This is a genomic window from Rhizobium sp. P40RR-XXII, from assembly GCF_012641405.1.
Taxonomy (GTDB): domain Bacteria; phylum Pseudomonadota; class Alphaproteobacteria; order Rhizobiales; family Rhizobiaceae; genus Rhizobium.
On the sequence record NZ_JABAII010000010.1, the window covers coordinates 115,344 to 225,237 of the forward strand.

Consider the following 109,894-nt stretch of genomic DNA (forward strand, 5'->3'; position numbering starts at 1 on the left):
GTTTCCGAACGGCTTTTATTTCTCGCTCGGCGGTCATACCGGATACACCAACCTCGTTCACATAAAACCATCGGTCACCGTTCAGCCGATAGAAGACCTGACCCTGATGGCCGGGGTCGGACTGCTCTGGCGACAGACGACAGACGACGCCGTCTACACCCTGCCAAGCATTCCCGTAGCTGGCACGGCGGGTCAGGGGCCGGCATGGACCGGAGCTTATTTGCAGGTCAGGGCGGACTACCGCTTCAATCCCAATCTCACGGGGTCGCTGGAGGCTGTTCACTACCAAGTCGGGTCGGCGCTCGAAGCTGTGGGTGGCCGCGACAGCAATTATGTCAGAGCAGAGCTGAAGCTGGTGTGGTAACAATGCCGACTCTACGCAGCACTGCGAAATACCCACCCGGTTCTCGGCATCCAGAAGCACAAGCAATGGATCCGCTGACGTTGAAGATCGCAAGTTAAGATGAAATCCTGTCCCCCGCAACCATGCTGCCGGACGCCGGACCACGCAAATCGACGATTATCTACGACGTGCTATTCCCTTGAATCGATAGGTTTAAATCAGGCTCTGGCGACTTCTGGTCATCAATCGACCTCGACCTGGCTATCTCCCACGCCGCTAGTTGGCAGGTGATATGCGCTTGCGCGCGAGTGACAAGCAGTGGCAGTCACGCGGCCTGGCGCTTTTGCGCTCCGATTCCAGTCATTCCGACCGTTTGAGCGATTGTCCAAAAGTTGCCGGTAGGCTTATGCGGGTTGAATGTCCCACTTTGGACGGGAAACGGACTGGTAGGTTCGGGGCGGCTACGTCGGGAAAACTGCCCTTGATCCGGGCAACGAACTTTGAGAGCCATTCCGCTTCCTGACGCCATTTGCGTTCACCTCAACGAACTGCTGTTGGCCGGGCGAAGTCCTTAGCCGCGAAACCGCACGGTCTCAACAAAAGCAGTAAACGCCGTGGAAGCATGCCGCCGGTGCGGATAGTAGAGGTGATAGCCCGGCAGATCTGGTGTGAACTTGGCGAGCGCCCGCGTCAGTCGTCCGGACGCGAGGTGAGGCTGGACCTGATCGAGCGGCAGATAGGCGACGCCATGACCATCGAGCGCGGCGTCGAGGATCAAGTCGATGGTGTTCAGGACGAGCGGACCGTCGACCCTGACCCGCGTCTCGCGGCCACCGCGCATCAGACGCCACTTGTTCAGCGTTCCGGAGGTCGGGAGCCGCAGATTGATCGCGCGATGATCGATGAGTTGCGCGGGCGCAGTGGGAATGGGGTGCGTGCGGAAATAGTCCGGCGAGCCGACGATGGCCATCGGAATGTCGGGGCCGATCCGCACCGCGATCATGTCCTTCGACATCTCCCCGCCGAGCCGCACACCGGCGTCGAAACGATCGGCGACGACATCGGACAGGCCATAGTCGATGGTGAGCTCGACGGATATGTCCGGATTGTGGGGCAGCAGCCTCTTCATCGCGGGAAGCAGCAGCGTCTTGGCCGCATGCTCGACCGTGGTGATGCGGATGATGCCGGAGGGCCGGTCGCGCAGCTCACCCAGGGAAGCGATGGCCGTGTCGAGATCGTGCAGCATCGGGCCGAGGTTGCGAGCAGACGCTCGCCGGCATCGGTCGGCGCGACGCTGCGCGTCGTGCGCGACAGCAGCCGCAGGCCGAGCCTTTCCTCGCTGCGCCGCACGATCTGGCTGAGCGCGGATTGCGCCATGCCGAGACGGGCGGCGGCCTTGGTGAAGCTGCGCTCCTCGGCGACCACCACGAACGCCGCCAGATCGGCGATCTCATCCCGTCTCATTCATCACCTCAGTGATAAGGCCAAGCGTAATTATCCCTCTAATCGAGACAATTGTTTTGTCCTAGATTTTCTCCATCGGCAAGGGACATGCGATCCCGCATCGTCAGCGGTGATCAACTTTCCCGAAGGCTTTGACGAGAGCAAAACGTATCCGGCGATTGTCGTCTCGCATCCCGGCGGCGGCGTGAAGGAACAGACGGCCGGCACCTATGCAGCCAAGCTCGCCAAGTTCGGCTTCGTGACCATCGCCTATGATGCCTCCTATCAGGGCGAAAGCGGCGGTGAGCCGCGCCAGCTCGAAAACCCCTACATCCGCACCGAGGACGTCAGTGCCGTCATCGACCACCTGACGACGTTGCCCTACGTGGACAAAGATCGCATCGGCGCCATGGGCATCTGCGCCGGGGCAGGCTACACCGCCAATGCCGCGATCCAGGATCGCCGCATCAAGGCCATAGGCACGGTCAGCGCCGTCAATATCGGCTCGATGTTCCGCAATGGCTGGGAGAACACCGTCAAGTCCATCGATGCGCTGCCCTATATCGAGGCTGGCTCCAACGCCCGCACCGAGGATGCGAAGGCGGGCTCCGCCACGATGCCGCTGGCTCCGGTGAACGAAGCGGACGCGCCGAACGAAGAGCTTCGTCAGGCATGGGAATATTACCACACCGCCCGCGCGCAGTGCCCAACCTCACCCGGTGTCGCGACCTTGCGCAGCCTGAACCAGATCATCACCTACGATGCTTATCACATGGCCGATGTTTATCTGACCCAGCCGATCCAGATCGTCGCGGGCAGCGTGGCGGGCAGCAAGTGGATGAGCGACGATCTCTTTGATCGCGCCGCCAGCACCGACAAGTCCGTCCACATCGTTGAGGGTGCCAATCACATGGAGCTCTATGACGGCCACAAATATGTCGACGAGGCCGTCTCGGTGCTCGCGCCGTTCTTCACGGCGAAGCTCTCGGTCTGAGTCATAGCGGCGTGGTGAACGCCTTGCGGGCCGGCATCGTCGGTCCACACAGATTGCGCGTCCCTCACAAGGAGAACAACATGAAAACCGTTCAAATCCAGAACCCCGACATGGCTTGGCATATTGCCGCCAACATCCTGTTCCCGCCAGCGTTCGACGAAGCGAAGACCTATCCGACGATCGTCAGCGTCCACCCGTTCGGAAGCTGCAAGGAGCAGACCTCGGGCAATGTCTATGGCAAGGCGCTGGCCGAGCAGGGCTTCGTCGTCATCGCCTATGACGCCAGCTTCCAGGGCGCATCCGGCGGCAGCCCGCGCTGGATCGAAAGCCCCTCGCAGCGGGTCGAGGACATCAGCCATGTCATCGATTATGCCGTGACGCTGCCCTATGTCGATGCCGACCGCATCGGTGTGATCGGCGTTTGTGGTGGTGGCGGCTATGTCCTCAACGCCACCCTAACGGAAAAGCGCATCAAGGCCGTCGTCGGCATCACCCCGGTCAATATCGGCCGTCTCTTCCGTGAGGGCTTCAGCGGCTACGACCCGATTGGTGCTCTGGAAGCCATGGCAGCGCAGCGCACCAGGGAAGCGCGTGGTGGCGAATTGCAGGTTAACGAACTACTGCCCGCGAGCCCGGACATGGCCACGAAAGCCGGTCTTACCGAACGCGACGTGTTCGAAGCGACCGACTATTACAAGACGCCGCGCGGTCAGCGGGAAGGCGGCTGGACTCGGATGCTGTTCAGCCATGCCCAGAAGACGCTGGCCTGGGATGCCTTCGCCTTCACCGAGACACTGTTGACCCAGCCGATGATGGTCGTGATCGGCCAGAAGGTCGGCGCGTTCGGCGCTTTCCGCGATGGTATGGAAGCCTACGGCCGCGCCGTCGCCTCGAAGGATCGCCAGCTCGTCTCGTTGGAAGACTGGTCGCACTACGACCTCTACGACAAGCCGGAGCCGGTCGGCCTGGCGCTCGAAAAGCTCGTGCCGTTCTTCAAGCAGTATCTGGGCTGATCGGTCGCGGCGGCTCCCGCTGCCGCGCCTCCATCTCGAATATGAAAGGAGCCTGCACATGGCAGCTCAACAAGGCGGTATCGGCAAGCGCCTGTTCGGCGATATCGCGCCCCAGCTTGCCGATTTCAACGACAGCGTCCTTTTCGGCGAGGTCTGGACCGAACCGACGCTCTCGCAACGCGAGCGCAGCCTCATCACCATCAGCAACCTCATTACGATGTATCGGGTCAACGAATTGCCCTTCCATTTCCGCAAGGGCCTGGAGAACGGCCTTTCGAGAGAAGAGATCATCGCGGTCATCACTCATCTCGCCTTCTATGCCGGCTGGCCGCCCGCGATGACCGCGCTGAAGATCGCGCGCCAGGTGTTTGACGAAATCGATACGGAAGGAACGAATAAATGACCAACGTCCTCATTCTCGGAGCCGGCGGCCAGATCGCCCGTCATGTCATTGAGGCGCTGGGCGGCGACCGCGACACTCACCTGACGCTGCTTGCCCGTAATCCGACAAAGCTTGCGGCAAGCGCGCCGGCCGGCACCGAGATCGTGCAGGGTGATGTGCTCGACGCGGCCAAGCTGGAGGCGGCTGTCACCGGCAAGGATATCGTCTACGCCAATCTCATCGGCGAAGACCTCGATGATCAGGCAAGGGCAGTCATCGCCGCCATGCAGGCGCAGGGCGTCAAGCGGCTGATCTTCGTTCTTTCGCTTGGCATCTATGACGAAGTGCCCGGCAAGTTCGGCGAATGGAACCGGGGCATGATCGGCGAGGACCTGAAGCCCTATCGCCGTGCCGCCGATGCGATCGAGGCGTCCGGTCTCGACTACACCATCCTGCGCCCGGCCTGGTTGACCGATGAGGACGAGGTGGACTACGCGCTGACCGCCAAGGGCGAAGCCTTCCAGGGCACCGTCGTCTCGCGCAGAAGCGTCGGCGACCTGATCGCCAGGATTGTCGTGAAGCCGGACCTGCATGCGAGAGCGAACCTCGGTGTCAACAAGCCGAACAGCGACGGCGATAAACCTTACTTCATGTAAACAAGGCTACGCCGCCGCATGAAATAGCCCTGTATTGTTGCCGGTCAAAAAGGTTTTTAGCGCCCTGATGGGCAGTTGCTGTGATCGCAAGTAAAGATGGGTGCATGCCCCCGCAACCAAACTTCCTCCCACAAAAAACCAATATCCCCCACCCAAACAATATCACAACGCAAAGACCTCAACACCCGCTCGCGATGGTGGAAACGCGACGGGCCAGAAACTGAAGCCCGCACGCTAAAAGCATGAAAACAAAACCAATCTTACCCCTCATCCTTACCAGCTACCGCTGGCCACAAGACCGCTGCTGAGCATAACAGCGCGCCGCTCTCAAGTCCGACCGAAATCCTGCGGATGCACGGGGCGGGTGAAATCCATGATCGCGTTATGCGGGATCTCGAACACGAGCTCGATTTGCAGGAGATCGCCGCGGAGAACAGACTTTGATCCGCCAGGCCTCTGGATAAAACAGGCGCCCATTGTCCATGTCATCGGCTCGCACTGGAGCAAATATTGTACGGAGAATGGAAAATCAGCCACCCCTCAATCTAATTTTGCGGATTCGTGACTTTCCGGTAGTAGCCGTAAGATTGTACAAGATGGTTGTAGTCGTTCTAGTAACACTTGTTCTCACTGTGGTTGAAACCCGAATTTGCGGAAGAATGAGCATTGCGCGGGTGTTCGGCAGAATTATATGGTCTGCTGCAACCTGAATGTTCTCAGGGATGCCACAGGCGCGGAGGCCGTCTTGGAGGAGAGGGATGAGCCTGGACAATCTTGAACTGAAAACGCTCGGCCCGTACTTCGGACTTCCCGAGGCCGCCTCATTGAACGCGGTGCCCGTCAGATCTTCATCCATTTGCGTGACGAGAATCGCCAAGGATGTCGCCGATGGTGAGAGGCCCATTGTCTCCCTTCCCGTTTGCGACGCCTATTTCCTGATGGTGTACACCAAAGAGGCTCATCATTGCGATATCCTGCCGGATGGAACCAGAACGCTGCCTCGCAGATTTGAGCGAGGATCGGTCTGCCTTGTCGACCTTTCCGAAGGGGCCTCGGTCGTCTTATACGCGGACCTTCATTCCGCTACTTTTTTACTGCCAAGGACGCTTATCCAAGAGGTCGTAGAATTATCCGGTACAAGCCCGAGACCCGAGCTGCGGTGTCGAAGGGGCGAGAGGGATCAGGTTCTAAGCAACCTCACCGACGTCATCCTTTCCCTCTTTGACCGACAGAATGCGTCGTGGGAGGTACTCCTGAAACACCTGGCAATCGCGATATGCTCCCATCTAATCCAGGATTCGGTTGGCGAGACGGAGGCTGGCGTGGACGATGCGATCTTTCCCTACAATCGCGAGGCGGCGGCAAAAGAGTTCATGAGGAAAAACCTTGCCCGTGAATTGTCCGTCTCGGAAATCGCCGCGGCGGCTGGCCTCTCCGCCAATCATTTCTCACAGGGATTTAAGAAAGTGACGGGCGTCACGCCCCATCAATGGCTGATGCATGCGCGCGTGGAGGCTGCAAAGGATCTGCTACGCGGAAGCGAGTCATCGCTGAAGGTGATCGCGGAGGCGTGTGGATTTGTGGATCAAAGTCATTTTACGAAGGTTTTCTCCCGCGAAACCGGTATGACGCCGGCAGTTTGGCGTGCAGGATGTCTTAACTAATTTGGGTTGAGCAAAAGGATATTTTGTAAAAAAATCGTTGGAATTTACCAGCGAATTGCCCTACCGATACAGTTGATAAGGGTGGGTTGGCCGGAGTGGACATTGGCAAGAGAATCGGAGGGCGATAACCTGCCCAGAACGCCTGTTCCCAGCCGGTGGACGATGAAGGCGTCGGCTATTACGATTACGCGCCTGTGCTACGACAAGGACGATCTTCCGATCGCTCCGCCGAGCAAACGCGATGACGCGGTTTCCGTTATCATCCAGTTGGCCGATTTTCGAATGCATCGGCTCTGGAAAAATAACGAGCTCATTTTTGAAGGTGGGCATCCAAAAGGGGCGATCGCCATCACCGATCTGAGGAATGAATGGCAGTGCCATCATCTCTCCTCATTCGACAATTTGCGGTTCAATATCCCGCTATCATTTGTACGCTCTTTTCTGGAGGATATCGGCCGCCCGCAATTCGACGGGTTCGATTGCAGGTCCGGCACCAGGGATGACGTCATTCTTGGCCTTGCTCAGGCTGTCTTGCCATATCTCGTCAATCGACATGAAGCTAACCAGCTCTTCTTTGAGCAGATCAGTCTGGTCTTGCTGACGCATTTGACCCATACCTATGCAAGCCAATATTTTCCGACGAAGAGGAATGGCGTTCTGGCGCCATGGCAGGAAAAAAGGGTGCTGGAATTCCTGACGACGAACGCCTTCGCGCAGGTTTCGATCACTGAACTTGCCGAGATATGCGGCCTGTCCCGCAGTTATTTCAACAGAGCGTTCAAGGAAACGTTCGGCCGGACGCCGTACCGCTGGGTCATGGAGTATCGGGTTTCAAAGGCTAAAGATCTGCTGCTTTCGAACCTTTCAATTCAACAGATCGCCACAACATGCGGCTTCGCCGATCAGAGCCACCTGACACGGGTGTTTTCGGATATTGCAGGAGACCCGCCAGGCAACTGGCGTCGGCAGAAGCGTTTGAAACTCGGCGATAAAACCCCGTAAAATCGCAGCCAGCCCGAAGCTCGCATTCTGGCTAAATCCTCCCGTCAGATCCCGTCTCGAGCAGGGGCTCGTCTCCTTTTCGGCGCCGTTTGATATCCGGCCGCCGAAACAGTCCGAACATCCAAACCATCCTTTTAAGCGACAAGAAGATTGCTTCCGCAGCGGGCATCATCCGCTCCGTCAACGCAATTCAGCTCAACGCTTTTGAGGAAAACACAATGACCGTAAGCGCGACACCGACGCCGGGCTCGAAGCTTCTTACTCCGAAAGACCACACGCTGATCATGATCGATTTTCAGTCGCAGATGTCTTTTGCGACGAAGAGCATCGATGCTGTCAATCTCCGGAACAATGCAGCTCTCGTCGCCCATGGCGCCAAGGGTTTCGGTGTTTCTACCATTCTGACCACAGTTGCCGAAAAGAGCTTCTCAGGTCCGATGTTCTCGGAAATCACCGACGCGTTTCCTGGCCAGAAGCTGCTCGACCGAACCTCGATGAACACTTGGGAAGATGCATCCGTCATCGAGGAGATCAACCGCATCGGCAAAAAGCGCATTGTGCTTTCGGGCCTGTGGACCGGCGTCTGCATCGTCGGCCCGGCCCTGTCGGCCATTGAGCAGGGTTTTGAAGTCTTCGTATTGGCTGACGCCTGCGGCGACGTCTCCGACGAAGCCCATAACCGGGCGATGGATCGCATGGTTCAGGCCGGCGCTCAGCCGATGACGTCGCTCCAGTACCTGCTCGAGCTTCAGCGTGATTGGGCGCGCACAGAGACCTACGACATGACCACCGGCATCGCCAAGAAATTCGGCGGCGCCTACGGCCTCGGCATCATCTACGCAAAGACGATGTTCGGCGCGTCCGAAGGTCATTGATAACTGAATGGCCGCTCGTACTCACGCGATGCGGCGGCCAGCTCTTCGATCTCTCCCGTGGTGCACTCGCCTTTGCGCCACGGTGCCCGCCATTTCCTTTCTGTCATGTGCACGGAGTTCACCATGACCGCTTCACCATCGAATAGCGCGACCGTCATCCTTGTGCATGGGGCATGGGGAGATGCATCGAGCTGGCGATCCGTTATTCCCCTTTTGCAGAAGCAAGGCGTTTCCGTTGTCGCCGTGCAGAATCCGACGTCATCTTTGTCGGCGGATGTCGAGGCAACCCGCCATGTGCTGAACGAGATCGATGGACCTGTCGTTCTCGCCGGTCATAGCTGGGGAGGAACGGTCATTACCGAAGTGGGGGACGACCCGAAGGTCAAGGCTTTGGTCTTTGTGGCGGCCTTCGCACCGGATGTTGGCCAATCAACGGGTGATCAAGTCGCCGCTCACCCTGCGCCCCCCGGCCTAGGGGAGGTGAGCTCTGACCGCAGCGGCAGCTACATGATGAGCGTGAGCGGCTGGATCAACGCTGTCGCGCAGGATCTTCCGGAACAGGATGCACGGGTTCTCGCGGCTACCCAGCCGCCGCTCGGTGCCGGCACGTTCTCCGACAAGGTGAGTAAGGCTGCTTGGACGGACCGCAAGAACTGGTACGTGATTTCAACCGAAGACCGGGCGGTCAGCGTAGAGCTCCAGCGCGAATTGGCGAAGAAGTTGAGTGCTTGCACGATCGAACTCAAGGCCAGCCATATGTCGTTGCTTTCGCAACCGGAGGCCGTTGCTTCCGTCATCCTCGAAGCGGTTTCCGATGTATCGGCGGGCTAGTACCAAGGCATTGAATCCAAAAGGATAATTAACCATGAGAATCTATCTGTATTCCCTGGCAGCCGGCCTGCTCGTCGGCATCGTCTATAGTCTGCTGAACGTCCGTTCGCCGGCGCCGCCAGTCATTGCTCTTATTGGCCTTCTAGGCATCCTCGTCGGCGAGCAGATTATTCCCTTCGCCAAGACGCTCCTCAACAAGGAACCGGCCGCCGTCTCCTGGATGCACCAGATCAAGCCGCATATGTTCGGTCACCTGCCGAAGGGCGGCAAGCCCACCGATGTGGCTTCCGATAAGGCCTAACCTCCCTTTTCAATCGAGAGCGAAGACAATGGAAAATGCGACCGCTGACCTGGTCCTGCACCACGGTTTGATCAAGACGCTTGACCGATCCAACCCATCGGCAACGGCCGTGGCCATCAAGGACGGTAAATTCCTGGCCGTTGGCCACGACGCTGAGATCATGGCGCTCAGGGGTCCAAATACGAAGGTGATCGACCTTAAGGGCAAGCGCGTGCTTCCCGGCCTCATCGATAACCATACCCATGTTGTCCGTGGCGGTTTGAACTTCAACATGGAATTGCGCTGGGACGGCGTGCGCTCGCTGGCCGATGCCATGAACATGTTGAAGCGGCAGGTGGCGATCACGCCGCCGCCGCAATGGGTGCGCGTCGTCGGCGGCTTCACCGAGCACCAGTTCGCCGAGAAGCGTTTGCCGACGATCGAGGAAATCAACGCGGTTGCTCCCGACACACCCGTTTTCCTGCTACATCTATACGACCGGGCGCTCCTGAACGGTGCGGCATTGCGCGCCGTCGGCTATACGAAGGACACACCCGAGCCGCCCGGAGGGCAGATCACCCGTGATGCCAGCGGCAACCCGACCGGCCTTCTTTTGGCAAAGCCGAACGCCGGTATCCTTTACTCGACGCTGGCCAAGGGACCAAAGCTGCCGTTCGACTATCAGGTCAATTCCACCCGGCATTTCATGCGCGAGCTGAATCGCCTCGGCGTGACCGGCGTCATCGATGCCGGTGGTGGCTTCCAGAACTATCCTGATGACTATGCCGTCATCCAGAAGCTTGCCGATGAAGATCAGCTCACCGTTCGGCTGGCGTACAACCTCTTTACCCAGAAGCCCAAACAGGAGAAGGAAGACTTCCTGAATTGGACCGCTTCGGTCAAATACAAGCAGGGCAGCGATTATTTCCGCCACAACGGCGCCGGTGAGATGCTGGTCTTCTCCGCCGCGGATTTCGAGGACTTTCGCCAGCCGCGCCCGGATATGCCGCCGGAGATGGAGGGCGAGCTGGAAGAAGTCGTCCGCGTCCTTGCTGAGAACCGCTGGCCCTGGCGTCTGCACGCCACCTATGACGAGACGATTAGCCGCGCGCTCGACGTCTTTGAAAAGGTCAATCAGGATATTCCGCTCGAGGGCCTCAACTGGTTCTTCGATCATGCCGAAACGATCTCAGAGCGCTCGATCGACCGTATCGCGGCGCTCGGTGGCGGCATCGCGACACAGCATCGCATGGCCTACCAGGGCGAATATTTCGTCGAGCGATATGGTCACGGCGCCGCGCAGGCCACTCCGCCGATCGCCCGTATGCTGGAAAAGGGCGTCAAGGTCTCCGCCGGCACGGATGCGACGCGTGTCGCCTCCTACAATCCGTGGGTCTCGCTTTCGTGGATGATCACCGGCAAGACCGTCGGCGGCATGCAGCTTTGCCCCCGTGCCAACTGCCTCGATCGAGAGACGGCGCTGCGCATGTGGACGGAGAACGTCACCTGGTTTTCCAATGAGGAAGGCAAAAAGGGTCGCATCGAGAAGGGCCAGTTCGCCGATCTCATTGTACCGGACAAGGACTTTTTTGCCTGTGCTGAGGATGAGATTTCCTTCCTGACCTCCGAACTCACCATGGCTGGCGGCAAGATCGTCTACGGAGCCGGCGAATTTGCCGATTTCGACGAAAATGAAGTCCCGCCCGCCATGCCCGACTGGTCGCCGGTACGCAGCTTCAAGGGCTACGCCGCTTGGGGTGAGCCGGAGGGTGTCGGCAAGAACTCCCTGCATCGCCGCCTGATCGCCTCATGCGGCTGCACCAACGACTGCAATGTCCACAGTCATGCCCATGCCAACGCCTGGACGTCGAAATTGCCGATCGCCGACCTTAAGGGCTTCTTCGGCGCGCTCGGCTGCTCATGCTGGGCGGTTTGAGGAGAAACGGAATGCATTTCCTGGAAACGAAACTTGTGAGCTTTGTACGTCCCGTATTCGGGACGCCTTGGATGCGCTTCATCGCCTATCTTGGTCTCTGCGCCGCCTATCTCCAGGGCGGCCTTAACAAGCTGACGGATTTTAACGGCGCCATCGGCGAGATGACGCATTTCGGCCTGTCGCCGGCGGCTCCTTTCGCCATGTTGGTGATCATTCTGGAGCTGGTCGCTTCGCTGATGATCCTGGCCGGTTTCTTTCGCTGGCTCGGCGCGCTTGCGCTCGGCGCCTTCACGCTGCTCGCCACCTTTCTGGCGCTGCGTTTCTGGGAGCTGCCGCCCGGGATGGAGCGTTTCATGGCGGCCAATTCTTTCTTCGAACATCTCGGCCTTGTCGGCGGCTTCCTGCTCGTCGCCTGGCTTGATTTCACCGAAGGACGAACCAGGCAAACTTGAGGGAGGCCGGCTATAGATGTGGTCTTGGCAGAGGCCCGAGACGCGCGCCGGTCGCTTACTAAGCACGCCTTTCTATCGAAGCGACACGGCCTCCGCGGCCTTGTCGCCGCAACCAACGTGGAGACCTTCATGATTCGCCGTTCTCTGATATTCGCCGCCCTAGTCGCTTTTTCCGGCACCCCAGTATGGGCGATATCCCAGTTTGCGGTCGCGCCGCAGTACGATACCACTCACGTCTATGTCGCGCCCGCTGATGTAGACGGCTTCGTCAAAGGCTTTCTCGCCACCTTCGGTGGCACCAGCACCAAACAGGTCGTTGCAAACGTTACGCCGACACCGAGCAGCACGACCTCGCAACTCCTGCAGACGCCCGCCGGTACAGTTTCGCTTTTCGGCTTCAAGACACCAATTCCCTATCCCTTTGGCGCCGAACGCACTGGCTATCTCGTCACCGATCTCGACAAGGCCGTCAACGCGGCCAGGAAGGCCGGTGCCGACGTCATTGTTGCGCCTTTCCCTGACCCGATCGGCCGTGATGCCGTCATCCAGTGGCCGGGTGGTGTCAACATGCAGCTTTATTGGCACAACACGAAGCCGAACTATGCGGCGTTCGAAACCGTCCCCGAAAATCGTGTCTACGTATCGCCTGATGCGGTGGCTGCCTTCGTGCGGGGCTTCACCACCTTCGCCCATGGCAAGGTCGTATCCGACGATAAAAAGGCTCCCGGAGTCGAAATCGGCCGCGCCGATAGCACCTTCCATCGGATCCGCATCGAATCTGATTTCGGCAAAATGACAGTTCTTGCTACCGACGGACATCTACCCTTCCCCTACGGCTACGAAATGACCGGCTACGAAGTGGCCGACCTCGATGCCACGTTGCAAAAGGCCAAGGACGCAGGCGTCAAGATCCTCGTCGAACCCTCTCAGTCAGGCGATCGTCGGGCCGCCATGGTGGAATTTCCGGGCGGCTACGTCGCGGAGATCCATTCCGTTGCCAAGCACTGACGACAGTGCAGCGGCCGCGTCCGGCGCGGCCGCTCGATCTTGGAGAGTGCGTAATGACGATCGAACGATATCTGGTTTCAACGGCCGTATTGCTGGCCTTTTCGGCGACGGCGGTAATCGCTGCTGACTCAGCCGCACCCGCCAAATGGCCTGCGATCAAGAGCAGTCGCTGGCAGGAAGATTGGTCTGCATTGGCCGAGCCCGTTCTCAGGACGCGGCCGCTCGATCGCCTGAAATATCTCCCGCTTTCGCCTGGTGATCCGGCAACCTACATATCGTTCGGCGCGAATTTGCGAGAACGGTTCGAGACAAACAATGCCCCAAGCTTCGGAATCGGCGGCGTCGAGCGCGATAGCTATCTGATCCAGCGGGCGCAATTTCACATCGATCTGCATCTGTTCAATGACTGGCAAATATTCACCCAGTTCGAAGATGACCGTGCGTTCGGCAAAGAGTCTGTTGGTCCCGCCGACGCCGACAAAATGGACCTAAGGCTGGCATTCGTCGCCTATTCGCACGATTTCGATGCCGGCACCTTCAAGGCCCGAGTTGGCCGGCAGGATTTCGCATTCGACCTTCAACGCTTCGTCTCCTCGCGCGACGGGCCGAATGTGCGCCAATCCTTCGATGCCGCCTGGGCGAATTGGGAAACAGGGCCTTGGCGCTTCATCGGCTTTGTCAGCCAGCCGGTCCAATATCGAAACGACGACGCATTCGATGATACGTCGAACGGCGACTTCCGCTTCAGCACGCTGCGCGTGGAACGGCAGGTTCTGGGAACCAACGAACTCTCCGCCTACTACTCGCTCTATCAGAAGCGCAATGCACATTACCTCGATGGATCTGGAGATGAAGACCGGCATATATTCGACACCCGGTTCGCCGGCAGTTCGAGTGGTCTCGATTGGGATCTCGAGGGAATGGGGCAGTTGGGTTCTGTCGGCGACAAGGATATTCGAGCCTGGGCGATCGGCGCGCGCGGCGGGTACACTTTCGAGGATGCTTCCTGGACCCCACGGCTGGGTCTACAGTTCGATATGGCCTCAGGCGACCGCAGCCCTGGCGACGGCACTGTCGGAACCTTCAACCCTCTCTTCCCCAATGGCTACTATTTCACGCTCGCCGGCTATACCGGCTATTCAAACCTCATACACCTCAAACCTTCGATCACAGTAAAGCCAATGGACAAGATGACGCTGATGGCGGCCGTTGGTCTTCAGTGGCGGCAAACCACGGCAGATGCGATTTACGTCCAGCCCAACCAGCCACTCGCAGGAACAGCGGGTCACGGCGGCGCGTGGTCGGGAGCCTATGAGCAGATCAGGCTCGACTACGCCTTTAATGCCAATCTGACAGGCGCGATCGAGGCGGTGCACTATGAGATTGGCGACGCCATCCGCAAGGCTGGCGGTCACAACGGCAATTATCTTGGCGCTCAGCTAAGCTTCGCCTGGTGACCGGTTTTTTCGTCAGCCTCAAAAGCCGGCCTTCGGCGACCTGAGCTTTGTCCAAATGACACGAGCATCGGACAAGAGGCGGCGGCTCCTTGCGAGCTATGAAGTCAACGTCCACGCAAAGGTTACCAAGATGTCTGACAACCCGAACGAGCTCATGTTTTCCCGCAGGCAAACATTGCTGGCCGGCGCAACCCTTTCCGCTGCGATCGCCATGCCATCCCTTGCCTTTTCTGCCACCACTCCTGCAAAGATTAAAGGAACACCGCCCATGACCACCGGCTTCGTCGAAACCAAAGACGGCGTACAGATCTTTTACAAGGATTGGGGTCCGAAGGATGCCCAGCCGATCGTTTTTCATCACGGCTGGCCGCTGTCTTCGGATGACTGGGACGCCCAGATGCTATTCTTCGTCCAGCACGGCTATCGCGTCGTCGCTCATGATCGCCGTGGTCACGGCCGCTCCTCGCAGGTCAGCGACGGTCATGACATGGATCACTACGCAGCCGACGCATCCGCGGTCGCCGAACATCTGAACCTGAAGAACGCCGTCCATATCGGCCACTCGACGGGTGGCGGTGAAGTCGCTCGCTACGTTGCCAAGTTCGGCCAGCCGCAGGGCCGTGTCGCCAAGGCTGTTCTGGTTAGCGCCGTTCCTCCGTTGATGCTGAAGACAGAGTCCAATCCGGGCGGCCTGCCCATGGAAGTTTTCGACGGCATCCGTAAGGCAGTCGCCGACAATCGCACGCAGCTCTTCCTCGACTTCCCCACCGGCCCGTTCTACGGCTTCAACCGTCCGGGCGCGACCGTTTATCAGGGCGTGATCCAAAACTGGTGGCGCCAGGGCATGATGGGCAGCGCCAAGGCTCATTACGACGGCATCAAGGCCTTCTCCGAAACAGATCAGACCGAAGATCTCAAGAAGATCACCGTTCCGACCCTTGTCATGCATGGTGATGACGACCAGGTCGTTCCGATCGCCGATTCTGCTGAGCTCTCCGTCAAGCTTCTCAAGAACGGTACCCTGAAGGTTTACAAGGGCTACCCGCACGGCATGCTGACGGTCCACGCCGACGTCATCAATCCGGACCTGCTCGCCTTCATCAAGGCCTGAGGAGCACGATTCCGCCTGCCGCCAAGCTAGAGGCTGGCGGCAGGCCCTTTATTGATGCAGTGCTCGACGTCCCGAAGCACTCCACCAAAGTTCCCAAGAGGCTCGTTTAATGAAAGCCATCCCACTTCCTGTTCTTCTCAGCTTCAACGGGGGATATGTCGACACTCTCGGCTTCCTGGCGCTCGGCGGATTGTTCACCGCCCATGTCACGGGCAATTTCGTGACTTTGGGGGCGTCGATAGCGATGGGCATGGGAGCTACTCTGTCGAAGCTCTTCGCACTCCCGGTCTTTTGTGTGGTCGTATTCGCATCACGTATTGTCGGGCTGACGCTGCAGCGGAGCGGTCGACCGGTCCTGCGTCCTCTTCTCGTCGTCAAGCTGATATTGCTTATCATCGCCGCGGCGATCGCATTGACGGACGGGCCCTTCAGCGATCCGAACAATTCGACGGCCTTCGCAATCGGCATGGTCCTTGTTGCCGCCATGGCGGTGCAGAATGGCATTCATCGCGTTCATCTGGCGAAGTCTCCTCCGTCGACCTTGATGACCGGAACGACGACTCAGATCATGCTCGACCTTGCCGATATCACCATGGGTGGGCATTCGGAGAGTACGGCTGCAGCTTACTCACGTCTGAAGCGGATGGTGCTCGCCGTTGTCGTCTTCGCTTTGGGCTGCGCCATCGCGGCGCTGGCGTTCATTCTCTCGCCCGTCTGGAGTTTTGTCGCCCCTGCCGTCCTAGCGGCTCTGGCGCTCGTTGCCCACGTCGAAACGCCCGAAGGCGATTAATTGGCATGTATCGCGGAAACGCAGCATCCATCAAACCCCAGGAGTATAAAATGTCTGATCGTCAGATGTCCGATTCCAGTTATAGTCATATCATCAATGTTGGCGCCGACAAGGTCGATATCGCTGACTGGCTGTTCAACTTACCCGATGCAGAATATCAGCGTTGCTCCCCCGACCACATCGCCGCTGGTGCCACTTGGACGGACGACGGCCGCCGGATGTCGATCAATGTGGAAACGATCGGCGGAAGCCTGGTGATCCAGCATTATGTCGCCGAGATCGCTGAACCCAATTATTGCAAGATGGTATCCATCTCCGATGTGATGGCCGCTCATGGTCGCACGAAGGTGCAGGTAATCTGGGAACTCAGCGTCACGCCGATCGACGCTGAGCATTGCGAGTACACGAACCACGTTCGCGCATTCGCCACCGACGAGTTTCTGGCCTATTGCGAGAAATACAACATCAATTTCGCAGACGCCGCAAAGGCCCGTTCGGAAGCATCGTCCAATCACAACAAGGGCGAGACGCCCCTGTTTGCCGAGAGCATTGCGAAGCGTGCGAGGGAAAAGCGCGGACACTGATCGAGCATGAACAGATACTGTCGTCAAATTCCGGAGAGATGTGAACGTTGGCAGTCAGGCGCATCTACGACCTTGCTCCAAGGGTGACGAGTTTCGGTGTCCGATACAGTTCGCGCTCAACGGAATGATGATCGTTGAGAAGGGTATTTCCCATGATCGAGCCAAAGAGAACCGACGCCGATGTTCGCGACGGTAAAGAGAGCCTCCCGGAAATGGAAGATCTTTGCCTCGAACTTCCCGTCGCCATCAAACCGGCTGCGGAAGAACGCCTCGACAAGGCCTTGCTGGATACATTTCCCGCGAGCGATACACCGGCCACCGGCCGTTATGAATAACATCAAAATCTACTGCTGAAACTTTTCGCGAAAGATTGGAAAGATGGACGAATCTGTGAAATCGCGCCGCACGGCTCCACTCAGAACGCCTACCGGGCTCAGCCAGGAGGCGGTCACCGACATATCCGCCGGGGCCACCACCTTGCTTGCCGATGTCTTTGCCCTTTACCTCAAGACCAAGAACTTTCACTGGCACATGTCAGGGCCGAGCTTCCGCGACTATCATCTGATGCTCGACGAGCACGGGGAGCAGCTTTTCGCTATGACCGACCCGCTCGCGGAGCGGGTCCGCAAGCTTGGTGGCGGAACTCTTCGTTCGATCGGTGATATCGCCCGCCGCCAGCGTATATTGGATAACGATGCCGACTTCGTCCATCCGCATGAGATGCTTGCGGAACTTCGCGACGACAATGGCGCGCTCGTCGCCAGCATGCATGCCCTGCACGACACATGCGACGAGTATAACGATGTCGCCACTGCGAGCCTCCTGGAAAACTGGATCGATGAGGGTGAGCGCCGCGTGTGGTTCCTTTTCGAAATCCTCCGCAACACCAACGCCTGAGCAACCGGCCTGCAGATGTACCCATGACATGCGCATCTGCAGGCCGGCTCGTGATCGCAGGGGGAGCCTCAGACGCATCCGATTATCTTCGATCAGGCCGAGCTTGCGTGCGAAAGCTGGAAGAGTTGGCGGATGCGGTTGGTCAATGTTTGCGCATGCTGCAATGGTGTGGTGCCATCCCCGTGCAGATGCCTTTCCTGCTCGAGCCTTTCAGCGAGCGTTGCGCCGATATCGTCAGCCAAAATTGGGCGCTCCCGCAGGACCTCGCAAAGCTGATCTCTCCCGATCTCGCAGGCAACGACCGGCGTCAGCGCAACAATACGACCGGGTTCTTCCGCGCCGATCAGCGGGCCGCGCTCTCCGAAAAAATCGCCAGGCGAAAGTCGGTTGAGTTCGATGTCCCGACCATTCTCCTGGCGGATGATATGCACGACGCCACTTTCAATGAGCATCAAAGCGGGCGAACGCTCTCCCTGTGGGATAATCTCCGCCCCTCTGGCGTAGCTTCTCCGGAAGGCAGCTTTCGAAAGCGTTTCGCGCTCCTTGTCGGTGAGTCCGGAAAAGAGTGACAGCATCGCCATGAGCCGCAATGGGGTCTCGAGCTCTCCCTCTGAGCCGGTCGCTGCCGCCGGCGGGGGCGCTGTACCGAACATGCCATTGCTTGCAAGCGGAATCCCCGCCGCCAGCATGTGTCGGTACATAAGGTCGTAGATCTCATTCTTCGCCGCCGTCGTCTCGGATATGTCGCGGAGCCGGAAGGCCAGCTCGAATTCGATGGCCTCCTTGGTAAGGCTGACGATCGAGATCAGGGGATCCGGAGCACGCATAATATGATTGCTTCCCAGGGTGACCGCTTCGAGCAATCTCGCCAGGGTCGCTGGTGTGCGCGTCGGAGCGAGCTTGATCGACATGGTAACGCCATGCGTCTCATCGGGGCTGTTGAGATTGACGAGTTGCGATTTTGCAAGCGCGCTGTTCGGAATGACGACGAGATCGTTGGTGGCGTTGGACAGATGGGTCGCCCGCCAGTTGGTCTCGATCACGCGACCCTGGACGCCGCTCTCGAGAATGATCCAGTTTCCCACGCTGTATGATCGACCAAGATTGAGGGCAATGCCGGAAAAGACATCGGAAAGCGTGCTCTGCAGCGCCAGACCGAGGACGATCGCAAAGACACCGGATGTCGCGATCAGCGTGCCAACCGGCACGCCGAATACATAGGCCACCACCGAAAGCGCCGCCCCGACATAGATAATCCCGGCGATCAGGTCCTGGACGAACCGCGCTTCGCGCGGGCGGCGCTCGAAGATCAGGAACAACCTGATGCTGCTGATGAGCATCATCGCCCCGCCGAGCCACCAGATCGTCTTTGCGAGTCCATAGAACAGGCGATGCCAGAGATCCGATGATGTCAGCGTTTCGGAATAGGGCGCCACTCCGTTCGCCAGCAGAATGGTGGTCAAGGTAACGAAAAAAGCGACATCGATGGCAAAGCGTACAGCCCTATGTCTCTGCGCCAGCCGGTGCGCCCCAGCGACAATGGCGACGAGAAGCAAAAATTGCGTAATAGGATCAAGGAGATATTGCATCACGTAGCCCAAGGAACAGCCTGCTATGGCTAGACCAGTTTCCGAACAACGTCTTGGCGATTTCCATGAATTTTGGCGTTCTAGCGTTCAATAATAATGAACAATGCATAGTTCAGGTAGACAATTTCAATCTCGATCCAATTCGCCGACATCTTGTTCATCGAAACACGGGAGTTCGGCAAATGAACACGCCAGTTACATTCCACGCCTTCAGACATGGTCTCTTCGATATTACGGTGCTCTCACATGGCTCGATCGCGCTCGCTGAGCGGGCGGCGCGCGATGCCATGCTGCTCGGATACGGCCATCCCGGCGTCGGGACCGTCCGCAAGGAGGGCGATAGCTTTCAGTTCAGCCCTGTGACGGAGGCACGATCGTGAGCCGCAAGGTTTTTGGAAGACAGGCGAGCTTCCTGACGGCTGCAGCCGTCGTCGCCCATACGATCTGGACCAGCGCCGCCCCGGCGCTTACCTATCCGCTGTATGCGCAGGAATGGCATCTGACGACATTCACGACGACGGCGATCTTCGCCGTCTATCCCGTCTTCGTCGTCCTGATGCTCGTCGTCTTTGGCAACGTGTCCGATTATATCGGCCGAAGGGAAGCAATGCTGCTTGGTCTTGCCGCTTCCCTCGGCGGCACGCTGATATTTGCGCTGGCGCCGGACGTTGACTGGATCTTCATCGGCAGGGCCTTCATGGGTGTTGGCGTGGGTCTGTCTGCGGGGCCGTCGGCCGCGGCCGTTGTCGAGTTCAGCGCGCCGGGCCGAGCCGCTCAGGCTGGTAGCGCGACGGCCGCCGCCCAGGCGTTTGGCATGATCGGCGCGGCACTTGTCGGCGGTGCGCTGATCGAATATGCGCCGCTGCCGACGCGGCTGAACTTCGCGGTTCTGGTCATCGTCCTCGCCGTACTCATGGTTGCGACCTGGATGCTGCCGGACCATACGGCGTCGCGGCCCGCCGACCGTTGGCGGCCGAGAGTTCCGGCCATCCCGAACGGCTTGTTTGCAACTTTCGTCACGGCGACCGCGGCCGTAACGGCTTCTTACGTGCTTGGCGCGATGACGCTTTCGCTCGGTGCGCAGGTGGCGCGCGACATCGTTGCCTCCCAAAACGCGCTCGTGAACGGCGGCACCATCGCGCTTTTTGCAATTTCCTCTGCCATCGCCACGGTCCCGGCGCGCGGTGCCAAACCGAGCAGGGTCATGCTCGTGGGCAGTGCTATCGCCATCGTTTCCTCGGGGTTGTTGGCGCTCGTCGCGGTCCTGCACTCGCTGGTCTTCTATACCGTTGCCCAGATCGGTAGCGGGATGGCCTACAGCCTGCTCCTCCTCGGAGGACTTTCGCTCATCAATACCGCCGCTCCTGTGACGCATAGAGGCGCGACGCTCTCGGCGCTGTTTCTGATCGCTTACTTGGCCCAGGCCGTCGTGGCCCTGTTGCTGGGCAAGATCGCGACCTGGGCGAGCCTCTCCTCCGCAGTGGATCTGGGCGTCGCCACGGTCGCAACGCTGGCCTTGGTAACTCTTCTCCTTGATGCGGTCAGAAACACTGTCGCAGGCCGCCGTGCTCGCAAGGCTGGTACGCATTGATCTGATCGTGAAGCAGCGTGGGGTCGACAGGAAGCAAGATCGGCCCCACGGCTGTTCTGAACAGCCGACGCCTTTGAGGAACAATCGATTTGTCCAAAAGAGCGGGAGTGGCGACAAGACCTTCCTTACACTCATGCGCGAAGTATTCGCAACGTTTGCAACAGCGAAGCACCCCATATGAAACTTTCGAAGCGACATCTGGCAACCGGAGCCGCGTTCGTATCGGCTATGATCGTTACCGGGGTCGGAATTGCCGCCTGGATCGTCTATGAACCGGCATTTTCCGAAATCGCGCGCCCATCCCCCTCGAGCTTCGATCGCGGTATCGTCGCAAAGGGCGAGCAGCTCGCCACCGTCGGCGATTGCATCGTCTGTCACACGGCACCGAACGGTGCGCCTTTCGCTGGCGCGCGCGCATTGCCGACGCCTTTCGGCACACTCTTTTCGGACAATATCACCCCTGACGAGAAGACGGGCATCGGCACCTGGTCGCTGGCAGCGTTCAGCCGTGCCATGAGGCAAGGCGTCGGCCGCGATGGAAGCCATCTCTATCCGGCACTGCCCTACGAGCACTTTACTCATGTCAGCGACGACGACCTCGAGGCAATCTACGCATTTCTGATGACCCGGCAGCCGGTCTCACAGCAGGCTCCCGAAAACCGATTGCTTCCCGGCCTCGGATTCCGGCCGCTGCTCGCCGGCTGGAAGCTCCTCTTCCTCAAGCAGACGGAGTTCAAGCCTCAGACGAGTGAAAGCGCCGAATGGAACCGGGGCAAATATCTGGTGGATGGGCTTGCCCATTGCGGTGGCTGTCATACGCCGCGCAACCTCGCCGGCGGCGAGGAGAGGGCGCGCGAATTTGCCGGAGGCGTCGCAGAGGGCTGGAATGCGCCCCCGCTCAACGAGGCGAACCCTTCCGCCGCGACCTGGAATGTGGATTCTCTCGTCGCCTATCTCAAGACGGGATCTGATCGCGGGCACAGCGCGGCCGGCGGCCCGATGGCCCCTGTTTCAGAAGGTCTTTCCCGCCTCAACGATGCCGACGTCAGGGCGATCGCCGCCTACATAGATTCCCGGATGCATCCCTCCCGGGAGGCCGTTGCGACGGCCGTCACCGTCGTTGCCGCCACCGACAACCGACCTGCCGCCGCCGCGGCGCATCCTGAGGCCGACCTCCTCTTCGAGGGTGCTTGCTCGGGTTGTCATGCGCCGCGTGCACCCATGAACGTCAACGGCCGACCGATTCTCACGACTGCGACCGACCTCAGAGCAGACGATCCGAGAAACGCCGTGCAGACGCTACTGCAGGGGGGCGCGCAGTCCGCGGATAAAGGCGCCTACATGCCTTCCTTTTCCAGCACCATGACCGATCGCCAACTGGCCGATGTGCTCGCTTATGCCCGCGCTCGCTTCACCGACAAGCCGGCATGGCCGGATCTGGAAGCCACTGTCGGCGATATTCGCAAGGAGAATGCGGAATGACGATCTCGATCAACGTCAATGGCGAGGACCATGGGGTGGAGTCCGATTCGGATACGCCGCTTCTCTACGTGCTCCGTGACGACCTGGGGCTAAACGGCACCAAATATGGATGCGGCCTCGGGCAATGCGGTGCCTGCACCGTGCATCTCGACGGAAAGCCGGTCTTCTCCTGTCTGACGCCGGTCGGCCTGCTGGCGGGCAGGAAAGTGCGCACCATCGAGGGGCTGGGCACCGCCGAGAAGCCCAATGTCGTTCAGAAAGCCTTCCAGGACGAACAAGCTGCACAGTGTGGCTATTGCATCGCCGGCATGATCATGCGTGCCCAGGCACTGCTCGATCGTAACGCGTCGCCGACCGAGGAGGAGATCCGTGTGCATATGCAGCCAAATCTCTGCCGTTGTGGAACTCATGCCCGAATATTGAGGGCGGTGCACCGCGCGAGCCGCGAGCTTTCGTCGGCTTCCCTGACCGGAGGTGCGCAATGAACGCCATTCAGAACACCGGCCTCACCCGGCGCTCCTTTCTCAGCGCGAGCGGCATCGCGGTCGCTTTCGCACTTTCGCGTCCGGCTTTCGCCCAACTCGCCGGTGGCGGTGAAGGTGGGGCGGGTCCTGCGGTCGTCGCTCCCGACCTTCCCGGCAGCCTGAAGTCATGGCCATATCTCGATTCCTGGATCCAGCTCGACGAAAAAGGCCACGCAACGGTCTTCACGGGTAAGGCCGAGCTCGGGCAGGGCATCAGGACCGCATTACTACAGGTTGCAGCGGAAGAGCTGGATCTGCCGCCTACCTCGGTCACACTGGTGACGGTCGATACCGCGCGCACGCCTGACGAGGGCCTGACAGCGGGCAGCCATTCGATGCAGGATAGCGGCACGGCAATCCGCAACGCGGCAGCCAATGTCCGAATGGTGCTTCTACAGAAGGCGGCTGAGCGATTGCAGGTCCAGCCGGATAGGCTCACGACGACCGGAGATGGACGAATTCTTGGGTCGGACGGCCAGACGGTTTCCTATGGCGAGGTGGCCGCCGCACTCTCGCTGCATGTCGAGGCAATTGCCCATGCGCCGCTACGCACGAAAACCGAATTCCGAACAATGGGCACAAACCTTCCGCGCATCGACATTCCCGCCAAGACGACGGGCGGTCAGGCTTTCCTTCACGATATGCGCCTGCCGGGCATGCTGCATGCGCGCCTGCTGCGCGGCCCGAGCGAGAGGACGCGCCTGAAGCTGCCGCCCGCCGCCGAGATCGAGGTGATGCCGAGGGTCGTCAAGTTCGTACAGAACGGCGACTTCGCCGCTATCGTCGCCGAGAAGGAGTGGGATGCGATCAAACTGATGCGCAAGCTGCAGGCATCCGATTACGAGCCGGTGGGAGCGCCGTTTCCGATCGGCAGCGTCACGGATACGCTGAAGGCGCTGCCGGCTCGCGACATCGTCATTCTCGATGTAGCTCATCCTGTCGCCGCGCCCGTCAAGACGCTGTCCGCGCGCTATACCCGCCGATGGATCAGCCACGGCTCCATCGGTCCCTCTTGTGCAATCGCTCTGCTCCAGGATGACCTCCTGACCATCTGGACCCACAGCCAGGGAACCTATGACGTGCGTCGCGTCGCCGCCGAGTTGCTCGGCCGGCCGATCGAGAAAATCCGCGCGATCCATGTGGAAGGCTCGGGCTGCTATGGACAGAACGGCGCGGACGACGTCGCTGCTGAAGCGGCCTATATCGCCATGACGGTTCCCGGCCGGCCGGTTCGGCTGCAGTGGATGCGGGAACAGGAATTCGGCTGGGAGCCGCTCGGTCCTGGAATGGTGACCGAGGTGGAAGCGGGGCTTGACGCGTCCGACCGCATCGTGGCGTGGAAATACGATGTCTGGAGCAACCCGCACAATAATCGTCCGGTCGGCGCTGGCGGCGTGCTGGTCGGCAATCAGATCGTGCCCAGCTTTCCGCAGCCCGAAGGCAAGGAAATCCCGATGCCGGAGGGAGATGGAAGCCGCAATTCCAACCCGCTCTACGATCTGCCGAACATGAACGTCCTTTATCATTTCATCAAGGACATGCCGATCAGGGTCTCGGCACTGCGTTCTCTCGGCGCGCACCTCAACGTCTTCTCGATCGAAAGCATGTTCGACGAGCTGGCGCTTGCCGGGAATATTGATCCGCTCGATCTGCGGCTGAACCACATGGCCGATGCCCGCGCGCGGCAGGTCATGCAAACAGCGACTGACGCATTCGGTTGGCGCAAGCGTCAAAAGAAAGGCCCCTTCCACGGCTTCGGCATGGCCTTTGCGCGATATAAGAACCTCGGCGCCTATTGTGCTGTCTGCATGGAGATCAGCGTCGACCAGAATACCGGGCGGATAACCGTTCACCGCGTCCAGGCCGCCGCCGATTGCGGAGAGGTCGTCAGTCCTAACGGCGTTCAGAACCAGGTCGAGGGTGCGATCATCCAGTCCCTCAGTTGGTGCACGCGCGAGGAGGTCACGAACGACCAGACAATCCGCACCAGCTTCGATTGGAGCGCGTATCCGATCCTGCGCTTCCTCGATATTCCCGAAAAGATCGACGTAATCGTCGAGGAGCTACCTGGCCAACCGTTTCTTGGCGTCGCCGAATGCGGGCAGGGGCCGACTTCGGCAGCGCTTGCCAATGCGTTGGCGGATGCGACCGGCATACGCTTTCGCGGCATGCCGATGACCCCGGAGCGGGTGAGGGCGGCAATCGTCACTCTGTAGTTCCGATGCCGGCCTCCGCTAGCGCGGCGCGAAGCGCGGTGATGAAGACACGGACTTTGGGGAGCACCAGACGCGTGGTCGGGTAGACGGCCCAGATGTTGATCGCTTCGGGTTCCGCGCCCTGAAAATCGATTGGCACCAGGCGGCCAGTTTTGATGTCGTCGGCCGCGTACCAGGTTGACAACATGGCGATGCCGCCTCCGCCAAGGCACGCCGTATAGCAGCCTGCGATGCTGCTGCAGGAAAAGCGTCCGTTCAGTCTGGCATGCCGCTCATCGCCATGGTCGCGGAATGTCCAGTGGGTAGCGCCTGCGAGCGATAGGCAGTCGTGATCGGCGAGTTCGTCAAGAGACGATGGTGTGCCGCGACGAGCGAGATAGCGCGGACTGGCGACGACGACCCGCGGATTGTCCGCGAGTTTGCGGGCGATAAGGCTGCTGTCCCTGAGCCGGGCGATGCGGATTGCGAGATCCGTTCCGGTCGCCACAAGATCAGGCAGGCTGTCGGTCATGTCGACCGAGATCCTTAGATCGGGATTGTCTTCCAGCAGCTTCGGCACCATCGGCATGATGAATTTCAGCGCGAACGAGATCGGCACGGATATGCGCAGCAGGCCGGCGGCGCTCTCGGCCCCGGAATGCAGGAGTGCCATGGCAGCCGCTTCGTTATCGACGAGCGCTTGCGCGAAAGGCAGGAAGCTCTCGCCTTCTGGGGTGAGCGAAAGCGACCGCGTTGTGCGATGAAGCAGCCTTACGCCGACGGCGGCCTCAAGGGCGGCGAGCCTGCGTGTTGCGATCATGGGAGTGACGCCAAGACGCCGTGCGGCGGCGGAAAGGCTGCCGGCCGAAACCGCGGCGGTGAAGACCAACACATCATCCGTGTTCATTATATCGATATCCGTTATGCAGGCCAATCATCCAAGATGGCTAAAACGCTTTTCGATAAAAAGCTAGATAAGAGCACATCTCTTCAGCCAGAAAGGCAAGGATCATGGATATCTTAAGTCAACACCCGCCGGTAATGTCGAAACAGCTTTCGAGGCCGGCACTGTTTGCTATGGCGGCCGCCAGCGGCATTGCCGTGGCGAATATCTATTACAACCAGCCGATGCTCGGGATCATCGAGGATGAATTCCAGCACCAGCCGATCACGGGTTTTATTCCGACGGCCACGCAACTCGGCTATGCACTCGGCCTTTTCTTCCTGCTTCCGCTCGGGGACCTCGTCCATCGGCGCAAGCTGATCATCGGCCAGTTTATCGTTCTCTCGGTCGCGCTTGCGCTCGCAGCGATAGCGCCTACCGCGTGGTTGCTCGTGCTGGCCTCGCTCGTCGTCGGCGCCAGCTCCACGGTTGCGCAACAGATCGTTCCCTTTGCCGCTTCGCTTGCTTCTCCCGAGAAGCGCGGTTCGACAATCGGCACGGTCATGGCGGGTGTGCTGTCCGGGATCCTGTTCAGTAGAACATTGTCCGGGTTCGTCGGCCAGCATGCCGGATGGCGCGAGATGTTCTGGATCGGCGTGCCTTTGGCGCTCGTCGCGGCAGCCTTGATGTATGTCTCTCTGCCTGATCATCGTCCGACCTCGCGCGTGGCTTATCATAACGCCATCAAGTCGCTTGCCCATCTGTGGAAGCGGGAAGGTGCGCTTCGGACGGCTGCATTGATGCAGGCCTCGCTCTTCGGCTCGTTCACGGCTTTCTGGACGATCCTGGCGCTCTATCTGCAGACGCCGCGCTTCAACCTAGGCGCCGATGTTGCCGGCCTCTTTGGGATCGTCGGCGCAGTCGGCATCTTTGCCGCTCCGCTTGCCGGCAAGATCGCCGACCGTCGTGGACCGCACTTCGTCGTCTGGATGGGCGCTTTGCTGACGCTGGTTGCATGGGTGATCTTCGGTCTCTGGGCCTCGCTCGCCGCTCTGGTGATCGGTGTCGTCATCCTTGACTTCGGCATCCAGAGTGCACTCGTGTCTAACCAGCATATCGTCTACGCGCTCGATGCTGAAGCTCGCAGCCGGCTGAATACCATCTTCATGACCTCGATGTTCCTCGGTGGTGCGATCGGCGCCGCGCTGGCGACTGCAGCCTGGGGCTATGGCGGCTGGATCGGCGTCAGTGCCCTCGGCGCCCTGCTTGCGATGGTTGCCCTGGCCATTCGTGCGGTCGAACATCGTGCCCGCTCGACGACGGCTGCCAGAGCTCGATAGGAGATTGGCCATGAAACGGCTGCGAATTCGGATCGTCGGTGGATCGCTTGCCGGCCTCTTTGCCGGCATCCTCCTCCAGCGTGATGGCCACGACGTGAAAATATACGAACGCTCTTCGTCCGGCTTGGCCGGACGGGGAGCAGGCCTTGTCGGACAGCACGATCTCTTCAGGATCCTGCGCGCCATCGGCTGCGAGCATGTTGCCCGCGTCGGCGTCATCGCCAAGGAGCGGATTTACTTCAACCGGGACGGAGGCGTCGCGGAGACATTGCGGACGCCGCAAATGCAGATCTCCTGGGATTTCCTCTATTCGACCGTTGCGTCTCATATGGCGACCGAGAGCTATCTGATCGGACAACCCATCATCGAGGTGATCGAAGGCCCCGAAAATGCTCGACTTCTGTTCGCCGATGGCCGGCGAGAGGATGCCGATCTCGTCATAGGCGCAGATGGCCTTGGCTCGGTCGTTCGTCCTCTGCTCAACAGGGATGCGTCGAACCAATTCGCTGGCTATGTGGCTTGGCGCGGTCTTATTCCGGAGACAGCATTGCCCCAGGATGCAGCGATCCTGGTGGACCGCTTCGCTTTTTATGTGGCAAGCGGCGTGCATGTTCTCGGCTATCTCGTTCCAGGCCCGAACGGTGAAACCGGTCCCGGCGAACGCCGATACAATTGGGTCTGGTACCGGCCTGTTGCGTCTGGCGAGCTGCAGACGCTGTTCACCGCCGCCGATGGCCGAACATTCGACTATTCTTTGCCGCGAGGCGCCTTGTCGGAGGAGCGGCTACAAATGCTCCGCGCGGATGCCGCCTCGATGTTGCCGCCTCCGTTCGTCAAGGCGATCGAAGCCGAACCTCTGCCTTCGATCCAGGGAATCTTCGACTTTGAGGCGGCAAATATCGTATCCGCGCATACGGCCCTGATTGGCGACGCCGCGTTTGTCGTTCGGCCACACACGGCAATGGGTGTCTCAAAGGCCGCCGGCGACACGCTCGCGCTGAGAGAAGCGTTGCTGGCCTCCGAAGATCTCTCCGAAGCGCTCGATCGCTACCAGAAAGAACGACTGCCCGTCGGAAAGAATATCGCGGATTATGGCCGTCGGTTGGGCGCATCCGCCCTCTGATATGGTGTCGTTGCCGCCGACCTCATCAGCGATTGTTCCTTCAATATAGGTCAACGAAAAGACCGCCCAGGGGCGACTGGGCGGTCTGGCGGACGCTTATCCGCAGGCTTCGGGGAGGGGAACCGAAGCACAATTTTGTCGCGGGGAGAAGGGCGCCACCCACCTCTTTCGAGGTGACGATTGACGGTAGCAACTCGGCCAATGGCGGCAAATCATACAGTCGTATGGTCTCGGTAAGACCTTCGCATGCCGCCGCTCCATCGGCTGGGATCGGCAGGTGAAACGTCCATGGAGCGGAGAAACAGACAATACGGACCGGCCGGTTTTTCTTAGACTGCGGCGGAAAAGGAAGGCTCGCTCACCATTTGGCGAAACGCCGAGAAACGGATTGATGATGAAAGAAGAAAGAGCGCTCATGCATCTCACATATCACATTGGCCGACACGACGGCGGCTGGGCCTATCGGCTGGAGAATGTCTGGTCGGAGCCTTATCCGAGCCACTCAGCGGCGCGTGCCGCAGCTCATCGTGCAGCTCGCAGGCAGCAGCTCGAGGGCCGCGATGCGGAGATCGTCTTTCAGTCCGAAGACGGTTCCTGGCACCGGGAGCATGTCGAGGCAGGCGATCGTCCGGAGGTCGATGTCGCCAACGAATAACAGCGAGGAACAGGCTTCCGTCCCGCCTTAGTGCACCGAAGCCAACCGCTCCAATACGGATTGTCAACCGATCTCGTCGATCTGATCGCACGACGTGCCAGCTCCCGAACCAACTGCAACGCTGTGCGCCGCCGCTCAGCGCAATGGACCAGTATGTCCCCTAAAAACAGGAGAAACCTATGAACTACAGCGTTCTGCTTATCGGCTCTTACGGCCGCCGGTCCTGCAGGACTGCGGGCCTGGCTTTGAACCTCGGTCTGTTCGTCCTTTGCTCGATCCTCATCGTCACGCTGATGAGCGGATATGCGCTGGCCGGCGCTCTCAAGGTCGGCACCCAGGCGCCAGGTTTCTACCGCATGACGCTCGGTAACTTCGAAATCACTGCCCTATCCGACGGCACGCATCCGTTTCCGGTCCATAAAGTCCTCACCAAGACATCGTTAAGCGACGGTCAGAGTGTGCCGCTCGATCAATCCGCTCCAGGTGAGGCCGATGCGCTGCTTGCCGAAAGCAATCTCGCCGTTCCAGTTGCAGGATCGATCAACGCCTTCCTGATCAACACCGGATCGAAGCTTATCCTGGTCGACAGCGGCGCTGGCAGCCTTTACGGGGAATGCTGCGGCCATCTCATCGAGAATCTTCGGGCGGCTGGCTACGCCCCCGAACAGGTCGATGAGATCTATCTCACCCATCTGCATGCCGATCACGTCGGCGGCGTGGCACCGAACGGTAAGATGGCCTTTCCGAACGCCCTCGTCAGGGTCAGCCAGGCCGACGCCGACTATTGGCTGAAGAACGCCAATGAAGCAGTGGCTCCGGAACTCCTGAAATCGATGTTCGAAGGCGCCAAGGCATCGTTGAAGCCCTATATCGACGCCGGTCGCTTCACGCCGTTTAGCTATGGCGAGGAGCTGGCTCCCGGCATCAAGCCGATCGCCAGCCCCGGACATACGCCAGGTCATAGCTTCTTCGAGGTCGAAAGCAACGGCGCCAAGCTGCTGCTGTGGGGTGATGTCGTTCATGTCGGCGCCGTGCAGTTCCCTGACCCTGCCGTGACCGTCGCCTATGATAGCGACGCCGAAATGGCCGAAAGCGAGCGGCTCGCGATTTTCGCCGAGGCGGCAAAGAAGGGCTATTGGATCGGAGCGGCCCATATCTCCTTCCCGGGCCTGGGTCATGTGAAGGCGAAGGACGGGCACTTCTTCTGGATCCCCGCCAATTACGACGCTGCTCCGACAAGCGTAAACTGAACGCAACCTCGAAGCGCGAACGAAGAGCATCGGTGCGATGAACTCTTGAAATGAGGCGAGGTGTCGTGGACCCACGATGCTCGCCTTTGCGTTCGGCAGGCTTTGGTTGGTGTGCTTGTGGCCTAGGCCAGGCTTGGGCTTACGCAAGTCGTCCGCAGAATCAACGGGTTCCGAGGCATGGCGGATCGAAGCCGCCTCCAACCCCGATAATACCTTGGTATGATCCGGTAAGACGCATATGTGCTGGAACCGGATCAGTGTACGATTTCGTCGGCAGCCCGTCCGCTCCAAGATGACCTCATCAAGAGTTTAAATGGTCACATTGGAGATAGACGATGTCTGCCGCCGCCGCTGTTTTCGCCCACAACGCCCCCCGCATCACTTTCAAGAACGTCGCGACGGAAACTGCGGAGGAGGTATCTTCCCTTCTTTTGTGCGCGATCCGTTGTGTCGAAAAAGACGAGACGATCGCCATCGATCTCATGAAGCAGGCTTCCAGTTTGCTGAAGCCATTCTCGATCGCGGTCGAAGTCGCCGAGCGACCGCGCAATTCGGCCGGCGGTCTTGCTCCCTGGCAGATCAATCGCGTGAAGAACTATATTGAGGATCGCATTTCCCATCCGATTGCGCTCGACGAGCTCGCCCAGGTCGCAAAGCTCAGCACCAGCTACTTTTCCGCCGCGTTCAAGGTGACCTTCGGCATTTCTCCCCACAATTATGTCGTCGAACGCAGGGTGGAATTTGCAAAGTATCGCATGCTGAACAGTGACGCCCCGCTCTGCGAGATCGCGCTCGATTGCGGACTGGCCGACCAAGCTCATCTTTCGCGGATTTTCCGGCGTGTGACCGGGACGACCCCAAGCGCCTGGCGGCGGTACGTGGCAAGTCCCGAAAGCCGGGCCGCCGCCGCGTGACGGAATGACGCCGTCAAGGCGCTGGTCTGACACAGGCCGCGCGCGCGGACGAATGGACAATTTAGGGAACCTTCGCTTTGCGTCCGGACGACTTCAGAGCGAAAGATGTTAGCAACGGGGCTGCGCAACGATTGAAGGATACGGATATCCCGCTATGCTCAGTCGGAAAGCATCTTAGGTCGGTGCATATGAAAGAAGCTGAGATGCCACCAATCGCCCTTGTAGGGATTGTCGATGATGACGCCGAGTTCTTGGCGGCGCTGGGCAGCCTCGTTCGCTCGTTCGGGTGCAAGGTGGAATGTTTCAGTTCCGCTGAATTGTTGGTCAACCGGGCGGATCTCCTCGATTTCGCCTGCGTCATCAGCGACCTCAACATGCCGAAGATAGATGGCCTGGAACTCATCGACATCCTTCGGCACAAGGCCGAGGAACTGCCGATCATCCTAATGACGGGGCGCGGTGCGTCTGACCTGGAGGAAAAAGCCTATGGCTGCGGTGCGCGGGGCTTCGTTACCAAGCCGTTCGGTTTCGAAGAGCTCGCGTCGAGCCTCAAGGAAATCGGCGTGATCGCGGAATAGGACGCGTCAGGCCTCGTTCAGCCGAAGAGTTTCAGCCATCTTGATGAGGTCGGCCAGCGTGCGAGCGTCCATCTTGCGCATAGCCGCGCCGCGATGGATCTTGACCGTGACTTCGCTCAGAGATAGCCGGCCGGCGATTTGCTTGTTCATCAGCCCTGTGGCGACCAGCGCCATCACTTCCTTCTCACGCGAGCTGAGCTCCTCGTAGCGAGCTCGCAGTGATGACACCTCGGAATCTTTTGACCGTCGCTGGCTGTCGATTGCCAATGCTCGGGACACGGCGTCCAACATGTCCTGGTCCCGGAAAGGTTTAGGAAGGAAGTCGATGGCGCCAGCCTTCATCGCGCGGACCGTCATCGGGATATCTCCAAAACCGGTCATGAAGATCAAAGGGATGGACTTCTCGCTCTTCAGGAGCTGGTCCTGGAAATCGAGACCGCTAAAGCCTGGCAGCCGCACGTCCACCAGCGCGCAGCAAGGCCCGCCCGAGCCCGAGAAGACAGAGAAATTTGGAACCGTCTCATGGAGCACGGTTTTCAAGCCGACGGACCGAAGCAAGCTATCGAGCGAAAGACGCAAGTCGTGATCATCATCAATGACATGCACAATTGGTGTCGTATTCATATCCAAACCGTGTTGAGACGAAAGCTGGTCTTTCGGCAATGCCGTCCTGCAGGTTGTTCGCTATCTATCCATTTGTGTGCGTCTGCTCCGCGGGAAGGCCGAAGCTGAAACGTGCCCCCAAGTGAGGCGTCGACTGGAGCTCGATCCAGCTCCCATGCGCTTCTATAACCGAACGGCAAATGGCAAGACCCATGCCGATCCCGGTTTCCTTGGTTGAGAAAAAGCTATCGAAAAGTCGCTCGCGAACATGCGGATCAATCCCTGGTCCACTGTCTTCGACATCCACCATGATGTCGGTGGCACACTGCCGAGTGCGAATACACAAGGTTCTGTTCCAGGCTTGTCCATCCGACATAGCTTGTGCGGCGTTCAGGGCGAGATTGACGATCACCTGCAGAATCTGTGTCTTGTCAGCCTTCACGAGCGGAAGTATGGGCGAAAGTTCGAGGCGCAGGGTGACCTGACGTTTGGCGAAATCGGTGCGCAGCAGTAGGACCGCTTCTTCTATGACTGAATTGATGTCAGTCGGGAGGCGCTCCGACTTCTTGTTGCTGGCCATGGCCCGCATTGTGGTGATGACGTCCGCTGCGCGCTTGCCGTTCTTGGCGATGCGTTCGAGTAGGAGTTTGACCTCCGCGATATCAGGCTCGTCCCTGAACAGCCACCGCAAGCCAGCCTCGGCGCTCGCGACAATAGTTCCAAGCGGCTGATTGACCTCATGCGCGATCGAGGCGGTCATCTCTCCCAGCAGCGAGATACGAGCCGAGCGCGCCAGGTCGCTTTGCAGGCCATCCTTTGCCTGCTCAAGCGATATCCTCTCACGAAGGCTCGAGAAGCTGAGATAGACCTCGTTTGGCGTAGTGTTGCACTCGGCCTGCCAAAGATTGAACGCGACCTGATGCTCGCCCCCACCGGCGATCGTAAGGCTGCCGTCATAGGCTATCGCGGTTTGACCTCGAAAGAGTTGATAGAGACCTTCCGTAAAGTGCTTTAGCGTGTCCTCCGAAAGCACCGACGCGATCGGTGCCATTGCGATCGACGCCGGATCCTTGATTTGAAGCAGAGCGCAAGCACTTGGATTAGCATCCGCTATGAAGCAAGCGTTTCCGAGCGCACAACTGACGCCCTGGTTGAGCTCGAGCCCACCATTGCCTTCGGCCGGCGGAAGGTTTGCGATGACCTCCCGCGCCTCTTTCACCGAAAGGCGGAGGATTCCCATCGGCATCGTGCGAAACAGACTGCCGTCGCCAGTGTAGCCCGATGACGCGTGGATCCTCATTGTTGCAAGAAACCAAGCAGGTCTTGATTCAGCCTGTCCTTGTGCGTGAACAGCAGACCGTGTGGAGCGCCTTTATAGATCTTGAGCTCGGCCTCGGGCATAAGCTGAATAGCCTGTTCGGCGGTGGCCTTGAACGGGACGAACGCGTCGTCTTCGCCATGGATGATCAGCACCGGAACATCGAACCGCTCGATGTCCCCGCGATAGTCTGTGGTAGCGCAGGCGGTGATAGCGTCATGTGCCGCCTTCAGGGAGCCCTGCATGGCAATTTGGTGCAATTGGATCATGCTTCCTTCGGAAACTGTCGAGCCGTCGCGGTCCGCTCCGAAAAATAGCCGGGCAAAGCCGCGCATGAACTCCGCCCGATCTGCCCGCAAGCCGGCACGCACGCCTTCAAAGACCGGCTCCGGAACGCCGCACGGATAGTCGTCGCTCTGAGCGAGCTTCGGGGTAGTCGCTCCAATGAGAACGACACGAGCCACCCGATCGGTGCCATGGCGGCCGATATAGCGCGCGATTTCCCCGCCGCCCATTGCGTAGCCAACCAGCGTGACCTCAGTCAGGTCGAGCGTCCGAATGAGCTCGTCGAGATCGTCGGCGAAGGTATCGTGGTCATAGCCGTGCCAGGGCTGGTCCGATCTGCCGAAGCCACGACGGTCATGGGCGATGACGCGGTAACCGTTCGATGCGAGAAACATCATCTGGTTTTCCCACATATCGCTGCTGAGTGGCCAGCCGTGACTGAAAAAAACCACCGGGCCGGTACCCCAATCCTTGTAGTAAAGACGCGTGTCGTCGCGGACAGTCAAAACTGGCATCCGTCTAACTCCGTTGGAAGAACTGAGGTTTTTTTGAATTATCCGGAAGCTACCACAGCGATTTCAGCCGCACCATAGGTGGAATTTACAAGACGGAGCTATGCGGCAAAGAACAAGCCTTTCGTTCAAAAGCGTGGTTCTTGAAGACAAGTCCAGGAAAACACGCCTTCCCTTGAGCGCGGCCGACAACGAGACGTCTGAGCGTCAGTGCGCCGCCATTGAAAAAATGCATCGAACTGCCCTTTTGGGGACGCTTTCTGGGCGCAGAACGGATTTCGCAATCGTATCAAGATTTCGGATGACGATGGCTCCCGATTGTTGGGAATACCCTTTCTCATGCCGGAACTGGATAACGAGAATTTCTGTTTTTCTCGTTTACAGTTGTCGATCGTCTCCATTCCAGTATGTTTTTATAGCGGAGCACGGTATTTTCGCCCAAAGGCAAGAGACCGGATGGGAGAGGCAGTTGAACTCTGAACGGCACAGCTTGGGAAACGTAGGGGTCTATTTCAACATCCCAAACGCGGCTGCTCTTGAGGCTGTGCCAGTAGAGCAGGCGGTCTTCCAGGTTACGAAGATAGCGAAGTTACTTGATGAAGGGCAGGTTCAAGACGTCAGAATTCCTGCTTTGAACGCGTATTTTCTCATGATTTACATGAGGGATGCATATCATTGCGATATCAAGAAGGACGGCGTCCGCACCCCGGTTAAACCCTACCTCCAAGGATCGATTTGTCTCGTCGATTTGGTTGATGGCGCTGCGGTGGAACTGCATAGTGATCTCCATGCGCTTGCTTTCGTTCTTCCCAAGGGGCTTTTCCTTGAGGTTGCGCAGATCTCGTCTTTCACTAGGCTGAGCAAACTTATCTGCAAGCGGAGTCATGCCGATGAGGTCCTATCGAATCTGGGGATTGCGTTCGTTCCCCTGTTCGAAGCCAGCAGATCCATCCTCCCCGCGTTGCTGAAGCCGTTGGCGCTCGCGATCTGCGCTCATCTGCTTCACGATTACAGCGACAAATTCATGCACAATGGGGTAGGTGTCAGTTCGCTATCGATCAGGCAGGAAAAGGCGGCAAAAGAGTATATGATTGAAAATCTCGGCCGCGAACTCTCCGTGGCGGAGGTCGCATCTGTCGCCGGACTCTCGCCCAACCACTTCACACAAGAATTTCGCAAGGCAACCGGCACGACGCCTTATCAATGGCTTATGAAGATGCGCGTCGATCGCGCCAAGGATCTTCTTCCTTCCCCGACGCTCTCGCTGAAAGATATCGCGGACGAATGCGGATTCACTGATCAAAGCCATTTTACGAAGGTGTTCGCGCGCGAGACGGGTTCGACCCCTGCAGTTTGGCGAACGGCCAACTGTCAGTAGCGCTTTTGCAAAAAAACTCGGCGTAATTTACCAGAGCTATTCTATAGTCTTCACGCTGGATCGAGCACGCGGGGGCGCTATGATATCGACTTCTGAGATGCATGCCGGTGGGCTACGGCTACCCCGTGCGCTCCGTGATGGAAGCCTCCGGCATTTTGATCACCAGGCTGCACTCCGACCGGTCTGATCTGCCCATCAGTTCTCCGAACGAGGAGCAGGATGCCTTCGCGGTCATTTTCCAGATGATCGACTTCAATAGGCATCGACTGTGGAGGAGAAATCAACTCGTGTATGAGGGCGATCATCCGCAGGCAAAACTAGGAATGATTGATCTGCGCGAGCGCTGGCAGAGCCATCGCCTTTCGCCGTTCGATAGCGTTCATTTCCAAATTCCGTTCGAGGCACTTCGATCATTTGCTCTGGACGCCGGAAGATCGGGGTTTTCGACGCTTCATTTCGTTCCCGGGCTAAGGGACGAAGTGGTCTTCGGGTTGTCGATGGCATTACTGCCGACCCTTTGAGAACGGCCGCCGCGCGAACACGTTGTTCGTCGAGCAAGTCATATTGGCGCTTTTGACCCATCTCGTGCAGACGTATGGAAGCGTGAGTTTACCGGCCAGAAAGAAAGGCTATCTTGCGCCTTGGCAGGAGAAGCGCGCGACTGAATTCTTGGCAGCTCACATCAACAGGAGTTTTTCATTGGCGGAACTTGCCAGCGCTTGTTCGCTCTCCAAAAGTTACTTCACGCGAGCGTTCAAAGAAACGTGCGGCAAAACTCCATATCGCTGGCTTCTTGAATACCGCGTCACGCGGGCGAAGGACCTGTTGCTCACCGATACGCCGATAGCGGACATTGCTAAAGCATGCGGCTTTGCGGACCAAAGTCATATGACGCGTGTTTTCTCTGAAATCATCGGCGAAGCACCGGGAGGCTGGCGTCGGCGCAACCGTTTTGAGTAGCGGCTTGGTGTCAATCAGCGGCAGCTCAAGCCATTCGACAGGAGGGGGAAAATAGTTTGCGTGTCCACTCGAGGACGCGCTCACTATCTGGATCGCGAAAGGCCGTCGGTTTCTACAATCCGAACTCAGGCGGCTGTTTGCTGCGTTGCACTTTGGACCTATAGATTTAGCAGGAGTGCCGGGTTATACCTTTCGTGGCGAACGCGATCCATCTGTTTCCGCTGAAACCGAGAGGCACGGCCTATGGCAATGGAAGGTCTGGGCACTGGTGTCCAACATAGAAGAGACTCTTTCGGCTGTGCGGTAGACGGGCTCGACGAGGATTGGCAGCTCGCCGCCGGCACCATGACATTTTTCAGAAAGGCAGCGAAAACGGCGCCAGGGAGGGTGACCACGCCCGCAAGCACCGATGGCTATCTGATCGGTCTTTCTGCGCAGGGCGGGCATCGGCGGAGAATTTTCGACGGCCATCGGTCGACGGTCCACGATTTCGGAGCTGACCACGTCTACGTTCGGGATTTACGCGAGCCTTACAAGGCTGATCTGAGCGGTTCCTTCGATTTCATTCTGGCCGAAGTTTCGACTGACGATCTCGCGGAGATCGCAGCAGAGTCGGACTTGGGAGATGTATCCGCGCTGGCGATTACTACCGCGCGTCCCGACGCTCTATTGGCCGGAATGTTGCGTGCACTGCTCGGTTCCAGCGCGAGGCAGCAAAGCAATAGTCTTTTCGTCGATCAACTGTCGACGGCAATAGGTGTCCATTTGGTGCATGCCTACGGCAACGGAAGGCTACAGGAGACAGATCGGCGTCTCGCTCTCACCAGCAAGCAAGAAAAACTTGCAAAGGAACTTCTTCAGAGCCGGATAGCAGAAGACGTTTCGATAGCGGAGATCGCTCTTCTCTGCGGATTGCCGAGATTCACCTTCATTCGCGCCTTCCGCGAGACGATAGGTGTGACGCCATACGAATGGCTTCGGCAAGCCCGCATCGAGCGCGCCTGTATTTTGCTCCGAAATGGAGAGTTCTCGCTTGCGGACATCGCCGCAGCCTGTGGATATTCGAACGTCCTCAATTTTGTCGGTGCCTTTAAAGCGGCAACGACAGTTACACCTGATGCTTGGCGCATTTCAACAAGCGCAAGGTCATCATTCTCTTAATTTGGCAAGCGAGGTTTACCTGACCGACGTGTCGGGCGCTGACGGTGAGCGTTCATGCGGCCTTCATGGATAGATTGCTGAGGCGCTGAAGCGATTAGGACGACTTGAGACTCATATCGAAATCCGGAAGCCGGGCAGGGCGGTTCCAACCTCCTTGGCTTCTATCCTGCGGCAAGCATACCCTTCAACGGTACGACGACATACTCGCCATGCTGATGGGTTTGGCTGGTGCAGGCCATCGGCCTCCTGCACAATTCGTCAGGCCACCGGCGTTTGCCGTTCGGTCGTATCAGTATTTCAGGCTGCAGGACCCGCCTGAATCCATTCTGCTCAATTCGTTCTTCCTAGATGATCTGGCAGCGGCACATGCTTTTGTGGCTTCCGGCAAGGCGACGCCCAACCTCAAACGCTATCTGGGCGTCCTTAAGCCAGGCAACTTAACCGCTTCCGCGATCACCTCAACGACCTGTTCGGCACGCCGGACACACCGGCGATCCCGAACGGGGCGGATGATCGCTCCTGGCGGATCACGACGAGGCAGTTCCGGCGGACGATCGCCTGGCACATTGGCAATCGCCCCTTCGGCACGGTCGCCGGCATGATCCAGTACAAGCATGCCTCCGTCGCCGCGTTCGAAGGCTATGCCGGCTCCAGCCGTTCAGGTTTTCGGGCGGAAGTCGAGAACCAGCGTAGTCTCGGCCAGCTCGACAACCTGCTGACCTATTTCGATGAGCGCCAGGCCGGCGCTACGCTATCCGGACCCGCAGCGACGCGTATAGCGAAGACGCTCGACAGCATATTGGACAATCTCGACCCGCTTCCGGCCATGATCGCTGATCGTGGCCGGCTCCGTGCCATGCTCGCCAGCCTCGCGCGGACATTGCATGTCGGCGTGCTCGCCGATTGCTTCTTCGATCCCGGCACGGCCGCCTGCCTGAAGCGGGCTACCGGAGCCACGGGTCCACTAACCACGCTTTGCCAGCCGACTCTTTGTCCAAATGCCTGCATTACCGCGAGACATCGGCCCGCATGGGCCCGTGCCGCAGAGGAGGCCGCAAATCTGTTGAAGGAGAAGCGACTGTCCCAACTTCAACGGAGTATCCTCCAGCAGAACCTTGAGCGAGCGAGGACGGTCCTGAACGGCATAGACAAGGATCGATCCGCACCCGGCTCCTGAGGCGAGCGCGCCGTGCTCCTGCCCCAGTGGCCACCCGGCGTGATCGGAGCGCGCGATGCCCGGCGCAACCGCGCAACGGCTGGTCGCCGTCCTCCGCTTACGCTTCGGCTCTGCGAGTGCGCGGCCGCACCTGAGGCATCGCTATCCGCTGCTCCGACGCCGGGACAGGCCCCGGCGGAGAAGGAGCAATAATCATGACAAGACCAAAAATCAGGAACAGCCGCCCGAACGGACTGCCGGAGAGGAAGAGGAAGGCTGGAGCCCGGCGGTCGGTTGAAGGGGCGAGAGAGGCTCGCGCCGCCGATCGCGGAGATTCCCCAATGTCGAACACCACGTCATCTGTCCAGCGCGCCGACGTCTATTCCCGCGTCACGGCCGAGATCATCGCCGCGATCGAGCAAGGAGCCGGCGAATGGCGTGCGCCCTGGTTCCACAACGGGTCCAGCATCGCGCGTCCGACCAACGTCTCATCCAGCAAGCGGTATCGCGGCATAAACACGCTGGCGCTCTGGGCCGCGGGCTTTGCCGCCGGATATGGCGACGGCCTCTGGGGCACGTATAAGCAATGGCAGGATGCCGGCGCGCAGGTGCGTGAAGGAGAACGCTCCACCACAGTGGTATTGTGGAGGGAGGTTCAGGTTTCCCCGCAGGCCGACAACGAAGACGAGGATGATGGGCATCTGCGGATGTTCGCACGCGCATTTTCCGTCTTCAACGTCGCGCAGGTTGATGGCTACGAACGCCCAGTAACTCCGGTGCTGCCCGAGGCCGAGCGTCTCGCTCATGCAGAAGCGTTCATCACGAACCTGGGCGTCAAGAGTGAGTTCGGTGGATCGGAAGCCTATTACCGCCCGTCGGCGGATACCGTATTTATGCCGCCGTCCACTTCGTTTCGCGACGCCGCGTCATTTTACGGGGTGTGGCTCCATGAATGCGGGCACGCCAGCGGCTCCAAGCACAGGCTCGACCGCGATCTTTCCGGCCGCTTCGGATCGGCTGCTTATGCCGCTGAAGAATGCTGCGTAGAGATTCTCAGCGGGCTTGTTCTGGCGGATCTGGGCATCGCCCATCATCCGCGTCCCGAGCATGCTGCTTATGTCGCCTCGTAGCTCAAGGTCCTGAAGGACGACCCGAAGGCCATCTTTACCGCCGCCAGTAAGGCCCAGCGGGCAGCTGACTGGATGCACGCACAGCAACCCCAAGCCCAGCAGGCGGCGGCTTGATCACTATCACGCAAATATGGAGCTGCAGGGAGTTCAGTTGATTTGTTACGACTGTTACATTATAATTGAACAATGACCTCCTCATCCTGGCTTCTCATGACCTACAAGGTCCCGTCGGAACCCGCCGCCAAGCGCATTGCGCTGTGGCGCCGTCTCAAAGGCTTGGGCGCGGTCTATCTGCAGAACGGCGTTTGTCTGCTGCCGAAGACCGACGATCATATCCGCCGCCTAAAGATCTTGGAGAATGACGTCTCCGAGATGGGCGGCGAGTCAGTCATTCTCGAGACGGTAGCGCTCGATCGCGCACAGGAAGACAAGGTCGTCAGCCGGTTTAGCGCTGACCGCGACGAACAGTACCGCGAGTTTCTCGGACGCTGTGCGGATTTCGAGAAAGAGATCGCTAAGGAGATTGCGATCAATAAATTCACCTATGCCGAGCTTGAAGAAGAAGACACCGATCTGAAGAAGCTCCAGGGCTGGCTGGAGAAGATCCGCAAGCTCGACTTCTATGGCGCCCCGCTTGCCGAAGAGGCGATCGCACGTCTGGGCGTTTGCGAGGAACTCCTCGACAGCTATGCCCAACGTGTTTTCGACGCCCACGACGAGAACCGATGACATGGCTGAGCAGGACGCAATAGCAGCACCGGTGATCTCTGCGACACCTCGCCGTATCCCGGCGGCCATCTGGGCGCTCGGCCTCGTCTCGATGTTGATGGACATCTCTTCCGAGATGATCCATGCGCTCCTACCGGTATACATGGTCTCGGTGCTTGGCACCTCCACCTTCGCGGTCGGCATTATCGAAGGTATTGCTGAGGCAACGGCTTCGATAACCAAGGTGTTCTCGGGGGCTTTGAGTGATTGGCTCGGTAGACGCAAATTTCTCGCAGCGCTCGGTTACGGCCTCGCCGCGATCACCAAGCCAATCTTTCCGCTTGCCTCTTCTCTCGACTGGCTTATCGCGGCGCGATTTGTCGACCGCGTCGGCAAGGGGATCCGCGGTGCGCCGCGGGATGCGCTTGTTGCCGATATCGCTCCCCCTGAGCTGCGTGGGGCGAGCTTCGGCCTACGCCAGTCGCTTGACACCGTCGGTGCATTTATCGGTCCCCTCCTGGCAATCGGTCTCATGTGGTTCACCGCCGATCATTTCCAGGCGGTGTTCTGGATTGCGGTCCTTCCTGCCCTCCTGTCTGTCAGCGTGCTGCTGTTCATGGTCAAGGAGCCCGAGCGACCGCAGGACCTCCGCCGCGTTCGCATGCCGCTACACAGGGATGAACTGCGCCGCCTCGGCAAATCGTACTGGTGGGTCGTTGCTGTCGCTGCAGTCTTTACACTCGCCCGTTTCAGTGAGGCGTTTCTCATCCTGAAGGCACAGTCGATCGGCGTGCCGATAGCCTTGGTGCCGCTTGCACTGGTCCTTATGAGCCTGGCCTATTCCCTCTCGGCTTATCCCGCCGGCATCCTTTCAGACAAGGCGGATCGGTTCACCATTCTTGTTATCGGTTTGTCGCTGCTTGTTGGCGCCGACCTCGTACTCGCGTTCGCGCAAGGTATCGTCGGCGCTGGACTAGGCGTCGTTCTGTGGGGCCTGCATATGGGGTTCACGCAAGGGCTGCTGGCAAAGCTGATTGCCGATACGTCGCCTGCGGAATTGCGCGGCACAGCCTTTGGCATGTTCAATCTGATCACCGGGGTAGCGCTGCTGCTTGCCAGTGTCATCGCGGGCGCGCTTTGGGACGTCACAGGGCCACGAGGAACATTCCTCGCCGGCGCAGGATTCGCAGCGCTCACTATCGTGGGGTTCGCGGCCGTCCGCGCCCGGCTCCCCACGCACACCAACGCCTGACCGGAAGGCACCAAATAGATCGAGCTGATCTCGCAGCAAGGATAAGGAACCGCAAATGTACGATTTAGATGCCTTCCTCACACACGCCATCAACAGCCTTGCCGGGACCAACACCGCCATCGATTTTCTGATGATCTGGGTTTCGGCAATCGGCGTTCCGCTTTTGGTCCTGGCAGTCGCCGGGCAATGGTGGCGCCAAGGCGACAGGGATCACACACGCCATGTGCTCGTCGCCTCTGGGCTTTCCTTTCTACTCGGTCTCGCCATCAACCAGTTGATCCTGTTGCTGGTTCATCGGATCCGGCCCTATGACGCGGGCATCAGCCATCTCCTGATTGCCCCAAGCGCCGATCCCTCCTTCCCCTCCGATCATGCAACCGCAACATTCGCGATCGCGGCTGCATTTCTGATGCACGGAATGCGCCGTCTCGGGCTCTGGTTTCTTGCCGCTGCCCTCGTGGTCACCATCTCCCGAGTCTATATCGGTACACATTATGTGAGCGACGTCCTTGGAGGAGCATTGACCGGCATTATTGCAGCGATCGCCGTCCGGGCCCTTTATTGGGAGGGAACCCGAGTGGACCGGCTGATTGCGAGGATCTTGTAGAGGCCCGTTCGGAATGGTGGCGTCGTTCTTTTCTGCCGTTACCGAATTTATTGCGGCGCATCCGCATTTTGCCTACGCCGCGGTGCTCCTGCTCGCCCTGTCGGAATCCGCCCCGGTGATCGGGGCGGTCGTGCCAGGCACCGCCGTGATACTTGCGATCAGCGCTCTCGTTCCAACCGGCGCGGTAACCCTTTGGCCGCTACTCGGCGCTGCGGTCGTCGGCGCCATCCTCGGCGACGGTCTCTCATTCTGGATTGGTCATCGCTACAACCAAAAAATCCTCGAAAGCTGGCCGATCAACCGCCATCCCGATCTTGTCACTCGGAGCGAAGCCTTTTTTGCACGTCATGGCGACAAGAGCGTCTTCATTGCCCGCTTCGTACCGGGCGTGCGCGCTTTCATTCCGTTGATCGCGGGTGCTCTTCGAATGCGCGTGTCACGCTTTTACGTGGCCAACATCCTCTCCGCACTAGTCTGGGCGCCGTCTCACATTCTGCCTGCAGTCCTGGTCGGGAGCGTGTTCAAACAGTTCGGCGCGGCGGCTGAGCCGCTTGCCATCCTGGTAGTCATCCTCATTCTGACGATATGGGCCGCAATCCACGCGGTTCGTTTGTCGTTGCGTTATGGTATTCCGCTCGCTTTGTTGGCAACGCAGAGGCTGCACATCTGGGCGGCTAGCCGCGATTCCCGCTTCAGCCGGATCGTTCTTGATCTTCTCGATCCCGCACGACCGGACATGCGCTTCCTTGCTCTTCTGGCCGTCGTGCTGATCGGCTCTGCGTGGCTCTTCTTCGGCATCCTGGAAGACGTCGTCAGCGGCGATCCTTTGGTCAGGGCCGATGCAGCGATCTACAACGCTCTCCAGGATCTGCGCACGGGACCCGGCGATGCCCTGATGATCGCGATCACCGAACTGGGCGACACCGTTGTCGTCGCGGCTGTGACAGCAGCCGTTTTCCTCTGGCTCGCCTGGAAACGAACCTGGCGGACCGCCGCATTCTGGTTGCTTGCAGTCGCTGGCGCGTCGGCGATCAACACGGCGATCAAGGTAGCGCTCCATCGCACGCGTCCTGCGGAGTTGCTTTACAGCGGCTCAAGTGCGTTCTCCTTTCCAAGCGGCCACAGTACGACCAACACCGTCCTTTACGGCTTCCTCGCCTTCCTGATTGCGCTCGGGTTGCGCCCGGCTTGGCGTCTTTCCGCCGCGTTCACGGCCACGTTCGTTGTGCTGCTGATCGCGTTTTCGCGCGTCTATCTGGGAGCCCACTGGTTCTCCGATGTGACCGGGGGGTTGGCTTTCGGAACCGCATGGATCGCTGTGCTCGGTTTCACATACCTGCGCAAGCCGGCTGAGCCTTACAGCCCGGTTGGACTTGCGATTGTCAGCATCACGGCGCTCGCCCTGACGGGGAGCCTGAACGTCTATCGGCATCATTCCTCCGATACCACACGCTACGCTTTCAAGCCGGTCGTAGAGACTATGACGTCAAGCAACTGGTGGACGAACGGTTGGGAAAGCCTTCCATCTCATCGCATCGACATGTTTGGCGAGATTGAGGAACCAATGACGGTTCAGTGGGCTGGCAGCCTGTCGGTAATCCAGCAGGACTTGCAAAATAAAGGTTGGCGCACGCCCGCGCCGTGGACCGCGACAAACGCGCTCGGCTGGCTTACGGCCAAGGCCGCTCCGGTCGAATTGCCGGTGGTCCCGCGTCTGGCCAGTGGCAGGCTCCCGACCCTTACACTTGTGTTGGCAAACGACAAAATGCCGGAGACGTCACGCTTCGTTCTGCGGCTGTGGGCAAGTGACCTCGAATTGTCAGATACGAACTCATCCGAGGTCTGGATCGGCTCAGTGGTCGACGAGCATTTCGCTCGACCAATTTCTCTCATTACCATCTCCGAAACACGATCGAACGTGAATGAGTCACGTGACCTGCTTCTCGGCGCTTCTCAGCCGGAGCGGCTCGTCGCGAGATCCGGTTCTGCGGAAAATGCCGACTGGGATGGTCGTATTTTGCTACTGAATGATGGTTCGCGGTAATCGCGCGACGCCAAAATAACTTGCAGGAGCAACCGACTTCGCCGTCTGAGACAGGTTGACTGTCAGGATATATTGCCGAACTTGGCGCGGCCTTTCTTTGCGCCGATTTGGAATTGACGCCGGAGCCCGGTGCGGACCATGCGGCCTATATTCAGGGCTGGCTCAAAGTGCTGAAGGAAGACAAGCGCGCAATCTTCAGCGCCGCCGCCCACGCGCAGCGCGCCGCCGATTTCCTGCATGGTCTGCGGAGCGTTGCGGACACCAAGGAAGGAGCCGCCGCGTAAGCGGCGGTTCCCTTAGTTTCGGTGGGAAATTTCGCGCCCGCCAGAGGCGGGCGCTGGATATATGTGGTTTAAAGATTGGCGAATCAACTCAGTATTATTGAGTGTATTTCGATATTGTCAAACTTGAAATCGGTTTGAGAATCGATAAATATACTCAGCATGGCTGTGCAAACTGCATCATTGTTAAACCGACTTGAAAAAGACCTCCCCGAAGGGCTGGTCGTGGATGCCGCTTGGCTTGAAGAGCGCGGTATCGCCAGCAATTTGCGCGCCTACTACGTCAAGAATGGCTGGCTGGAACAGCCGGTGCGCAGCGTCTATAAAAGGCCGCGCGGCACACTGAGCTGGCAGCAAGTCGTCATATCGCTTCAGACCCTGCTCTTGCGAACGCCGTTCTATGTCGGTGGGCGCACGGCATTGGAGCTACAGGGCTTTGCGCATTATCTCTCACATGAGACCAAGACCGTTCATCTCTACGGACCGGGCAAGCCGCCCGCATGGCTGGACAAGCTGAACCTTCCCCAGCGCTTTGTCTATCACAACAGCGCGACCCTCTTCCGGAATGATCCCGTAACAAAGGGGCTTGGCAGTCTTGCCTGGGATATCGCGGACGGAACAGGCCGTGATCTCACCCGCTTTCAGGGCGGCAGTCTGACCTCGCTTGCCTGGGGGCAGTGGGATTGGCCTTTGACGCTTTCCCAGCCCGAGCGCGCCTATCTCGAAATGCTTGATGAATTGCCGCGCCATGAGAGTTTCCATCAGGTCGATATGATCATGCAAAGTGCAGCAAATTTCAGCCCGAGACGGTTGCAGAAACTGCTGGTGGACTGTGACAGCGTCAAGGTGAAACGGCTGTTCTTCCTTTTTGCAGATCGTCACCGTCATGCGTGGCTCAAGCGTCTGGACAAGGATGCTATCGATCTGGGTAAGGGCAAACGCATGCTTGTCCCAGGTGGCAGGCTCGATCCGATCTATCTGATCACCGTGCCGGAGGACCTTGATGCCGTTTCGTGACCAGTATCAAGCCCAGGTTCGGCTGCTCATGCGCCTTATTCCCATCGTGGCGCGAGAGACCTGTTTTGCGCTCAAGGGCGGAACGGCGATCAACCTCTTTGTGCGCAACCTGCCGCGCCTCTCGGTCGATATCGATCTGATGTATCTGCCGGTCCATGACAGGCCGGAGGCTTTGGCCGGGATTGATGCCGCGATGAAGCATATCAAGGCGGCAGCACTGGCGGAGCTGCCCGGCGCGCGCGTCAGCGAAAACATTCACGATGGTGCGATCCTTCGCCTTCTCGTGATTGCGGAGGGCACACAGGTCAAGATCGAAGTCTCGCCCGTGTTGCGCGGTGTGGTTCACGAACCTTCCACGACTCCCGTCACCGAGGCCGTTGAAGAGGTCTTCGGCTTTGCCGAAACCAGCGTCGTATCCTTCGAAGACCTTTTCGCTGGGAAATTGGTTGCCGCCCTCGACCGTCAGCACCCGCGCGACCTCTTTGACGTGCGCGGCCTGCTCACCAATGAAGGGTTGAGCGATGACCTGCGTGAAACCTTCATCGTATATCTGCTCAGTCACAACCGCCCCATGGGCGAAGTGCTATCAGGCCGCGTCAAAGACCTTGCGAACGAATACCAGAACGGCTTCGAGGGCATGACCGAGGAGGTTGTTGCCATCAAAGAGCTGATAGAAACCCAGCATGAAATGATCGAGGTGCTGATCGGAGGCATGCCGGATCATCACCGTAAATTTCTGATCGGCTTCGAGCGCGGCGAACCGGAGTGGCCCTTGCTCAAGATAGGTCATGTCGCAGAGCTTCCCGCCATCCGCTGGCGGCAGCGCAATCTCAACAAGCTCAAGCCCGAACAGCGTTCCGTTCTGGTCGAATTGCTGCGAACTTCCCTCGAACGGCGCGCATAGAAACACCCGCTCTCGTGGCTTTGAACACCGGGAAGCAGGGATATTGGGAGCGTCAACGGGGTAGGGGAAGGACTGCAAGATAAAGCGAATCGGGATTCGCCCGAGCTGCGCTCTTAAGTGATTGTCTGCACATTGTTTTCCGGAACGGAAAACGGAAAAGGGCAATTTGCGCGATGTGCGGTGAATTTAAAGGCCTGGAACGAGGCCGAGATGCTGGTGATGGATCGCGCCGCCATGGAGAAGGATGGCAGCTTCGGTCCGGCCATCGGCGCATTGAAGCCGGATATCGTCATCGACATGATCTGCTTCACGCTCGACAGCGCAAGGCACCTGACGGAGACGCTTGTCGGTCATGTCGGCCATTTCCTGCATACGGGCACGATCTGGACGCATGGCTTTGCAACCGTCGTTCCGACACCGGAGGAGGCGCCGAAGCAGCCGTTCGGAGACTATGGCACCCAGAAAGCAGCCATCGAGGCATATTTGCTCGAGGAGGCGCGCCGCAGAGGATTTCCCGCAACCCTGATCCATCCCGGCCACATCGTCGGTCCGGGCTGGGCACCCCTCAATCCGGCCGGGCATTTCAATCCGTCGGCATTCTCGACATTGGCGCGCGGCGAAACGCTGGTACTTCCGAATTTCGGCCTGGAGACGGTTCATCATGTCCATGCGGATGACGTCGCGCAAATGTTCATGGGCGCGATCGCCAATTGGCGCGTTTCGACCGGCGAGGCTTTTCATGCGGTTTCAGGCGGGGCGCTGACGCTGAGAGGCTACGCCGAGGCCATGTCGCGCTGGTTCGGACATGAGCCGAAGCTGGAGTTCCTGCCCTATGAGAGATGGGCGGAAGGCCAGGCGCCGGAAGATGCGCAGGCGACATGGGAGCATATCGCCCGAAGTCCGAATTGCTCGATTGCCAAGGCCGAGCGACTGCTTGGTTACAGGCCTCGCTATACGTCGCTGCAGGCCGTTCAGGAATCGGTCACCTGGCTGATGGAGAAGGGCCAGATTGACTGACAGGTTAAGGCGTTTAGGCTCATAACCTGAAGGCCGCAGGTTCAAATCCTGCTCCCGCAACCAAATTTTCTCAACGTCATCGGTGTTTCGCCACTTCTCAATCTTGTGAGGGTGGCGTTTGTTGCCTCATCCCCACAAATCGACAGAAAAGCCGTCGTGTGATCCTTTGCAAGTTTCAACCATTCTCCGTTGCCAACTGCGCTACACGGCCGGAACGGTCGGGGTAGGCGCCCGGTTTCTGCCGCCGGCAATCGGCTGCCCGCTCCATTCGCTACGCTCCCGTGTTGCCGTTGCCTGCGTGCGCCTTCGGCTCAGAAACGCGGTCGCAAAAATCCCCCGACCGGCCGCGATAGGCGCAGCCGGATAACCAACGGGAGAATCGATCATGAAACCGACCCAAAAGAGCAAACCCGACTACGCCGTGTACGTTGTGGAAGGTGAGGGCGACAAGACGCACTGGCTCAAAGTGGGAGTCGGATGGACCCATAGCGACGGCGAAGGCATCAACATCACGCTCACGGCCCTGCCGCTCACCGGGCGCCTGACCATCCGCAAGCCGAAAGCCGAACGGGACGACGCCTAGTGCGTCTCCGAAGGTGCTGCATCGCCGTGATGCAGCACCTTCTCGTTGTAAAGAATATTGACAATATATGCTACGCATCCCAGAATTAAGGCATAACGAAAGGATATCTCCGATGGCGTCGGGTAGCATTCATGTGAAGGTCAGCGGTGCGCTGCAAGACCACATCCAGCAGCAGATTGGCGACGATGGCCTCTACGAGAACGCCAGCGAATACATTCGTGCCTTGATCCGTCGCGACCTGCAAACCCGTGATGAGGCATGGGACTCGCTCCAAAAGGAGCTTGCACCGGCCATGCGCGCGGATGACAGCGAGTTTGTCGCCGTTTCCGCCGAAGATGTTATCCGCCGCAATAAGCGCCGCTGATCATGGTGGCGTATCGCTTTTATCCGCGCGCCGACGCGGCGCAGGACAAGATTTGGCGGGATACCGTTGAGAAGTGGGGTGAGAAACAGGCGGTGACCTACATCACCGGCCTGCATACGCATTTGCAGCGGTTATGCGAGGAAAAGGCAATCTGGCGGAAGCTTCCGCAACGTCTTGCTGTTCCCGCCGATGTGAAGCGCGAGGCGTATTTCAGCCGCTACGAGCATCACTATGTCTTCTTCCGCGAACTAGATAACGGCGATCTCGGTGTGATGAGCATTTTGCATGAGCGCACGGATGTGCCCGTGCGTCTTGCCGAGGACTTGGCGGCGCTTTCAGAGAAAGCGGAGCCTTTCAAGGCATAGGGCTAGCGATTCCGAAAACGAGGGCAGGGCCCTGAAGCGGATTAATGATGCGGTTCTCAGGCCCGGCGATATCATCCTCACAACGTCCGCCGCGAAGGTCAGCAAAGGCATTCGTTTTGCCACCGGTAGCGATATCTCGCATGCCATGGTTTGCGTTGAAGGCTACTCGGTTATCGATGCGACGGCCGAGGGGGTGCAGGCTCGGAATACGCAGCGGCTTTTTTATAAGGATGCCCATCCCGTCCATATCTTGCGATTGCGCGGTGGTCTCTCCAAGCCGCAACTCGACGACGTTCTCATGTTCATGCGCGGGCATGTCGGCACTCAATATTCCAAAACAGAGGCGATGAGAACGAAGCTCAAAGGGACGCGCCCGCCGACCCGAAAGCAATTCTGTTCACGCCTCGTGGCCCAAGCCTTCTCTCATGCTGGGATTCCCCTTGTTTCCGATGCGAACTTTTGTTCGCCCGGTGATCTCAAAAGCAGCCCATTTCTGGTGTCGGTCGCGGACTCCACGGTTCCCGTGACAGCGGAGGAAATGGCTGCGTCGGAGGCGAGGCCCGATGGCACTCAAATCATGAGAGATGCGATCAACGCCATTCTCAACGGCGCGCGCAAGAAGAATCCCAACATTCAAACCTTCGATGATCTCGATGGCCATCTCATCGAGCATCCCGAAGATGACGACTACATTTGCCGTTTGGTGGCGGATTCCGGCTATCTCGTGCTCTGGAAGATCGAGCAGGAGAAGAATCCTTGGATTTATGACCTGGACGTAATGCGCGAGGGTCCGGCCGATCAAATCTCCGCCTATTGCCAAAGTGTCGTTGCGGATGAGGCAACGCCAAACCGCTACATCATAAACCGCGCCGGATATCGGCTTTTCGCCCATCAGCATGACCACCTTTATTTCAAGCTGATGGCGAGCCTCTATGATCATCTGGCGACATTGCATAATCAGAGGGTGCGGGTCGCTAAGGCGTGGCTTCATGAGAATGGCTATGCTTTGCCTCCCGAGAGCCCACCACTAACGCCGCATACACCCGAATGGTTTGCCTCCCTGCAACAATGGGACCCGCCTCAAGCAATGATGACGCGGTACGTTGTCGAGCAAGAGGGGAGTGAAGCCGTGTGTTCGGTTTGCGGAGATGAACCTGCGGCTGATTACGCCCTGGAGGCGGATGAGCGTCCGTTAGGTGGCCCCGGCACTCTTCGGCTTTGCGATGACTGCCTCGACATCCGAAGAGATGGTGGCGAATCCTATATTTCCATAACCTGAACGGATGGACGCGATCGGGCACGGGGGTGCAGGGGGTTTCCCCCTGCAAACCGCGCGAAGCGCGGTCGCGATCCGCTTTGTCCTACAATAGACAGACCACGCCAAGATAGCGCGGTAGCACGAGCGGCAATGCAAAGAGCAGGAAGCCGCCGATCGCGAGCGTTAGACCGCTCTGGCTTTTCCCGAACGAGGCCACCCACATGATGACCCCGATGCAGGTCATGAGAACCTCGATCTCGTAGGCGACGGTGACTACGGGGTGCAGCAGCGTGCAGGAGGCATGCGACCGATAGCCGAGCCATCCGGCGGCATAGTCTACGCCCCATCCCACGAGGAGGATGAAACCAGCGAGCGCGGCGAGATTGCCGACGAGGCGAACGGCGAAGGAAGAGTGTGACATAGAGACATCCTGGCGACGGGAGGGAGAAACACAGCAAAGCGGCAAAACCACAAGGCTACGGGGACCGGGAGAGACAGCAAGGTAAGAGCGCACTTATACATCGCTTCGCGACATAGGTGCTCCGGCAGCCACAGGCTTGTGGCAATCCGCCGGAAAGGAACGCCCTTGCGGGCGTGGATTTAGGGATAGCAGGCCCGCTAGTGCAGGGCCTCGATTGCGTGCTCAGGGGTGCTATCGGTCGCGCCTCCGCGAAGCTGCGCGGTCACCGTGGCGCATCCGCCGTACCCAACGCTCAACCTCTTTGGCCCGGATCAAGCCGTGCTCGTAGCGACGGTTGGCCCCGGTAGCGGCACGTTCCAGTTCCTTGAGTATCTGCGCAATCTGCTCCAATCGCTTGCGCGCATGGGCTACCTTGCGCGCGGCTTCATCCCGGCGCTGCTTGTCTTCCCGGGCAACCTTTCAGCGATTAAAACGGAACTTCGGCCCCTTGATCGCACCTTCAGCCTTGAATGCGGTGCGGCGCTGCCAGTAGTCGAGTTTGCGGTTCATGCGGTCGAACCGTCGATTGATGGCGACAAGATCCCGCTTGAGCTGGGTATTGTTGCCGGCGACGATCTGCTCCAGCCAGGATAGCCGCATGCCCTTGTCATAGGAGGGATAGTCACGTCGCCGTCGTTGGGCTTTAGCCTCCGAAGTGGCGGGGGTGCGTTGGCGATAAGCGTTAGCCTCGCGTATCTGACTGACGGGGTTTTGTCCATTGCGGACAATCTGGCGTGCCTTCGGCCCGACGTGAATTTCCGGCATCCGGTTCAGTTCCAGCGCGCGCGCCATATCGCTCCGCGCCAATGCCTCGTTCCTTTGGGCTTCCAATGTGCGGTGATCGATCCTTGCGCGCTTTCCGGTGCGCTCCAGGGCGAGATTGCACGCGATAGCCCATTCGAGGCTTTATCTTTGCAATGGCTGCAAGGTGTGTCGATCTTCCGAGGGCCATAATGTTTTGGCGCAACACATGTCGTTTTCATCTACAGATAGAAACAATCGGAATCTTACAACTTTTTCTTAAATCCTACGCTCTACGAAACGAATGAGCTGAGAGGTGGGATATGAGACGAGATAAACAGAGGCAAGGACAGTTGCAGCGCGTGTTGGAAGCCTTGAGCCAGAATGCGCCTGCCGGTTCGCAAGGCGAGGCGTGGAACGCAATTTTCAACGCCGTGCAACAAGTGCAGGCCGTTGACAGGTACGGGACATCCTGGACGATTCCGGCGTTGGATGCGCCCAGTTCCCGACCTTATGGCAACGGGGGAACCGCCCTCCGGCTGATTGGGCACCATGTCTATCTCAACGCCAATGGTGCCTACCGTATTATTGACCTCAGTAGCGGTGAGCCAGTTCATCTTTTCGATAAAGAGAATGCGGCGGGCATGCGTTTCGCAGAAGTTCCCGGTTACAGGATGCAACTTTAGCAAGGCCCAAAGGGCGACCGCACCGACGCGGCGACGCTCGACGCCGTACTGGCCGCTGCCGTCAGCGGTTTGCTGGTGATCCCGATTTCGCATACCTTCACCCTGGATGAGATTGGCGTCGCTCAGGAGGTGGTTGCGGCGGGAGCCCCCGGTAAAGTCGTTCTGAAGCACTGAGAAACAGGAACGTTGCCTGTGACCGGCGATGCCGACTTCATACTCGTTATCGTCGTGCCCTCCATGGCCGATTAGGAGGCGCCGCCTGTTCTTCGGCAACAACAACGTCAAACGCTTTCGCACCCTCTTCGCCATGGACTGGATCAAGATGGGGTGGGTGAAGGCCGCTGTGGTGGGAAGCATTGCGGCCTTTGCAAATGATCGCTTATGCTGCCAGTTGAGGTATTCGGCGTTCCATAGTCGCAGGAACGCCGCCACAGCATGTGTCGCATAATAATTCCCGTCGCAGCGGTCCGCCGCCTGACGTCCCCGCGGCAAGTGTCGCTGCGGCAGCCGCAAGAATGCTCGAAGTCATCAGTCTGATCGTAAGAGGCGCTTGCGAGGTTGCTAATCAGCCCGCAAACTCATTTAAGTGACATCATTGGCTTGGTGCATTGGCCAGGACTGGCCACGTCGCGAGCTATCCGTCGCCAATGTTGCTTCAGCAAGAAGCCAATCGATGAAATAAGCAACCTCTGCACGTTCCCGGGTTGATTCAGGACAAACACAATAATAGTTATGCATGGCAGGCACGGTGAGCGCTAGTGGCTGCACCAATCGGCCCTCGTCCAAGTCACGCTGGGAAACAATTTCATCGCTCAACGCGATGCCGTAACCGTCTCGTGCCGCCTGAAGCACGATCCCGAAATCGTCAAAATAGACATCCGAAAATCCGGCATACTCGATCCCGGCGGCGGCCTGATATCGTCGCCATTGAAGACCATCATCCTCGTGAAGGAGCCGGTGATAGGCGAGATCGCTCATCTCGCGGACAGCATGGGGACCACGCAGGAGCTGGGGACTGCACACCGGAGTCATCCGGATACCGTGCAGCAGATGCGACCAGAATCCGGCCCATGGCGGCATTCCGTAGACGATTGCCACATCAGCCTTCCGCCAATCGACGGCCGCAAAGCGGCTCGCGGTCACGACGTTCAGGGTCATGTTGCGGCTTTCTTCCATGAACTTGAACAGGCGAGTGGCCAGCCACGTCACGCCGTGAACCTGCGGCATAGAGATAGTAAGTGCACCTTTTCCCAAATTGGCGGACTTTTCCGCGGCCACCTCCTGGACGCCTCTTGATATTGCTTCCATCGCTTTGCGAGCTGATCGCTGCAAGATCGAGCCATATTCCGTCAGCGCCAGCCTCCGGCCACGCTTCTCGAACAGCTCCACACCGAGAGACAGCTGCAGCGACTTGATCTGCTGACTGACCGCGCCGGGCGTGACATGCAGCTCGGCCGCGGCAGCGCCCAGATGGCCCAAACGAGCGACACATTCGAAGACGCGCAGCGCGTTGAGAGGGGGGAGAGACATCAATGTTCCTTCAAGAGCAGGACGCGCATCGTTTAGTTTTTCTACATCAGAATGCGCAAAACAAGTAGCTTGTCTACATGAGTATTCTCTGTAGCAATAGAAGGCGTCTCCTATGGACGATAAAAATAAAGGGAACGCAGAAATGAACAGACTTATGAAAAAGGCACTTTTCTCGCTTTTGGCTACAGCTGCGTCGGGATACGCCGGCCAATCCTACGGCGCCGATCAAAAACCGGACTTTGTCTCGAACGGTGTTGTGCGTGTATGCACCGCCGGCGATTTTCCGCCGATGCAGTATTATCAAAATCCCGGTGACACAAATCTGGTCGGGTTCGAAATCGACGTCGTCGATGCGATCGCGAGGGAATGGGACGCAAAGGCAGAATACGTCATCGGTGATTTCAAGGGGCTGCTTCCGTCTCTGGATTCCATGCGGTGCGATCTCGTCGCAAGCGGCATCATGATCACGCCTGCGAGGCTGGAGAAGTATGATGGTGTTCCCTATTTCGGCTCGCATGTCGTTCTCGTAGTGCCAAAAACGGACGACGCGACGAAGTCTACTGACGACATGAGCGGGAAGGTCATGGCGATCGAGGCGGGCACCACCTACGAGACGGTAATTTCCGATCTCAACAAGAAACTCGCGGCAAGTGGCAAAGATCCTGTGACGATGCAGACCTACCCGTCGGCGTCAGGCGTCATCCAGCAGATTCTGGTGGGCCGCGCGGCCTCCACCATTACACAGGACACCACTGCAGCCTTCCGCATGATGCAGATGCCCGATCGCTTGAAAATTGCTTATACTTACGACGAAAGCGAGACTTACGGCATCTACATGCGAAAGAACCCGCAGAACCGACAAATGGTGAAGGCAGCCTTAGAGTCGCTGCAGGCGAGCGGCCAGATGAAGGCGTTCTTGGCGAAGTGGAGCCTGCCTGAGAACTCAACCGCCGTTTCTCACGACTGATGAGCGGCCAAGCCGATGTTCGACTTCGACTTATTCGTCACTGCTCTGTTCGGCTGGCCTCTGGCGAAAGGGGCCATGCTAACCTTGGTGTTGTCAATCCTCGTCATGGCGGTGTCGCTTGTGATTGGCTCCTTCTTCGGATTGGCGGCAGGCTCAAAAAAGAAGCTGGCCCGCTGGTCGATCGCATCCTACATTTGGCTGTTCCGTGGCGCTCCGGCCTTGCTAATTTTGCTGTTCATCTGGAATGGGCTTCCTCAGCGTTCGCAAGTCTTCCGGGCTGCCTGGTTCAGCCCGTTTGTCGCAGCATTTCTTGCTCTCACCCTGATCGAGGTTGCTTATCTTACCGAGATCCTACGTAGCGCCTTTGCCGCTGTCGGCCGCGGCCAACGTGAGGGAGCGGAAGCGCTCGGATTCCATCGGGGGCAGATCTTTTTCCTCGTGACGCTACCCCAGGCAATGCGCATCGCGGTTCCCGCATTGGTCAATGAGTTCATTTCGCTGCTGAAGTCGACCTCGCTTGCGACTGTGATTTCGCTCAAAGAACTTATGACCGTAACGCAGTTCGCGATCGCCACGAGTTTCCGTTTTCTCGAATGGTACGGGGCAGCGCTCGTCTACTACATGGCAATGGTTTCAGTTCTCACGGTCGTGCAGATTAAGGTCGAGCGGCGACTTTCGCGTGGCCATCGCTGATCGCAGCTTGTTCAAACTCGAACTGGGGAACGATATGTCCCGTAATCTCTCGTTAGTCGGGCGTGCCTCCGAAGGGCCGGCCGTGCGCCTTGTCGAGGTCGACAAATGGTATGGGCACTTTCAGGTCCTTCATGGCGTTTCGCTGGACGTGCCGCGCGGCTCAAGGGTCGTTATCTGCGGACCGTCCGGGTCTGGAAAGTCAACGCTGATCAGATGCGTCAACCGGCTCGAAGCCCATCAGCGAGGTTTGATTTCCGTCAATGGCGTGGAACTCACTGAACAGACCGGCCGAATAGATCGGATTCGAGGCGATGTCGGAATGGTCTTCCAGCATTTCAATCTCTTTCCGCATTTGACAGTCCTCGAGAACTGCACTTTGGCGCAACGCTGGGTGCGCAAGCGAACGCGCAAGGAAGCGGAGGCGATTGCGATGGCGTTTCTGGAGCGGGTGAAAATACCCGAGAAGTCTGGGTCTTACCCGGGACAGCTTTCCGGTGGCCAGCAACAGCGCGTCGCGATAGCGCGCGCGCTTTGCATGAACCCCAGCATCATGCTCTTCGATGAACCAACCTCAGCTCTTGATCCTGAGATGGTGAAGGAAGTCCTCGATACGATGGTTCGCCTTGCCGATGACGGAATGACAATGATCTGCGTCACGCATGAGATGGGGTTTGCCCGACAGGTTGCAAGCGAAGTTGTCTTCATGGACGAAGGAAAAATTGTCGAGCGGAACGAACCCGACACCCTTTTTTCATCACCGTCGCACGAGCGCACAAAGCGCTTTCTCAGCAATCTTCTGCATTAAGGGTGACAATGATGAACCCGTCGCCCTGGTTCGAAGCAGAGCAACTCTCGGAGCACGTCGTCCGCGTCAGCGAGCCGAGCGTCCATCGCTTTTTCCGTGCCAATATTTATCACGTGAAAGGTGAAGATGCGGATCTCGTTATCGATTTCGGCATGGGCCTCCAATCACTGGGCAAGTTTCTGGATATCGACGCAAGCAAGCCGATATTGGCTGTTGCAACACACGTACATGTCGACCATGTCGGTTCATTCCATGAATTCGACCACCGCTTCGGCCACGCGGCCGAGGAGGGCGCCTTCTCGACGATGCCAGACATGGCAACGTTGGCTCACTATTTCCGAACCCAGTCTGAGTGTGTCTCACGTTTGCCCACGAGTGCGTGGGATCCAGCAGATTTCGGGCTAGCCGTCGCGCCGCTAACAGATGTCGTTACCGAAGGTTTGGTCATCGACACCGGCAGCGCTTCATATCGCGTCCTTCACCTGCCGGGTCATTCGCCCGGCTCGATCGGATTGCTCGATGAAAGCAATGGTATTCTCTTCTCCGGTGACGCCATCTACGACGGCACCCTCGTCGATGATCTGCCGGGCTGCAATATCGACGAGTACCTCGACACAATGAGCAGACTACAAGAGCTTGATGTTTCCATCGTCTTTGGTGGACACGGAGCACCGATGTCGCGTGAACGCATGCATCATGTTGCCGAAAACTACCAGAGAAAGATGGCTCGGTAGCCTCTCATCAGGAATGGTTCGAATGCCGGCAATTGGCTTCCAAATCAAAAGGGAGAAGTTCCATGAATAGTCCGGAAAAACTGGCACGCCTTCGGGAAAGATACGCGAACGCGTCAGGCGGCGACATTTTCGACACGGAATTTGCCGCCGTCGCACGATCACAGTTTACAACTGGCGACAAACGAAAGTGGCCATTCGCTGGGATCCCGACCTTGCTGGACGCTCCATGCCGTCCGGAGTTCCAGGATCTTGCCGATTTTGGCGGTCTGGATATTGCGCTCTTGGGCGTTCCGATGGATCTCGGCGTGACGAACCGCAATGGCAGTCGATTTGGTCCTCGCGCCCTTCGAACAGTCGAACGCATCGGGCCATATGACCACGTCCTCAAATGCGCTCCGTTCGGAATAAGAAATATCGCCGACATAGGCGATGTTCCGATGCAAAGCAGGTACGATCTTGCCCAATGCCACCACGATATCGAACAGTTTTACAAGAGGCTAGTCGCGGCTGGCGTTCGACCGCTTTCGGTCGGAGGCGACCATTCCATCACGTCCTCAATACTCAAGGCCGTTGGCGAAAAACAGCCGGTAGGAATGATCCACATCGATGCCCACTGCGATACCGCGGGCCCTTACGAAGGCGCGAAGTTTCAGCATGGCGGTCCGTTTCGGCTTGCCGTTCTCGATGGCGTCCTTGATCCTGATCGCACAATCCAGATCGGGATTCGTGGCGGTGCGGAGTATCTCTGGGAGTTCTCCTACGAAAGCGGGATGACCGTTATTCATGCCGAGGAAATCGAAGGTATCGGCATGGAGGCCCTCATCGCTCGCGCTCGCCAGATCGTTGGTACTGGCCCAACCTATATTTCCTTCGACATCGACAGCATCGATCCGGGATTCGCACCTGGCACCGGCACACCGGAGGTTGGGGGATTGATGCCGCGCGAGGTTCTCGAGCTTTTGCGTGGCCTCAAGGGGCTTAACGTGGTGGGCGCTGACGTCGTCGAGGTGGCTCCTCAATACGACGCAACGACAAACACTGCCCAGATCGCTGCGCAAATGCTGTTCACCATCTTATGCCTGATGGTGCATGCGAAGAGCGAGTTTTGAAGAGGTATTCAAAAGCGCCCGTCGCGGCTTGTCATCGTTAGCAGCGAGGTCGTCAAAGCGCGCGCTCTGATGAACGTGAGATTTTCGTCGCTTCACACGGGATGGAAGAGAACGATTGCCAGAATCCGCGCGGCGAAGATCTGGTCAGTCCTACTGAACTGGCAGGAGGTTGAGGATTATGCAGGAGATAGACTTAGGCGGGTTCCTGCCCGAGCTGCGCGACATCCGCCAGCACTTGCATAGCATTCCGGAAATAGGCCTGGAAGAGCATGAGACCTCTGATTTCATTGCCGCAAAGCTCGAGGGTTGGGGGTTTCAGATCACTCGATACCTTGGAAAGACTGGATTGGTCGCGTCGTTGCGCCGCGGCGCCGGAAATCGCTCAATTGGACTGCGCGCGGACTTTGACGTACTCCCAATCATGGAAGAAACGAAACTGCCCTATGCCAGCGGGCATTCCGGCGTTATGCACGCTTGCGGCCATGATGGCCATGCCGCAATGCTCCTGGGTGCGGCCTGGTTGCTGTCACACACACGATTTTTCCGGAACCGTGCATTTCATATTCCAACCGGCGGAAGAGAATTTTGGCGGCGCTCAACTGATGATCGACGATGGCCTCCTCGATCGGCTCCCTTGCGATGAAATCTTTGCGCTGCATAACTGGCCGGGTCTGACAGCGGGCGTTTTCTCTTCGAGGCCTGGCCCATCGCAGCCTCCATCGACGCAGTCACCCTGACGATCAGGGGACTTGGAGGGCATGGCGCTGTCTTGCCGATCATGTCCAATGGCGGCTCGATCATCCTCAACACCTCCTGGCTCGGCCAGGTCGGCACGCCTGGCCGCGCGGCTTTGTCGGCGTCGAAGGCCGCGTGCGGTCCTTGACCCGAGTGCTGGCGGCCGAGTTCACCGATCGGAAAATCCGTGTCAATGCCGTCAGCCCCGGGCCGATCGAGACGCCGATCCACCGCGCACCGGGCCAGACCGAGGAGGAATTCCGGGTCTACGCCGATAAGGTCGGCTCAAAAGTGCCGGCCGGCCGGATGGGCAAACCCGAGGAAATCGCCGTCGCGGTCGCCTTCCTCGCGAGCGACAACTCGAGCTACATGCTCGGGGCCGAGATCGCCGTCGACGGCGGCCTCGGGGGGGCTCTGACGATGCTGCTGAACGACCATCTATGCGTGCGGACCGTGGTTCACGTCGCGGCACAAATCCCGTTGTGCTGATCGCCATAATGGCTCCACACCAACGGACATGTGGCGCGGACGCCGAACGAAACGATGCCACGGTCGTAGCGGCGAAGCAGTTCCTCTTCGAGATACTGCAACCGGGTACATCGCACCGGGGAAGCCGTAGCGCCATGCTGTCGATCGTCAGGGCCATGCTGCCACCTCAGCTTTCTTCGGCGGGGAGCGCGTAGCGAAGCACGTGCAAATCATCATCGTCGTCTAGCGTGATTTCGAGCACCTGGTTCACCAGATCAGGATCGGCGTCGAGTTCGATCAGAGCCTGCTCGAAGAGTTCGATCTGCATATCGAGATCCATGCCGGGCGGGCCGTTGAGGCAGACCAGGCCGGCATGGATCGCGACATCGGCATACTGCCCCTTCGTTCCGGGCTTGTCCCTTGGCCCCCGGAAGTCGACCGAGTTCTTGGTTACGAAGGTCCAGTCACCATCAAGGATGATCGGCGTCAACTCCCAGTCTTTACGGCGAGCCCCAGCCAAACGATATGGCTGGTTTCGCCGTGGTCTTTGTCGATTGCGATCTTCGCAAGCTCCGGGCTAAGACATTCGTCGATTAGAAACTTCATCCCGCCTTCCTACGGCGAGGTACGCGGCGGTCGGTGACGATGGTCGAGCCTTCCGGGAGGTCTCCGGATACGCGAGGCCGACCGCGGAGCGGGTTGGCTTCCGCGTAGATCGCGGCAAGGCGAACCTTCTCGGCGTCGAGGCTTGGCCAAGCGTCAAGGATGCGCTCGATCGGGCGACCGGCGGCGACGGCTGCGGAGACATCGTAGACGGGAACGCGAGTGCCACGAATGACCGGCGTACCGCTGAGAATATCGTCGGAGGTCCAGACGATTTCGCGCGCCGCGGCCAGATCGTCCAGCCGCTCGCTCGTACCCTTCACGAAGGGCAATAGATCGATGGTCAGGAACTCGTCGCGGACGGTCCAGTCTTCGCGCAGCAGCGCCGCCCAGGCAAGCGCACGGGAGCGCGTCAGCCGAGGGCCGGCAGTCTTAATGGCGAACAGCCGTTCTTCCGAGGTGAGGCGCTTGGCGCTCTCGAAGTAGAACGCGATGAAGGAGCATGCGCCAGCGAGAACATGCCGCCCGTTGTCGAGCGACACGAAGGCATCTGGCAGGATGCGCTCATCAATGACGCGGTTAATGTCGCGCAGGCTCACGCGCGAGACGACAGCGGCCTCGGTCGCCTTCAGCATTTCCGCGACAGCGGGCATGTAGGCCTCCTGATTAAATCTTCCGATAGACCGGAACATATAATCAGAGGCCCGAAATCGCAAGGTCTGACGTGGGCATTCGCACCGCTGCATCTCGAAACATAGGGAGATGTAGGGTCTTGGTGCACGATGCGACGAAGGACTATGGAGAAAATTTAGAATTGGGAAATCGGAGCGGCGCCGCGTGTTGTTCTACGCGGCGGCACGAAACAGGTCGCGATGATCCGCCATGGCAACCTGTTCCAGGATGCGTCGGTAGGTCGAGAGAAGGCGCAAGTTGAGATGGTTGCGTACCCCCGCAACCAACGCTACAGCATGCCATATGCACCAAACCTACGATCCGATGCGATGGATATCAATGGGTTCAAATCCGCTTCAACATGCTTGCTTCGATTGGCCAGATAGGCTCCAGGCGCCACATTGAATGTATAGTAGAGGCGCTCGATGAAAAGTCGCCGCTTGCCAGAGCTTCCTTGATCGTCGGATTTTGATACAAATCCTCGGATAATGCCTCCTTAGTTCCGAGCTATCGTATCACTGCCCGAATCTCTCTCAACGCCAAATCGCCCACGCTCTACTGACGGTGCGTGGCATCGCGCGTCTTGTGGAGCTGCGCGACGCCGGCGTAACGGCCGCCACGATGAGCCGCATGGAGCGGCATGGGGAGGTGCGCCGGCTTGCACGCGGCCTTTATCAGCTCTCCGACGCGCCGCTCGACCCCAATCATAGCCTGGCTGAGGCTGCCAAACGGGTACCCAAGGGCGTTGTCTGCCTTGTGTCGGCCCTCGCGTTTCACGGCCTGACGGACCAGCTTCCGAAGCAGGTGTGGCTGGCGATAGGTCAGAAGGACTGGGCTCCGAAATCCGACAGCACGCCTGTGCGGATCGTGCGTTTCACCGAAACACTGCTCAATGAAAGCGTAGAGACCCATGTCGTCGAGGGCGTGCCCATAAAGGTCTTTGGGATCGTCAAAACAATTGCGGACTGTTTCCGATATCGCAACAAGATCGGCCTGTCGGCGGCAATCGAGGGCCTCCAGGAAGCGCTTCGGCAGCGTAAGGCCACTCCCGGCGAAATTGCAAGACAGGCCGAGCACGGCGGCGTCACCACGGTGATCCGGCCTTACCTTGAGGCGCTGACCGCCAATGGCTAAAGAGATCAAGAACATCGGCGCTTCTGTGCGTGCACGCCTGTTGCAACTCGCCAAGGCAAGTGGCCAGAGCTTCGACTTGGTTCTGACCCGTTTCGCTCTTGAGCGGTTGTTCTTTCGACTCAGCCGCTCACCCCACGCTGATCGCTTCGTGCTGAAGGGCGCGATGCTGATGATGAGCTGGTTCGACGATCCGCATCGCGGCACGCGCGATCTTGATCTGTTGGACTTTGGCGATCCGAGCGCTGCGCCGATGCTTGCGATGTTTCGTGAGATTCTGGTGCAGGACGCCGGCGATGGTGTGGAATTCGACGCTGATGCACTTCGTGTCGACCGCATTCGCGAGGAACTGAAGTATGGCGGGCTCAGGCTCAGGACGACGGCCTCGATCAGCGGCGCCCGGATCAGTCTGACGATCGACATCGGTTTTGGCGATGCACTGGAGCCTGGCGCCGAAGAACTGGACTACCCTTCCATTCTCGACTTCCCAATACCCCGACTAAGGGGCTATGCGCGGGAAACCGTCATTGCCGAGAAGTTTCAGGCGATGGTGGCGTTGGGGCGTACCAACACTTGGATGAAAGATTTCTACGACGTCTGGATTCTCAGCAGGTCGTTCGATTCCAGCAATGACAGCTTGGCGCGGGCAATCGCTGCCACTTTCGAACGGAGACGCCGATCCCAACGGAACTACCGGATGCTTTAACGGAAGCATTTGCCAGGGATCAGCAAAAGCAGCGGCAATGGCGAGCGTTTGTTAAAGACCTTGCTCATAATCCAGGTGAATTGATGAATGTCGTCACGGACATCGTCGCACTCCTGATGCCTCATGCCATTGCAGCCGCGAGACGGGGCAAATGAGCAGCTTGGTCTTTACCGTTGGATTGTGGAGGGCGTTACGGATATTGTTGAGACCTCGAGCCAGACTCTAAGAATTTAGCAGGAATTTCAAATATATACCAAATGCACAATCAGGTCCGGCATCAACCACCCTTAAGCCAGGCATCCAGGCCCCTGGCTGCCGCGCGGCCCGTCGCAAAACAGGCGGTGAGGAGGTAGCCGCCGGTCGGCGCTTCCCAATCGATCATCTCGCCGGCAACGAACATGCCGGGGAGCTTTTTCAGCATGTATCTCTCGTCGAGTTCACTCCAACGGATGCCGCCGGCCGACGAAATGGCCTCGGCGATCGGCCTTGGCCTCAGCAGCGGAATCGGCAGGGCCTTGATCAGGCGCGCAAGTCTTTCTGGATGAGAGAGCGCAGCCGGATCGGCAAGCTCGCGCAGCAGGCCAGCCTTGACGCCTTCGATGCCGGCACCCTTGCGCAGACGATTGGAGAAACTGGCTTTGGGATCCTGCCGCGCCAGATCGCGCGCCAGACGCTCCTCGTTTCGGCCGGGTGCCAGATCGACAATCAGCGATGCGTCCCCCTTTTTCGCCAAACGATCGCGCAGCGAGGCGCCGTGCGCATAAACGAGGCTGCCCTCGATCCCGGTTTTCGAAATGACGAACTCGCCGGGCAAGGTTCCGGCTTCCGATGTTGCCGTGACGGCCTTGAGGGGTTCTCCGGCAAAGCGTTCGCCGAACGGCGCGCTCCAGGTCACGTCGAAACCGCAATTGGCCGGCTGGAAGGTGGCGACATCGATCCCCTTGTCGCGAAGCCAGCTGACCCAAGCCGCGTCCGAACCCAGCCGGGCATAGCTCGCACCGCCGAGCGCGAGCAGAACGGCGTCATGCCGGACAGCCTCGCGTCCCCGCGGCGTTTCGAATGCAAGGCCACTATCCTCGAAGCCGCACCAGCGATGCCGTGTCAGGATGCTGACGCCTCGCGCCTCCAGCCTCGTAAGCCAGGCGCGCAGGAGCGGGGATGCCTTCATGACTTTCGGGAAGACGCGTCCGGACGAGCCGACGAAGGTTTCCGTTCCCAGGCCCTCCGCCCAGGTCCTGACATCATCAGGCCCGAATTCGTCGAGTGCCGCGCGCAATCGGGTCGAAGCTGCGCCGAAGCGGTCGGCAAAACGGCTGTAATCTTCCGAATGCGTGATGTTGAGGCCGGATTTCCCCGCCAGCAGAAACTTGCGCGCGACCGTCGGCATGCCGTCGTAGACCACGATATGATGGCCGAGCGGGGACAAGGTCTCCGCCGCCATCAACCCCGCGGGGCCGCCGCCTATGATTGCGATTTGCTTTTCAGTCATGGTCGTCCGGTGCCGCTTGCCTATTGCTCTCTTGGGCCGGACCGGGTCCGAAAGCAAGGTCGTTGCGGCTTTCCGGCTCATTTGGCGTGCCGGGCCACTCGGCTCCGGCGAAAACGCGAACCCCTCGTTTTCGGCGGCTTTCGCCGCCATGTCCGCATTTAAATAGATATAACCATATGGTTACTATGCCCCTCGATTGGCCAGGGACTGTCAACTTATGCGATGATCGGTTACTTATCGGCGTCAGGAAAGGCCGCATGAGCCCTATGAAATGCCGCCGGGAGCCACGATGTCGGAAGCCAAAACCGTGAAGCGCAGCGCAAAGAGCGAAGACCTTGCGAATGCAGAAAAAACGACCGCGCGCGCAGCTTCGGAACGGCCCCGCCTCAGGGATGCGGAACGCACCAGCAAGGCAATCCTTGCCGCCGCAACCAAGGAGTTTGCCGAGCGCGGTTATGGCGGCGCGCGCGTCGATTCCATCGCCGAGCGGGCCAAGATCAACAAGCGAATGCTCTACCACTATTTCGGCGGCAAGGATGCGCTCTATGTCGCCGTTCTGGAGGGCAGCTATATCGCCATCCGCTCGGCGGAGGCGCGGCTCGATCTCTCGCATCGTTCGCCCGAGGACGGCATGCGGGACCTCGTCGTTTTCACCTGGCAGTATTTTCTGGATCATCCCGAATTCCTCGGGATTCTCAGCACGGAAAACATGCACAAGGCACGCTTCCTGAAGCGCTCGGCACGCATTTTCGAGCTGCATTCGCCGCTTGTCGCTGAAATCTCCGGCTTGCTCGACCGCGGCGCCGCAGCCGGCGTCTTCCGCAGCGATTGCGACCCGGTGAAGATCTATATGAGCATTGCGGCACTCGGCTCGTTCTTCCTGACGAACCGCTGGACGCTCTCGACGATCTTCCGCCGCAACCTCTCCGAAAAGGGCGAAATCGATCGGTGGGGCGAGCATATCGTCGACGTCATTTTCGCCTATCTGCGCCCGTAGAATTACTAAGGCGACAACGTCAGCAACTGCGGATGACGGCCGCCGCGGCCGTTGTCGATGGCCGTTGACAGCATCGCCTCGGCGTGTCAGTTATGTAACTATATAGTTATTTGCGGGAGGAATGACTTATGGCAGCGAAGCCGATCGGCATCATCATGCACGGCATTACCGGCCGCATGGGGTATAACCAGCATCTCGTGCGCTCCATCCTGGCGATTCGCGAACAGGGCGGGGTCCTGTTGGCAAATGGCGATAGGTTGATGCCGGAGCCGGTGCTCGTCGGCCGCAATGCCGAAAAGATCGAGGCCATCGCCCGCAAGCACGGCCTGTCGAAGACGACGACCGATCTCGACGCAGCTCTGGCCGATCCTTCCAACACGATCTTCTTCGATGCCGGTTCGACGCAGATGCGCGTCGATCTGCTGGAGCGTGCGATTGCCGCCGGCAAGCATGTCTATTGCGAAAAGCCAATCTCCGAGACGCTAGGGGAGGCTTTGTCGGTTGCCGCTTCGGCAGAGCGGCGCGGTGTCAAGAACGGCGTTGTCCAGGACAAGCTGTTCCTGCCGGGCCTGCGCAAGATCGCCATGCTGCGCGACAGCGGCTTCTTCGGCAAGATCCTCTCGGTGCGCGGGGAGTTCGGCTACTGGGTGTTCGAAGGCGACTGGGGCGTCAAGGCGCAGCGTCCCTCCTGGAACTACCGTAGACAAGACGGCGGCGGCATGATCCTCGATATGCTGCCGCATTGGCGCTATGTGCTCGACAATCTGTTCGGTGAGGTCAAGTCCGTCAGCTGCCTCGGCGCTACCCATATTCCGAGCCGCGTCGACGAGAACGGCAACACCTATGCCGCCGATGCCGACGATGCCGCCTATGCCACGTTCGAGCTCGAAGGCGGCGTCATCGCCCATATCAATTCCTCCTGGGCGGTCAGGGTTCGTCGGGACGATCTCGTCACCTTCCAGGTCGACGGCACGCACGGTTCGGCCGTCTGCGGCCTGATGCGCTGCTGGACGCAGCATCGGGTCAACACGCCGAAGCCGGTCTGGAACCCGGATCAGCCGCAGCCGATCAATTTCTTCGACACCTGGGAAGAGGTGCCGGATACCCAAGCTTTCGACAATGGCTTCAAGGCGCAGTGGGAGCAGTTCCTGTGCCATGTTGCCGAGGATGCGCCGTGGAAGTTCACGCTTCGCGAGGGTGCCAAGGGCGTGCAACTGGCGGAGCTTGCGCAAAAGAGCTGGGCGGAGCGTCGTTGGATCGGCGTGCCCTCGCTTTCAGCCTAGGAGGGTCGCATCATGACGAGAAGCCTTCGCTTGCCGGTGGTGGGCGGCGCTCTTGCCGCGTTCACTCCCGCCAACGAGCCCCTGATTGCGCCTGTGAAGCCCGCGGGCGGTCATCATTTCAATCGCGTCGCCTATGCCGCCGCGCATGTCGTGGTCGACGCGCTTGCTGACAACGATCCCTGGCTCGACCGAAACATCGATTGGGAACGTACCATCGCCTTCCGTGAATATCTTTGGGGCCTCGGCCTCGGCGTTGCGGAAGCGATGGATACCGCGCAGCGCGGCATGGGCCTCGACTGGGCCGGCGCGAAGGAGCTGATTGCGCATGCGCAGTCGGCGGCCCGCGGCCGGCCGGATGCCGTGATCGCCTATGGCGCCGGCACCGATCACCTGCAGCCCGGTCCCGATGTCACGATCGATGACGTCATCCGCGCCTACGAGGAACAGATCGCCTATGTCGAAGGGCAGGGCGGCCGGGTCATTCTGATGGCGAGCCGGGCGCTTGCCGCCGCCGCCAGGAGCCCGGACGATTATATAAGTGTCTACGACCGCATCCTCGGGCAGGTGAAGGAGCCCGTTATCATCCACTGGCTCGGCTCGATGTTCGATCCGGCGCTTTCGGGCTATTGGGGATCGGCTGACGATATGCGGGCCATGGAGACGGCGGTCGCGATCATCAATCAGAACGCGGCCAAGGTCGATGGCGTGAAGATATCGCTGCTTTCCGCGGAGAAGGAAATCGTCATGCGCCGTCGGCTGGATCCGTCGGTCAAGATGTATACCGGCGACGACTTCAACTATGCCGAACTCATCGCCGGGGACGAACAGGGCTATTCGCATGCATTGCTCGGCATCTTCGATGCCATCGCGCCGGCCGCGAGCGCCGCTTTGGCAAGGCTTGCCGAGAACGACCTCGACGCCTTCCATTCGATCCTGGCGCCGACCGTTCCGCTATCGCGCCACATCTTCAAGGCGCCGACGCGCTTCTACAAGACCGGCGTTGTCTTCCTCGCCTATCTCAACGGCTTCCAGGATCACTTCCAGATGCTCGGCGGCCAGCAGAGCACCCGTTCGATCCAGCATCTTTCGGAGCTGTTCCGCCTGGCGGATACGGCGCGGGTGCTGCGCGATCCGGATCTGGCCGTTTACCGGATGAAGGCGATCCTTGCTACGGCCGGCATCGACTAAGGCATGATCCCAGAAAGTGCGAAGCGGTTTTTGGATAAGATCATGCAATATCAAATAGCTGGAGCGCGATGACGTGTGGAATGGAAGTCATTCGGGTCTAGCGAATAAGAGGATTGGGGAGGATCATCGCAATGGCCGTAGAGGGTCTGTCCATCAACCTGGCGACCGTGCGCCAGCAATATGACATGCGACAGGCGGTCGAAGCCTGCCTGAAGCAGGATATCGTCGCCATCGCGCCCTGGCGCGATCAGGTGCACAAGATCGGGCTTTCCGAAGCCGCTCGCATCGTTGCCGACAACAGGCTCAAGGTCACTGGCCTTTGCCGCGGCGGCATGTTTCCTGCCGCCGATGCCGAGGGCAGGGCGGCGGCGATCGACGACAACAAACGCGCGATCGACGAAGCGGCGGCGTTGAATGCCGATTGCCTCGTTCTCGTCGTCGGTGGGTTGCCGCCGGGATCGAAGGATATCGCCCATGCCCGCGAGATGGTGGCGGACGGCATTGCCGCGATCCTGCCGCATGCCCGCAGCGCCGGAATACCCTTGGCGATCGAGCCCCTGCATCCGATGTATGCCGGCGACCGCGCCTGCGTGAACACGCTGGAGCAGGCACTCGATATCTGCGATCTTCTCGGCGAAGGCATCGGTGTCGCCATCGATGTCTATCATGTCTGGTGGGATCCGAAGCTCTATGAGCAGATCGCGCGCGCCGGCGCTGGTGGCCGCATCCTGGCGCATCATATCTGCGACTGGCTCGTGCCGACCACGGATCTGCTGCTTGATCGCGGCATGATGGGTGACGGCGTCATCGATCTCAAGCGCATCCGCGCCGAGATCGAAAAAGCGGGCTTTTTCGGCCAGCAGGAAGTCGAGATCTTCTCTGAGAACAATTGGTGGAAGCGGCCGGGCGAGGAGGTTTTGTCCACCTGCGCCGAGCGCTTCCGCACCGTGTGCTAAGAGGCGGCCGTTCAGGCAAAGATCGGCAATAAAAAGCGCTATTGGATGGCAAGTGCCGCTAACGCCCCTTTTGGGTGGGTAGCGTCAACTGAAATGCGCGATGAGCGTGTGCTTCGCATGCTTCCTTAGCTATGAGGTTCTTTTAGTGAGTCTCATGCGATCAAGTTTATAGCTTTCCAGAAAATGGTTTTTGACCAAATTGAACCAGTCTTCTGGCAATGCGCCGAGCACACACGTGTTTTCAACAATTGGGCGCTGAGATATCCACTGTGCCGGACGCAGATCTGGACCAGGCCAGACGAAGGCATTGACTTCATCGGTGTAAATCCATTGCGGTTCGGCATCCAAGCCGATGTATCGGCGTAATTGCGGCGGGACTTCAATAGCTCTACGACCCTCCGGCGGACGCATATGAGAGATACCACGCCAATATTGATCCGAGTTCATCCCGCGTGGACAGTATCAGCGCGGTGGGATAAACCTTTTCACCATCCTGCCGCTTCTTGGCTTTGCTCGACCATAAGTACTCATAGGCGACGACGTGGCCAATGGGCTGCAGAGCGGGTATTTTCATTAGGTCAACGCTTCAATGGAAATGGCTCGAGGCTTTCGTCGATATCCGGGATGTCGTCCAGATTGTAAGGAGTATCGGTCTCCACGCGAGCCTCCATAATTCGGCTCACATCACTTTCCGACAAGGCCCCTACAGGGAGAGAAACTCTAAATCTCTGCCAAAGCTGATGAAACATTCCCGCCGACACTAAGTATGCTGTTGGTCTGCCATATTTCGTGATCTCGACGGGAGCCTGGTGCATCTTTTCGTGCCATTCGCCAAAATTCTTTTGGAATTCTGAAGCAGGTACACTGGCCATACTGACCTCCATTTTCCGTAACATGCACAACTCACACAAAAGTGGTCGGAATTTCAAGGCGGGCTTCTTGCGGCACAGCCTCCCTTTCAGATCGCAGCGATTTTATTGGTTTGGCGGATCTGAGAAACCCGCCGGCGGTTGCGCCCAAATTTCGCAAAAAAAGCCGGGCCAAGAAATGGCCCGGCTCTATTTCAAAGCGCAGATACGACGGCCTATTCAGCCGACACGATCTTGCCGCCTTCCCACTTGTAGAGCGAGAAGCTCTGCGAGGTCAGGTCGCCGGCTTCGCCGTAAGTGACCTTGCCGATGGCGGTGTCGACCGGCTCGCCCTTCTTCAGCACAGCACCGACGGCTTCGGCATCATCTGCCTTGCCAGCCTTCTCGATGCCAGCCTTCAGCACTTCCACGGCGGCATAGGCGTTGAGCGTGAAGGCTTCGGCCGGAATGTTGCGTGCCTTCAGGGCGGCAACGGCGCTCTGCGAGGCCGGGTTCTTCAGGGCGTCGGATGCATTGGTGAAGAGCGTGCCGGCTGCGGAATCGTTGGCGATCGCCCAATATTCGGTGTTGGACAGGCCGTCACCGCCGATGATCTGCGCCTTGACGGCGATGTCGTGCAGCTGGCGGGCAAGGAGGCCCGCTTCCGGGTGATAACCGCCGAAGTAGATCACCTCGACGCCGGCCTGCTTCAGCTTCGTCGTCAGAGCGCTGTAGTCCTTTTCGCCGGGGGTCAGCGAGTCGTTGACGACCTCGGTGACGCCACCCTTGTTGAGGGTCGCCTTGAAGGCCTCTGCCAGGCCCTTGCCGTAGGCGCCCTTGTCGTTGAGGATGGCGATCTTCTTGTCCTTGAAGTTCTTCACCACATACTCGGCGGCGACGGTTGCCTGCTGGTCGTCACGACCGCAGGTGCGCAGGATGTTGGTGAGGCCGCGATTGGTCAGGTCCGGAGCCGTCGCGGTCGGCGTGACCATCAGGATGCCGTTTTCGGCAAGCGCGTCGGAAACCGGAATGGCGACACCCGACGTGACCGGGCCGACGACGAAGCGGATGCTCTCGCCGACGAAGCCGTTGGCGACGGATACGCCCTGCTTCGGGTCGCCGGCGTCGTCGCCGAGCTTCAGAACGAGCTTCTGGCCGAGAACGCCACCACTCTTGTTGATTTCGTCCACGGCGGTCTGCGCGCCGTTCTTCACCTGTTCGCCATAGGCCGCGACCGGGCCGGTCAGCGGCGCGATGAGGCCGATGGTGATATCCGCATGCGCGAGAGGTGCGAAGGCCAGCGAAGCGACGAAGGTCGCGGCCGTCAATGTCTTCAGACTCATGTTAGCTCTCCTTGGATAGGCGCGGCAGCGCCCTTTGAACCCGTCTGCAATCGCCTGTCTCGACGCGCAAACTGCCGTGAGGCGTTCTTTTCAAGAAGACAGGGCTGATATCGAAGCCGATGATCGCCTTCGGACATTTTTTGATCTCGAAAGCGCCCATAAGGGTATTTTCTGTAGGAATATTGTGACGATTCCGCAAGAAAATAACCGTATCAAAGACAATTTTGACGATTTTTCGTTTCGTTTTGACGAGGGATGGTTGTTGTATCTTCACTGCCAAAGCCTAAGTGATATGGCTGTATGACGGGTGGATCCAAAAATGGAAATCGTTGCCTTTAACGTCGCATGGACCGCGGCAGCGATGCCGCTTGTTGTTATCTGACGTGTGCTTAAGGAGCCGGATGCCGCATGAGCGAGAATGACAATTCCGGAGTTTATTTCGACCTCTGGCGGCTGATCCCTGATGGCGCCCCGATCGTCACGCATTCCAGCCGGCTTTTTCCCGTGCGGCGGGATGGCGTGCCGGCCATGCTCAAGATCGCCGACGCGCCGGAAGAGAAATCGGGCGCCGAGCTCATGGTCTGGTGGAACGGGGTCGGTGCCGCGCATGTCCTCCAGCACAAGGACGATGCCGTTCTGCTCGAGCGAGCGACAGGCAGCCGCTCCCTCGCCGAGATGGCGCGGAATGGTCAAGATGATGAGGCAAGCCGCATCATCTGCGAGGCGGTCGCCGGGCTTCATGCCCCGCGTGGAATATCCTTGCCGCAATTGATCCCGCTCTTCGATCGGTTTCGTTCGCTCGAAGCTGCGGCGCGGCGTGAAGGCGGCGTCTTCGTGCGCTCCGCAGCGACCGCCTGTACGCTGCTATCGGAACCGCGGGATGTCGTGACCCTGCACGGCGATATTCATCACGGCAATATTCTGGACTTTGCGGAGCGGGGCTGGCTCGCGATCGATCCGAAGGGGTTGGTGGGTGAACGCGGGTTCGACTATGCCAACCTCTTCTGCAATCCGGACAACTCCGTCGCAACCGCGCCCGGCCGCCTTGCGCGGCAGGTGGGCATTGTTGCTGAAGCCGCACGGCTCGAGCGTCAGCGCTTGTTGCAATGGATTGTTGCCTGGGCGGGCCTTTCGGCGGCATGGCTGATCGAGGATGGCGAGGACGAGCACGTTCGGCCAACTCTTCGCGTCGCGGATATTGCGGCGGCTGAACTGGACAGGATGAGCCTTTAATCGGCCAAAGCATCCCGCCAGACCTGCTGGTAGCGTTGCAATCCCCGCAGTTCAGCACGGACAGGCGCATTTTCCGCGACGGCAGCTGGACGAATTCCCGTCAGCAGTGCGGCGCCCTGGCTGGTTCCGGTCGAACCTGGCAAGGCGATGACATCGCTGGACGTCACCGCGGCCAGCGCGACGAGATAGGCACGATTGAGAGCAAACGGACCCTCGACGAAGATCGGCCCTTTGGCACCGATCAGATCGAGGCAGGCTTCCGTCATCAGCGCAAGGTAAAGGCTGACGGCTGCGAGCCGTTCGGCGGTATCCGTCGCATTGCCGACCCATTGCATTTTTCTGCCCGGGAACGGGCCGGATCCCTCGACCACATTGGGCAACAGCATCAGACCTTTCTCGATCACCGTTTCAAGAGCGCCCTCGACGGCGGCGGTCGGTGCGGTGCCGATTTCGGCTGCCAGAATCTCGAACTCGCGGCCACCCATGAAACGGGCGGACGGGACGGCGCGACCATAGGCGTCGACGTTGGCCAGCGCGTCGCGCTCGGGATCGAGATGGGCGAGATCGCCGCCAACGCCGAAGCTGATCACCCATGTCCCCGTCGAGACGACCGCAAAGGGGGCTTCGTTCTCCACCAGATGCGGCAGAAGCGAGGCGTTGGAATCGTGAATGCCGCAATAGACGGGCACGGCCTGCGCCAGACCGATATCCGCGGCAAGCGTCGGCAGCACTGGCCCGAGTGCATCGAATGCCGAGTGTATGGGCGCCATCAGCGTGCGGATGCCAAGTGTGTCGACCAGAGAGGAGTAGCTTTGCGTGGTCGGGTTCCAGAGATCGGTGTGGCAGCCGAGCGACGTCACCTCGTTGGCCGCGATGCCGCTCAGGCGGAGCGCCCAATATTGCGGATAGGTCACGATCGTGGCGACATGGGCGAAATCGGCGGGAAAGATGCTTTTCAGATAATGGATCTGTGCGCCGACATTGAGCCCGACCGACAGTCCGGGCGAAAACGTCTCGCTGAAGTCCGGTCGCAATCGCGCGTAGGCATCCTGAAGGGCTTGGGGATAGTCGTGCTCGTAGTCGAGAACCGGCATGGCAAGGTTGCCGTCGGCCGCCAGCATCACAGCGGATGCGCCGTGCGTGGTGATCGAAATGGCGTCGAATCCCGGTGTGCTGGCAAAGCCCTTGAGGGCCGAGACGATGAAATCCCACAGCCCCTCAATATCGTAGTGCGGGTAGGGGCCTGATTTCAGAACGCTGTTCGCGGTCTTGACCGCGACGAGCTCGGCACCCGTCTCCGCATCGAGCACGACGACCTTGGCGTTGGTCTTGCCGATGTCGATCACGGCGATATGGCGATAGGCTGTTTCGTTGCTCATGGCAGATGGAAGACCGTGACGAGATCGCTCTGGACAGGCGAATTATCGGGATTGGTCGCCATGATGTCGGCCATGTGCGCCCACCATTTCTTCATGACGGGATGCTCCGGCAGGCTCGCCATGGAATGATCCTTCGGCCGCGTCAGCACGCCGAAGAGCGTGTTCGTGTCGCGGTCGAGATGGATCGAATAATCGCTGACGCCAGCCTGATGCAGCAGCTCTATGAGTTCGGGCCAGATCTCGTCGTGGCGCTTCCGGTATTCGGCCTCCATGCCGGGATTGAGCGTCATCTTGAAGGCGTGGCGTTCGAGAGCGGATGTCATTTGGCGCTCATGGTCTTGAGGCGCCTGGCGACGATCGGCAGCGCGATGGTGATGATGAGGAGGAGGCCGATGAAGATCGACATGACGATGCCCGGAACATTGAGCAGGCCGAGGCCGAAGGTGACGAGGCCCATGACAAAGGCCGCGATGACGACCCCACCGATCGTCCCCCACCCGCCGAGGATCGACACGCCGCCAAGCACCACCATGGTCACGACCTCCAGCTCCCAGCCGAGCGCGATCGACGGGCGCGTCGAGCCGAGCCGCGAGGTGAGGCAGACGGCGGCAATGCCGCTCATCAGGCCGGTCAGGAGAAACAGGATGAATTTGACCCGCTCGACCGGAATGCCGGAGAAGCGCGCGGCAAAGTCATTGTTGCCGATCGTATAGACCTGCCGGCCGAAATTCGTAGCATGCAGCAGGATCGCGAAGGCGATCGCCAGCACGATGAACAGCACGAATTCGAACGAGAAGACCCAGACGACATAACCCTGGCCGAAATAGGCGAAACTATCCGGATAGTTGCCATAGGCCTGATCGCCAAGCACGATATAGGAGATGCCGCGAAACAGGCTCATCGTACCGATGGTGACGACGATCGACGGCAACTTCAGCACCGAGACAAGGAAGCCGTTAAAAAGCCCGCAGATCAGGCCGACACCCAGGCCGATGGCGACAAGGCCGGGCGTGTCGATGCCAAGCTGGGCGGCGCCGCCCATGGCCGTCGAGGCGAGCGCGATGATGGCTGCGACCGAAAGGTCGATCTCGCCCGCAATGACGAGCAGCGCCATGGCAAAGGCGATCATCGCCTTTTCGGTAAAGTTGAATGTCGCGTCGGAGAGGTTGTAGGGATCGAGGAAATAGGGCGAGGCCAGCGAATTGAAGATGAAGATCGCGACCGCGACCCCAAGGAGCAGCGTTTCCCAGCTTGCCATGATGCGCTTGAAGGGCGTGCCGAGGCGATTCGGAATAGCGCGTTTTTCCGCCGTTGCCGCTTGCGAACCGTTGCTCATGCGCCTGCTCCCTGGTTGGCGGTGTCCTTTGCTGCCTGATCGCGCAAGATGATGCGGCCGCGGTTGCGTTCGCGCCGGGCGTTGAAGACGACGGCAAGGATGATGACGGTGCCTGATATCGCCATCTGCGTGAACGGCGAGATACCGATGACCGGAAGGGCGTTCTTGATGACGCCGAGAAAGAGCGCGCCCAGGACGGCGCCGGCGACGGAACCGACACCGCCGGCGATCGAAATGCCGCCGATGACACAGGCCGCCACACTATCAAGCTCGAAACCGTTGGCGATATCGACATAGGCGACGGCGTAGCGCGAAACCCAGAGATAGCCGCTGAGGCCGGCGAGCACGCCGGACAGAACGAAGGCGAGGAACCGCGTCCAGCCGACGTCGATGCCGGCATAGACGGCCGCAACCGGATTGCCGCCGCTGGCATAGGCTGAGCGGCCGAATTGCGTATAGCGCAGCACCAGAAACATCATCAGCACGATTGCGATGCCGATCCAGGCGAGCACCGGCAGGCCGAGAAGCTGTGCGCGCGGTACGTTCAGGAAGATCGGCGTGAACTGATGGGCATTGACCCAGGCGCCGCCCGACAGCACGAAAGCCATGCCACGATAGATCGTCAAGGTTCCCAGCGTCACGACGATCGGCGGGATTTCCAGAGCCCAGACGAGATAGCCGTTGATGGCGCCAAGAGCCGCGCCCATCAGGATCGCCATGATGACGAGCGCGATCAGCGGAATGTCGGGATAGGCCGCGTTCAGCATCGCGACCGCCATGCCCGTCAGCGCCAGGTTGGCGGCGACGGAGAGGTCGATCGATTTCGTCAGGATGACCGTCATCTGGGCGAGCGCCAGGATGATGAGGATCGAGGTATCGTTGAAGATATTGGCGAGATTGGCGGGCTCGGCAAAGCCGGCCGCACGCGTTGCGAAGCCGGCGATCATCACGATGATGATGATGGCGAGCAGTGTTTCGCGCTTTTTGAGGATGCGTGGCATCCCGTCCTCCCTAAAGCATTTTGCAGCCAGGTGTCCTCACCTGGCGCCGCACAAATGCGGCAAAAACAAACAGAGAGAGCGTTCTGGCTGATCGAAGAAAAGCCATGCCGCTCTATGCGTTGCCCGTGGCGGCGCGCACCAAGGTTTCCGGCGTCAGCCCCTCGCGCTCGAACAGGCCCGCGGACAGGCCTTCCTTCATGACCAGCACGCGATCCGCCATGCCGAGGATCTCGGGCAGTTCCGAGGAGATCATGATGATGCTGAGGCCTTCGGCCGCCAATTCGCTGATGAAACCATGGACGGCTGCCTTGGAGCCGATATCGATCCCCTTGGTGGGCTCGTCCAGAATGATGATCTTCGGCTGTGTCGCGAGCCACTTGCCGATGACGACCTTCTGCTGGTTGCCGCCGGAGAGCGTGCCGACCGGCACGGAAAGGGCGGCGGCACGCAGATCAAGCCGTTCGGCATATTTGCGTGCGAGGGCGAATTCATTGGCCGCCTTCAGGAAACCCTTGCGCGAGGTGCGTCCGAGCGAGGGCAGCGATATGTTTTGATAGATCGGCATCGGCAGCGCCAGGCCGTGGCGGCCACGCTCTTCCGGCACGTAGACGATGCCGGCGCGAATGGCGTCTTGCGGCGAGCGCACATGGATTTCCAGTCCGTCAAGCGTCAGTCGCCCGGACAGCGGCTTGGTGATGCCGAAGAGCGATTGGCAAAGCTCGGAGCGTCCGGCGCCGATCAGGCCGTAAACGCCGAGAATCTCACCGCGCCGCAGCTTGAAGGAGATGTCGCGGAATTCGGTGCGGTGACAGTATTTGTCGACCTCGAGAACGGTGTCACCGATGGTGACGGGCACTTTCGGGAAAGCGTCCTTGACGTCGCGTCCGACCATCATGCGGACGATCTCGTCCTGCGGCGTCGCCTTCAGCTCGCCATGGCCAACGGCGCGGCCGTCGCGGAAGACGACGAAATTGTCGGCGATTTCATAGAGCTCATCGAACTTATGGCTGATGAACAGGACAGCCTTGCCCTTTGCCTTCAACCCTTCGACGATGCGGAAGAGATCGTCGATCTCCTTGCGTGACAGGGCGGCAGTGGGCTCGTCCATGATGACGATGCGGGCCTCGATCGACAAAGCGCGCGCGATCGCGACGAGATGGCGCTGCGCAATGGAGAGGTCTTTCAATCGGATTGCGGGATCGATCGCGCTTTCCAGCGATTCGAGGAGTTCTTTCGACCGGCTGTTCATCGTTTTCCAGTCGATGGTGCGCCAGGACGTGCGCGGCGCATGGCCGAGGAAGATGTTTTCGGCGACGGTCAGTTCGTCGAAGAGCACGGTTTCCTGGTGAATGGCCGTGACGCCGGCATCGATGGCGGCCTGTGCATGGGCGAAGGCCACAGGCCTGCCATCGACGAGGATTTCACCCTCGTTCGGACGGTAGATGCCGGTGAGAATCTTGACGAGCGTCGATTTTCCCGCGCCGTTTTCGCCGATCAGGGCGGTCACCTTGCCGGGATAAAGCGAAATGCTGACGCCATCCAGCGCCTTGACGCCGGGAAAGATCTGGGAAATGCCGCGCATTTCCAGGATGGCCTGATTGTTCGCGGCTGGTGCGTCCGCTAGGGATCGTTGAAGGACTGTGGTCATCAGCAATGTACCGGAATAGTGAAATTGGGTCCGGCGGCTGACGCCGCCGGAGAGCTGCGAAGGCTATCGATCAGAAAACCTTGGAGAACTGATCGATGTTCGAAGCGTTGTAGACGAACGGATCGGCCATGGCGGCCTCGCCATTTTCGCCGACCTTGATCTTGCCCATGCGGCCGGCATTGATCTCGCTGCCCGGCTTGCCGTCGGTCTCGCCCTTGACGAGGCGATAGGCGATCTGCGTTGCGGAGTAGCCGAGATCGATCGGATTCCAGATCGCGAATTCCTTCGTGGCGCCCGACTTGATCGCGCCGGCCATTTCGGACGGCAGGCCGAGACCGGTGACATAGACCTGGCCGATCTTGCCGGCATCCTTGACGGCCTGCGAAGCGGCAAGCACGCCGACCGTCGTCGGGGCGACGATGACCTTGACTTCCGGATGCGAGGTCAGGAGGCCCTGGGCTTCACGATAGCTCTTGTCCGAGAGGTCGTCGCCGTAGACGGTCGTCACGAGATTGAGGCCCGGAAAATCCTTGAGCTGCTTCTTCATCTCGCCGATCCAGATGTTCTGGTTCGTCGATGTGGTCGTTGCCGACAGGATGGCGAAATTGCCCTTGCCGCCGTCGAGATGATCCTTGGCGAGCGTCAGGCACATCTTGCCGATCAGCTCGTTGGACGAAGGGTTCAGCTGCAGGATGCGGCCGGCCTTTGCGACGCCGGAATCCCAGGAGATCACCTTGATGCCGCGCTGCGTCGCCTTCTTGAGGGCTGGGACGACCGCATCGGGATCGTTCGCGGAAATCGCGATGGCATCGACGCCCTGCGCGATCAGCGAGTTGATCACTTCGATCTGGCCTTCGGCCGTGGTCGAGGTCGGGCCGGTGTAGATCACCTGCACGCCGCCGAGATCCTTGGCTGCTTCCTGTGCGCCCTTGTTGGCGGCCTCGAAGAAGCCGTTGCCCAGCGACTTCACCACGAGACCGATCTTGACGTCCTTTGCACTGGCCGCGCCGGCGAAAAGCGTGGCGGCGAGCGCAACGCCGATCGCCAGTTTCTTTGCTATATTCATGTCAGTTCCTCCCAAGGTTGATAGGCTATGCTCACCCCGTCTGAGCCATGTCTTTTATGCGACCGACGGGGAATCTTCCTCCTCGGCCTGAGCCGAAATATTTGCGATGACAAGCGAGATGCCCGCATCCTCGATCATGCGCACCGTCTCGGCGGTGACGCCGTCATCGGTGATGATGGTCGAGACCTGTTCAAGCGGACAGAGGATCAGGCTGGAGCGCTGACGGAACTTGCTGGAATCGACCATGACGACAAGCTCGTCGGCCTGACGCATGAGTTTCTGCTCGCTCTGGATGACCAGCGCGTCGGCTTCCATGACGCCAAGCGGGCCGACGCCCTGCGCGCCGATGAACATGCGCCGCGCGTAGAAATTCCGGATGGTATCGTTGTCGAAGGGCGAGAGGATCAGGCTCTGCTCTCGATAGATCGCGCCGCCAGGCACCGTCACCGTATTCTTCGAATGCTTGATCAGATGTTCGGCAATGGCGAAGGAATTGGTCATCACCTGCAGCCGGAAGGCCGAAATATAGTGCACGAGCTGGAATGTGGTCGTGCCGCCATTGATGATGATGGCGTCGCCGGGATTGCAGAGTTCAGCCGCCTTGCGCGCAATTGCACGCTTCCTATCGATATTGACGGCTTCGGATACGCGAAAGGGCCGCGCCGCCAGATTGCCGAGCTGAGGGGGATGGATCGATTCCGCGCCACCGCGCACGCGCCGGATTTTTCCCTGCACATGCAGGGCGGCGATATCACGGCGTATCGTCGCTTCCGAAGCTTCGGTCAGCTCGGAAATATCCTGAATCGTCACGACAGACTTTTCCTGTACGGCGCTCAGAATAATGCGATGGCGTTCACGTTCGTGCATCGGCTCCTCCTTGTTGGCGGTTATTTCGCAAATATGACAACGTGTCAATCACAAACGATCATAAACTTTCATATTGCATCGCAACATTATCGAATTTGATCGTTTTCGATTGACAAGGTGACTATGCGTGAGCGATACCCTGCTCACAAAGGGTGGTTCCATCATGATCCGGTCCGCCCGCAAGACTTGATGTGAAGAACTTGATTTCAAGGGAGGATGACATGGCGGCTGGCGTTCAGCTTCTGAAGAACCGTTGGGATGATGCATATGCGGCCGGCTTGGATGAGCCGGGCAAGCTGCTTTATCGGTCGAATCTGCTCGGTGCCGACAAGCGTATCACCAACTACGGCGGCGGCAACACATCGGCCAAGGTCATGGAAACCGATCCGCTCTCCGGCGAAAAGGTCAAGGTGCTCTGGGTCAAGGGCTCAGGCGGCGATGTCGGCACCATCAAGCTCGACGGTTTCGCGACGCTCTACCAGGACAAGCTCGACAGCCTGAAAAACATCTATCAGGGCGTCGCCGACGAGGATCGCATGGTCGGCTTCCTGCCGCATTGCACCTTCAATCTCAATGCGCGCGCCGCTTCGATCGACACGCCGCTGCACGGTTTCGTGCCGTTCACCCATGTCGATCACATGCATCCCGATGCCATTATCGCCATTGCCGCCTCGAAGAACTCGCGCGAACTGACGCGCGAAATCTTCGGCGACGACATCGGCTGGCTGCCCTGGCGCCGCCCCGGCTTCCAGCTCGGCCTCGATCTCGAAGCCTTCGTCAAGGCGCACCCGAATGCCAAGGGCGTCGTGCTGGAAAGCCATGGCCTGTTCACCTGGGCCGACGATGCCAAGGCCTGCTACGAGCTGACACTTCAGATCATCAACAAGGCGATCGAATGGTTCGCCGCCAAGACGGAAGGCAGGACCATTTTCGGTGGTGCCGTTGCTCAGAGCCTGCCGCAGGCGGAGCGCCGTGCCATCGCCGCCCGGTTGATGCCTGAGATCCGCGGTCGCATCGGCAAGGCAGAGCGCAAGCTCGGTGACTTCGACGATCAGGATGCCGTGCTCGAATTCGTCAACTCGAGGAGCCTTCGTCCGCTCGGTGCACTCGGCACGAGCTGCCCGGATCACTTCCTGCGCACCAAGATCCGGCCGTTGATCGTCGATTTCGATCCGGCCAAGCCCGATGTCGATGCCGTCATTGCCGGTCTCGACAAGGCGCTGGAAGACTATCGCGCCGACTACGCGCGCTACTACAATGATTGCAAGCATGACAACTCGCCTGCGATGCGCGATCCGAACCCGGTGATCTTCCTCGTTCCCGGCGTCGGCATGCTTTCCTTCGCCCGCGACAAGGCGACGGCCCGCATTGCCGGCGAGTTCTACGTCAACGCCATCAACGTCATGCGTGGCGCGTCCACCGTCTCCGAATATCAGGGCCTGCCGGAGCAGGAAGCCTTCGATATCGAATACTGGTTGCTGGAAGAGGCGAAGCTGCAGCGCATGCCGAAGCCGAAAAGCCTTGCCGGCAAGGTCGCCTTCGTTACCGGCGGCGCCGGCGGCATCGGCCGCGCCACGGCGGCGCGCCTGGTCGGCGAGGGTGCCTGCGTGGTTCTGGCGGATATCGACCAGGCAGCGCTTGACAGCACACAGGCGGATTTCGCCAAGAGATATGGCGCGGATGCGGTGCGCAGCGTCAAGCTCGACGTCACCAAGGAAGACGCCGTCATTTCCACCTTCGCCGAGGCCTGCGTCGAATTCGGCGGCGTCGACATTCTGGTGTCCAACGCCGGCATCGCGTCGTCCGCGCCGATCGAAAGCACCGAGCTTTCGATGTGGAACCGCAATATCGATATTCTCGCGACCGGCTATTTTCTGGTTTCGCGCGAAGCCTTCCGGCTGTTCCGGCGCCAGAATCTCGGCGGCAACGTCGTATTCGTCGCTTCCAAGAACGGTCTCGCATCCTCGCCGAACGCCGCCGCATATTGCACGGCAAAGGCTGCCGAAATCCATCTGGCCCGTTGCCTGGCGCTGGAAGGTGCCGAAGCCGGCATCCGCGTGAACACGGTCAATCCCGATGCCGTCCTTCGCGGCTCGAAGATCTGGAACGGCGAATGGCGTGAACAGCGCGCAGCCTCCTCGAAGATCGAGGTGGACGAGCTGGAGGAACATTACCGCAAGCGCTCGATGCTGAAGCTCAATGTCTTTCCTGAGGATATTGCCGAAGCGATCTACTTCCTGGCGTCGGATCTTTCCGCCAAGTCGACCGGCAATATCATCAACGTCGACGCCGGCAACGCGCAGAGCTTTACGCGCTAGTCGGCTATATTTTACCTTCTCCCCAGTGGGGAGAAGGTGGCCCGAAGGGTCGAATGAGGGGGCGGCGCTGCAAATGCGGTTCTATCTTTCGCTTACGCTCAAGATGTGAGTCGCTATGCTCCTCACTCCCCCTCATCTGCCGGTTGGGCATCTTCTCCCCGCTGGGGAGAAGAAGGGCGGGATGCCTCAATATTCGAATGACGTACATGGGAGGAAAGAATGGCCGAGTTTAGAATTGCGCCCGATCTGGTTGCTGCAGAAAACGACAAGCGCGCCGCTGCGCTGAAATCAGATTATGAGGCGCTTGGCGCCACGCTCGCCCGCCGCGGCGTCGATATCGAAGCCGCCACCAAAAAGGTTTCCGAATTTTTCGTCGCGGTCCCGTCCTGGGGTGTCGGCACCGGCGGCACGCGCTTTGCCCGCTTTCCGGGCACCGGCGAGCCACGCGGCATCTTCGACAAGCTTGACGATTGCGCCGTGATCCATCAGCTGACGCGGGCGACGCCGAATGTCTCGCTGCACATTCCATGGGACAAGGCGGATCCGCGCGAGCTCAGGGCGAAGGGCGATGCGCTCGGCCTCGGCTTCGACGCCATGAACTCCAACACATTCTCCGATGCGCCGGGCCAGGCGCATTCCTACAAGTTCGGCTCGCTCAGCCATGTCGACGCAGCAACGCGCGCCCAGGCCGTCGAGCACAACATCGAATGCATCGAGATCGGCAAGGCGATCGGCTCGAAGGCACTGACGGTGTGGATCGGCGATGGCTCGAACTTCCCGGGCCAGACCAATTTCACCAAGGCGTTCGAGCGCTATCTCGCCGCCATGGCCGATATCTACAAGGCGCTTCCCGACGACTGGCGGCTGTTTTCCGAGCACAAGATGTATGAGCCGGCCTTCTATTCCACGGTCGTTCAGGACTGGGGCACCAACTACCTGATCGCGCAGACGCTCGGTCCAAAAGCCCATTGCCTCGTCGATCTCGGCCACCACGCGCCGAATACCAATATCGAGATGATCGTCGCGCGCCTGATCCAGTTCGGCAAGCTCGGCGGCTTCCACTTCAACGATTCCAAATATGGCGACGACGATCTCGATGCCGGGGCTATCGAGCCCTATCGCCTGTTCCTCGTCTTCAATGAGCTGGTCGAAGCGGAACGGCGTGGGGTCAACGACTTCAATCCGGCGCATATGATCGACCAGTCGCACAATGTCACGGACCCGATCGAGAGCCTGATTTCCAGCGCCAACGAGATCCGCCGCGCCTATGCGCAGGCGCTGATCGTCGACCGGAAGGCATTGGATGGCTATCAGGAAGCGAATGACGCACTGATGGCATCGGAAACGCTAAAGCGCGCCTATCGCGCCGATGTCGAGCCGATCCTGGCCGAGGCCCGTCGCCGCACCGGCGGTGCGGTCGATCCGGTCGCGACCTACAGGGCGAGTGGCTACCGCCGCAAGGTTGCCGGCGAACGTCCGGCGTCTGTTGCCGGCGGTGGCGGGATCATCTGAGGACCCTGTAGATCCGGCGGATGGGCGAACGCACGCCCCTCCGCCGAAAGTGCCTTGGTCAATAGCCGAGCGCCATGCCATCCTTTCGATGGTCGGATGCGCCGAGCAGGATGCCGCGCTCGTGATCGATCATGATCGCTTGCGCGCCGCCGATCGGTTCATCCGCCCATTCGACGACATGGCCGCGTCGCTCCAGATCCCGCCTGGTTTCCTCCGATATGGTCGGCTCGAGCGAGAGCTTGCCGCCGAAACAGAAGCTGCGCGGTTGGTCGCTCGCCTGCTGCGGATCGAGATCGCGATCGAGGATCTGGGTGAGCATATGGGCATGACCGGCTGCCTGATATTGCCCGCCCATGACGCCGAAACTCATGCGCACCTTGCCATCTTCCATCAGCATGGCCGGAATGATCGTATGGAAAGGCAGTTTGCCGGGGCCGATGGCGTTCGGATGGCCTTGTTTGACAACGAAGCCGGCGCCGCGGTTCTGCAGCAATACGCCCGAGCGCGGCGCATAGATGCCGCTGCCGAAAGCCATGAACACGGAATTGATCAGAGAAATAGCGTTGCCATCCCGATCGACAAGGGAGACATAGACCGTATCGCGATGTGCCGGCGCATCCCAGATTTTGGTATCGCCGGCACGCTCGAGGCTGATCTTCGTCCGCATGGCAGCGATCGAGCGATCTGATAGCAACTCCTCTATATCGAATGTCACATGGTCGGGATCGCAGATCAGCTGGTCGCGCATGGCGTAACCAGCCTTGGTCGCTTCGGCGTGCAGGTGAATGCGGTCGGCTTCGGAGAGCTTGGGATCGCGAAGATCAAAGCCGTCGAGAATGCGGGTGATCAGCAGCGCCGCCAGGCCCTGGCCGTTCGGCGGGCATTCCAGCAGATCCCGGCCACGGAACTTGCCGGAAATCGGCTTCGTGTCGAAAGCCTCGTAGTCCGCGAAGTCGCTTTCCTCGTGCAGACCGCCGAGCGATTGAAGAAGCGTGGTGATCTCCTCAGCCACCGGACCGCGGTAGAAGGCGTCGCGGCCATCTCGGGCAACAGCCTTCAGAGTGGCGGCAAGCGCGGGGTTGGTAACACGGTCACCGGTGCGCGGCGCCTTGCCGTCCGGCAGGAAATAGGCGGCCGATTGCGGATATTTGGCGACACGGTCGCTGTAGCGGTGCCAATCGAGTTCGACGCGCGGCGTGATGCAATAACCCTCTTGCGCGGCTGCGATCGCCGGAGCCAGCACACGATCCATGCCCAGCCGGCCATAGGAGCCGATCAGCCGGCACCATGCATCGATCGCGCCGGGAATGGTCACGGCATGCGGGCTGTCGTCGGGGATGGCGGTAAAGCCTTTATCGAGGAAATAGCCGAGATTTGCCTTCTTCGGGGCGCGGCCGGAGCCGTTCAGTCCGACCGGCGTGCCGCCGGCTGCACTGTAGAGTGCGAAGCAATCGCCGCCGATCCCCGTCATGTGCGGGTCAATCACGGACTGCAGCGCAACCGCGGCAACGGCAGCATCCACGGCGTTGCCGCCGGCACGCAGAATGTCGACGGCGGCAAGCGTTGCCAGTGGATGCGAGGTCGCGGCCATGCCCTTGTCGGAAATGGCGACCGATCGGCCCGGCTTGAAAAAATCTCGCTGCTGCATGGTCTCGCTGCTCTCCATGTGTCCGGCTCTCATCCGCGTGCAATGCGGTACCGTAATGTTTTACGGTGTTTTGGCGGTCATGGAAGAGACGAACTCGCCGGATCATGATTTTCGGGATCCCGCGGCAATTGCGAGGTGAAGCCGAATGGTCGAACGACGAAAATATCTGGATGCTTGTCATGTTGGTCTGGCACATTGACGATCGAACTTGGGTTGAGTGATCGGAATTGTGAAAATCTCGCGCTCCTGATTCGCACGCGGCAGGGGATCACTTTCGAGTGGTCCGGCAGCTGGAATTGAGTATTGTCGAGGGCGTTGATGCCGTTGATTCATGATTTGATGATCGGCTGATGTCTCGAAGGACAGAGCCTGTTCCGGATAGGTGAGGAAAGACGATGACGACTGACATTAACGGTTTTGCCGGACGCCTGAAGCGCCGCGAAAATGGCGGCATGATCTCCGGCTGGGTCGGTATTCCCGACGCGATGCTCGTCAACCATCTGGCGCAGGAGGATTTCGATACCGTCGTACTGGATATGCAGCACGGCATGTGGGACATGGCTTCGGCTGCAAGCGGCATTGCGCATGTCCGGCTTGCCGGCAAGCCCGCGATTGCCCGTATTCCGGTCGGCGACTTCGCGTCGGCATCGCGGCTTCTGGACGCCGGCGCCTCCGCCATCATCGCGCCGATGATCAATTCCGGAGATGACGCCCGCGCCCTGGTGAAGGCGACAAAATATCCGCCGCTCGGCGAGCGCAGCTGGGGGCCTTCGCTTGCTCTCAATCATTTCGGCAATTCCGCCGAAGACTATCTGCAGAGCGCCAATAGCCTGACCGTCACCATCGCAATGGTCGAAACCCGGACGGCGCTCGATGCGATCGACGAGATCCTTGCGGTTGATGGTATCGACGGCATCTTCATCGGCCCGTCGGATCTTTCTATCGCACTTTCGAACGGTGCCCGCCTTGCGCCCGAGAGCGCCGCGATCGATCAGGCGCTTGCGACAGCGCTTGCACGCTGCCGCGCCCATGGCAAGGTCATCTGCGCCTTCGGTGGCGACGGTGATCGCGCCGGGCAATATCTGAAGCTCGGCCTCGATCTGGTCATCGCCGGCACGGAAACGGCACAGCTGCGGGCAGGCGCCCGCACGGCCATTCAGACTGCCCGCCAGATCGCCGGTTCATAACGGCTTTGTTCAGCGAAGAAGCCGCCCGGAAGCACTTCCGGGCGTGCCGATATATCGTCCGTGATCTCGATCAGCAGTTTCGGATCCGAAGATTCCGATTAGAGAGCGATGGGTTTCGCTAGTTTACGAGCTTTACGTAGCAGGGCCTGTACGTCTCTAAGCCGCAACCGCCACCAACGGCCTTTGCCGGCGTGATCGTGTTTTGGAGGGCGATCGCCACAAGCGCGAAGGCAATGATTGTCAAAACAGTTTTGGTATATTTGTCCATGAGCTATTCTTTCAAACGTAGCAAGCAATGGGTCGCACTTTAAAATTGCTTTTATAAAAGTAAATTCCCATTAGTTGCACTGAGCAATTCGCTGCCGAACCCATGCGCCGATGGGATGCATCGGCTTTTCTGTCGCGGCGAGCCCGGCTGCATGCTTGCATCGCCACCCGCCTGCGGGCATTCTCGCGCCAAGATGGCGGAGCGGAATGATTTGTCGAAGATGCAGGGATTGTCAGTAGGACGCGGCTTGCGGCGCGAAGCAGGACAGCGCGTGACCTTGCGGACGGTTGCGGCAGCGCTCGGCCTTTCGGTTACGACGGTCAGCCGCGCCTTGAAGGAAGGCCCCGAGGTCAACCGCGAGACGATCGAGCTGGTCAAGCGGGCGGCAAGCGAGCTCGGCTATCGTCCCAATCTCGGCGGCATCAATCTTCGTACCGGCAAGACCCACGCCATCGGCATCGTGCTGCCATTCGGGCGCGAGGGCGAGATGAACATCGTCGTCGCCTCGCTGATCGAGGGGGCGTCGCGCTACATGAAGGCGCGGGGCTACCGGACCACGATCGTACCGCAATTGCAGGCAGATGATCCCTTGGCGACGGTGCGCGACATCGTCGAGGAGGGTTCGGTCGACGGCATCGTCATCACGCATACGACCCCGCAGGACGATCGCGTCAAATATCTTCTCGAGGTCGGTATGCCCTTTGTCACCTTCGGGCGGACCGAACTTTTGAGCGTTCATCCGAGCATCGATCTCGACCATGAAGTAATCGGCGCGGAAGCCGCGCGCCTGCTTCTGGATGCCGGGCATGATATGCCGTTGCTGATCGCGCCCAGCCATCAATTCACCTACAGCCTGCAATTCGTTCGTGGCTGGCGCCGAGCCTTTGCCGAACGCCATCTGAACGTTCCGGACGATTGCATCCATTTCACCACCGCGACGCCCGATAATGGTCGCGAGATGGCAAAGCGCATAGCCGCGCTGAAGCCCGAAGCGACCGCTGCCTTCGTGGCGAGCGAGGAGGCGGCGCTCGGCTTCCTCGCCGGCTTGCGCGATGCCGGACGACAGGTCGGCAAGGATTTCGCCCTGATTACCTATGGCGGCACAGCGCTGCCGGATTTCTTCAATCCGCCGCTCAGCACGTTCCATTATTCGAACCATGCCATAGGCGAGCGTTTGGCCGCCTTTCTGCACCGGGCGATCGCCGGCGAAGATCCGGCCGACCTTCACGAAGTCGTCCGCGCCGCCTTCGTCGATCATCAAAGCCAGACCCGTCACGCCTGAACGATAATGCAGCTCGCAACGAGCGTAGATTTCTGGAAGGTATTCGTAACGTTACGAATTTCGATTTTGTCCAGAATTTGCGGAAGTAACCCGCAAAATATGAAGTTGACAGATGTTTCATTTTCCGAGATCGTAACGTTACGAATCGCCAAAAATTGGAGCTGGGAGGCTCGCCGGCAAGTCATTTCGGCGTTGCCGCGGAGCTACGTGGACAGGTGACCGCATCCCAAGGGAGGATGACATGAGCGACGGCTCGCTTTTTTTCGGATCGCCAATTTGGACTTTCAATTGGAATCCGCCCTATCAGGCGCCGCTCAAGCGGCTCGCCCGCACCGGCTGCAAGGGTTTCGAGCTGACCGCATGGTCGGTGGACATGCTGAGCTACTACACGCCGGAAACCATTGGCGAACTAAAGGCAATCGCCGATGGCGAGGGACTGGTTCTCACCAACTTCTTCTTCAACTTGCCATTCAGCCGTGCCGCGAACGCCGCCATGTCCACAGTCGATCTCGATGGCTACAAGCGCGGCATGGATGTGGCTGTCGCAATCGGTACGCCGATCGTGACAAGCATGACGCCCTATCCGTTTCAGTCCGACGTCAAGCCGATCCTGCAGCGGCCGATTTCACAGGAATGGGGTGCGGCGGTCGAGCCGCAATGGGACTGGACGGGCGAATACGAAGCCGTGGTCGACGGTTTCGCTCGAGCTTGCGAGATTGCCGCCTCCGCCGATCTCAGGGTCGCGATCGAGCCGCATCCCTATCGCTGGGTCAGTTCCGGACAGGGCATGCTACGCCTCATCGAGCGCACCGGCGCTGCCAACCTCGGCCTGAATTTCGATCCGAGCCATCTCTTTCCGGCCGGCGACATGCCGCATTATGTCGTGCTGGCGCTCGGCAATCGCATCTTCAATACGCATTTTTCCGACAATGAGGGCCATACCAATGCGCATTGGCGGCCGGGACGCGGCAAGATCGACTGGAAGGCGATCTTCGCGGCACTTCGGGCCGTCGGCTATTCCGGCCCGATCACGCTGGAGCTGGAAGATGCGCCGGGAGCCTCGCATTGGACGCATTTTCGCGAAGCGACGCCGGAATTCGACGACGAGATGCGGCGCGGCATGAGCTATCTGCGCGCCGCTGCCGCCGAGCTTGATATCACTGTTTCGTAAGAGGCAACCCAATGAGCAACGAGCCCATGAAAGTCGGCATCGTCGGCGCCGGCAATATCAGCGCCACCTATGTCGCGACCCTGCATATGTTCGATTTCATTCGCGTGAAATCGGTCTACGATCTCTATGACGTCTCGGCGCGCAAACTCGCCGAGCAGTTCGGCATCGAAGCCGTAGCGCTCGATACGATGCTCTCCGATCCGGAAATCGGCCTGATCATCAACCTGACGACGCCGGTCTCGCATCATGCCATCAGCAAGAAAGCACTTCTTGCCGGCAAGCACGTCTATTCGGAAAAGCCGCTTGGTGTCTCCATGGCCGAGGCGGAGGAGCTGATGGCGATCGCCCGGGCAGGGGATCTGCGGCTCGGCTGCGCGCCCGACACCTTCCTCGGCGGCGGCCATCAGCTGACACGGCGGCTGCTGGATGAAGGGCGCATCGGCAAGACGATCTCGGCGACCGCCATGCTGCTTTTGCCCGGTCATGAACACTGGCATCCCAATCCGGCCTTCTTCTACGGCCGTGGCGGCGGGCCGATGCTCGATGTCGGCCCCTATTACGTCACGAACCTGATTGCGCTGCTTGGCCCCGTGCGCGAGGTCTTCGGCACGGCGAAGATCACCCGCATCGAACGCACGGTGAAGACGGACCCGCGCCGCGGCGAGACGATCAAGGTTCTGGTGCCGACGCATCTGACTGGCGTGATGGAATTCCATAGCGGCGCAACCGTCACAATCGCCACCAGCTTCGATGTCATCAGGCACAAGCACAATCAGATCGAGCTTTACGGTTCCGAGGGCACCATGGTGACGCCGGATCCCAACAACTTCAGCGGCAAGGTCGAGATATTCCGCGACGGCGGCGAGGCCTGGGAAGAGATCCCGGTCGACCATCCCTATAGGGAGGGCGTGCCCGGGCATCTCGGGCTGCGCGGATTGGGCGCGGCCGAAATGGTGGATTCCCTTCGCTCGGGACGGCAGCATCGGGTATCGTCGGAGCTCGCCTTCCACGCTTTGGAGGTCATGACGGCGTTCGAGCGCTCCTCCCAGTCACGCGGCGTCATTGCGATTCATAGCAGCTGCGGCCGCCCGGATCCGATAGCATGCACAATTAATGAGGGACGTTTCGCTTAGGCTGCGCTATAGAATTCAGGAAAATGCGGTCCTTTCGGACTGCAGGCTTGACGAAGGGGCAATGCCCGAGGAAGCATTGGCCACTTGCGGCTGGGAGCGGAGGCCCGGCGGCGCGGTTTTGGAGGATCGTTGAATTCGGCATCCGACGTCTGTGGACGGCGGTGGCCGGGCGTTGGGAGAACACTATCAAAGGAGGAGGAACGCATGCGCAAATTGATGATGGCATTGGTCGGCGCCACGGCGCTGGTTGCGGCGAGCGTGACCGGCGCTCTCGCCGAAGGCAAGAAAGCTGAAGTCCTGCATTGGTGGACGTCCGGCGGCGAAGCCGCCGCCGTCAAGGAACTGGCCAAGGCCTTCAACGCCGCCGGCGGCGAATGGGTGGATACCGCAATTGCCGGCTCCGGCTCGACCGCCCGCCCGATCGGCATCAACCGCATCATCGGCGGCAACCCGCCGACGGCCATGCAGTTCAACACCGGCACCCAGATGAACGAACTGGCCCAGCAAGGCCTGCTACGTCCGCTCGACGATCTCGCCAAGGAGCAGGATTGGAAATCGGTCCTGACGCCGTCCTTCTATCAGGCCATCCAATTCCAGGACCATATCTACGGCGCGCCGATCAATGACCACGGCCAGAACTGGGTCTTCTATTCCAAGGCCGTCTTCACAAAGGCCGGCGTCACGCAAGAGCCGAAGACCTGGGATGAAATGTTTGCCGCGCTCGACAAGATCAAGGCTGCCGGCCTGATCCCGGTCGCTGTTGGCGGCCAGCCCTGGCAGCTGCAGTCGATGTTCAATGCCATCCTTCTCGGCGAAGGCGGCAAGGAGCTCTACGCCAAGGTCTGGAAGGATCTCGATACGGATGCCGTCAAATCAGACAAGTTCAAGCACGTGGCGGAAGTCTTCGCCAAGCTGCGCAATTATCAGGATCCGGGCAGCCCGAACCGTGACTGGAACGTTGCGACCGGCATGCTGATCGACGGCAAGGCTGGTATTCAGTTCATGGGCGACTGGGCCAAGGGCGAGTTCATCCATGCCGGCCTCGTCGCCGACAAGGATTTCGGCTGTATCCTCGGACCGGGCGAATCCAACTTCATGATGGGCGGCGACATCTTCGTGTTCCCGGTTCTGAAGGACAAGACCGCGACCGACGCCCAGACGCTGCTGGCGACAGTCATCATGTCGAAGGAAGGCCAGCTTGCCTTCAACTCGAAGAAGGGTTCCGTGCCCGTGCGTCTCGACGTCGATACCTCGAAGCTCGATGCTTGCGCCCAGAAAGGCTTGACTGCGCTCAAGGATCCGAGCCGCCAGATCCTCGCGCCGGATGTGCTCACGGCTCAGGACATCGTCCAGACGGAACAGGATCTGGTCGCCCAATACTGGACGACGCCCAGTATGACGGCCGACCAGTTCGCCGAGCAGTTTGCACAGGTGATTGAGCAGGCGAAGTAAGCTTCGATCGACATCCATGCGGCGGCAGGCATCCCCTGCCGCCGGCTTCCATGAATGCTGAGGAGGAGCGCGCCCATGAGCACCCCAGACACGAGTGCCGCCACTGTGCAAGCGGCCGCTGCGCCTGCGAGCGTCAGCCGCAGGAAGATGCATTTTTCGCCCTATGTGGCGCTGTTCCCGGCTTTTGCCATCGTGCTTCTGGCCTATGTCGTCACCGTCGTCTGGAACATCTGGATATCGTTCACGGACAGCAAGGTGCTGCCGGTCAACATCTTCGTCGGCACGAAGCAGTATGAGCGGCTGTTTTCGACGGCGCGCTGGCTGCTGTCGCTGCAAAACGTCGTCGTCTTCGGCATTCTGTTTATTGCCGGCTGCCTGATCCTCGGCTTTCTACTCGCCGTCGCGCTCGATCAGAAGGTGCGCTTCGAAAATACCTTCCGGACGATCTTTCTCTATCCCTTCGCCATGTCCTTCATCGTGACCGGGTTGGTCTGGCAATGGATCATGAACCCGACGCTCGGCCTGCAGAAGGTTGCCGATAGCATCGGCTTTACCTGGTTCCGCTTCGACTGGATCGTCCAGAGCGATCTTGCACTCTACGTCATCGTGCTTGCCGGTATCTGGCAATCCTCCGGCCTCGTCATGGCGATCATGCTGGCGGGCCTGCGCGGCGTCGACCGTGAATTGTGGAAGGCGACGCGCATTGACGGCATACCGAGCTGGCGCGTCTATCTGCACATCGTCATCCCGATCCTCAGGCCGACGATTATCACGGCCAGCGTGCTTCTGGCGATTGCGGTCGTCAGGGTCTACGAGCTGGTTCTGGCGACCACGGGCGGCGGTCCGGGCATATCGACCGAAGTGCCCGGGAAATTCATCATGGATTACCTGTTCGGCCGCGGCAATATCGGCCTTGCGACCGGGGCATCGACCGTGATGTTCATCACGGTGGTCGTCCTGGTCACGCCGTGGCTCTATTATGAATATTTCCGCGAAAAGCCGAGGGGGAACTGATGACGACGCCATCTTCCGTCACTGGTGCCATGCAGGGTCCGACCGGGCGCAAGCCGCAGCATCTGACCCCAGGACGCATCGGCCTCTACGCTTTTCTCGTGATGGCTGCGCTGTTCTTTCTGCTGCCGCTCTACGTGATGCTTGTGACTTCATTCAAATCCATGCCGGAGATCCGGCAGGGCAATATTTTCGCCTTTCCGCAGATGTGGACGGCCGATGCCTGGGTGCAGGCTTGGAGTACGGCCTGCACCGGCCTTGAATGCGGCGGCATCAGCGTCGGCTTCTGGAATTCGGTGAAGATCCTGATCCCGAGCATGATCCTGTCGATCTTCATCTCGTCGCTGACCGGTTACGCGCTATCCTTCTGGCGGGTCAAGGGTGCAAACGTTCTCTTTGCCATCCTGCTGCTCGGCGCCTTCATCCCCTATCAGGTGTTCATCTATCCGCTGGTGCTGATCTATCGCGATATCGGCATCTATTCGACGCTGCCCTGCATCATCATCACCCACACGGTCTTCGGCCTGCCGGTTCTGACGCTGCTGTTCCGCAACTATTATTCCAGTCTGCCGACGGAGCTCTTCAAGGCGGCCCGTATCGACGGCGCCGGGCTTTGGCAGATCTTCTTCCGGCTGATGATCCCGATGTCGATCCCGATCCTGGTGGTGGCGGCGATCCTGCAGGTGACCGGCATCTGGAACGATTTCCTCTTCGGTGTCGTTTTCGCCGGCCGGGAAAACTTCCCCATGACGGTTCAGCTCAACAACATCGTCAACTCCACCCAGGGCGAGAAGCTCTACAACGTCAACATGGCGGCGACCATTCTCACTGCCCTGGTGCCGCTGATCGTCTATTTCGGCTCGGGCCGCTGGTTCGTGCGCGGCATCACCGCCGGCGCAGTCAAGGGATAGTTCATGGCCAATGTTTCCATTCGCGAACTAGCAATCGATTTCGGCAGCGTCAGTGTCCTGAAATCGCTCAATCTCGAGATACAATCCGGCGAGTTCATCGTGCTGCTCGGCCCGTCCGGCTGCGGCAAGTCGACCTTGCTCAATGCGATTGCCGGGCTGACCGACATCACCGACGGGCAGATCTGGATCGGCGACAAGAACGTCACCTGGGAAGAGCCGAAGGATCGCGGCATCGGCATGGTGTTCCAGTCCTATGCGCTCTATCCGACGATGACGGTGGAGGGAAATCTGTCCTTCGGGCTGCGCATCGCCGGCATGGCAAAGGACGAGATCGCCCAGCGTGTCGACCGCGCCGTGCAGATCCTGCAGATCGATCCCTTGCGCAAGCGGCGGCCCGGCGAACTGTCCGGCGGTCAGCGCCAGCGCGTCGCCATCGGCCGCGCCCTGGTGCGCGACGTCGATGTCTTCCTGTTCGACGAGCCGCTCTCCAATCTCGATGCCAAGCTTCGAACCGAACTGCGTGTCGAGCTGAAGCGGCTGCACAGCGGCCTTGGCTCCACCATGATCTATGTGACGCACGACCAGATTGAGGCGCTGACGCTTGCCGATCGCATCGCGGTCATGAGCGGCGGGGTCATCCAGCAATTCGCGACGCCGAAGGAAATCTACCGGCGTCCGGTCAATCGCTTCGTTGCCGGCTTCGTCGGTTCGCCGTCGATGAATTTCCTGTCCGGGCAGGTGACGAGCAATGGCGGCACACCGGCCTTCGCATTGTCCGACGGCCGCAAGATCGATCTCAACGGTTACGAGTTCTCCGGCACGCCCGGCGAGGGCCGCAAGGCGACGCTCGGCGTCCGGCCCGAGCAGATGCAGTTCCAGCCCGCGGGCGGTCGGGCCGCGAGCCTGCCGGCAACCTTCACCATCGTCGAGCCCATGGGCTCGGACAATCTGATCTGGGGCCAGGTCGGCAGCGAGACGCTGTCGGTGCGTATCGATGCCGACGAGGATGTCGCGCTCGACCGAGAGCAGCCGGTCTATTTCCAGCCGACGCTCGCGTCGCTGTTCGGCGAAGACGGGCAGCGTCTGTAAAACACTGTGCCGCGCGTTCGACGAAGCGCGCGGCACGATTTTCAGGCCCTGACTTCGAAGACCATGTTGAACGGCGTTTCGGTCGCCTTGCGGAAATGCGAATAGCCCGCATCCATGGCAACCTTGCGCAGTTTCAACTCGCCGGCTTGCGCGCCCAGACCCAGCCCGACTTCCTGCGACAGCGAGGCCGGCGTGCAGATCATCGTCGACGCGCCGTAGAAGACGCGGCCGATCGGGTTGAGGTTGTCCTTCAGGCAATCATGCGCAAAGGGCTCGACGATCATCCAGGTGCCGTCGTCGGCGAGGCTTTCCTTGACATGTTTGCCGGCGCCGACCGGGTCACCCATGTCATGCAGGCAATCGAACATCGCCACGAGATCGTAGCCGGCAGCCGGGAAGTCCTTGGCACTCGCCTGCTCGAACGTGATGCGGCCGTCGACGCCCGCTTCCTTCGCGGCAGCTTGCGCCCGTTCGATCGAGGGCAGATGATAGTCGAAGCCAAAGAAGGTCGAGTTCGGATAGGCCTGCGCCATCAGGATGGTCGATGCGCCATGGCCACAGCCGACATCGGCAACGGCGGCGCCGGCCTGAAGCTTTTCATGCACTCCCTCCAGCGCCGGTATCCATTCCGTCACGAGATGGCTGTTGTAGCCCGGCCGGAAGAACCGCTCCGTGCCGCGGAACAAGCAGGCGCTGTGCTCGTGCCAGCCGAGCCCGCTGCCGGTCTTGAAGGCATTGGCAATCTTCGGCTCATCCAGCCACATGGATTGAACCACGTCGAAGGCGCCGTTGAAGAAGGCGGGACTGTTTTCCTCCGCAAACACCATGGCCTGTTCCGGCGTCAGGTAAAAGCGCTCGGTCTCATCGTCATAACTGACATAATCGGCCGCCGCCTGAGCCGACAGCCATTCACGCACATAGCGCTCCTTGACACCAACCTTGTCGGAAAGCTCCGCCGACGTCATCGGCGTTCCGTCCGCCATGGCCTTGAACAGACCCAAATGGTCGCCGAGCGTCACCAGCACACCCGAAACCGCCGCGCCGACATCGCCGATCAGGCGCCCGACCAAGGCATCGAGTTTCTGCATATCAGGTTCGCGCATGACATCCTCCTCCCAGAATTGATGTAGCGTTCCGTCCGATATATTCGGAAACTTCAAAATACTCCTGGGCGGGAAAGTAAGCAATGATATGGCGGGGCAAAGTAATACTTGCCCCACCGACGATGATATAAATTATTATTTTGAATTAATTGGGATTTCTTATCGAAGCTGCCGCGATTTTTCAGCCGGCGCGCGCCAGTTCTTTTTCCAAAACGGAAGTAAAACGCGGATCATCCGCAGTTATATCCGGAGCAAAACGAGCGGCAACCTTGCCGTCGCGGCCGATGAGGAATTTTTCGAAATTCCAGACGATGCCGCCGTCTTGTCCGGTTTCAAGACCGTGTTTCGCCAGCCGTTCGCGCATGGGGCCGTCCCCGATCGTCTCGACGCCGGAACCGATCAGGCCGTCATAGAGCGGATGGCGTTCTTCGCCGGTGACGGCGATCTTGGAGAACATCGGGAACTGCACGTCGTAGGTCAGGGTGCAGAAGCTCAATATTTCGTCGTCGGTGCCCGGCTCCTGGCCCTTGAAGTCATTGGCGGGGAAGCCGGCAATGACAAAGCCCTCGTCACGCTTGTCTTCGTAAAGCTTTTCCAATCCTTCGTATTGCACCGTCAGGCCGCATTTGGACGCGACGTTGACGACCATGATGACCTTGCCACGATAGTCGGCAAGCGTCGTTTCGCTGCCGTCGATCCTTTTTACCGGAATATCGAGCACGCTATCGGTCATTTGATTCAACTCCAGATGAGATGGAAAACAGAATGTCGATATTTGCCCGGATTTCGACTTCGTCAAGGCCGGAAACAGGCTTAGGCGGCTTCTTCCATCCGAACCAGATGGCCGCTGGACACTTCGCGATATTGCCGGACCGGCGTCACATATCCGACCGGGCGCACCGGGCTCTTCAGCTCGTCGACGGCAAGATTACGCCGGATGCCGCGCCGCGCCGGGTCCGGCACCGGCACGGCCGCCATCAGCTTCCTGGTATAGGGATGCTGCGGATTTTCGAACACCGACGCGCGGGGGCCGATCTCGACGATCTCACCGAGATACATGACGGCGACGCGATGGCTGACACGCTCGACCACGGCCATGTCGTGCGAGATGAAGAGATAGGACAGGTTAAGACTTTGCTGCAGGTCCATCAGCAGATTGCATACCTGCGCCTTGATCGACACGTCGAGCGCCGAGACGCTTTCGTCGGCGACAATCACCTTCGGATCAAGCGCGAGCGCACGGGCGATGCAGATGCGCTGGCGCTGGCCGCCCGAGAATTCGTGCGGGTAGCGGCCCATCATATCCGCTTTCAGTCCGACGCGTTCCAAAAGGTCGGCCGCCTTCTCGCGGGCTTCGGCGCGCGAACCGAGGCGGTGCTCGATAAACGGTTCGGCAACCGCCGCGCCGATCGTCATGCGCGGATTGAGGCTTGCGAACGGGTCCTGGAAGATCATCTGGATGCTGCGGCGCATCCGGCGCAGGTCGAGCGCGCCGAGCTTCATCACGTCATAGCCATCGAGACGCACTTCACCGGAATTGGGGTTGATGAGGCGCATGATGGAGCGGCCCGTCGTCGACTTGCCGCAGCCGGATTCTCCGACCAGCGACAATGTCTCTCCCTGGGCGAGATCGAAGGAGACGTTTTCGACCGCGTGGATCGCACCTGTGGGACGGGCGAGCAGCCCGCCGCGAAGATCGAAACGGGTGACGAGGTTTTTCACCTCCAGCACCGGCGTCTTGCGGTGATCGACGGTGTCTTCGAGCGCCTTCGGTTCGCTGCGTTCGCCGGTGCCGACATCGACGATCGGAAAGCGCAGCGGCTGCGGCTGGTCCTTCATCGAACCGAGCCGCGGCACGGCCGACAGCAGCGCGCGGGTATAGGGATGCCGGCCGCGATGGAAGATGTCGTCGGTCCTGCCGGTCTCCACGGCCTCGCCGCGATACATGACGATGGTGCGGTCGGAGATTTCGGCGACGACGCCCATGTCGTGGGTGATGAAGAGAACGGACATGCCTTCCTCTTCCTGCAGCACCTTGATGAGATCGAGAATCTGCCCTTGAATGGTCACGTCGAGGGCGGTCGTCGGCTCGTCGGCGATCAGCAGTTTCGGACGGCTGGCAAGCGCCATGGCGATCATCACGCGCTGGCGCATGCCGCCGGAAAACTGGTGCGGATATTCGTCGAAGCGCGAGGACGCATTGGGGATGCGCACCTTTTCCAGCAGGCGGATCGTTTCGGCTTTTGCCTCTGTCTTCGAGATGTTGCCGTGGCAAGTCAGCGCCTCGGAAATCTGCCGGCCGATGGTGAAGATCGGATTGAGTGATGTCATTGGCTCTTGAAAGATCATGGCGATGTCCTTGCCTCTGACCTTGCGCATCTCGGCCTCCGGCAGGCTGAGAATATCCCGGCCGTTGAGGCTGATGGAGCCTTCGATACGGCTGCTGGTCCTGGCGAGCAGCCGCATGATCGAAAGCGATGTCACGCTTTTGCCGGAGCCGCTTTCGCCGACGATGGCGACCGTTTCACCCGGCATGACGTCGAAGGAGATGTCCTTGACCACCTGGCGCCATTCGCCGTCGACAAGAAACGATGTCGTCAGATTGGAGACGGAAAGAACGGGCTGTGCATCTGCATTGATCGTCTGCGCGGCAATGGTTGCCATGGAGTTCCCCTTATGATTTTGCTGACCGTTCGGGCATTGGTCGACGTCGTTCACGATGGTTGCGTCGTCGTCGCCCTTGATGCCGAAGGGCGGTCCCCCGCAATCCTTGCGGCTTCGAGGGCGGCGATCTTTTCGTCGATTTCGCGCCGGTCGCTCATGCCGCTCGGGTTCTGCCGTGTCGGCATGGTTTCGGCGACATGCAGATAGCGTTCCTGCGCAACCGCATAGAGACGTTCGAGTTCGGCAAGCGGATCGGCACTGTCATCGACGCGAATGTTCAGCCAGGCATAATCCTGGTCACGGTGGATGACGAGCGCGGCCGATTGCTTGCCACGTTTGTCACCGCCGGCATCTTCGCCCGCTCGCATCGCTTCGAGCAGACGCTCGGCAAGCGGTTTTCCCTTGGTTTTCCTGAAGGTCGCAAGCGTCTCGGCGATCACTTGCGGCCCCGCCAGCATATTGCCGGCGACCGAGACGTTATCGTCGATCAGATGGCCGGCCCAATCAATGCACTTTTGACCGGTGTAAGCAGCGTTGTTGCCCTTGCTGTCTATCAGATGGAACTGGCGCTGTTCGCGGCCGTCGTCACGGACACTCAGCGCCTCGACGATCTCGGCTGGCGCACGGCCGGTTGCCAGCATCGCAAGTCCGTCGATGCCGTAAAGCGGGTTGGCGAAGGCCTGCGTCGCAACAGCACCGATGCCGCCGCGAATATGGGGCACGATGCTGCCGACGGCAAAGAAGCGTGTGGCGACGGCGATGGCGAGATGTCCGGTTTCCGGCTCGCGGGCTACGATGGACCAGGTCATCGGCCTATCTCCCGATCGCGTAGGCTTGCATCAAACGCGGTGTGGCTGCAGCGCGCAGGAGGCCATCGGCATCGCGGCGTGCTGCGGTCAACCGGCCGACCGTCCATTCCGGCGCGACAGTCAGCTTGTGGCCTTTGCCGCGAAGTGCATCGAGCACCTCGGCGCTGAAATTTGCCTCCGCCGTCAGGCCGCCCGGTTCGCTGGTGCGCGGATAGAAGGAGCTTGGGAAATGGGTGCTGTGGAACAACGGTTTGTCGATCGCTTCCTGCAGGTTCAATCGGTGATGGACATAGCGCAGGAAGAAGGAGAGCTGCCACTGCTCCTGCTGGTCGCCGCCGGGGGTGCCGAAGGCAAGCGTCGGGCGTCCCTCATGCAAGGCGATCGTCGGGGTCAGCGTCGTGCGTGGCCGCTTGCCTGGAGCGAGCGAGGAGGGCAGGCCAGGTTGCAGCCAGAACATCTGCGCGCGGGAATTCAGGCAGAAGCCGAGGCCTGGAATGGTCGGCGAGGATTGCAGCCATCCGCCGGAAGGCGTCACCGACACCATGTTGCCCTCGCGGTCGATGACGTCGATATGCACGGTATCACCGCGCTTCTCGGTCAAATGCGACATTGTCGGCTCATAGACCGCGCCGCCCTTGGCTTCCGGCGCGTCGAGCATTCGCATGGTTAGATCGTACTGGTTTTCGAAGCCGGCGAGCTTGCCCGGGCGCAGGGTGAGCGACGCTTCCGGCGAAATCAGCCGGCGGCGCTCCTCGGCATAGGCGTCGGATAGCAGGGTCTCAAGCGGTATGGTGGTGAAGTTCGGATCGCCGTAATAGACCTCGCGATCGGCAAAGGCGAGTTTCATCGCCTCGGTAACGGTGTGGACGAAATCGGCTCCGGCAGGATCCACGCCGGCCAGATCGAAGCCCTTGAGCAGTGACAGCGCCTGCAGGAAGACCGGCCCCTGACCCCACGGGCCGATCTTGGCGACCGTCCAGCCGTGATAATCGTAGGTCTGCGGCGCCTCGATCGTCGCCCGCCAGTTGGCCATGTCGTCGGCTGATAGAACGCCCTTGTGGCGCTCGCCGCTTGCATCCATGACTTCAGCCTTGCTGACATAGGTGTCGATCGCTTCGGCGACAAAGCCGCGATAAAAAGCATTGCGCGCCGCTTCGATCTGCGCGTCACGATCGCTCTTGCTTTCCGCCTCGGCAACGACACGCTTCCAGGTTTCCGCGAGAACCGGGTTCTTGAAATTGGACCAGGGTTCGGGAACGGAGCCGCCAGGAAGCCAGGTTTCAAAGGAGGTCGGCCATTCCTTGCGGTAGAAATCGGCAAGCCCAGCAATGGTGGCGGAGACGCGCGGCAGGACCGGATGACCCTTCTCTGCATAATGGATCGCCGGCTCGAGAACATCGCGCACGGTCAGCCTGCCATAATCGCGCAGCATCAGCATCCAGCCGTCGAAGGCGCCGGGGATGACGGTCGCAAGCAGGCCATCGCCGGGGATCAGCTTCAATCCCTCGCGTGTGTAATGCTCGATCGTTGCGCCTGCCGGCGCTGGTCCCTGGGCGCAGATGACCTCGACCTTGTCCTTCTTTTTTGAATAGAGGATGGCGGGCATGTCGCCGCCCGGCCCGCAGAGATGCGGCTCGACGATCTGCAGCACGAAGCCGGTCGCCACAGCCGCATCGAAGGCGTTGCCGCCCTTCTCGAGAATGCTCATGCCGACGGCAGAGGCGATCCAGTGCGTTGACGTGACGACGCCGAAGGTTCCGAGGATTTCGGGGCGTGTGGTGAATGCGGTCATTGTGTGCACCCTTTCAGTTTATTCATGCTTCGCGCGGGTCGAGCGCATCGCGCATGCCGTCGCCGAGGAGGTTGAAGCCGATCACGACGAGGAAGATGGCGGTACCCGGCCACATGGCCATCCAGGGCGCCTGTTCGAGATAATTCTTGGCGACATTGAGCATGGAGCCCCAGCTCGGGGACGGTGCCTGTTGGCCGAGCCCGAGGAAGGAGAGGCTCGCTTCCGCGATGATCGCGGTTGCGATGGTGAGCGTCGCCTGGACGAGGATGGGCGCGAAGACATTGGGCAGGATGTAGCGCATGATAATGCTGGTGTGGCGCAGGCCGATCGATCGGGCGCCCTCGACGTAATCCTCCGTCTTGACCGCCAATACCTGGCCGCGCGTCAGCCGCACGAAGACCGGCGTTGCCGACAATCCGATCGCGATCATCGCATTGGTGAGGCTCGGGCCGAGGAAGGCGGCAAGCGCAATGGCGGTGATCAGGAAAGGCATCGCCAGAAAGGCTTCGGTGATGCGCGAGATGATCTGGTCGATCCAGCCGCCGTAATAGCCGGAGATCAGGCCGAAAGGCACCCCGATCGCAACGGCGATGGCGACCGAGAAGATGCCGGCCATGAGTGACGCCTGTGCGCCCCAGATCATGCGGGAGAGAATGTCCCTTCCGAGATCGTCGGTGCCAAGCCAATGGGCGGCCGATGGCGCCTTGCGGATCGCCGACCAGCTTGTGGCAACCGGATCGGGAATCGGCAGGAGCGGTGCCAGCGCGGCGATCGCGGTAAAGAACAGGATAACGGCAAGCCCGACCAGGGCTCCCTTGTTGGCCCTCAGCTTTCGCCAGGCCCGATTGGGCGCGCGCTTGGCGGAGGGAGCTGCCGCGGTCGTCTGGACGATCGTGCTCATAGAGCTGCCCTCATGCGCGGGTTGAGGAGGACATAGAGAATGTCGGCAATGAGGTTCATCGCGATGAAGCCGGCGGCGGTGCAAAGCACCACGCCCTGCACGACCGCATAATCCCGGTTGAAGACCGCATCGACGATCAGCTTGCCGAAGCCGGGGATGGTGAAGATCTGCTCGGTCAAAACGGCGCCGGCCAGAAGCTCGCCGAAGAGCAGGGCACTGACGGTAACGATGGGCAGGATGGCGTTGCGAAAACTGTGCTGCAGGACGACGGCCATCTCCGGCAGGCCCTTGGCACGTGCAGTTCGGATATAATCGCTGCTGAGCACGCTCAACATCGAGGAGCGCGTATGGCGCATGAGCGTGGCGGCCAGCGCGTTGCCGAGCACGAAGGACGGCATGAGCATCGTCTGAATCGAGCGCAAGGGGTCATCGAAGAAGGGCTGATAGCCGGAGGCGGGAAGCCAGTGGAGCTTCACCGAAACCAGCAGGATCAGCATGATACCGAGCCAGAAGTTCGGCACGGAAAGCCCGAAAAGCGCAACGATATTGGCGAGAAAATCGATGATCGTATTCTTTTTGACGGCGGCGAGGATGCCCATGGGGATGCCGATCGCGAAAGCGAAGATCATCGACATGACCGCGAGCTGGATGGTGACCGGCAGCTTTTCGGCGACGAGCGTGAGCACCGGCTGATTGGTGCGCAGCGAGACGCCAAGGTCGCCCTTTGCGATGCCCTGCAGCCAGTAGCCATACTGATAGATGACGGGGTCATTCAGGCGATATTTCTCGCGAAGCAGTTCGAGAACCTGCGGATCGCGCTCTTCGCCTGCCATGGCGAGCACCGGATCGCCCGGCAGAAGCTTCTGCAGGGAGAAGACGAAGATCGAAATGATCAGCAGCGTCGGTATGGCGACGAGCAGCCTCTTTCCGATATAGCTATACATGGGCAGATCCTCGCCGCGATGTCGAATGCGAGAGTGCCATGCGGGAGAAGACCCGCATGGCATCTCCGGCTCAATTGCTCTTCTTCACGCCGACGAGGCGGATCATTCCGTCCGGAGACGGAGTAAAGCCGGATACCTTCTTGTTGTAAGCCCAGATCCAGGCCTGATGCCCGAGGAAGATGATCGGCAGGTCCTCGTTCAGGATGGCTTCTGCCGCATCGTATTTCTGCTTGCGTAGCGTATTGTCCTGCGACCGGCGTGCCTCCAGCAGTAACGTGTCGACCTGCGGATTGCTGTATTTGGAATCGTTGAGGCCGGCGCCCGTTGTCACAAATTGCTGGATATTGCCGTCGGGATCGGAGCGGCCGGACCAATCGGAGCGGCTGAGCTGGTAGTTGCCACTCGATTGCGCATCAAGCAGGGTTGCGAATTCGGTCGTCTTCAGCGTCACGTCGAAACCTGCTTCGGCGACCATCGACTGGACGATCTGCATCATCTGCATGGACACTGGGTTGTTGGCGACCGCAAGCTCGACGGGGATGCGATCGAACCCCGCAGCCTTGACCAGTGCCTTGGCCTTGTCGACGTCGCGGGCCGGCACAGGAATATCCTTGTTGAACCAGGGGCTGTTCGGCGCAAAAGGCTGGTTGCCGGCAAGTCCGGTGTTGTCGAAGACGATCTGCATGGCGGCTTCGCGGTCGATCGCGAGCGAGAATGCCTGGCGCAGCCGTTTATCCTTGCCGATCGGATTGTCGGCGCGCGGACCGTTGCCGATATTGGCATAGACGCCGAGCCAGCCGGTGCCGACAGCATCGGCATAGACGAGATTGGAATCGCCCTTGACCGTTCCTGCATCGGATGCGGCGACGCGCTCGATCATGTCGAGATCGCCGGAACGCAGATTCGCGAGGCGAACCGTCGTGTCGGGGATCGGCAGATAAGTGACCTTGTCGATGAAGATCTTGTCCTTGTTCCAGTAATCCTGGAATTTTTCGAGCACGATGCGGTCCTGCTGTACGCGCTCGACGAATTTGAACGGACCGGAGCAGACGGGATGATCGCCGAATTTTGCGCCGGCAGCCTTTGCCGCCGTCGGCGAGACCATCATGCCGGAACGGTCGGAGAGCTGGGCCAGCAGCGTGACGTCGGGCGCCTTCAGGGTGAAGGTGACTTGGTATTCGCCAGATGCTTCAACCTTGGCGACGGAGGAAAGCTCGCTCTTGCGGCGCGATTCCGGCATGGTCTGGTAGCGCTGGATATTATCGACCACGGCCTGGGCGTTGAACGGCGTCTCGTCCTGGAACTTGACGCCCTGGCGCAGCTCCATGATCAGCTGCTTGCCATCCGCCGACCACTTCCAGGAGGTGGCGAGCTGCGGTACGAACTGCAGGTCGGGGGTGACATCGACAAGCTTGTCGCAGAGCGCGGTATAGACGATGCGACCGACGAAAGTGCGGGATTGGGCGGGGTCCAGCGCGTCGGCGTCGTCCTGCAGGCCGATCTTGAGCTCGACAGCGAGGGACGGCAGCGCAATCAAAGCGCCGGCGGCAAGCGATGTCAGGAATTTGGCGATCTTCATTTCGTTCTCCTGTTTATCGTTTTCGTTTTTTGCAGTCTCGATCGGTTTCCTCTCCGGTCGTAGTCTGGCAGGCCTGGCTTCGGTCAGCCCACCTCTTCAGTCAGCGGCTCTTCCGCCTGGCGCGCATCAAGGGAAGTGATGCGGATCAGGCTTTCCTGAAGCATCAAGAGATGCTCGCGCATGGCTTCGGCCGCCTTCATCGGGTTGCGCGCCGCAATCGCATCGATGATCGTTCTATGCTGCGCATAGGAGACCGGGCGCGTCTTGTTGACGCTGCGGGCCAATTCGCGAATGGTTTGCCAGGCTTCGTCCTGTCGCACGTGGTTGATCACATCGAAAATGGTCAGGAAGAACTGGTTGCCGGCGCTTTGCGCGATCAGCCGGTGCAATGCGCCGTCCCAAAGTTCGCGGCTGTCGGCATCGTCGCTGGCGGTGATCTTCTTTGCCAGTTCATACATGCGGTCGATGTCGTCGGGCTTGGCGCGCATGGCGGCGAGCTGAGCCAGTTGCGGCTCGATACGCAGGCGGACTTCCATCACCTCCATGAGATCCGTGCCGGCAACAAGCGTGCTGACATGCTGGCTCCAGTTGTCGGGGCGTTGCCCGACATACGTTCCCGAGCCTTGGCGACGCCAGACGTGGCCTTCTGCTTCCAATACTTCAAGCGCCCGGCGGATCGCGCGCCGGCTGACGCCAAGTGCCTCCGACAGCGCCCGCTCCGTCGGCAGCTTTCCGTCCGCCGGCAGATCGGCCGATTTCAAAAGCCCTCGCAGCCTTTCCAGGGCGTGAACCGAATTTTCCGGGAGGCTGCTGGTTGTCATGATGAAGGGTGAACCAATTTGAGATTGGTTCAATAGAAGTTCAACTCGACCGCATCGTCAAGCGCTTTTTTGTGCAATTTTGGCAATGCACAATATTTGTGCGAAATGCGAAAGGCGACCCGCAAAAACGGGTCGCCTTCTTCAGATGCGAAATGATGATGTTCGGTCTAATGGCTCCCCGGCAGGAGCCTCAGCGACCGACGGCGCGCGCAGAAATCGCCGTCTCGGGCGTGAAGTCGAAATCCTTGTCGAAGGGGTATGTTTGCTTCTGCTTGCGCAGACGCGGCAGGCGCTCGACGAACTGGTCGACGACGCCCGGTGACAGCGCCATCAGGTTCGGATTGGCGATCGGCGCCAGCTCCGGTGAGAGATAGCCGGATTTGACGACGATGATCTTCGCCTTGTGCGGATCAAGCCCGAGGCGGGTGAAATCGGCGATGTTGTGATAGGGGCGGCGCTTGGCCGACAGGACGAGGTCGATGCCGCCGATCGAAACGACGGCTTGCGCATCGCTCGCATCCGCGACCTCGAGCAGGAATTTGACGATGAAGCTGCCCTTTACCGGCTTGCTTCCCTTGGTGTCGAGCGATGCGCCGACGGAAAGATCAAGGGTGGCGCCGAGGCCGGCGACGTAGCAGGCTTGGGTGGCGGCCTTGTCGGCAATGCCGGCGAAGATGACGCCTTGCGCTTCCTTGACAATGAGTTCCGCTAGGACTTCGGCACGGTCGCCGACGCCACCGCCGGTCGGATTGTCGCCGGATTCCGCCAGAACCACGGGCGCAGTCGTGCTGGCGATTGCCTTGGCGATACATTCTTCGATCGAGCCGGTTTCGGAGCCGAAAACGAAATCCTTGCGCGCGTCCCAATAGGCCTGCGCGATGCGTTTTGCTTCGCGCTCGAGAACGGCGCGATCCGTGCCGGTCATGATGGCGGCCGCCGTGGCGCGCGGTTCGTCGGCCCAGACATAGCCGACCATCAAGGAAGCGTCCCAGACGCCGTCGAGGGCATCGATTCCGGGCAGCATGTCGTAAAGGCTCTTGGCTGGCTCGTCGACCGTGCTGGTGCGTTCGCCTGGCAGCACCACGGGGATCGGCGCCCAGAGCAGGAGCGGCTTGACGCCGGTCTTCAGGCTTTCCGTCAGCATCTTGACGGCGCGGCGCATGGTTTCCTCGACATCGATATGCGGCGCCGTGCGATAGGTGGAATACATGTCGAGCGCATCGATGATGCGCTGGGTAACATTGCCATGCAGGTCGTAGCTGGCCGAGACCATGCAGTCGTCGCCGACGACGGCGCGGGCCGCGCTGATCCAGTCGCCTTCGGCATCTTCCATGCCCTCGACATACATGGCGCCGTGCATGGCGAGATAAAGCCCGTCAAGCGGGAGCAATGCCTTCAGCCCCTCCAGGAATTCCGCCTTGAAGGCCTCGTAGGTGTGGCGCGCGACAGGACCGCCGGCGATCGCTCTGGCATGGATGGTCGGCAGGAACTCGCCGTCATAGTCCTTCAGAAAAGCGAAGTAGGGCGCGTCGGTCAGCGCCGCGCCACGCAGGACGCGAAAATCCTTCTCTTCGTTCAAGACGGGATTATAGGTGCTGCATTCGATGTGAATGCCTCCGACGGCGATGCGCATGGGAACCTCAATTCGGGTTGGGACCAATCAGGAAATTGTGGGCGGCGATGCTGGCCGCACCGCGCGCCCAGACATCAGTATCGACGCGCTGCGTGCGGATTGGTGTCTGGCCGGCATAGCGCGGCAAGACGTTCGCCTCGGCTGCCTGCCGCATCACGGTACCGAACAGGCCATCGAACCGCCCTTCGACATGGGTGATCAGGATCAGGCCTGGATCGTTGAACTGGATAAGATGGGCAATCGCCAAACCGAGCGCGCTGCCGGCCCGATGCAGGATGCGGATCGCTACGGCATTGCCGAGCGATGCTTCCGTCTCCAAGTCGTTGAGGGATTGGCAGGCAAGGCCTTCAGCCTTCGCCATTTCCTTGATTGCCTTTAGCGAAGCCACGGTGTCGAGGCAGCCGCGCTTGCCGCAGCGGCAGGGCGAACCATTGGGCTCTATGGTGCAATGGGCAATCTCGCCGGCACCGCCATGGTTGCCGCGATAGAGCTTTCCGCCGACGAAATGGGCGCAGCCAATGCCGTTGCCGAAGGAAACGACGCTGAAATTCCGCACGTCGCGGGCGCTGCCGAACAGTTTCTCGCTGACGGCAACCGCCTTGGCGTCGTTCTCGATGAAGGTATCGATGCCGGTCTTCTGCCTGATGATGCCGGCAAGCGGCACGTCCTGCCATCCGAGCAGGGTGGATTTGACGCAGCTTGCCTGCTTTTCATCGACGAAGCCGGAAAGTGCGACCCCGAGACCTGAAAGCTTGCCATCGGCACTTTCTTGTTCGGCAAGCAGTTTCGGCAGGGTATCGGCGATCATCTCGGCGATGACATCGGGATCGCGCGACAGCGGCATGGTCTGGCGTGCGACGATGTTGCCGTTGAAATCGCTGAGCACCAGGGGTGCGGGGTCTTCCAGCAGCGAAATGCCGACGAAGAAGGCGCCCTCCGGATGCAGATCCAGCAAGATCGATGGGCGGCCCTGACCGTATATCGTCTCCGTCTCCCGCAAGACGCCAAGGGAAATCAGATCGCGCGCAATTCCGCTCATGGCGGCCTTGCTTAAGCCCATGGACGCTGCCAGAACCGTGCGGCTCGAGGGGCCTGACTGGCTGATGACCCGCAAGAGCTGCTGCTGGGACGAGGTGAGCAATTCGGCGCTCCGCTGGAATTCCGGTTGGTTCCGCTTCAGTTAAGTTCAGAAAATGAACAAAGATGCGGAAGTTAATTCATTAAGGCGAAAATATATGATATCGTCAATGGGCTTGAGGACCGCGGTCGAGCCCTTGGATCCGGACCCGTTGTTCCGAGATTTCAGGCCGAAGCGTCCGTCGAGAAGCAAAGCGTGCTCGCGTTTAAACAGTTGACATCGACCGGCACCAATATGCAAAGCTTATTATAACGATTCCGCAGGCATCCGCCCTCCAATCGTCTCGTCCCTAGACTTTGATCCCAAGCCTTTGATCCCAGCAGCTAAGCGCTCGACCATGGCCTTAATCGTAGCCTGTGCGTCTTCGACATCGGGTGCAGCAGTCAGAAAGGAATGCCATGTCCAGCACGGTCGATCGCTCGAAACGCCCGTTGGTCATCGTTTCGATCATGCTGGCGACCTTCATGGTCGCCGTGGAAGCGACCATCGTCGCAACCGCCATGCCGCGCATCGTCGGTCAGCTCGGCGGCTTCACCTATTACAGCTGGGTCTTTTCGGCCTTTCTTCTGGCGCAGTCCACGACAACCGTCATCTACGGCAAGCTTTCCGACATTTTCGGACGCAAGCCCATGCTCATCTGCGGGATTCTCATCTTCCTGGTAGGCTCGACGCTTGCGGGCTTTGCCTGGTCGATGGCTTCGCTCATTGCCTTCAGGCTGCTGCAGGGGCTTGGAGCCGGCGCCATTCAACCTGTCACGATGACGGTTGTCGGCGATCTCTATAAGCTGGAAGAACGGGCGAAAGTGCAGGGCGCGCTGGCCAGCGTCTGGGCCGTATCCGCCGTCATCGGCCCGCTTGCCGGCGGCATCATCGTCGATAATCTTTCCTGGGCCTGGATTTTCTGGATCAACCTGCCGGTCGGAGTGCTCTCCATCGCCGGTTTCATCCTCTTCCTGCATGAGTCCGTCACCCCGCGCGAGGCGAAGATCGACTATCTCGGCACGATCCTGTTTTCGATATCGATCGTATCGCTGCTCGTCATCCTGACGGAGACCGATGCAGGCTTTGCGGTTCTCTTTCCCCTGGCGATCGTCTTCGTTGTTTCCGGCATCCTGTTCCTGTGGCAGGAGCGGCGGGCGGCGGAGCCGATCATCTCGATCGCTCTTTGGAGCCGGCGGCTGATCGCGACCAGCAATGCCGCCACGCTGCTTGCCGGCATGGCGCTCATCGGCCTGACGACGGTCCTGCCGATCTACGTACAGGGCGTGCTTGGCCGATCGCCGCTCGAGGCCGGCTTCACGCTCACGATGCTGATCGTCGGCTGGCCGCTTGCCGTCATGCTTGCAAGCCGGTTCTTCCGCACCTTCGGCATCCGCAGGACTCTCCGCGCCGGCAGCCTCATGTTTCCCTTCGGCTCGCTCTTCCTCCTGTTCCTGACGCCGGAGAGCAGCCCGGTGATTGCCGGCATTGGTTCGTTCCTGATGGGCTTCGGCATGGGTCTCATCAGCCTCACCAGCGTCGTGCTGGTACAGGAAAGCGTCGAATGGTCGATGCGCGGCAGCGCCACCGCGTCGATCATCTTTTCGCGCAGCCTCGGCAATACCCTTGGCGCAACCGCGCTCGGCGCGATCATGAATGTCGGTATCGCGCATTATGGCAGCGGCGAACTGGCAGCGAGGCTTCACGATATCCTCAGCCAGCCGACCGGCCTTTCCGATCTCGTCGGCGATCCGGCGATTCGGGGCGTCTTCAATGCCGCATTGCACTGGAGCTTCTGGGGTGTCGTCATCGTCGCCTTGACCACCTGCGCGACGATCTGGCTTATCCCGGTCACGCGTGACGCTGGTCGCAGAGCGCCCATGCCCAAGACGGATGCCCAGGACGCGATGACTCACTAGAGCCGGATGATTTTAGGTCTGTTCGACCTAAAATCTGAATCCGCTCTAGAATCAAAGAAGTAGGGCGTGATGTCGTCCGAAAATCGCCTACACTTTTCGGCATCACGCTCTAGGAGGTGTGGACTCTTGGGTTTCCAAGGCTGAGCAAATCAGATTCAAGACTGTCTTTTGGAGGCAGTCATGGGTGTTTTGGATCGTCTGATCCTTCGGG

General features: G+C 59.7%; 103 protein-coding genes and 8 pseudogenes (1 of these 111 running past the window's edge). 77 read left to right on the forward strand and 34 right to left on the reverse strand.

Going from position 1 to position 109,894, the window contains the following annotated elements:
* Positions 1 to 364, forward strand: the 3' portion of a protein-coding gene (locus HGP16_RS19965) for an alginate export family protein (protein WP_168841840.1). The gene continues 1,118 nt to the left of window position 1, outside the view; 364 of the gene's 1,482 nt are visible here — the last part of the coding sequence; its start codon lies off the left edge, out of view; its stop codon occupies positions 362 to 364.
* A 550-nt stretch (positions 365 to 914) separates the two neighbouring features.
* Here the strand turns inward: HGP16_RS19965 and HGP16_RS19970 are convergent.
* Positions 915 to 1,807 (reverse strand): annotated as a pseudogene (locus HGP16_RS19970) (LysR family transcriptional regulator).
* 109 nt (positions 1,808 to 1,916) lie between these two features.
* On the opposite strand from HGP16_RS19970, the gene HGP16_RS19975 reads away from it, so the two are divergent.
* From HGP16_RS19975 to HGP16_RS20060, 18 genes are all read left to right on the forward strand, one after another.
* On the forward strand, positions 1,917 to 2,780 hold the full coding sequence (locus HGP16_RS19975; protein WP_312862894.1) for an alpha/beta hydrolase: 864 nt from the start codon (positions 1,917 to 1,919) through the stop codon (positions 2,778 to 2,780).
* Positions 2,781 to 2,860: 80 nt separating this feature from the next.
* The gene (locus HGP16_RS19980; protein ID WP_168841751.1) at positions 2,861 to 3,793 is read left to right on the forward strand and encodes an alpha/beta hydrolase; all 933 of its coding nucleotides are present in this window, start codon (positions 2,861 to 2,863) and stop codon (positions 3,791 to 3,793) included.
* Positions 3,794 to 3,851: 58 nt separating this feature from the next.
* Entirely contained in the window at positions 3,852 to 4,196 is a 345-nt protein-coding gene (locus tag HGP16_RS19985) for a carboxymuconolactone decarboxylase family protein (protein ID WP_168841752.1), read from the forward strand.
* Positions 4,193 to 4,831 carry an SDR family oxidoreductase gene (locus HGP16_RS19990; RefSeq protein ID WP_168841753.1) on the forward strand — a complete coding sequence of 213 codons (639 nt, stop codon included), beginning with the start codon at positions 4,193 to 4,195 and terminating at the stop codon, positions 4,829 to 4,831. Before HGP16_RS19985 ends, HGP16_RS19990 begins: the two co-directional genes overlap by 4 nt.
* Positions 4,832 to 5,589: 758 nt before the next feature.
* Positions 5,590 to 6,495 (forward strand): AraC family transcriptional regulator, encoded by a 906-nt coding sequence (locus HGP16_RS19995; RefSeq protein WP_168841754.1) that lies wholly within the window; start codon positions 5,590 to 5,592, stop codon positions 6,493 to 6,495.
* Positions 6,496 to 6,597: 102 nt separating this feature from the next.
* On the forward strand, positions 6,598 to 7,497 hold the full coding sequence (locus HGP16_RS20000) for a helix-turn-helix domain-containing protein (protein WP_246703395.1): 900 nt from the start codon (positions 6,598 to 6,600) through the stop codon (positions 7,495 to 7,497).
* Between the two features lie 218 nt (positions 7,498 to 7,715).
* A complete protein-coding gene (locus HGP16_RS20005) occupies positions 7,716 to 8,372 on the forward strand; it encodes a hydrolase (RefSeq protein WP_168841755.1) in 657 nt (218 codons plus the stop codon).
* Between the two features lie 123 nt (positions 8,373 to 8,495).
* Entirely contained in the window at positions 8,496 to 9,203 is a 708-nt protein-coding gene (locus HGP16_RS20010) for an alpha/beta fold hydrolase (RefSeq protein ID WP_205926468.1), read from the forward strand.
* Between the two features lie 34 nt (positions 9,204 to 9,237).
* Positions 9,238 to 9,504 carry a XapX domain-containing protein gene (locus HGP16_RS20015; RefSeq protein ID WP_168841756.1) on the forward strand — a complete coding sequence of 89 codons (267 nt, stop codon included), beginning with the start codon at positions 9,238 to 9,240 and terminating at the stop codon, positions 9,502 to 9,504.
* A 28-nt stretch (positions 9,505 to 9,532) separates the two neighbouring features.
* Complete coding sequence (locus HGP16_RS20020) at positions 9,533 to 11,419, forward strand: amidohydrolase (RefSeq protein WP_168841757.1); 1,887 nt, start codon at positions 9,533 to 9,535, stop codon at positions 11,417 to 11,419.
* A gap of 11 nt (positions 11,420 to 11,430) precedes the next feature.
* Positions 11,431 to 11,871, forward strand: coding sequence for a DoxX family protein (locus HGP16_RS20025; protein ID WP_168841758.1), 441 nt, complete (start codon positions 11,431 to 11,433; stop codon positions 11,869 to 11,871).
* Positions 11,872 to 12,000: 129 nt separating this feature from the next.
* Complete coding sequence (locus HGP16_RS20030; RefSeq protein WP_168841759.1) at positions 12,001 to 12,879, forward strand: glyoxalase; 879 nt, start codon at positions 12,001 to 12,003, stop codon at positions 12,877 to 12,879.
* Between the two features lie 53 nt (positions 12,880 to 12,932).
* Complete coding sequence (locus tag HGP16_RS20035) at positions 12,933 to 14,336, forward strand: alginate export family protein (RefSeq protein ID WP_168841760.1); 1,404 nt, start codon at positions 12,933 to 12,935, stop codon at positions 14,334 to 14,336.
* A gap of 130 nt (positions 14,337 to 14,466) precedes the next feature.
* Positions 14,467 to 15,447: an alpha/beta fold hydrolase gene (locus tag HGP16_RS20040; protein WP_168841761.1), complete on the forward strand. Its 981-nt coding sequence runs from the start codon at positions 14,467 to 14,469 to the stop codon at positions 15,445 to 15,447.
* A gap of 109 nt (positions 15,448 to 15,556) precedes the next feature.
* Positions 15,557 to 16,237 (forward strand): YoaK family protein, encoded by a 681-nt coding sequence (locus HGP16_RS20045; RefSeq protein ID WP_168841762.1) that lies wholly within the window; start codon positions 15,557 to 15,559, stop codon positions 16,235 to 16,237.
* Positions 16,238 to 16,287: 50 nt separating this feature from the next.
* On the forward strand, positions 16,288 to 16,821 hold the full coding sequence (locus HGP16_RS20050; protein ID WP_168841843.1) for a hypothetical protein: 534 nt from the start codon (positions 16,288 to 16,290) through the stop codon (positions 16,819 to 16,821).
* Positions 16,822 to 16,973: 152 nt separating this feature from the next.
* Positions 16,974 to 17,156 carry a hypothetical protein gene (locus HGP16_RS20055; protein WP_168841763.1) on the forward strand — a complete coding sequence of 61 codons (183 nt, stop codon included), beginning with the start codon at positions 16,974 to 16,976 and terminating at the stop codon, positions 17,154 to 17,156.
* A 43-nt stretch (positions 17,157 to 17,199) separates the two neighbouring features.
* Positions 17,200 to 17,718, forward strand: a complete 519-nt coding sequence (locus HGP16_RS20060; protein WP_168841764.1) for a Dps family protein — start codon at positions 17,200 to 17,202, stop codon at positions 17,716 to 17,718.
* 92 nt (positions 17,719 to 17,810) lie between these two features.
* On the opposite strand, the gene HGP16_RS20065 is transcribed toward HGP16_RS20060, so the two are convergent.
* Complete coding sequence (locus HGP16_RS20065; RefSeq protein ID WP_312867329.1) at positions 17,811 to 19,310, reverse strand: mechanosensitive ion channel family protein; 1,500 nt, start codon at positions 19,308 to 19,310, stop codon at positions 17,811 to 17,813.
* Positions 19,311 to 19,489: 179 nt separating this feature from the next.
* Between HGP16_RS20065 and HGP16_RS20070 the strand changes: the two genes are divergently transcribed.
* The 5 genes from HGP16_RS20070 (at position 19,490) to HGP16_RS20090 (ending at position 25,120) form a co-directional block, all read left to right on the forward strand.
* Positions 19,490 to 19,687, forward strand: coding sequence for a hypothetical protein (locus HGP16_RS20070; protein WP_168841765.1), 198 nt, complete (start codon positions 19,490 to 19,492; stop codon positions 19,685 to 19,687).
* Positions 19,684 to 20,898 carry an MFS transporter gene (locus HGP16_RS20075; protein ID WP_168841766.1) on the forward strand — a complete coding sequence of 405 codons (1,215 nt, stop codon included), beginning with the start codon at positions 19,684 to 19,686 and terminating at the stop codon, positions 20,896 to 20,898. The genes HGP16_RS20070 and HGP16_RS20075 overlap by 4 nt, the downstream gene beginning before the upstream one ends.
* Before the next feature lie 177 nt (positions 20,899 to 21,075).
* Positions 21,076 to 22,380, forward strand: coding sequence for a cytochrome c (locus HGP16_RS20080; RefSeq protein WP_168841767.1), 1,305 nt, complete (start codon positions 21,076 to 21,078; stop codon positions 22,378 to 22,380).
* Positions 22,377 to 22,865 carry a (2Fe-2S)-binding protein gene (locus HGP16_RS20085; protein ID WP_168841768.1) on the forward strand — a complete coding sequence of 163 codons (489 nt, stop codon included), beginning with the start codon at positions 22,377 to 22,379 and terminating at the stop codon, positions 22,863 to 22,865. Before HGP16_RS20080 ends, HGP16_RS20085 begins: the two co-directional genes overlap by 4 nt.
* Positions 22,862 to 25,120 (forward strand): molybdopterin cofactor-binding domain-containing protein, encoded by a 2,259-nt coding sequence (locus tag HGP16_RS20090; protein ID WP_168841769.1) that lies wholly within the window; start codon positions 22,862 to 22,864, stop codon positions 25,118 to 25,120. Before HGP16_RS20085 ends, HGP16_RS20090 begins: the two co-directional genes overlap by 4 nt.
* Here HGP16_RS20090 and HGP16_RS20095 read toward each other — a convergent pair.
* The gene (locus HGP16_RS20095) at positions 25,110 to 26,006 is read right to left on the reverse strand and encodes a LysR family transcriptional regulator (RefSeq protein ID WP_168841770.1); all 897 of its coding nucleotides are present in this window, start codon (positions 26,004 to 26,006) and stop codon (positions 25,110 to 25,112) included. The two genes, HGP16_RS20090 and HGP16_RS20095, sit on opposite strands and share 11 nt — an antisense overlap.
* A 104-nt stretch (positions 26,007 to 26,110) precedes the next feature.
* On the opposite strand from HGP16_RS20095, the gene HGP16_RS20100 reads away from it, so the two are divergent.
* From HGP16_RS20100 to HGP16_RS20125, 6 genes are all read left to right on the forward strand, one after another.
* Positions 26,111 to 27,322, forward strand: coding sequence for an MFS transporter (locus tag HGP16_RS20100; protein WP_168841771.1), 1,212 nt, complete (start codon positions 26,111 to 26,113; stop codon positions 27,320 to 27,322).
* 10 nt (positions 27,323 to 27,332) lie between these two features.
* The gene (locus HGP16_RS20105) at positions 27,333 to 28,445 is read left to right on the forward strand and encodes an FAD binding domain-containing protein (protein ID WP_168841772.1); all 1,113 of its coding nucleotides are present in this window, start codon (positions 27,333 to 27,335) and stop codon (positions 28,443 to 28,445) included.
* 415 nt (positions 28,446 to 28,860) lie between these two features.
* On the forward strand, positions 28,861 to 29,100 hold the full coding sequence (locus HGP16_RS20110; protein WP_168841773.1) for a DUF2188 domain-containing protein: 240 nt from the start codon (positions 28,861 to 28,863) through the stop codon (positions 29,098 to 29,100).
* A gap of 179 nt (positions 29,101 to 29,279) precedes the next feature.
* Positions 29,280 to 30,350, forward strand: a complete 1,071-nt coding sequence (locus tag HGP16_RS20115; protein ID WP_168841774.1) for an MBL fold metallo-hydrolase — start codon at positions 29,280 to 29,282, stop codon at positions 30,348 to 30,350.
* 335 nt (positions 30,351 to 30,685) lie between these two features.
* Positions 30,686 to 31,264, forward strand: coding sequence for a helix-turn-helix domain-containing protein (locus tag HGP16_RS20120; protein WP_168841775.1), 579 nt, complete (start codon positions 30,686 to 30,688; stop codon positions 31,262 to 31,264).
* A 77-nt stretch (positions 31,265 to 31,341) separates the two neighbouring features.
* Positions 31,342 to 31,842: a response regulator gene (locus tag HGP16_RS20125; protein ID WP_168841776.1), complete on the forward strand. Its 501-nt coding sequence runs from the start codon at positions 31,342 to 31,344 to the stop codon at positions 31,840 to 31,842.
* 6 nt (positions 31,843 to 31,848) lie between these two features.
* On the opposite strand, the gene HGP16_RS20130 is transcribed toward HGP16_RS20125, so the two are convergent.
* The 3 genes from HGP16_RS20130 to HGP16_RS20140 all read right to left on the reverse strand — a co-directional run bounded on the left by HGP16_RS20130 (position 31,849) and on the right by HGP16_RS20140 (position 34,563).
* Positions 31,849 to 32,466, reverse strand: coding sequence for a response regulator transcription factor (locus HGP16_RS20130; RefSeq protein ID WP_168841845.1), 618 nt, complete (start codon positions 32,464 to 32,466; stop codon positions 31,849 to 31,851).
* A 64-nt stretch (positions 32,467 to 32,530) separates the two neighbouring features.
* Entirely contained in the window at positions 32,531 to 33,496 is a 966-nt protein-coding gene (locus tag HGP16_RS20135; RefSeq protein WP_168841777.1) for a sensor histidine kinase, read from the reverse strand.
* A 245-nt stretch (positions 33,497 to 33,741) separates the two neighbouring features.
* The gene (locus HGP16_RS20140; protein ID WP_168841778.1) at positions 33,742 to 34,563 is read right to left on the reverse strand and encodes an alpha/beta fold hydrolase; all 822 of its coding nucleotides are present in this window, start codon (positions 34,561 to 34,563) and stop codon (positions 33,742 to 33,744) included.
* Between the two features lie 466 nt (positions 34,564 to 35,029).
* Between HGP16_RS20140 and HGP16_RS20145 the strand changes: the two genes are divergently transcribed.
* The 18 genes and pseudogenes from HGP16_RS20145 to HGP16_RS20225 all read left to right on the forward strand — a co-directional run bounded on the left by HGP16_RS20145 (position 35,030) and on the right by HGP16_RS20225 (position 50,766).
* Positions 35,030 to 35,938, forward strand: coding sequence for a helix-turn-helix domain-containing protein (locus HGP16_RS20145; RefSeq protein WP_168841779.1), 909 nt, complete (start codon positions 35,030 to 35,032; stop codon positions 35,936 to 35,938).
* 101 nt (positions 35,939 to 36,039) lie between these two features.
* Positions 36,040 to 36,459, forward strand: coding sequence for a hypothetical protein (locus HGP16_RS34055; protein WP_246703393.1), 420 nt, complete (start codon positions 36,040 to 36,042; stop codon positions 36,457 to 36,459).
* A gap of 43 nt (positions 36,460 to 36,502) precedes the next feature.
* Positions 36,503 to 36,898: a helix-turn-helix domain-containing protein gene (locus HGP16_RS34060; protein WP_246703392.1), complete on the forward strand. Its 396-nt coding sequence runs from the start codon at positions 36,503 to 36,505 to the stop codon at positions 36,896 to 36,898.
* 243 nt (positions 36,899 to 37,141) lie between these two features.
* Positions 37,142 to 38,059: an AraC family transcriptional regulator gene (locus HGP16_RS20155; RefSeq protein WP_168841780.1), complete on the forward strand. Its 918-nt coding sequence runs from the start codon at positions 37,142 to 37,144 to the stop codon at positions 38,057 to 38,059.
* 598 nt (positions 38,060 to 38,657) lie between these two features.
* Positions 38,658 to 39,236 (forward strand): hypothetical protein, encoded by a 579-nt coding sequence (locus tag HGP16_RS20160; RefSeq protein WP_312862893.1) that lies wholly within the window; start codon positions 38,658 to 38,660, stop codon positions 39,234 to 39,236.
* Between the two features lie 320 nt (positions 39,237 to 39,556).
* Positions 39,557 to 40,459, forward strand: a pseudogene (locus HGP16_RS20165) (ArdC family protein).
* Positions 40,460 to 40,531: 72 nt separating this feature from the next.
* Positions 40,532 to 41,074 (forward strand): Chromate resistance protein ChrB, encoded by a 543-nt coding sequence (locus HGP16_RS20170; protein ID WP_168841781.1) that lies wholly within the window; start codon positions 40,532 to 40,534, stop codon positions 41,072 to 41,074.
* A 1-nt stretch (position 41,075) separates the two neighbouring features.
* Positions 41,076 to 42,305: an MFS transporter gene (locus HGP16_RS20175; protein ID WP_168841782.1), complete on the forward strand. Its 1,230-nt coding sequence runs from the start codon at positions 41,076 to 41,078 to the stop codon at positions 42,303 to 42,305.
* Between the two features lie 55 nt (positions 42,306 to 42,360).
* The gene (locus HGP16_RS20180) at positions 42,361 to 42,912 is read left to right on the forward strand and encodes a phosphatase PAP2 family protein (protein WP_168841783.1); all 552 of its coding nucleotides are present in this window, start codon (positions 42,361 to 42,363) and stop codon (positions 42,910 to 42,912) included.
* A 13-nt stretch (positions 42,913 to 42,925) separates the two neighbouring features.
* Complete coding sequence (locus HGP16_RS20185; RefSeq protein ID WP_168841784.1) at positions 42,926 to 44,956, forward strand: bifunctional DedA family/phosphatase PAP2 family protein; 2,031 nt, start codon at positions 42,926 to 42,928, stop codon at positions 44,954 to 44,956.
* Between the two features lie 71 nt (positions 44,957 to 45,027).
* Positions 45,028 to 45,240, forward strand: a pseudogene (locus HGP16_RS20190) (zincin-like metallopeptidase domain-containing protein); the annotation flags it as partial.
* Between the two features lie 159 nt (positions 45,241 to 45,399).
* On the forward strand, positions 45,400 to 46,254 hold the full coding sequence (locus tag HGP16_RS20195; RefSeq protein WP_168841785.1) for a type IV toxin-antitoxin system AbiEi family antitoxin domain-containing protein: 855 nt from the start codon (positions 45,400 to 45,402) through the stop codon (positions 46,252 to 46,254).
* Positions 46,241 to 47,158, forward strand: coding sequence for a nucleotidyl transferase AbiEii/AbiGii toxin family protein (locus HGP16_RS20200; protein WP_168841786.1), 918 nt, complete (start codon positions 46,241 to 46,243; stop codon positions 47,156 to 47,158). Before HGP16_RS20195 ends, HGP16_RS20200 begins: the two co-directional genes overlap by 14 nt.
* Before the next feature lie 216 nt (positions 47,159 to 47,374).
* A pseudogene (locus HGP16_RS20205) lies at positions 47,375 to 48,175 on the forward strand (NAD-dependent epimerase/dehydratase family protein); the annotation flags it as partial.
* A gap of 385 nt (positions 48,176 to 48,560) precedes the next feature.
* On the forward strand, positions 48,561 to 48,758 hold the full coding sequence (locus HGP16_RS20210; RefSeq protein WP_168841787.1) for a hypothetical protein: 198 nt from the start codon (positions 48,561 to 48,563) through the stop codon (positions 48,756 to 48,758).
* Positions 48,759 to 48,870: 112 nt separating this feature from the next.
* Entirely contained in the window at positions 48,871 to 49,122 is a 252-nt protein-coding gene (locus HGP16_RS20215; RefSeq protein WP_168837993.1) for a type II toxin-antitoxin system ParD family antitoxin, read from the forward strand.
* Positions 49,123 to 49,124: 2 nt separating this feature from the next.
* Positions 49,125 to 49,487: a type II toxin-antitoxin system RelE/ParE family toxin gene (locus HGP16_RS20220; protein ID WP_168841788.1), complete on the forward strand. Its 363-nt coding sequence runs from the start codon at positions 49,125 to 49,127 to the stop codon at positions 49,485 to 49,487.
* A complete protein-coding gene (locus tag HGP16_RS20225) occupies positions 49,420 to 50,766 on the forward strand; it encodes a YiiX/YebB-like N1pC/P60 family cysteine hydrolase (protein ID WP_246703412.1) in 1,347 nt (448 codons plus the stop codon). Before HGP16_RS20220 ends, HGP16_RS20225 begins: the two co-directional genes overlap by 68 nt.
* A gap of 82 nt (positions 50,767 to 50,848) precedes the next feature.
* Here HGP16_RS20225 and HGP16_RS20230 read toward each other — a convergent pair whose 3' ends face one another.
* The gene (locus tag HGP16_RS20230) at positions 50,849 to 51,166 is read right to left on the reverse strand and encodes a hypothetical protein (protein ID WP_168841790.1); all 318 of its coding nucleotides are present in this window, start codon (positions 51,164 to 51,166) and stop codon (positions 50,849 to 50,851) included.
* Positions 51,167 to 51,625: 459 nt separating this feature from the next.
* Entirely contained in the window at positions 51,626 to 51,997 is a 372-nt protein-coding gene (locus HGP16_RS20235; protein ID WP_168841791.1) for a hypothetical protein, read from the reverse strand.
* 272 nt (positions 51,998 to 52,269) lie between these two features.
* Here HGP16_RS20235 and HGP16_RS34065 point away from each other — a divergent pair, with 272 nt between their 5' ends.
* The 3 genes and pseudogenes from HGP16_RS34065 to HGP16_RS34070 all read left to right on the forward strand — a co-directional run.
* The gene (locus HGP16_RS34065; RefSeq protein WP_246703391.1) at positions 52,270 to 52,632 is read left to right on the forward strand and encodes a hypothetical protein; all 363 of its coding nucleotides are present in this window, start codon (positions 52,270 to 52,272) and stop codon (positions 52,630 to 52,632) included.
* Between the two features lie 18 nt (positions 52,633 to 52,650).
* Positions 52,651 to 52,806: pseudogene (locus tag HGP16_RS34570) on the forward strand (NADP-dependent oxidoreductase); the annotation flags it as partial.
* Positions 52,807 to 52,824: 18 nt separating this feature from the next.
* Positions 52,825 to 52,960 (forward strand): annotated as a pseudogene (locus tag HGP16_RS34070) (Lrp/AsnC ligand binding domain-containing protein); the annotation flags it as partial.
* 254 nt (positions 52,961 to 53,214) lie between these two features.
* On the opposite strand, the gene HGP16_RS20245 reads toward HGP16_RS34070, so the two are convergent.
* Complete coding sequence (locus HGP16_RS20245) at positions 53,215 to 54,162, reverse strand: LysR substrate-binding domain-containing protein (protein WP_168841792.1); 948 nt, start codon at positions 54,160 to 54,162, stop codon at positions 53,215 to 53,217.
* 112 nt (positions 54,163 to 54,274) lie between these two features.
* Between HGP16_RS20245 and HGP16_RS20250 the strand changes: the two genes are divergently transcribed.
* The 8 genes and pseudogenes from HGP16_RS20250 (at position 54,275) to HGP16_RS20280 (ending at position 59,694) form a co-directional block, all read left to right on the forward strand.
* On the forward strand, positions 54,275 to 55,129 hold the full coding sequence (locus HGP16_RS20250) for a transporter substrate-binding domain-containing protein (protein ID WP_246703390.1): 855 nt from the start codon (positions 54,275 to 54,277) through the stop codon (positions 55,127 to 55,129).
* Positions 55,130 to 55,144: 15 nt separating this feature from the next.
* Positions 55,145 to 55,822 (forward strand): amino acid ABC transporter permease, encoded by a 678-nt coding sequence (locus tag HGP16_RS20255; protein WP_168841793.1) that lies wholly within the window; start codon positions 55,145 to 55,147, stop codon positions 55,820 to 55,822.
* Between the two features lie 34 nt (positions 55,823 to 55,856).
* The gene (locus HGP16_RS20260) at positions 55,857 to 56,627 is read left to right on the forward strand and encodes an amino acid ABC transporter ATP-binding protein (protein ID WP_168841794.1); all 771 of its coding nucleotides are present in this window, start codon (positions 55,857 to 55,859) and stop codon (positions 56,625 to 56,627) included.
* A gap of 8 nt (positions 56,628 to 56,635) precedes the next feature.
* Complete coding sequence (locus tag HGP16_RS20265; protein WP_246703389.1) at positions 56,636 to 57,361, forward strand: MBL fold metallo-hydrolase; 726 nt, start codon at positions 56,636 to 56,638, stop codon at positions 57,359 to 57,361.
* A gap of 62 nt (positions 57,362 to 57,423) precedes the next feature.
* Positions 57,424 to 58,470 (forward strand): agmatinase, encoded by a 1,047-nt coding sequence (speB, locus tag HGP16_RS20270; protein WP_168841795.1) that lies wholly within the window; start codon positions 57,424 to 57,426, stop codon positions 58,468 to 58,470.
* 178 nt (positions 58,471 to 58,648) lie between these two features.
* A pseudogene (locus HGP16_RS20275) lies at positions 58,649 to 59,236 on the forward strand (amidohydrolase); the annotation flags it as partial.
* Positions 59,237 to 59,239: 3 nt separating this feature from the next.
* On the forward strand, positions 59,240 to 59,353 hold the full coding sequence (locus tag HGP16_RS34075; protein WP_246703420.1) for an SDR family oxidoreductase: 114 nt from the start codon (positions 59,240 to 59,242) through the stop codon (positions 59,351 to 59,353).
* A 5-nt stretch (positions 59,354 to 59,358) separates the two neighbouring features.
* Complete coding sequence (locus tag HGP16_RS20280) at positions 59,359 to 59,694, forward strand: SDR family oxidoreductase (protein ID WP_312862896.1); 336 nt, start codon at positions 59,359 to 59,361, stop codon at positions 59,692 to 59,694.
* Positions 59,695 to 59,860: 166 nt separating this feature from the next.
* On the opposite strand, the gene HGP16_RS20285 is transcribed toward HGP16_RS20280, so the two are convergent.
* Together HGP16_RS20285 and HGP16_RS20290 are read right to left on the reverse strand one after the other, a co-directional pair.
* Positions 59,861 to 60,163, reverse strand: a complete 303-nt coding sequence (locus HGP16_RS20285; protein WP_246703388.1) for a hypothetical protein — start codon at positions 60,161 to 60,163, stop codon at positions 59,861 to 59,863.
* A 112-nt stretch (positions 60,164 to 60,275) separates the two neighbouring features.
* Positions 60,276 to 60,929: a DUF433 domain-containing protein gene (locus HGP16_RS20290; RefSeq protein ID WP_168841796.1), complete on the reverse strand. Its 654-nt coding sequence runs from the start codon at positions 60,927 to 60,929 to the stop codon at positions 60,276 to 60,278.
* A gap of 562 nt (positions 60,930 to 61,491) precedes the next feature.
* On the opposite strand from HGP16_RS20290, the gene HGP16_RS20295 reads away from it, so the two are divergent.
* Positions 61,492 to 62,082, forward strand: coding sequence for a type IV toxin-antitoxin system AbiEi family antitoxin domain-containing protein (locus HGP16_RS20295; protein WP_168841849.1), 591 nt, complete (start codon positions 61,492 to 61,494; stop codon positions 62,080 to 62,082).
* Positions 62,075 to 62,940 (forward strand): annotated as a pseudogene (locus HGP16_RS20300) (nucleotidyl transferase AbiEii/AbiGii toxin family protein). The gene HGP16_RS20295 and the pseudogene HGP16_RS20300 overlap by 8 nt, the downstream one beginning before the upstream one ends.
* A gap of 122 nt (positions 62,941 to 63,062) precedes the next feature.
* On the opposite strand, the gene HGP16_RS20305 reads toward HGP16_RS20300, so the two are convergent.
* Entirely contained in the window at positions 63,063 to 64,274 is a 1,212-nt protein-coding gene (locus tag HGP16_RS20305) for a TIGR03862 family flavoprotein (protein ID WP_168841797.1), read from the reverse strand.
* A 289-nt stretch (positions 64,275 to 64,563) separates the two neighbouring features.
* Here HGP16_RS20305 and HGP16_RS20310 point away from each other — a divergent pair, with 289 nt between their 5' ends.
* The 4 genes from HGP16_RS20310 to HGP16_RS20325 all read left to right on the forward strand — a co-directional run bounded on the left by HGP16_RS20310 (position 64,564) and on the right by HGP16_RS20325 (position 68,698).
* Positions 64,564 to 65,271: a TetR/AcrR family transcriptional regulator gene (locus HGP16_RS20310; RefSeq protein ID WP_168841798.1), complete on the forward strand. Its 708-nt coding sequence runs from the start codon at positions 64,564 to 64,566 to the stop codon at positions 65,269 to 65,271.
* A gap of 128 nt (positions 65,272 to 65,399) precedes the next feature.
* Positions 65,400 to 66,554, forward strand: a complete 1,155-nt coding sequence (locus HGP16_RS20315; RefSeq protein ID WP_168841799.1) for a Gfo/Idh/MocA family protein — start codon at positions 65,400 to 65,402, stop codon at positions 66,552 to 66,554.
* Positions 66,555 to 66,566: 12 nt separating this feature from the next.
* On the forward strand, positions 66,567 to 67,742 hold the full coding sequence (locus HGP16_RS20320; RefSeq protein WP_168841800.1) for a dihydrodipicolinate synthase family protein: 1,176 nt from the start codon (positions 66,567 to 66,569) through the stop codon (positions 67,740 to 67,742).
* A 131-nt stretch (positions 67,743 to 67,873) separates the two neighbouring features.
* Positions 67,874 to 68,698 carry a sugar phosphate isomerase/epimerase gene (locus HGP16_RS20325; protein WP_168841801.1) on the forward strand — a complete coding sequence of 275 codons (825 nt, stop codon included), beginning with the start codon at positions 67,874 to 67,876 and terminating at the stop codon, positions 68,696 to 68,698.
* A 129-nt stretch (positions 68,699 to 68,827) separates the two neighbouring features.
* Here HGP16_RS20325 and HGP16_RS20330 read toward each other — a convergent pair whose 3' ends face one another.
* The 3 genes from HGP16_RS20330 to HGP16_RS20340 form a co-directional block, all read right to left on the reverse strand.
* Positions 68,828 to 69,109, reverse strand: coding sequence for a hypothetical protein (locus HGP16_RS20330; RefSeq protein ID WP_168841802.1), 282 nt, complete (start codon positions 69,107 to 69,109; stop codon positions 68,828 to 68,830).
* Between the two features lie 167 nt (positions 69,110 to 69,276).
* Positions 69,277 to 69,570 (reverse strand): type II toxin-antitoxin system Phd/YefM family antitoxin, encoded by a 294-nt coding sequence (locus HGP16_RS20335; protein ID WP_168841803.1) that lies wholly within the window; start codon positions 69,568 to 69,570, stop codon positions 69,277 to 69,279.
* A 212-nt stretch (positions 69,571 to 69,782) separates the two neighbouring features.
* A complete protein-coding gene (locus tag HGP16_RS20340) occupies positions 69,783 to 70,889 on the reverse strand; it encodes a branched-chain amino acid ABC transporter substrate-binding protein (protein ID WP_168841804.1) in 1,107 nt (368 codons plus the stop codon).
* 408 nt (positions 70,890 to 71,297) lie between these two features.
* On the opposite strand from HGP16_RS20340, the gene HGP16_RS20345 reads away from it, so the two are divergent.
* Positions 71,298 to 72,122, forward strand: a complete 825-nt coding sequence (locus HGP16_RS20345; protein WP_168841805.1) for an aminoglycoside phosphotransferase family protein — start codon at positions 71,298 to 71,300, stop codon at positions 72,120 to 72,122.
* Here the strand turns inward: HGP16_RS20345 and HGP16_RS20350 are convergent.
* The 7 genes from HGP16_RS20350 to HGP16_RS20380 form a co-directional block, all read right to left on the reverse strand.
* On the reverse strand, positions 72,119 to 73,501 hold the full coding sequence (locus tag HGP16_RS20350; protein WP_168841806.1) for an FGGY-family carbohydrate kinase: 1,383 nt from the start codon (positions 73,499 to 73,501) through the stop codon (positions 72,119 to 72,121). The genes HGP16_RS20345 and HGP16_RS20350 overlap by 4 nt on opposite strands.
* Positions 73,498 to 73,824 (reverse strand): L-rhamnose mutarotase, encoded by a 327-nt coding sequence (gene rhaM / locus HGP16_RS20355; protein WP_168841807.1) that lies wholly within the window; start codon positions 73,822 to 73,824, stop codon positions 73,498 to 73,500. The genes HGP16_RS20350 and rhaM overlap by 4 nt, the downstream gene beginning before the upstream one ends.
* Positions 73,821 to 74,837 carry an ABC transporter permease gene (locus tag HGP16_RS20360; RefSeq protein WP_168841808.1) on the reverse strand — a complete coding sequence of 339 codons (1,017 nt, stop codon included), beginning with the start codon at positions 74,835 to 74,837 and terminating at the stop codon, positions 73,821 to 73,823. The genes rhaM and HGP16_RS20360 overlap by 4 nt, the downstream gene beginning before the upstream one ends.
* The gene (locus tag HGP16_RS20365; RefSeq protein ID WP_168841809.1) at positions 74,834 to 75,838 is read right to left on the reverse strand and encodes an ABC transporter permease; all 1,005 of its coding nucleotides are present in this window, start codon (positions 75,836 to 75,838) and stop codon (positions 74,834 to 74,836) included. The genes HGP16_RS20360 and HGP16_RS20365 overlap by 4 nt, the downstream gene beginning before the upstream one ends.
* A 112-nt stretch (positions 75,839 to 75,950) precedes the next feature.
* Complete coding sequence (locus HGP16_RS20370; protein ID WP_168841810.1) at positions 75,951 to 77,486, reverse strand: sugar ABC transporter ATP-binding protein; 1,536 nt, start codon at positions 77,484 to 77,486, stop codon at positions 75,951 to 75,953.
* A 70-nt stretch (positions 77,487 to 77,556) separates the two neighbouring features.
* The gene (rhaS, locus tag HGP16_RS20375; RefSeq protein ID WP_112342357.1) at positions 77,557 to 78,552 is read right to left on the reverse strand and encodes a rhamnose ABC transporter substrate-binding protein; all 996 of its coding nucleotides are present in this window, start codon (positions 78,550 to 78,552) and stop codon (positions 77,557 to 77,559) included.
* A gap of 54 nt (positions 78,553 to 78,606) precedes the next feature.
* Positions 78,607 to 79,419 (reverse strand): DeoR/GlpR family DNA-binding transcription regulator, encoded by an 813-nt coding sequence (locus tag HGP16_RS20380; protein WP_168841811.1) that lies wholly within the window; start codon positions 79,417 to 79,419, stop codon positions 78,607 to 78,609.
* Positions 79,420 to 79,640: 221 nt separating this feature from the next.
* Here HGP16_RS20380 and HGP16_RS20385 point away from each other — a divergent pair, with 221 nt between their 5' ends.
* Positions 79,641 to 81,737, forward strand: a complete 2,097-nt coding sequence (locus tag HGP16_RS20385) for a bifunctional rhamnulose-1-phosphate aldolase/short-chain dehydrogenase (RefSeq protein ID WP_168841812.1) — start codon at positions 79,641 to 79,643, stop codon at positions 81,735 to 81,737.
* A gap of 219 nt (positions 81,738 to 81,956) precedes the next feature.
* Positions 81,957 to 83,249 carry an L-rhamnose catabolism isomerase gene (rhaI, locus tag HGP16_RS20390; protein ID WP_168841813.1) on the forward strand — a complete coding sequence of 431 codons (1,293 nt, stop codon included), beginning with the start codon at positions 81,957 to 81,959 and terminating at the stop codon, positions 83,247 to 83,249.
* Positions 83,250 to 83,307: 58 nt separating this feature from the next.
* Here rhaI and ggt read toward each other — a convergent pair whose 3' ends face one another.
* Positions 83,308 to 84,897, reverse strand: a complete 1,590-nt coding sequence (gene ggt / locus HGP16_RS20395; protein ID WP_168841850.1) for a gamma-glutamyltransferase — start codon at positions 84,895 to 84,897, stop codon at positions 83,308 to 83,310.
* 395 nt (positions 84,898 to 85,292) lie between these two features.
* On the opposite strand from ggt, the gene HGP16_RS20400 reads away from it, so the two are divergent.
* The 8 genes from HGP16_RS20400 to HGP16_RS20435 all read left to right on the forward strand — a co-directional run bounded on the left by HGP16_RS20400 (position 85,293) and on the right by HGP16_RS20435 (position 94,401).
* Entirely contained in the window at positions 85,293 to 86,084 is a 792-nt protein-coding gene (locus HGP16_RS20400; RefSeq protein WP_168841814.1) for an HpcH/HpaI aldolase family protein, read from the forward strand.
* Between the two features lie 488 nt (positions 86,085 to 86,572).
* A complete protein-coding gene (locus tag HGP16_RS20405) occupies positions 86,573 to 87,634 on the forward strand; it encodes a LacI family transcriptional regulator (RefSeq protein WP_246703411.1) in 1,062 nt (353 codons plus the stop codon).
* Between the two features lie 241 nt (positions 87,635 to 87,875).
* The gene (locus HGP16_RS20410) at positions 87,876 to 88,805 is read left to right on the forward strand and encodes a sugar phosphate isomerase/epimerase family protein (RefSeq protein ID WP_168841816.1); all 930 of its coding nucleotides are present in this window, start codon (positions 87,876 to 87,878) and stop codon (positions 88,803 to 88,805) included.
* A gap of 11 nt (positions 88,806 to 88,816) precedes the next feature.
* Positions 88,817 to 89,938, forward strand: a complete 1,122-nt coding sequence (locus HGP16_RS20415) for a Gfo/Idh/MocA family protein (protein ID WP_168841817.1) — start codon at positions 88,817 to 88,819, stop codon at positions 89,936 to 89,938.
* A gap of 204 nt (positions 89,939 to 90,142) precedes the next feature.
* Positions 90,143 to 91,390 carry an ABC transporter substrate-binding protein gene (locus HGP16_RS20420; RefSeq protein ID WP_246703387.1) on the forward strand — a complete coding sequence of 416 codons (1,248 nt, stop codon included), beginning with the start codon at positions 90,143 to 90,145 and terminating at the stop codon, positions 91,388 to 91,390.
* 147 nt (positions 91,391 to 91,537) lie between these two features.
* Complete coding sequence (locus HGP16_RS20425) at positions 91,538 to 92,404, forward strand: carbohydrate ABC transporter permease (protein WP_246703410.1); 867 nt, start codon at positions 91,538 to 91,540, stop codon at positions 92,402 to 92,404.
* Entirely contained in the window at positions 92,404 to 93,312 is a 909-nt protein-coding gene (locus HGP16_RS20430; protein WP_168841819.1) for a carbohydrate ABC transporter permease, read from the forward strand. Before HGP16_RS20425 ends, HGP16_RS20430 begins: the two co-directional genes overlap by 1 nt.
* Before the next feature lie 3 nt (positions 93,313 to 93,315).
* Positions 93,316 to 94,401, forward strand: coding sequence for an ABC transporter ATP-binding protein (locus tag HGP16_RS20435; RefSeq protein WP_168841820.1), 1,086 nt, complete (start codon positions 93,316 to 93,318; stop codon positions 94,399 to 94,401).
* Positions 94,402 to 94,442: 41 nt separating this feature from the next.
* Here HGP16_RS20435 and HGP16_RS20440 read toward each other — a convergent pair whose 3' ends face one another.
* The 11 genes from HGP16_RS20440 to HGP16_RS20490 all read right to left on the reverse strand — a co-directional run bounded on the left by HGP16_RS20440 (position 94,443) and on the right by HGP16_RS20490 (position 107,788).
* On the reverse strand, positions 94,443 to 95,504 hold the full coding sequence (locus HGP16_RS20440) for a class I SAM-dependent methyltransferase (protein WP_168841821.1): 1,062 nt from the start codon (positions 95,502 to 95,504) through the stop codon (positions 94,443 to 94,445).
* A 181-nt stretch (positions 95,505 to 95,685) separates the two neighbouring features.
* The gene (locus HGP16_RS20445; protein WP_168841822.1) at positions 95,686 to 96,237 is read right to left on the reverse strand and encodes a glutathione peroxidase; all 552 of its coding nucleotides are present in this window, start codon (positions 96,235 to 96,237) and stop codon (positions 95,686 to 95,688) included.
* 80 nt (positions 96,238 to 96,317) lie between these two features.
* The gene (locus tag HGP16_RS20450; RefSeq protein ID WP_168841823.1) at positions 96,318 to 98,168 is read right to left on the reverse strand and encodes an ABC transporter ATP-binding protein; all 1,851 of its coding nucleotides are present in this window, start codon (positions 98,166 to 98,168) and stop codon (positions 96,318 to 96,320) included.
* Positions 98,169 to 98,218: 50 nt separating this feature from the next.
* On the reverse strand, positions 98,219 to 98,977 hold the full coding sequence (locus tag HGP16_RS20455; RefSeq protein ID WP_168841824.1) for a DUF1028 domain-containing protein: 759 nt from the start codon (positions 98,975 to 98,977) through the stop codon (positions 98,219 to 98,221).
* Positions 98,978 to 98,981: 4 nt separating this feature from the next.
* On the reverse strand, positions 98,982 to 100,769 hold the full coding sequence (locus tag HGP16_RS20460) for a gamma-glutamyltransferase family protein (protein ID WP_168841825.1): 1,788 nt from the start codon (positions 100,767 to 100,769) through the stop codon (positions 98,982 to 98,984).
* 22 nt (positions 100,770 to 100,791) lie between these two features.
* Positions 100,792 to 101,670: an ABC transporter permease gene (locus HGP16_RS20465; RefSeq protein WP_168841826.1), complete on the reverse strand. Its 879-nt coding sequence runs from the start codon at positions 101,668 to 101,670 to the stop codon at positions 100,792 to 100,794.
* Positions 101,667 to 102,614 carry an ABC transporter permease gene (locus HGP16_RS20470; protein WP_168841827.1) on the reverse strand — a complete coding sequence of 316 codons (948 nt, stop codon included), beginning with the start codon at positions 102,612 to 102,614 and terminating at the stop codon, positions 101,667 to 101,669. Before HGP16_RS20470 ends, HGP16_RS20465 begins: the two co-directional genes overlap by 4 nt.
* A 70-nt stretch (positions 102,615 to 102,684) precedes the next feature.
* On the reverse strand, positions 102,685 to 104,193 hold the full coding sequence (locus HGP16_RS20475; RefSeq protein ID WP_168841828.1) for an ABC transporter substrate-binding protein: 1,509 nt from the start codon (positions 104,191 to 104,193) through the stop codon (positions 102,685 to 102,687).
* A gap of 83 nt (positions 104,194 to 104,276) precedes the next feature.
* Entirely contained in the window at positions 104,277 to 105,014 is a 738-nt protein-coding gene (locus tag HGP16_RS20480; protein WP_168841829.1) for a FadR/GntR family transcriptional regulator, read from the reverse strand.
* Positions 105,015 to 105,204: 190 nt separating this feature from the next.
* Complete coding sequence (locus HGP16_RS20485) at positions 105,205 to 106,647, reverse strand: M81 family metallopeptidase (RefSeq protein WP_168841830.1); 1,443 nt, start codon at positions 106,645 to 106,647, stop codon at positions 105,205 to 105,207.
* A gap of 7 nt (positions 106,648 to 106,654) precedes the next feature.
* A complete protein-coding gene (locus tag HGP16_RS20490; RefSeq protein WP_168841831.1) occupies positions 106,655 to 107,788 on the reverse strand; it encodes an ROK family protein in 1,134 nt (377 codons plus the stop codon).
* A 395-nt stretch (positions 107,789 to 108,183) separates the two neighbouring features.
* On the opposite strand from HGP16_RS20490, the gene HGP16_RS20495 reads away from it, so the two are divergent.
* Positions 108,184 to 109,683, forward strand: coding sequence for an MDR family MFS transporter (locus HGP16_RS20495; protein WP_168841832.1), 1,500 nt, complete (start codon positions 108,184 to 108,186; stop codon positions 109,681 to 109,683).
* The last annotated feature ends 211 nt before the right edge of the window (positions 109,684 to 109,894 follow it).

Coding starts and splice junctions, on each gene's coding strand:
- HGP16_RS19980 (WP_168841751.1), top strand. CDS start 2,861: ATGAAAACCGTTCAAATCCAGAACCCCGACATGGCTTGGCATATTGCC.
- HGP16_RS19985 (WP_168841752.1), top strand. CDS start 3,852: ATGGCAGCTCAACAAGGCGGTATCGGCAAGCGCCTGTTCGGCGATATC.
- HGP16_RS19990 (WP_168841753.1), top strand. CDS start 4,193: ATGACCAACGTCCTCATTCTCGGAGCCGGCGGCCAGATCGCCCGTCAT.
- HGP16_RS19995 (WP_168841754.1), top strand. CDS start 5,590: ATGAGCCTGGACAATCTTGAACTGAAAACGCTCGGCCCGTACTTCGGA.
- HGP16_RS20005 (WP_168841755.1), top strand. CDS start 7,716: ATGACCGTAAGCGCGACACCGACGCCGGGCTCGAAGCTTCTTACTCCG.
- HGP16_RS20010 (WP_205926468.1), top strand. CDS start 8,496: ATGACCGCTTCACCATCGAATAGCGCGACCGTCATCCTTGTGCATGGG.
- HGP16_RS20015 (WP_168841756.1), top strand. CDS start 9,238: ATGAGAATCTATCTGTATTCCCTGGCAGCCGGCCTGCTCGTCGGCATC.
- HGP16_RS20020 (WP_168841757.1), top strand. CDS start 9,533: ATGGAAAATGCGACCGCTGACCTGGTCCTGCACCACGGTTTGATCAAG.
- HGP16_RS20025 (WP_168841758.1), top strand. CDS start 11,431: ATGCATTTCCTGGAAACGAAACTTGTGAGCTTTGTACGTCCCGTATTC.
- HGP16_RS20030 (WP_168841759.1), top strand. CDS start 12,001: ATGATTCGCCGTTCTCTGATATTCGCCGCCCTAGTCGCTTTTTCCGGC.
- HGP16_RS20035 (WP_168841760.1), top strand. CDS start 12,933: ATGACGATCGAACGATATCTGGTTTCAACGGCCGTATTGCTGGCCTTT.
- HGP16_RS20040 (WP_168841761.1), top strand. CDS start 14,467: ATGTCTGACAACCCGAACGAGCTCATGTTTTCCCGCAGGCAAACATTG.
- HGP16_RS20045 (WP_168841762.1), top strand. CDS start 15,557: ATGAAAGCCATCCCACTTCCTGTTCTTCTCAGCTTCAACGGGGGATAT.
- HGP16_RS20050 (WP_168841843.1), top strand. CDS start 16,288: ATGTCTGATCGTCAGATGTCCGATTCCAGTTATAGTCATATCATCAAT.
- HGP16_RS20055 (WP_168841763.1), top strand. CDS start 16,974: ATGATCGAGCCAAAGAGAACCGACGCCGATGTTCGCGACGGTAAAGAG.
- HGP16_RS20060 (WP_168841764.1), top strand. CDS start 17,200: ATGGACGAATCTGTGAAATCGCGCCGCACGGCTCCACTCAGAACGCCT.
- HGP16_RS20070 (WP_168841765.1), top strand. CDS start 19,490: ATGAACACGCCAGTTACATTCCACGCCTTCAGACATGGTCTCTTCGAT.
- HGP16_RS20080 (WP_168841767.1), top strand. CDS start 21,076: ATGAAACTTTCGAAGCGACATCTGGCAACCGGAGCCGCGTTCGTATCG.
- HGP16_RS20085 (WP_168841768.1), top strand. CDS start 22,377: ATGACGATCTCGATCAACGTCAATGGCGAGGACCATGGGGTGGAGTCC.
- HGP16_RS20090 (WP_168841769.1), top strand. CDS start 22,862: ATGAACGCCATTCAGAACACCGGCCTCACCCGGCGCTCCTTTCTCAGC.
- HGP16_RS20095 (WP_168841770.1), bottom strand. CDS start 26,006: ATGAACACGGATGATGTGTTGGTCTTCACCGCCGCGGTTTCGGCCGGC.
- HGP16_RS20100 (WP_168841771.1), top strand. CDS start 26,111: ATGGATATCTTAAGTCAACACCCGCCGGTAATGTCGAAACAGCTTTCG.
- HGP16_RS20105 (WP_168841772.1), top strand. CDS start 27,333: ATGAAACGGCTGCGAATTCGGATCGTCGGTGGATCGCTTGCCGGCCTC.
- HGP16_RS20110 (WP_168841773.1), top strand. CDS start 28,861: ATGCATCTCACATATCACATTGGCCGACACGACGGCGGCTGGGCCTAT.
- HGP16_RS20115 (WP_168841774.1), top strand. CDS start 29,280: ATGAACTACAGCGTTCTGCTTATCGGCTCTTACGGCCGCCGGTCCTGC.
- HGP16_RS20120 (WP_168841775.1), top strand. CDS start 30,686: ATGTCTGCCGCCGCCGCTGTTTTCGCCCACAACGCCCCCCGCATCACT.
- HGP16_RS20130 (WP_168841845.1), bottom strand. CDS start 32,466: ATGAATACGACACCAATTGTGCATGTCATTGATGATGATCACGACTTG.
- HGP16_RS20135 (WP_168841777.1), bottom strand. CDS start 33,496: ATGGCACCGATCGCGTCGGTGCTTTCGGAGGACACGCTAAAGCACTTT.
- HGP16_RS20140 (WP_168841778.1), bottom strand. CDS start 34,563: ATGCCAGTTTTGACTGTCCGCGACGACACGCGTCTTTACTACAAGGAT.
- HGP16_RS34055 (WP_246703393.1), top strand. CDS start 36,040: ATGCCGGTGGGCTACGGCTACCCCGTGCGCTCCGTGATGGAAGCCTCC.
- HGP16_RS20155 (WP_168841780.1), top strand. CDS start 37,142: ATGGCAATGGAAGGTCTGGGCACTGGTGTCCAACATAGAAGAGACTCT.
- HGP16_RS20160 (WP_312862893.1), top strand. CDS start 38,658: ATGATCCAGTACAAGCATGCCTCCGTCGCCGCGTTCGAAGGCTATGCC.
- HGP16_RS20170 (WP_168841781.1), top strand. CDS start 40,532: ATGACCTCCTCATCCTGGCTTCTCATGACCTACAAGGTCCCGTCGGAA.
- HGP16_RS20175 (WP_168841782.1), top strand. CDS start 41,076: ATGGCTGAGCAGGACGCAATAGCAGCACCGGTGATCTCTGCGACACCT.
- HGP16_RS20180 (WP_168841783.1), top strand. CDS start 42,361: ATGTACGATTTAGATGCCTTCCTCACACACGCCATCAACAGCCTTGCC.
- HGP16_RS20185 (WP_168841784.1), top strand. CDS start 42,926: ATGGTGGCGTCGTTCTTTTCTGCCGTTACCGAATTTATTGCGGCGCAT.
- HGP16_RS20195 (WP_168841785.1), top strand. CDS start 45,400: ATGGCTGTGCAAACTGCATCATTGTTAAACCGACTTGAAAAAGACCTC.
- HGP16_RS20200 (WP_168841786.1), top strand. CDS start 46,241: ATGCCGTTTCGTGACCAGTATCAAGCCCAGGTTCGGCTGCTCATGCGC.
- HGP16_RS20210 (WP_168841787.1), top strand. CDS start 48,561: ATGAAACCGACCCAAAAGAGCAAACCCGACTACGCCGTGTACGTTGTG.
- HGP16_RS20215 (WP_168837993.1), top strand. CDS start 48,871: ATGGCGTCGGGTAGCATTCATGTGAAGGTCAGCGGTGCGCTGCAAGAC.
- HGP16_RS20220 (WP_168841788.1), top strand. CDS start 49,125: ATGGTGGCGTATCGCTTTTATCCGCGCGCCGACGCGGCGCAGGACAAG.
- HGP16_RS20225 (WP_246703412.1), top strand. CDS start 49,420: ATGTGCCCGTGCGTCTTGCCGAGGACTTGGCGGCGCTTTCAGAGAAAG.
- HGP16_RS20230 (WP_168841790.1), bottom strand. CDS start 51,166: ATGTCACACTCTTCCTTCGCCGTTCGCCTCGTCGGCAATCTCGCCGCG.
- HGP16_RS20235 (WP_168841791.1), bottom strand. CDS start 51,997: ATGGCGCGCGCGCTGGAACTGAACCGGATGCCGGAAATTCACGTCGGG.
- HGP16_RS34065 (WP_246703391.1), top strand. CDS start 52,270: ATGAGACGAGATAAACAGAGGCAAGGACAGTTGCAGCGCGTGTTGGAA.
- HGP16_RS20245 (WP_168841792.1), bottom strand. CDS start 54,162: ATGTCTCTCCCCCCTCTCAACGCGCTGCGCGTCTTCGAATGTGTCGCT.
- HGP16_RS20250 (WP_246703390.1), top strand. CDS start 54,275: ATGGACGATAAAAATAAAGGGAACGCAGAAATGAACAGACTTATGAAA.
- HGP16_RS20255 (WP_168841793.1), top strand. CDS start 55,145: ATGTTCGACTTCGACTTATTCGTCACTGCTCTGTTCGGCTGGCCTCTG.
- HGP16_RS20260 (WP_168841794.1), top strand. CDS start 55,857: ATGTCCCGTAATCTCTCGTTAGTCGGGCGTGCCTCCGAAGGGCCGGCC.
- HGP16_RS20265 (WP_246703389.1), top strand. CDS start 56,636: ATGATGAACCCGTCGCCCTGGTTCGAAGCAGAGCAACTCTCGGAGCAC.
- speB (WP_168841795.1), top strand. CDS start 57,424: ATGAATAGTCCGGAAAAACTGGCACGCCTTCGGGAAAGATACGCGAAC.
- HGP16_RS20290 (WP_168841796.1), bottom strand. CDS start 60,929: ATGCCCGCTGTCGCGGAAATGCTGAAGGCGACCGAGGCCGCTGTCGTC.
- HGP16_RS20305 (WP_168841797.1), bottom strand. CDS start 64,274: ATGACTGAAAAGCAAATCGCAATCATAGGCGGCGGCCCCGCGGGGTTG.
- HGP16_RS20310 (WP_168841798.1), top strand. CDS start 64,564: ATGTCGGAAGCCAAAACCGTGAAGCGCAGCGCAAAGAGCGAAGACCTT.
- HGP16_RS20315 (WP_168841799.1), top strand. CDS start 65,400: ATGGCAGCGAAGCCGATCGGCATCATCATGCACGGCATTACCGGCCGC.
- HGP16_RS20320 (WP_168841800.1), top strand. CDS start 66,567: ATGACGAGAAGCCTTCGCTTGCCGGTGGTGGGCGGCGCTCTTGCCGCG.
- HGP16_RS20325 (WP_168841801.1), top strand. CDS start 67,874: ATGGCCGTAGAGGGTCTGTCCATCAACCTGGCGACCGTGCGCCAGCAA.
- HGP16_RS20330 (WP_168841802.1), bottom strand. CDS start 69,109: ATGCGTCCGCCGGAGGGTCGTAGAGCTATTGAAGTCCCGCCGCAATTA.
- HGP16_RS20335 (WP_168841803.1), bottom strand. CDS start 69,570: ATGGCCAGTGTACCTGCTTCAGAATTCCAAAAGAATTTTGGCGAATGG.
- HGP16_RS20340 (WP_168841804.1), bottom strand. CDS start 70,889: ATGAGTCTGAAGACATTGACGGCCGCGACCTTCGTCGCTTCGCTGGCC.
- HGP16_RS20345 (WP_168841805.1), top strand. CDS start 71,298: ATGAGCGAGAATGACAATTCCGGAGTTTATTTCGACCTCTGGCGGCTG.
- HGP16_RS20350 (WP_168841806.1), bottom strand. CDS start 73,501: ATGAGCAACGAAACAGCCTATCGCCATATCGCCGTGATCGACATCGGC.
- rhaM (WP_168841807.1), bottom strand. CDS start 73,824: ATGACATCCGCTCTCGAACGCCACGCCTTCAAGATGACGCTCAATCCC.
- HGP16_RS20360 (WP_168841808.1), bottom strand. CDS start 74,837: ATGAGCAACGGTTCGCAAGCGGCAACGGCGGAAAAACGCGCTATTCCG.
- HGP16_RS20365 (WP_168841809.1), bottom strand. CDS start 75,838: ATGCCACGCATCCTCAAAAAGCGCGAAACACTGCTCGCCATCATCATC.
- HGP16_RS20370 (WP_168841810.1), bottom strand. CDS start 77,486: ATGACCACAGTCCTTCAACGATCCCTAGCGGACGCACCAGCCGCGAAC.
- rhaS (WP_112342357.1), bottom strand. CDS start 78,552: ATGAATATAGCAAAGAAACTGGCGATCGGCGTTGCGCTCGCCGCCACG.
- HGP16_RS20380 (WP_168841811.1), bottom strand. CDS start 79,419: ATGCACGAACGTGAACGCCATCGCATTATTCTGAGCGCCGTACAGGAA.
- HGP16_RS20385 (WP_168841812.1), top strand. CDS start 79,641: ATGGCGGCTGGCGTTCAGCTTCTGAAGAACCGTTGGGATGATGCATAT.
- rhaI (WP_168841813.1), top strand. CDS start 81,957: ATGGCCGAGTTTAGAATTGCGCCCGATCTGGTTGCTGCAGAAAACGAC.
- ggt (WP_168841850.1), bottom strand. CDS start 84,897: ATGCAGCAGCGAGATTTTTTCAAGCCGGGCCGATCGGTCGCCATTTCC.
- HGP16_RS20400 (WP_168841814.1), top strand. CDS start 85,293: ATGACGACTGACATTAACGGTTTTGCCGGACGCCTGAAGCGCCGCGAA.
- HGP16_RS20405 (WP_246703411.1), top strand. CDS start 86,573: ATGCAGGGATTGTCAGTAGGACGCGGCTTGCGGCGCGAAGCAGGACAG.
- HGP16_RS20410 (WP_168841816.1), top strand. CDS start 87,876: ATGAGCGACGGCTCGCTTTTTTTCGGATCGCCAATTTGGACTTTCAAT.
- HGP16_RS20415 (WP_168841817.1), top strand. CDS start 88,817: ATGAGCAACGAGCCCATGAAAGTCGGCATCGTCGGCGCCGGCAATATC.
- HGP16_RS20420 (WP_246703387.1), top strand. CDS start 90,143: ATGCGCAAATTGATGATGGCATTGGTCGGCGCCACGGCGCTGGTTGCG.
- HGP16_RS20425 (WP_246703410.1), top strand. CDS start 91,538: ATGCATTTTTCGCCCTATGTGGCGCTGTTCCCGGCTTTTGCCATCGTG.
- HGP16_RS20430 (WP_168841819.1), top strand. CDS start 92,404: ATGACGACGCCATCTTCCGTCACTGGTGCCATGCAGGGTCCGACCGGG.
- HGP16_RS20435 (WP_168841820.1), top strand. CDS start 93,316: ATGGCCAATGTTTCCATTCGCGAACTAGCAATCGATTTCGGCAGCGTC.
- HGP16_RS20440 (WP_168841821.1), bottom strand. CDS start 95,504: ATGCGCGAACCTGATATGCAGAAACTCGATGCCTTGGTCGGGCGCCTG.
- HGP16_RS20445 (WP_168841822.1), bottom strand. CDS start 96,237: ATGACCGATAGCGTGCTCGATATTCCGGTAAAAAGGATCGACGGCAGC.
- HGP16_RS20450 (WP_168841823.1), bottom strand. CDS start 98,168: ATGGCAACCATTGCCGCGCAGACGATCAATGCAGATGCACAGCCCGTT.
- HGP16_RS20455 (WP_168841824.1), bottom strand. CDS start 98,977: ATGACCTGGTCCATCGTAGCCCGCGAGCCGGAAACCGGACATCTCGCC.
- HGP16_RS20460 (WP_168841825.1), bottom strand. CDS start 100,769: ATGACCGCATTCACCACACGCCCCGAAATCCTCGGAACCTTCGGCGTC.
- HGP16_RS20465 (WP_168841826.1), bottom strand. CDS start 101,670: ATGAGCACGATCGTCCAGACGACCGCGGCAGCTCCCTCCGCCAAGCGC.
- HGP16_RS20470 (WP_168841827.1), bottom strand. CDS start 102,614: ATGTATAGCTATATCGGAAAGAGGCTGCTCGTCGCCATACCGACGCTG.
- HGP16_RS20475 (WP_168841828.1), bottom strand. CDS start 104,193: ATGAAGATCGCCAAATTCCTGACATCGCTTGCCGCCGGCGCTTTGATT.
- HGP16_RS20480 (WP_168841829.1), bottom strand. CDS start 105,014: ATGACAACCAGCAGCCTCCCGGAAAATTCGGTTCACGCCCTGGAAAGG.
- HGP16_RS20485 (WP_168841830.1), bottom strand. CDS start 106,647: ATGCGCATCGCCGTCGGAGGCATTCACATCGAATGCAGCACCTATAAT.
- HGP16_RS20495 (WP_168841832.1), top strand. CDS start 108,184: ATGTCCAGCACGGTCGATCGCTCGAAACGCCCGTTGGTCATCGTTTCG.